The following is a 115,343-nucleotide window of genomic DNA, read 5'->3' as shown; positions in this document are numbered from 1 at the left end:
CCGGGGTTGCTTTCCAATCCCGCCTGGACGCTTTCGGGCTGCCACCCCTTGATGGTGACGAAGGTATCCGGGTTTCCTTTGATCTCGACCTCGTAGCGCTCCCCCGCCGGCCCGAAAGACCAAGGCGGATCGAGGTTTTCTTCACCCATCAACCAATTGACGGTGATCAATACGACGGGAGTGTCGCCGACGAATGCCTCCCAGTGGAAACGACGTCCCGCGACCTGTCCGGGCTCGATCACGCCGATCGGCGAGTCGATCGGTGCCGTCGCGACTGCCACCTCTTGGGAAGGACGGATCTCGGGGTCGGCGGCGAAGCCCAACTTGTCGACGCACAACCGCACCGACTGGAAGAAGCCGCCATTCAACAATTTCTGCATGGGCCCGGTCAGCGCGCTGTCCGGGGTGCCGCCGAAGCCCATCACATAGCGCAGCACATCGGGCGCGCCATAGGTGCGCAGATCGGAAAACTCTTCGGCGCGAACAAAAGTCACGCCGGTCGACATCACCGAAAGCAACAGCGGGAACAGTTCGGTGGCCGCCCCAGGCCCGATGCCTGCGCCGTGCAACGTCGCGTTGCCGGCTTGTGCGGCGACCTCGAGCGGCGCGGCCTCCTTCTCGGTCGGGTAGAACCAACCGAGCGGCGAGACAACGTTTTTACCTGAGTGCAGCAGGGCGGCGACCTCGTCGACGCTAGGCAACAACGGCGCGTAGATCACCGCGTCGGCGTCCAGTGCGAGCACGTCATCGATGCTGTTGGTGGTTATCACACCCAACGGTTCCGTGCCGATGATGTCGCCGACGTCCTTGCCTGCCTTGGCGTCGGAATGCACCCAGCACCCGACGAGTTCGAGTTCGGGGTGTTCCAGCACGCCCTTGATCGCGGCGACGCCGACCCCTCCGGTTGCCCACTGCACGACCCGCAAGCTCATACCGCTCGCCTCCTCACGCTTATTGCGCGTGCTTATCCGGATGCCTCAACGACATCGTATTCACCGTCGGCGTAGCGGGATCGGATGCCCTTCTTGTCGTACTTGCCGACGCTGGTGCGCGGGATCTCGTCGGCAAATGCCCACCGTTCCGGCAGCCACCAACGAACCACCTTGTCCGCCAGGAATTTTCGCAGTTCGGCGGCGGTGACATCGGCGCCTTCGCGGGCGACGACGACGGCGAGTGGCCGTTCCTGCCAACGCTCGTCGGGTACGCCGACGACGGCCGCCTCGAGCACATCGGGGTGGCCGATCAGGCAGTTCTCCAACTCGACCGAGGAAATCCATTCCCCACCGGACTTGATGACGTCCTTGGCGCGGTCGGTCAAGGTGACGAAGCCCCGTTCGTCGATGCGGCCCACATCGCCGGTGCGCAACCATCCGGAGTCGAACTTGGACTCGTCGTGGCCCCGGTAGTACGAACCGGTGATCCACGGCCCGCGAACTTCCACCTCGCCGACTGCCACGCCGTCATTGGGCAACACCGCACCTTCGTCGTCGACGATGCGTGTTTCGACGCCGCACACCGGTTGGCCCTGGGTTCCGCGGTATGCCCAGTGCTGGTCCTCGGGAGTTCCCGGCGGCGGCCAGGCCATGGTCGCGAGCGGGGATGTCTCCGTCATTCCCCACAGTTGCCGAATCTGGACGTCGTGTTTGTCCTCGAAGGTGCGCATCAGCGACACCGGAACGGCCGAACCCCCGCAGACGACCATCCGCAGCGAGGACATGTCGTGCCCCGGGTTCTTTTCCAGGTGATGCATGACGTCGTTCCAAATGGTCGGCACCGCGCCGGCCAGCGTGGGCCGCTGCGTCTCCACCATGTCGATGAGCGCCGGCGCGTTGAGGTGGCGATCGGGTAATACCAGATCGGCGCCCGCCATCAGCGCCGCGTACGGCAGACCCCACCCGTTGGCGTGAAACATCGGCACGATGGGTAGCACCCGATCGCTGGACCCGATCCCGATGCCATTGGCCGTACATGCCGCCATGGTGTGCAGGTAGCTCGAACGATGCGTGTAGACAACACCTTTGGGGTTTCCGGTGGTGCCGCTGGTGTAACACATCGCGGCGGCGGAGTTCTCATCGACGGCGGGCCAATCGAATTCGGTCGACTCGCCGTCGATCAGATCGTTGAAACGCACCACCGTCTTGCCCGCATCTTCCAGTGCGCTGACATCGCCCTCGCCCACCGCGACCACGGTGTGCACGGTGTCGAGTTCGGACAGCACCGGCCCCAGCACGGTGGCCAATGACTGGTCAACGAGCACGACCTGGTCTTCGGCTTCGTTGGCCACAAAGGCCATTTGCTCGGGGAACAGTCGGATGTTGAGCGTGTGCAGCACTGCGCCCATCGAGGGAACGGCGAGGTAGGCCGCAAGGTGCTCGGAGTTGTTCCACATGAACGTGGCGACCCGCTGATCGCCGGTGACACCGAGGCGGCGCAATGCATTTGCCAGTTGGGCGGCTTGTTGACCAACCTTGCGGTAGGTGGTGCGCCGGTAGCCATCACCGGTGGCAGTGATGGCTTCACGCGCCCCGTGGACACCGCAGCCGTGCCGCATGATCGCGGCAATCGTCAGCGGAAATTCCTGCATCGTGCCGTACATCGATGTGCCGCCTCACACGTCCCCGGCGCTGCACCGCCTCATGTCCCGTTGGGCGAATGCTATCGCCGCACCGGGTCAGTAGAAACGTCGACCCGCACCCGAACCCGGGGGTCAGACCAGCGCGGCGTCGTACTGCAGCAGGTCGGGAACGAACAGGTCCACCGAACGCTTGGCTTCGATTGCCCGCGGCTCGCCCGATTCGACGTTCGCCTCGATCGGCGCCACCGTCACAGCGCCGGAGTAGTCGGCGATGTAGAGCTGTGTGCCATCGGGGCTTTCGACCACGCATGACGGTTGAGTCGCCACGCTGACGGTGTCGATGACGTCCTGGGTGAGCGTGCACAACATGGTGACGCTTTCGTCGCTGACCAGGTAGGCCCGCTCGCCGTTGCCGCTGATTGTCAGCCGGGTGAGCAGACCGCTGAACTCGGCGATCTTGCGGGTGCTGGTGATCTTGTTGGTGCGGGTGTCGAACACGTCGATCACCGCGAACTTGGGACCGCTGCTGGCGACGTACACCAGGGCGCCGTTGGGGCTGATGGCAACATCGCGGACGTCCAGATCGATGTCGATGGTCTCGACGATCCGCAGGCCGGGCTTGGCGTTCTCCTTCGCGGCCTTCTGCGTTCCCTTCGCCCTCGACTTCGCCGGCGCCTTGGCCGGGGTCTTGGCGTTCTGCCGGCGCCAGCGCGAGCGCCCGGCGTTGGCGTCTTCCTCGGCCGCGATGCCGGTGTCGACCACAATCAGCTTGCCGCCGGACGGCCCGTTGACGCCGACGTACACGCGGCGGCCGTCGGGACTGACGCGCACGCACTCGGTCGTGGTGCCGGCGGTCGTAGAGATGTCGATGACCTCGACGCGGTCCGTCGTGGTGTCCAGCACCGCGATGTCAGCGCCGCGGGCGCCGTTTCGGCTCGCGTAGACCCGCTTGCCGTCGGCGCTGGCCGTCATGTCGCTCACGCTGAGCGCGAGCGGGTGGGTCGCGACCACCGTGTTGGTGGTCAGGTCGAGGACCTGGATCGAGTCGTAGGCCGGCGACACCGCTGTCACATAGGCGCGGTGTGTCGCAGCCTCACCCATGGCGATGGCGAACGGTTCGTCGACGTCGGCGATGGTGCCCACCACGCGGCAGATGTCGGTGTCGATGATCGAGATGCTGTTGCCGCCATAGTTCGTGACCAGCAAGCGGCGGCCATCGGGGCTTGCCACGATGCCGCTGATCGGCCCCTTGTTGACGCGAATCTGGACCGCGACCGGGTCAGCAGGCGTTGCCTGTGAGTCGCTGACCTCTGGGGACTCAAGGACTGCAACATCCCGGCCGGTCACTTTGCTCATGAGGCTCATGCTGGAACCGCCTTCGCTGTCTTCGTCGGGCTCGTCCGGACTGGGTGCCAGATATTGCGGAACTTCATGGAAAACTGACATCCGGTAAAGCACATAGCAGCACCAAAAGGGCTGTTTCGACTACGTTTCGCGTTCAGTTTAGCCGCAAAATTCCGGCTAAAAATAATTCAATTTAGCCGTTGTTACCTACGTCACGCTGCGCGCTTATATTGCACTCAGGATGCGCAAAACCAAGGCTACCAGCCCATCTCATCGGCAACTTTCATGGTTGCTTTTACCAGTCATTATGATCATTTCAGCTAATGACCTCCGCCCAGCTTCAGCGTCCGCTGGATAAGAAATTCTTACATTTTTCAACAGAACGAGGGGAACATCACATTCCTTTGCTGACGCGTGTCGCGCCCCCGCGAATTCCCCGCTTCGCCGCTACGACGCGCCGAAATGGGGGGAAATTTACGAATCCGAAACCGGGCCGGCGACCGAGCCGTCAACTGCTGAACTGCGTGCGCGGGCGGGCCAGCGCGGCACCGTCGACGATGATGTCGAGTTTCTCGTTGTAGAAGGCGACCAACCCGGCGATCGCAGCGACGGCAGGCAAGGGGTAGTGGTAGCTCCACGCCAGGTCCGGATGCAGCGTTTCGCCGGTCCGCACCGACCAGTAACCCGACGTCACTCCCTTATAGGGGCACAGCGTCTGTGTGGGAGTGGGTTCCAGGTGCTCGAAAGCGATGTCCGCCGGGTCGATGTAGTACCTGGTGGGCAAACCGGTTTCGAACAGCAGCACCGGAGACCGGGTCTCGGCAAGCACGACACCGTCCAGCTCTACCCGCACATGGCGGTGCGAGCGCAGCGCATCAACCCGCGAATACGGATTGCGCGGATGGCCGTAGATCGGCTCGTCCTCTTCGAACCACCGCAACGGATCCCAGTTGAAGCGCACCAAACCCGCGACGGGACTCTCACCGCCTGCATCGAACACCCGCGCCGCCGACGGATGGGTCTGGCCGGCGCCGACCAGGGAATGCAACCGCGACGGCCCCAACTGAACCTTCTGCGGGTGATCCTCGTCGCGCAGGAAATCGGCGCGCACATCGGCCAGCGGCACGTAGTACTGCGGGTAGTAAGGCAACTCCCACACGTATCGCGCCGCTGTGGTGTCAAAGACCAACTCATGGCCGAGATAGCCGCGGACGCGACGAGGTGCCGGCTCGATTCGTCCACGCGCAGCAGCCATTTGGGGATAGTCGTGGTCGGTGGTCATGATTCGCCTTTACTGGTCGCGGGACGCGAGGCCAACGGGCGCGTGGGCAATCGCGTTGCGGATCGCGTCGGCCAGAGCCAGCGCACTTTCCTCGGTGAGTTCCAAAGCGACGCGCGCGGCCGGCCCGAGATCCGGGTTGATGACGTCGATGTTGACGGTGTGCCCGTAGGGCGCGTGGACCGGGTGGTCGACGTACACCGTCGCGCGGTCGGCGCCGAACCAACCGGTAGCCCCTTTGCCGCTGCCATCGATCTGGACATGTTCGGTGAGATAGGTGCACATTGGTTGTCAGACCTAGCCTTTCAGGTGAGCGCTGAAGAAATCGTCGATACGACGCCAGCCGTCGACGGCCGCTTCCGGGCGGTACGCCGGCCGGTCAACGGAGAAGAAGCTGTGTCCCGCACCGTCGTAGGAATGGAACTCGTGTGGCTTGCCCAGCCGGGTCAGTTCGGCGTCCAATGCGGCCACCCCGTCCGGCGCCGGGAATCGGTCCTGTGCGCCGAACAGACCCAGCATGGGGCAACCGAGGTTCGGCGCCAGGCCGAGGATGGGTTTCATAGCCTTGGGCATCCCCTCCGGCGGATCCTCGACGATGAACGCGCCATAGCAGTCGACCGCGGCATCGAACGGCAGCGAACAGGCGGCCAGGTAGGCGTGCCGCCCACCCGAGCAGTGTCCGATCACGCCGAATTTTCCGTTAGCACCGGGCAATTCGCGTAGGTGCGCGACGGCCCCGGCGACATCGCCGATTAACCGTTCGTCCGGCACTCCGCCGGCGGCGCGTGCCGCCGCGGCCGCATCATCGGGATCTGCGCCCGGCGCTTCCCGGGAATAGAGATTCGGCGCCACCGTGTGATAGCCGCTCACCGCCAAACGGCGAACGAATTCCTTTGTCTCACGGTCATATCCGGGCATGTGGTGGATCCAGACGACGCTTCCGCGGGAGCCCTCCGCGAGAGGCATCGCTCGGTAGGCCTCGATCTCGTCACCTCCGTGACCGGTGATGGTGATCGTCTCGGCGCGAATGGCATCTGAGTTGGGGGATTTCACTCCTCCCAGCTTGCCACTCACGCGAGTACTGTCTAGCCCGTGCCATTTCTCCGGGACAGCCCGATTCGGGGACGACGACTGCGTGTCGACGAAGCGCTCGTCGAGCGCGCGGTGATGTCTCCGGTCGGCTACCAGTTCCTGCTCCATCTCGCGCCACGCATCGACAAGGTGTTGATCCCGCGGACGAAGGGGAGGCTGAGTTCGGCCGGCCTTGACTCGGTTGGTCTTGTCACCTCAACCGGCGCCAAGTCCGGACGGCCCCGTACGCATCCGCTGGCATTGATTGACGACGGCGACGGTCTGTTGGCGATCGGATCGAACTACGGGCGGCCGAACCATCCGGCGTGGAGTGCAAACCTGCTGGCAGACCCCGAATGCATTGTCGAGTTCAGGGGCCCGCCCAAGCACTACCGCGCCGAACTACTGGCCGGCGACGCCCGCGCCAAGGCCTGGACCGACGCCAACGATTTCTACGCCGGCTACGAGAGCTACCGAGCCAAGTGCGCGCCGCGCCAGATCAGGGTCTTTCGGTTGCGGCCGAGCGCCTGACCGCGTTCAGCCGACTTTGACCGGGACCTTCACCGATTCCGTCTTGGCGGGCAACGCAGTGGTATCGACGGAAAGTATCTCGCCGTTGTCCTGAGTTCCGTTGGGCAGCGTCTTGGGCTTGAGCCGGAACGGCGGGTTGGCCGGACCGGGGCCGTCAGCCAGCCCGGCAAGTCCGAAGTCGCTGTCGTTGGCCAGGATTAGCGTGTTTCCGCCGTCCGGGGAGATGAGGCCTTCGATCTTGTCGTGTCCGAAGAAGTCGCCCTTGGGCGACAACGTACGCACCAACTCGCCGAGGTCGAGTTTGAGTGACTTGTTGGCTACCGTGATGCCCGCGGCCTTGAGCTTGGCAGTTGCGTCGGCGTCCGTGGTGACTCCGACCAAGGTCTCGATCGGCATCTTGTTGATCAGCAGGCCACCCGCATCGGCATCGTAGGTCGCGCCGGGCACGGTCGAAGCCGGGCCGACATCGGTGGCCGGGGCGACGTCGGCCAGATAGATCTTCTTGTTGCCGTTCGGTGCGGTCTTGCCGTCTCGTTCGTCGATCAGGAACTGGGTGGCGCTCAGCGCGAAGATCTCCGATACTCCGACGTTTGATTCCTGCGGGTTGGCCAGCGGGTACAGATACTCGTGCACAATCCTGCGGTCAATCAGGTTGATGGTCACGATGCGGGTGATGGGAACGGACTTGGCCGCACCTTGCAGACCAGGCGTCTGCAGGGCGGACTGCATGATCGCCACCAAGGTGTTGCCGTCCGGGGTGATGGTCAACCCCTCCAGTCCCTGATTCGGGGTGCGCAACGAGAGCTCTCGGGGCAGGGAGCCGTCATAAGGCGAAAGGCGTTCCAGCTCTTTGCCGTTGGCGTCGAAATAGATGATGTAGGGGCCGTACTCGTCGGAGACCCAGAAGGTGCCCTCGGTCCGGGCGACCAAACCCTCCGGGTCGAGGCCGTAATCGGAGGGCGGCAGCGGCGTGCCGTTGAGGTCGACCATCGTCTCGCCACCACTGGCGTGCGGATCGACCAACCCCACCAGCGGGGTGCCCTCGGTGCCCTCCAAGGTGATGGTCCGCTCCACGGTGGCAATACCGTTGGCGAGCTTCAGCTTGGCGATATGAGGGTGGAACTCGGGAAGGGGAAGCACCTTCTCGTTCGGGGCTCGTCCGTCGACGTTGGGGCCACGGTCGGTGATGCCGTAGATCTCGTCGGTACTGCCGGGCACGGCCGCGATCGCCGACCCGTGTGCGCTGGCCTTGATCACCACGCCGCCCATGGTGGCCAGCGGCAAATGATCCTCGGCATACAACTTGACGGCGCGGCTGACGGTGACGTTGAGTTCGTCGGTGCCGGTGAAACCGGCGTCCGGCGTGTAAACCATCGACCCGTTGTCGCCGTAGGTGATCTTGCCGTGACTGGGCTTGCCGAACGCTACCGGCGTGATACCGCCGGTAGCCGCCAACATCTGGTCCGGCTTGATGGTGAGCGGCTTCCCGGTCGCCGTGTTGAACTCGGCTTTCGAGGAAGTCGGCATCGACGGCGACGCGCTCGATGCGCAGGCCGCAACGGTGACTAGCACCGTCGCGATCACGGTCACCGATCTCGCTTTATTCGCCATTTGCATTGCCTAACAGCACAAGTTAAAGGGTTGATGTACGACAGACGAGCGCACTACTGCTTCTTGTCTCGCACCTTGTAGGTCGAGGGCCATGATTTACGGGACTCGTCGCCGGTCAGCGGCGTTCCCATGCCTCCGACCTTGACGTTGTAGGCCTCTTTACCGGGACCCACTTCGCGATTGGCGTGCTCCTGGGCAAGGTAGTACAGCTCATCGATAGTCGCCTCATCGTAGGCCACGAACGAAGTCTCCCGGGCGACATCGTCGATCCCTGCGAGCATCCGCTCGGGCAGCACCCGCGATATCAGCGCCGCTGCGCCCAGCAGCGAGAACGGAATGACCCAGTAGCAAACGAAGGACAGCGGGGTCTTGGTGTCCAGGATCGTCGAGTTGCCTTGCACGATCGGCGGGATGGCCGAGGACAGCGTCATGCCGCCGAACGCGGCCACCCAGATCCAGGTCAGCCGGGTGGTGACCCGGTTGAACAACTCGGTCTTGATCACATCAGGGGGTTGCTCGGCGGCGGCGATCTCGCGCACGAATGGCTTACCGATCAGAACGCCGACCAGTGCAACCAAGAATATGCCGGCGTTGCTGAGCGGCTGTATCCAGCGCGCCATGAAGGACTCGTTGAGAACGAACGTCAAGACGGCCAGCACCACGAAGGTTGCGACGGCACCGACTTCGAGAGTTCGGCCGGGCTTGCCGGCAGCGCGTCCGATGGCGTAGACCGCGATTGCCATCAGCAAAGCGATGGACACTGCGGTGGCGAACGGCACGTTACCGACAAGGACCCAATAAACGATCCACGGTGCAAAGCCAAAGAGCATGCCCACAACGGGTCAGTCTATGGCTGGGCGAGATCGCGTTGCGGTGCGGGCGGTTTCCTACCCGGGCGCCCACTTGTTTCCGGATGACCCGAAGCAGCTGGCGATCAGCTGGGTCGGGCCGCTTTGAGCGATCTGCTTGTCGTTCGCCAGGATCCGGCAGCTGATGGTGGCGTCGGACTCAAGGCTGGTCACCATCAACGAGACGAACACAACCGTCGGGCCGATCGTCACCGTTTTGGTCCACGGCAGCGACACGTGATTGGCCTGCTCAGTGTCCTTTTGTCCCGTGTAGCTGATGTCCACGGAATCGCCGGAGCCCTCGACCTGATAGGTGATCTCGGTGCTGCCGGGCTGGGAGTCCCGGGCGACGAAGACGAGCACGGACACGCCGATCACCATGACGACGAAGACCGCCACTCCCCCGAGCACCCATGGCCACCAACGCCTGCGTCGGGGAGCGGGGTATCCATACGGCGGGTATCCAGGGGGTGGCGGATAGCCGGGTGGCGGGTAGTTGTACATGGTGCTCCCGAATCGCGGTGCAGCTACCCGTACATCACAGCAAATTTTCCGCCCGCCGCGTGCATTTTTTGCTGTTCAGGTCACGCTTGCGATCGGCGCTAGCCCAATGGCGCCGACCCGCTGCGCCCGGCTCCGCCGCGCTTGCGATCGCCACGGGCCTGGCTTGCGATCGGCGCTAGCGCGTGAAGATGCAGTGCGCCGAGCCGCCGACCGGCTGCTCGGCCACCACGTGGCCATTGATCGAGATGCGACAGCCGGGCGGGGTTGCGCCATTGCCGACCACCACGACCTGGAACATCGTGACGTCGGGGCCGGCCTGGACGGTCCGACTCCACGGCAGCGTGGCGTTGTAGACGCGATCGATGGCCGGGTCGGTGTCGATGGTCAACGCCTGTCCCGACCCCAGTGCCTCGAATACCACTGTGCTGTTGTCGGCGTATGCCGCCGGAGCAGCGAAGATGCCGGAGGCAGCACTGATTGCCAGTGCTGATAGACCCACCCGGGCGAGGTGCTTCATGTGCATGGAAACCCCCAAGGTTTTGCCAATCAAACTCACAACGTTTGCATCATCGTACGGATTGGCCACTTTGCGAAACAGTGTTTTGATGGTTACCAGATCCGCCCTCCCGCAAACGTCGGCTCAGCCCTTCGGCAGGGCGTCCAGATAGAACCATTGGCCGGCGCGCCGCTCGAAGCTGCTGCGCTCGTGCATGCTGCCCGCGCGACCCGCGGACTGGAAGTGGGCGGTGAACTCAACCTCGCCGCGATCGTCGTCCGGGCCGCCCGCGACGGTGTCGATCACCTCCAGCCCGGTCCAGGTGACGGCCGGGTCGACAGTCACATCGACCGGTCTGCTGCGCGGGTGCCAGGTGCGAAAAAGATAGTCGGCGTCTGCGTAGGCGAACGCCGTGTACCGCGAGCGCATCAACTCCTCGGCCGATCGCGCCTGGCGTTCACCGTGCAGCAAGGGCCCGCAGCACGCCCGATGAACAATTCCGCTGCCGCATGGGCACGGCGGCCCGAGGAGTCCGGTCACGTCGACGAGCCTATGGCGGCGGCGCGTCTATCCCGGCGGCGCGGCGTCTGCCGCGTCCTGCAGTAGCTGTAGCAACTTGCCGAGTGGATCACCCGCGCCCGGCTCGAGCCGACGAGGTGGGATCTCCCGACCGTCGCGCGTCACGACGGGGGGCGGTGGCGGCGGAGGTGGAAGCAGCACTGCCACCGGCGGCGGGGGTAGTGGCACCGCGGGCGGCGGGGCAGTCAGCGCGGTCGTCTTATTGGCCAACCGAGTTGCGGCGTCGTCTCGGATAGCGTGCCGCTCCTGGTTTGGATCGGTGTTTCCTGAAAAGCAGGCTTGCGGCGCATCACCCACAACGCCGAGCGCGCTTGCATACCGTTCCCCGGCGCGGGCCCGGTCACCTGCCGCCGCTGCCCGGTCACCTTGGGTTTCGCGGACCAGTTCGAGGTTGACTCGGACCAGGCAGGAGCTGGCGGCGTCGGTGCGGGCAAGCGCGGCGGTGAACTGGCTGTCGGCGTCGTCGAGCCTGCCGCCCAGCACCGCGGCAGCGCCCGCGGCAAACGGCGCCTTGGCCGGTTCCACCACGTTGCCCAAGCCGAGGACCGCTGCATCCTCGCGAACCCTGTTGCCGTCGCCTCCTGCAAAAGCGGAGACTGCTGAATTCCCCACCACGACAAGTGATAGCAGTTTGCCGGCGACCAGCAGCAGAACAATAGTCAGTGGGGCCGAGTAGATCAGCAGCCGTCTTCGCAGTCGCAGCCGCACTGGTGAGCGGGTCATAGTGCCAGGTCCCGTCGAGCTAGGCGGCCGCGTCGAATTTCGCGGACGGAACGGTAGATCTCGGCGAGCAGGAGGCCCGCGGCGAGCAGAGCGGGCAGCCAGTAAAGCTCAATCCGCGGGATCGCCTCCACTCGGATTCCGGTGCCGTCCGGCGCGTCAGGCAGGTCAGGGTGAAAGGGCTGAGCGGCCACCCGGTGCAGGTACGTCACGCCGAGTTGTCCGGCGATTTTGCGCAATTCGGCTTCGTCGATCGCACCGGCGCTTCCGTAGCCCAACACCGCTCCACTGGCCACCGCACTCTGCGTGAGCTCGAAGTCGCCTTGCGGCGCGCGCGAACCCGGTGCGCCGGAACCGAAGTACAGCACCACATTCCGCGAACCCGGATATTGCTGCGTCGCCTCGATAAGCTGATAGCGCAGCACGTTTGCGGCCGCGGCGGCATCGACGTCGACTCCCGCGTCGGAGTAGGGTCTCAGTGCAGCGACGGTCGGGCGCAAACTCCATACGTCCTCGGACAACGGCCAATCCAGCGCGGCCCGCGATGCGAAGTCGACGAGCGCATACCGGGCCGCCGGGTACTGCTTTATCAACGCTGCTATGTCGTCGCGCATACCCGCGATCCGTGGTTGGCCGGTGCCGTAGTCCGTCACACCCGAGTTGACCGACCGATCGACGATCAAGAACACGTTGAGATTTTCACCGGCCGCTGCTGTTGTGCGCCTTCGAGGTTCGTCGTCGCGCAGGGCCGGTCTGGTAGCCGCAGCAGTGACCAGTAGTACTGCCAGAGTCACACCACTCCACCGCAGTACCGCGAGTGCCCGTCGACGTCCCGCTGACTGAAGCACCTGCCGCAGCGCCACCAGACGCGCGAGGACAAGTGCGCCGATAACGACGGCGAGAATCGCCCAAGGCAGTACGGGCTGGAACGTCATCGGCGCAACATCAGCAGGGCCACGCAGAGCACCGCGGCCGACACCAACGCCAGCGCCAACGGCATCACCGGCGCATCCTGGAAGTCCGCTGCCACGACCGTACCGTCGGCACGGCGCGCCGGTGGAGTGTTCGCCCGAATCTCGTTGAGCCCCGCGACCATTGATCCGGGTCCCGGTACCAGGTAACGGCCGTCGGTCTGCTCGGTCAGCGCGAGCAGGGAACCACTCGCCGGTGACGGGGCGGTGTCGACCACATTGAGTTGAATGGCAGCCCGTTGGGCCAGGTCCCGCACCCCACCGGCATCGAATAGCACGGCACGAAGCTCCCCGTCATCACCGAAATTCGAGGGCCCCAGATAGATCACCGAACGTCGGCGGGTGCTGGGTTGCTCGAACAAGGGGAACCCTGAGATACACAGGGCCAGAGTGTCATTCACGCTCGCGACGTAGTCGGTGTAAGGCACCGTGGGGGCGAAGGACTCTGACGACGCCGCACGCGTGCGGGCGTAGTCGCCGAATCGCGCCGCCGCATACTGATGGTCGCGCGTCAACGGCACCAGACGGCGGTTAACCGAGGTCAAACCGATGCGCTGGCTCTGGTAAGCCGCAGTGGCCTGATCGGCATCACTGGCCTGCCGCGCGAAGTAGTCGAGCAGTTCAGCCGTCGTCGCATCGGTCACCGATTGCCCGACACACAGCATGATGTCCTCGGGGTGAGCGGCGTCGGACACTTTGTCGATCTCGATCGGACGGGCCGCTGCCCAGGTTGCCGCGCCGAACATGATCGTCAGCACCACCAGGGTCACTATCGTCGAAATCGCCCGCAAACGAGCCACTTTCACGTATTCGGGCAACCGGGTCAGCCGTGCGACGTTGGCCAGCGGGCGTAGCCGGGTGCGGGCAGCGCTCATGGGTAACAACGCCGCAAGCACCACGGCGGCGACCAAGCTTGCCGATCCGATAGCCCCTACCGGCCACCATTTCAGGTCCACGTGCGGATCAACTCCTGCACCTGGGCACTGACGTCCACTATGTCGACCCGCGCCTCGGCGTTGAACTGTCCGTCGCCGAGCCTGGCCAGCAGCGGTACGGCCGCGGCCAGGTGTCCGGCGCCTTCCACTTTCAGAGCATCGATGTGCAGGTACTGGGCTCTGACGCCGGTGGCCTGATGCAGGAAGCTGCGTATCGTTCGACTGATCGCCGCACAGGCCGCCGAAGCCGACGTCCGTCCGGCAATGTGCTCATCGGCGATGCCCTGCACGCTCCGGGCGAACCGGTAGCGGATGAACCGGGCGTGCAGTCGCCGCACGACAGGGATGCGCCGCAACCGGCTCGACGGCAGCGTCCACACGAAGATGCCTGCATACCAACCAATGACGGCAACCACCAGTAGTACGGCCCACCACAGCCACCACGACGAGTACGGTTGCGGACCAAACACGTGGCGCAGCAGATCATCTGGCACGGGTGACCCCCTCCGTCAGGCCGACGAGCTTGCGCCGGATGTCGTCGCTGCCGGCGATGGTTGCGTTGGGGATGGCGTGACTGGTGAGGAACGCGCCGAGACGGTCGCGACGGGCGTGCTCGGCACGGCGGTACGCGTCGACGACCCGCGGGCCAAGGTCGGCTCCGTTGAGGACGAAACGCCCTGTGGCGACGTCGAATCCGTCGGTGCCGTCGGGACCCAGCGCCGGCATGTCCGACACCATCGCCCACATGATGTCGTGGCGCCCAGCCAATCTGGTGAGCGCATGGCTGAGCCCTTCGTCGACTTCGGGTTCGTCGGACACCACGATGATGAGCATGGTGTGCCGGTAATGCGTTGCGACGTAATTGAGTTGGGCGGTGATTTGGCTGGGTCCTGGCTCGGTGATGGTGTGCTGGTACCAGCGGTGCAGCAGTCCCTCGATGTGCGACTCGCCACGCCGCTGAGGGACGTTCGCCGAACCGCGGCGGTCGCCATAGACCATGCCGATCTGATCGGACCGCCGTAAGCCGATCAAGCCCACCGCGCCCATGATGTTCGCGGCGACGTCGCGCTTGTACTCCTCACTCGGCGCCAGCGCCGACATGTTGGCGCCGGCGTCAGCGACGAGCAGGATTTTATGGTGCTTCTCGGAGACGAACCGTTTGATCAACACGCTGCCCGAACGCGCGGAGGCCTTCCAGTCAATGTCGCGCACGTCGTCGCCGGGAACGTACTCGCGTAGGTCGTCGAACTCCATGCTGCGCGTGTGCGACAGCGCGTAGCGACCGCCTTCCAGCAGGCCGCGGGTGTCGGTACCGAAGTGCGCTTTCGCCCGGTTGAGGTGTTTTCCCAAGGTGACCGTCTGGCCCTCAGGGGACCCTGACGACCCGCATCGCGGCGTCGATCACGATCTCGGGGGTGATATCGGCGCTGGCCGCCTCGAATCCGAGGATGAGCCGGTGCCGCAGCACTCGGTGCGCGAGCTTCGCGATGTCCTCGGGGAGCACGTGTGCCCGCCCGTGCAACACGGCGCGAGCCCGTGCCGCCTTGCAGAACGCGATCGTGGCCCGCGGGCTGGCGCCGTACTCGACGAGGCGCGCGATCTGCTTTGGCAAGACTTTCGCGGGGTGGCGCGTCACGTCGACCACCTGGCTGGCGTAGAGCATCAGCGCACGGTCCATGTAGACGTGGCGCACCACGTCCTGCAGGCGCAGCACGTCGTCGAGGCTGACCACGGGCGGAGTGCGTCGTGCCTTGCTGTAGACGCCTGCGTCGATCCGCGCCATCACTTCCACCTCTTCCTCCGGAGAGGGGTAACGCACGATCTCCTTGAGCAGGAAGCGGTCGGTCTGGGCCTCGGACAGCTGGTAGGTGCCTTCCTGGTCAACGGGATTCTGAGTGGCGATGACCAGGAATGGCTCGGCGATGGGGTGCACTTGTCCGGCGATGGTGGTCTGCCGCTCCTCCATCGCCTCGAGCATCGCGCTCTGCGTCTTCGCGCTCGACCGGTTGATCTCGTCGAGCAGCAGGATGTTGGCGTGCACCGGACCCTGCTGGGTCACGAACGAGTTCGTCGCCGAGTCGTAGATCTGGGTGCCGATTATGTCGCTGGGCAGTAGGTCCGGCGTGCACTGAATGCGTTGAAAGCGGCCGTGCACCGACTCGGCAAGTACATTCGCCGCGGTGGTTTTCGCCAAACCCGGGACGCTTTCGAGCAGGATGTGACCGCCGGCGAGCAGCCCGATCAGCAGCGACTCGCGCAAGTCGTGCTGCCCGACGATTTTGGCTGCAAACGCTTCGGAGACGGCATCTACGATCTGCCGGATGCCATCGAGTTCACGCTGATCCGGTTGTGTTCGTGCGGTAGCCATACGCTCGCATTTATACCCGGGCCCTGATTTTCCACACCTTTTCGCGCGCCCCGGGCCCGGCCCGGCCAGCTGCTCATCGGAGTGTGCGACTGGCGGTCACATTCGCGGGTTCCGCTGCGGTGGTGGCAAATTTTGCGACTTCGCCGACGGGCGCGGGTCGTCCGAAGAGGTTTCCCTGTGCGAGGCAGCATCCGGCGGCCCGGACTATGTCCAACTGAGCGATCGACTCGATACCCTCGGCGATCACGTTGAAGCCCAGCTCGACGCAGAGCCCGGTGACCGTGCGGTAAAGAGCTAGGTCGCGCACCGGATCCGCACCAACGGCCAAGCTGCGGTCCAGCTTGACGATGTCCACCGGCAGCGCGTGCAGATAGGTCAACGAGTTGTACCCCGCGCCGAAATCATCGAGCGCCACCCGCACGCCGGTCTCATTCAGCAAAGCGATCTGAGCTGCCGCGTCAGCGAGATCGACAATCGGAACCGTCTCGGTGATCTCCAGGACGAGACGGCCCGGCGCAACTCGATGCCGGTTCAACGTCCGTTTTACATTTTCGACGAAACCGGTGTTCCCCAGCCGTGCCGCACCGATGTTGACGTGGATGTCGACCTTCAGCCCGGCGTTCTCGACTTCGCGACAGGCCAGGTCCAACACCATCGCATCCAGCGCAGCACCAAGCCCGGCGGCCTCTGCGGCTACCACGAATGTTTCGGGAGAGATGTGTATGCCGTTGGGAGCCGTCCACCTGGCCAGTGCCTCCACGGCCAGCAGCGTTCCCTCCGGAAGCCGCACGATGGGCTGGTAGACCAAGCTGAATCCGGCGGGTACGCCGCCGTCGGCCTTGCGCAACGCCGTCGGGAAGTCTGCACGGTGGCCCGTCAGCGGTTGATAGATGACCGCCGTGTCTTTGCCGACCCGCTTGCCCGCGTACATCGAGATGTCGGCTTGCCGCAGCAGGTCATCGGACGTCTGAGGTTCGTCCTCGGCGCCCGGCAGGACGAGACCCATGCTGGCCCGGACACGCACCGAGGAGCCATGCAGCGGGAAGGGATCTCGAAGCGCCACTCGCAGACGATCACTCACCGTCTCGAGATCCTCCACTTCTTCGTGGATCAATATCGCGAACTCGTCGCCGCCGATCCGGGCCAGCGTGTCGGTGTCCGTTACGCAACGCTTGAGTCGCTCACCCACGGCGCACAGCAGTTCGTCGCCGGCCGCATGCCCGAACCGATCGTTGATCTCTTTGAAGTCGTCGAGGTCGACGAATATCAGCACGAATCCGCCCACCCGCCTCGCTTCGTCGAGACGACGGGCAAACAGGAGCCGATTGGGCAGGCCCGTCAGCGCATCATGATGCACCTGGTGCGCGAGTCCCTGTTGCGCGCCATACAGGCGTTGAGTCAGCCGTTGCTGCGCGACCATCGCGATTCCTTGGCGAGTGGTCACCAGCAGAACCATGATCACCGTCACGATGACTGCAGATCCATCCAGTCGCCGACCGGCGAGGACGTGGAAGGCGTACAGCACGGCGATCCCGAGAAATCCGATATACGGCAGAATCAGGTGTGCCCAGTCGATACCGCGGCTGAGATGCTCGTCGTCCGCTGGCCGCGCCGGATCAGCAGGCATCGCAACGGCGATCATCGCCGGACCCAGGATCAAGCCGACGCCGCCCCAGTGCTCGCCGCCCGGGGAGCCGACTGATTGGAAATAGGCGATGACTCTGTCCGAGGTAGCCATCAGCACGATGCCGCCGGCCAAGATCAGGTAGTTCGCCCGCTGTGGGCGGTCCAGTTCGAACACCATCGCGATGACGACCACTGCCGCCACGATCCCTAACTCGGCCAGCGCGAACACCACCTCTACGGCCGGGATACCCGACCGGGGCAGTGAAGCCGACGAGGCGGCACCGAATCCACCGAGAATCACCAGGACCAAAAACGACAGACCGGCCACCAATCCGTCTATGAGACTGGTGATCGAGGGGCGCCACAGCAGTCCGTCTCGTCCAAATATGTTGCCGCTCGAACGCACCAGCAGAATCACCGCCGGAAGGGCGATCACCGGCAGCAGCAGGTACGCAACCACTGCCGCGGTGGGCGCGGCACCATTCGTCCCGGTGTTGCCGGTCCACCACAGCGACTGCCCAAACACCCACAGCCCCAGCGCCGCGGTAAAGAGCAGTCGCCACCAACGCGACACGCCGCTCATCCGCCGCGCAACCCTGAGGCCGCACACGATTGCCGCAAGCCCGGTGCACAGCTGGAGGATTGCCTCGCCACGATCGGCAGCCCGTTCCCCGCACAGGGCCAGCGCGTTCGTCGCCGCCAGCAGCGTGACGAGACCCAAGATGAAGAGGCGCAGTCGAGAACGTGCGGTCGACACAAGCCTCCCTTCTCTGCCTCGCGCCAGGTCACTTTGTCCGCGGGACGAAGGTAGTCCAACTGGCCGCGTGCATGGCGCCGATGAGCGGTGCCATCTTCCCCCAGTGTCAGCGTGTCACCCGCAACGGACGCGGCGCTACCCCACCGCCCGTTGGTAGTTGCGACGACGAACATCTCGGACAGGTAGAACTGGGAGATATGAGGGGTTGGCCATGAGCGAGGACCAGAAGATGTTCGTGTCGACTGACCCCCTGCCGCCGGCAAGGACCGGCCTGTTGACCGGATTCGATCCAGGGACGCGAACTTTGGCGGCGGGTTTTCAGATCGCTCCTCAGTTCCGTTCTGCGCCAGTCGACATCGTGCTCGAGAAGGACGTCGCCGTCGAGTTGCGCGACGGTGTGACGATCTACATCGACGTGTTTCGGCCGGCAGGAGCCGAGAGGGTGCCGGTCATCGTCGCATGGAGCCCGTATGGCAAGGGGCAGGGCACCTCCGTCAGCGTGATGGGTGTGTTCGGCATGGTCGGCCTGGACAACGGGATCGTGTCGGGCCTGGAGAAGTTCGAAGGTCCGGACCCGGCATATTGGTGCGCGCAGGGCTACGCGATCTGCAATCCGGATATTCGCGGTGTGGTCGACTGCGAAGGCGACAGCGTGCTGTGGGATCGCCAGGAAGGTCGCGACTGTTATGACCTGATCGAGTGGCCGGCCGAACAGCATTGGTGCACAGGCAAAGTGGGAATGAGCGGAACCTCCTACCTGGCGGTGTCGCAGTGGTTCACCGCCGCCGAACAGCCTCCGCACCTGGCGGCGATCAACCCGTGGGAGGGCGTCAGCGATGTCTACCGCGATCTGGTGATGCGCGGCGGCATGCCCGACACCGGGTTCGCCCGGCAACTTCAGGACGGAAGCTTCTTCGGCAACAACCGAAAGGAGGACATCATCTCGGAGTCGGAACGTTACCCGCTCATGAATACGTTGTGGGAGAACAAGATTCCCGACTTTGACAAAATCACCGTGCCGGCCTACGTGGTGGCCAGCTACTCGAACGCCCTGCACACCGCGGGAACGTTTCACGCCTGGCGACGGATCGCTTCAGAGCAGAAGTGGCTGCGCATCCATAACAGCCAGGAATGGCCCGACTACTACGACGAGGCGAACAGAGCGGACCTGCGCCGCTTCTTCGACCACTACCTCAAAGGCGAAGACAACGGGTGGGAGCTGACGCCCCGCGTTCGCTACTCGGTCCTTGACCTCGAGGGCGGCGATCAGGTCGGCGTCGCCGCGGATGAGTTCCCTCCGGAAGGCGTCACGCCAACGAGGTACTACCTCGACGGCATCTCACGCACGTTGACCACCGATGCGCCGACCGATGAAGCGACGGCAGCCTATGACGTCGGATCGAACCCGAACGCAGTGTCGTTCATCGTGCGGTTCGACCAGGAGACGCTCATGGTCGGCTATCCGAAGGCACATCTGTGGGTCGAAGCACGAGGCGCCGACGACATGGACCTGTTCGTGCTCGTGCAAAAGCTCGATGCATACGGCACGCCCCTGCAGCAGTTCACCGTGCCCAACCAGAGCGCGACCATTCACGACCTCACCGATCACGGTGCCAGCATCCTGCGATATAAGGGCTCGGACGGGCGGTTGCGCGTGTCCGCTCGCCACCTCGACAGCGCGCTGTCGACCGACGACGTTCCCGCGCACAGCTTCGACCGGACCGAGAAGCTCTCACCAGGCGAGATCGTCGACATCGAAATCGACCTGTTGCCGATCGGCCTCGCGTTCCACCCCGGTGAACAGCTCCGCTTCATCATCAGCGGCCGGAACATCCTGGGAACCCTGATGCCCGCGATCAGCGAGTACGCCGGCGCCAATAGTGGGCAACACGTCATACACACCGGCGGCGCAAACTCCTCCTACCTGCAACTCCCGGTGAAGAAGTGCTGAAGCCGACCGTCCGCTGAATGGGCTGCCATAGCCACCGGACCCCGACAGCGACATGCCTTAATTGAACCCACGCGAACGCCCGCCCGGCCGAGAGGCCAAGCGGGCGCCACGTTGAGGAGTCGTCACATCTTTACAGCGGGATCCAGACGCCGAAGAAGTCGAAACCAAACTGGTTGAACCCGGGGTTCCAGTACGGCGTTTCCTGGTAGCCGTAGTAGTTGATCGGGCCACCTACCCACGGGCCGCCAGGTCCCGGGATCGGTCCGCCCCAGACTGGCCGCGGCGGCGCGCCGTATCCCCAGGGCGCGGCCCCGTCACCCCAGGGGGCTCCGTGGAAGTAGCCACGCTGGCCGTCCCCGCGCCACGGTGAGCCGGGACCGCCAGGTCCGCCGGGACCACCGGGTCCGCCTGGGCCACGGTCTTGGGGCCCGCCTCCGGGACCACCGGGTCCGCCCGGGCCACGGTCTTGGGGCCCGCCTCCGGGACCACCGGGTCCACCGCGGCCCTGGGGAGCGGGACCGCCAGGGCCACCCATGTTGTTTCCGGGCGACGGCGCCCCGTGGGCGCCGGGCGGGTTACCGCCACCGCCGGGTGCGGGCGGCGCGCCATGGCCACCACCCGGACCTCCGGGCCCTCCTGGATCGGCGTTTGCCACGCCCGTGCCAATACCTAATGCTGCTGCGCAAAGAGCACCGGCGAGGGTTGCTGATGCGGCAAGTTGCTTAATATTCATGTCCCCCACTTCCTCTGTAAAACTCGTTGGAACATTGCCCCCCGACGTTTCCCAACTTATGTAGCTTGTCTATGAATGAGCTGTGTCAGCTGGTCGCCGCCGTCAATCCGGACCCGAAACCGCTGGTAGAGCCATCGGATTTTGAATTTCATTTGAAGATGTCGCCGGAGATTGGCCCCATAGCCATCGCGTCGGCCCGCCGCTCGCCACGTCGATACCGCAACGGGAAGCCTCGCCGAACCGTTCAGCCCGCTTGAAATAGCCTCTACCAGCATCTTCTCAGTGCCCCCAGTCGGACTCGAACCGACACTTGGCGGATTTTAAGTCCGCTGCCTCTGCCAATTGGGCTATGGGGGCCCGGCGGCGAATCTAGCGCGCTGACAACGAGTTCGGGGCGCCCGGGCCTCGAATTTACGCCGGTGTGCATTCCCCGTATGAGTTGAGTATGATCGCGCGCCGCTCGCCCTAAGAGGATTCAGTCCGCCTGGGACCATATGACACATCCGTGTCGCCCGCCAGAAGCTTGTTAAAAGTGCTTGCGCCAGCGTTAAGACGCCGTAAACGTCCGTCACCCGGCGCTGTTCGGCAAGGACTGTTGAGCCATGGCTGGTTAGCGTTACGCCAACGCACAGGGGCCGTTATGCAAACACTCAGGCTGACCCGGGGACCGGGGCCAGCAGGTTTCCACATATAAGGAGCAAAAATGTCGTTTCTGTCAGCAGTGCCACAAGAACTGGCCGCTGCGGCGGCGCAGCTGAGCGCGATAGGCAGCGCCTTGGCAGCGCAGAATGCCGGTGCCGCCGCCTCGACGACCGCCATTGCCCCGGCGGCCGCGGACCAGGTGTCGATCATTCAGTCCGGCATCTTCACGGCTTATGGCGCGCTCTACCAGCAGTTCGCCGCCGAAGCACAGACGATCCAAGAGCAGTTCGTGCAGACCCTCGGGCTGAGCAGCGGAACTTACGAGCAGTCCGAGGCCGCCAACGCGGCATCGGCGGTGTTGGCCGACGGCGCGTCCTCTGCGGCGGCTGCACCTTCTGCGGCGCCGACCACGATCGACGAGGCCATCACCCAACTCGCCACGCTGCTCGGCGGCCCGGTCACCAGCTTCGGCGGCCAGCCATTCAGCCTGTCGGGCAACATGGCCAACGTCGGCAGCTACGAGATCGGTAACTTCGCCTCGGCCTCGTCGAACATGCTCGGTCTGACCAGCGGTGGCCTGATGCCTGAGGGTTACGGCGTCCCCGCGGAACTGTCCGCCGACGCGGCAATCGAGGGCGCGGCCATCGAGGGCGGGCTGACCAGCGCGGTCGGCGGCGGCGGTCCAGTCGCGGCCAGCGTCGGTACGTCAACTCTGGTCGGCGCCATGTCAGCGCCGCCCAGCTGGGCCTCGGGTGCCACTCTCGTGTCGAGCACTGGCCCGAGCGCACTTGCCGGCTCCGGCTGGACTTCGGCAGCACCGGCTACCAGCGCCAATGGCTTCTACCCCGGCGTACCGGGAATGGCCTCGGCCGCGCGCAACAGCGCCGGCTTCGGTGCGCCTCGCTACGGCGTCAAGCCGATCGTCATGCCGAAGCCGGTGAGCGTCTAAACCCCGGCACCGACCACCTAACAACCAGAAGCCAAAAGAAGCCAAGGAACGGATAGAAAATGTCTTTTGCAGCCTTCCCGCCCGAGATCAACTCCGGCCTCATGTACAGCGGCGCCGGCGCCGGCCCGCTCATGGCCGCCGCGACGACGTGGAACAATCTGGCCGCTGAGCTGAGCACCACAGCGACTCAATATGAATCGATCATCACCGAACTGACCACCGAGCAGTGGACCGGAGCAGGCTCAGCCGCAGCCGCCGCAGCAGCCCAGCCGTTCGTCAGCTGGCTGACCACCACCGCGGCGGCAGCGGAGCAGGCGGGCATCCAAGCCACAGCGTCGGTCGCCGCATACGAGGCCGCGTTCTCGGCGACGGTGCCACCGCCGGTCATCGCGGCCAACAGGGCGACGCTGGCCGCACTCGTGGCCACGAACTTCCTGGGCATCAACACCCCGGCGATCATGGCCAACGAGGCCGAGTACGCCGCATTCTGGGTGCAAGATGCCACCGCGATGGCCGGTTACCAGGCCGCCGCAGCCGTTGCCGCGGTCCTCGAGCCGCTGACGCCGGCGACACCCACCACCAACCCGGGTGGGGCGGGCGCGCAAGCCTCGGCCGTCGCCGCCGCCCAAGCCGTGGGACCCGCCGCCTCGCTGGGTGACATCGTCACCGGTCTGCAGACCGAGCTGGAGAACCTCAGCCTGGGAACATCGTCCATCGGCACCGGCCTTTTCAACGCTCTGCCGACTGACGTTCAGAACCTGCTGACCTCGCTGGACGGCCTCCTGGGCACGCCGCTGCTGTTCAACGGCATCCAGCAGGTCGGTGTCACGGGCTCGTGGTTCATGTTCGCCGCCATCCCGAACGGCATCTTCGCCGCACACACCATCGACTCCAACATCGCGGCGGCGGCAGCGTCAGCGGCCGAAGCTGCTGCAGCTCCCGCAGCCGCGGCGGCAGCCGGACTCACCGGCGCGGAGGAAGCAGTCGGGGGGGCCGCCATGGGCGAGGCATCTCTGGTCGGCAGCCTCTCGGTTCCGGCCAGCTGGGCTGGTACGGCGCCGGTGTCGGCGACCGCCGGAACGGCGCTGGCAGGCAGCGGCTGGACCGTCTCCGAGGAAGCAGCGGCACCGGGAATGATGGCCGGTATGCCAGGCATGGCTTCGGCCGCCAAGGGTGCCGGTGCGTACGCCGGACCGCGGTACGGTTTCAAGCCGATCGTCATGCCCAAGCAGGTCGTCGTCTAGAAAACCGAAGACCGGCACGAAAAAAGCGAAACATTTCGCTCGTTTGTGTTCAGGAATAGACCGTCAAGCCGTAACCTATGGCGTCGACGGATGTCGTCAACGATCGTTACAGCAAGACTGCATCACCCCGTTTGAAACTCGAGATAAGGAGACACGAAACATGGCTTCACGTTTTATGACCGACCCGCACGAGATGCGTGCGATGGCGGGCCGCTTTGAGACCCACGCTCAGACCGTCGAGGACGAGGCCCGTCGCATGTGGGCGTCCTCGCAGAACATCGCCGGCGCCGGCTGGAGTGGTCAGGCTCAGGCGACCTCGCTCGACACCATGGGCCAGATGAACCAGGCCTTCCGCAACATCGTGAACATGCTCCACGGCGTTCGTGACGGACTCGTCCGTGACGCGAACAACTACGAGCAGCAAGAGCAGGCCGCCCAGCAGACCCTCAGCAGCTAGTTCTAGCTGCCCAATCTTTCAAGTTAGGAGAGCACTTCTATGACCATTAATTACCAGTTCGGCGACGTCGACGCTCACGGCGCGCTGATTCGCGCTCAGGCCGCTTCCTTGGAGGCCGAGCACCAGTCCATCGTTCGCGATGTGCTGGCTGCCGGTGACTTCTGGGGCGGCGCCGGTTCGGTTGCTTGCCAGGAGTTCATCGCCCAGTTGGGTCGCAACTTCCAGGTGATCTACGAGCAGGCCAACCAGCACGGCCAGAAGGTTCAGTCGGCCGGCAACAACATGGCGCAGACCGACAGCGCCGTCGGGTCCAGCTGGGCCTGATCGAACGCCTGACAGCAAGGCCTGACAAACCAGGCCCGAAGTCACAGGGTGGCCGCACACCGCGAGGTGTGCGGCCATTCTTGTTTTAACGACTATTGACGTGATCGATAGTTTGCCCGCGCAGGCCGCGGCACCCGCGCGGCAATAATTGGCCTGATTCTCCGGCGAACAGAATTTCCCGCCGCCTGTCGCGCGGCGAGTTCGTGAAGGCTCACCCCGACTCAGGGCCGGCGTCACGGGCCGCGACGCGACGATCATGACCGTCGCACCGTGGCCTGGACGCCCGCCTGACCACCACACAGCAGGGCCCGCGCCCACGGGTTCCCACCACGCGCCTGGGGGCAACGGGGACCGCCAAGGGGATGTGCCCGCGACCGTTGCTGTCAAAAATGTTGAAAATCAGTGATTTCCGCGCGGTGTACCGTCGAGAGCGTCACCGCCGAGCCGATCACACGATTTGCCCACACCACACGAGCAGCGAAAATCGTTCGCGATGGCCCTTTTGACGCGACACCCGCACCGATGCATTTATCGTTGCCTATTAATTGCCTTGCGCGCCAATGGCTTTGGCGACGATCTCCACATCCGCCGCGCCGCGGCGATGCCTACTCAACCGACACTCGCCCCGCAGCCAGGCTCGGCCGGGGGCTAATGTCACATTTGAGTAGTCTATGAACACCGTGACAAGCGGATATGTGATTGAAAGAATTCGTGAACATGACGACAATGACGGGATACAACCGCAGTCAACGTCCGCGCCAGGCAATTCTAGGGCAGCTTCCTCGAATCAATCGCGCCGATGGTTCACCAATTCGTGTGTTGCTGGTGGACGATGAACCGGCCCTGACCAACTTGGTCAAGATGGCGTTGCACTACGAGGGCTGGGATGTCGAGATCGCCCACAACGGGCGAGAAGCCATCGCCAAGTTCGACAGAATCAGTCCCGACGTGCTCGTCCTCGACATCATGCTTCCCGACGTTGACGGTCTGCAGATTTTGCAGCGCGTCCGCGAATCGGACACGTACACGCCCACCCTGTTTCTCACCGCGCGTGACTCGGTGATGGACCGGGTGACGGGCTTGACCGCCGGCGCCGACGACTACATGACCAAGCCGTTCAGCCTGGAAGAGTTGGTTGCCCGGCTGCGTGGTCTGCTCCGCCGGTCCAGCCACCTCGCACCGCCTGCCGACGAGTCGCTGAAGGTGGGCGACCTCAAGCTCGACGCGGCGAGCCGCGAGGTGACGCGTGGCGGTACACCGATGTCTCTGTCGTCGACCGAGTTCGAGTTGCTGCGGTTCCTGATGCGCAACCCGCGGCGCGCACTGAGCCGCACCGAGATCCTCGACCGCGTCTGGAACTACGACTTCGCCGGACGCACCAGCATCGTCGACCTGTACATTTCCTATTTGAGGAAGAAGATCGACGCTGATAGAGAGCCGATGATCCATACAGTGCGCGGAATTGGATACATGCTCCGACCACCCGAATGAGTTCGGTATGACGGAGGTCCGAGTCCGCAACACGCCGCGGTGGCTCCCCCGTTCTCTGCGCAAGCAACTGCTGCTGGGCGTCCTGATCGTGGTGACCCTGGTGCTGGTGACCGTAGGCGCCGTCTCGGTGCTGAGCCTGCGCGGCTATGTCACCGCGATGAACGACGCCGAAGTCGCGGAATCCATGCACGCGTTCAACCATGCCTACGACCGGTATCTCAGGGGCGAACACACCTCGATCCACACCGGCATCCCGCCGTTGTCCCAGGCGCTGCTGGAGTTCACCGGACAGACCCCGGGCAACCTCATCGCGGTGATTCACGACGGGAAGGTCATCGCTTCCGCCGTTTTCTCCGAGGACGAACCACGGCCCGCGCCACCCGACGTCATCCGCGCCATCGAATCTCAATCGTGGACTGACCGCGCGTCTCATGTCGAGAACCTCGGCAGCTTGGGCGCCCACCAGGTGGACAGCCGGGGCGTCGGATCCGACCGGCTGATGGTCGGGGTGTCGCTGACCATTGCCGAGCGCATCATCGCCCGCAAACAGCTCACCACCATCGCACTGGTCGCGACCGCATTGGTGATCACCGCAGCAATCACCGCTTGGGTAGTGGGCTATGCGCTGCGCCCCCTGCACCGAGTCGCGGCGACTGCAGCCGAGGTGGCCGCTATGCCGCTCGTCGGCGACCAACATCAGATCAAGGTGCGAGTTCGTCCCGAGGACACCGACCCCGACAACGAAGTCGGAATCGTCGGGCAGACCCTCAACAAGTTGCTCGACAACGTCGACAGCGCGCTGGCGCATCGCGTCGAATCCGACCTGCGGATGCGCCAATTCATCACCGACGCCAGTCATGAGCTGCGCACCCCGCTCGCGGCCATTCAGGGCTACGCGGAGCTGACCCGTCAGGACAGTTCGGATCTGCCTCCGACAACCGAGTACGCGCTGGCGCGCATCGAGTCAGAGGCACGCCGGATGGCATCGCTGGTGGACGAGTTGCTGCTGCTCTCCCGGCTTGGTGAAGGCGAGGACCTGCAAACCGACGACCTCGACCTGACCGACCTCGTCATCAACGCGGTGAACGACCGGGCGGTGGCGGCACCGACGCACAACTGGGTCAAGAAGCTGCCCAACGCGCCCGTCTGGGTCAATGGGGATCGCGCCCGTCTGCACCAACTCGTCAGCAATATCCTCACCAACGCCTTTGTGCACACTCCCCCAGGCGTCACGGTGACCACCCGGATCATCTCCCATCGCCACGGCCCGAACGCCCCGTACGCCGAGCTGAGCGTCAGCAATGACGGCCCGGACATCGACCCGGCGGTCCTTCCGCATCTATTTGAGCGCTTCGTGCGCGCCGATAAGGCGCGGTCCAACGGGTCCGGGCACGGGCTGGGCCTGGCAATCGTCAGCTCGATCGTCAAGGCGCACCGAGGCGCGGTCTCGGCCGATTCCGCGAATGGCCTGACGGTCTTTCGGGTGCGGCTGCCGATGATCGAACCGACGGAAGCTTCCTAGTCGCCGATCGAAAGCGCGGCCGTGACGATTGGATTAAGCCTCTTCACCGGCCTGATCAGGACCGCAGCAACCCGTAAAGGTCGCGGCTGAGGCCGTAAAGAAACCGTTAACGCGGCGGCTGGCAGTCTTCGGCCGCGCTTAGCGTCGACCTCGTCCCTCTTTGTGCGGGTGCGTTGTTGCCTGCGAAACGATCAAGGATCTCATGTCCGTCGTCATTTACCTGGTGCTGACCGTGGTCATCTTTGCCGCGCTCGGCGCACTGCTGAAGTTCGCATTGTGAGCGCCGCTAACAGCATCGGCCTGGCCCTGGCCGTCCTCGTCGCGCTGTTGCTCGTTGCAGCCCTTCTGTATCCGGAAAGGTTCTGATGAGCACCAACACCGCCGCTATCCTGTTCCTCGCGTTACTGGTGGTCGCGCTGGTGGCCGTCCATGTGCCGTTGGGCGACTACATGTTCCGGGTGTACACCTCCGAAAAGCATTCCCGCACCGAGCGGTTCATCTATCGAGCGATCGGCGCCGACCCGGCGGCCGAACAGACGTGGGCGGCGTATGCGCGCAGCGTGCTGGCGTTTTCAGCCGTCAGCGTCATATTTCTGTTCCTGCTCCAACTGGTGCAGGGCACGTTGCCCCTGCACCTTTCCGACCCGGCGACCCACATGACGCCATCGCTGGCCTGGAACACGGCAGTCAGCTTCGTCACCAATACCAACTGGCAGGCCTACTCGGGCGAGTCCACCCAGGGCCACCTTGTGCAGATGGCCGGTCTGGCGGTGCAGAACTTCGTGTCCGCGGCGGTCGGCATGGCCGTGGCTGTGGCTCTGGTCCGCGGGTTCGTCCGGCACCGCACTGGCGAACTCGGGAACTTCTGGGTGGACCTGACCCGGGGCACGCTGCGGATCCTGCTGCCGATCTCGATACTCGGCGCGATTGTTCTGATCGCCGGCGGCGCCATCCAGAATTTTCATCTGCACGACCAGGTCGTCAGCACGCTGGCCGGCACACCACAGACGATCACCGGAGGTCCCGTCGCCAGCCAGGAAGCGATCAAGGAACTCGGAACCAACGGAGGCGGCTTCTATAACGCCAACTCCGCGCACCCGTTCGAGAATCCGACCTCGTGGACCAACTGGATCGAGATTTTCTTGCTCCTGGTCATCAGTTTCTCGCTGCCTCGCACTTTTGGCCGCATGGTGGGTAGCAAGAAGCAGGGTTACGCGATCGCCGCGATCGTCAGCGCGTTGGCCTTGGGCAGCGTCACCCTGATGATGACATTCCAGATGCAGCACCATGGCACCGTCCCGACTGCGGTCGGCGCCGCGAGCGAAGGCGTCGAACAGCGTTTTGGAGTTGGCGATTCCGCGATCTTCGCCGACGCAACCACGCTGACGTCCACCGGCGCGGTCGACTCCACGCACGACTCCTACACCAGCCTCGGCGGGCTGATGACCATGTTCAACATGCAACTCGGCGAAGTCGCGCCCGGTGGCACCGGATCGGGCCTGTACGGCATCTTGATCCTGGCCGTCATCACGGTGTTCGTTGCCGGCCTGATGGTCGGCCGGACGCCGGAGTACCTCGGCAAGAAGATCACGCCGCGCGAAATGAAGCTTGCCGCAAGCTATTTCCTGGTGACGCCGCTGATCGTGCTGGTCGGCACCGCGGTCGCGATAGCGATGCCGGGCGAGCGGGCCGGCATGGCCAACAGCGGTCCACACGGCTTGTCTGAAGTGCTGTATGCGTTCACCTCTGCGGCGAACAACAACGGCTCCGCGTTTGCCGGTCTGTCGGCCAACACGGTCTGGTGGAACACCGCTTTGGGTTTGGCGATGCTCTTCGGCCGCTTCCTGCCAATCATTCTTGTTCTCGCACTGGCTGGTTCGCTGGCTCGACAGGGTGCCACACCCGAGTCGAGCGGCACGCTGCCCACGCACAGGCCACAATTCGTCGGTCTGGTGGTCGGTGTGACGGTCATTCTGGTCGCCCTCACCTTCCTACCCGCGCTGGCGCTAGGACCGCTCGCAGAAGGGATTCACTGACGTGCCCACGAAAGAAATAGTTTCTACCTCAACGATTTCCCCGAAACCAACCGTACGCCGGCAGAAGGCGCACGCTCCCGGCGAGAAACTGCAGGGCGGTCTACTCGATCCGTCCCTGCTGTTGAAGTCGCTACCAGACGCGCTGCGCAAACTGGATCCGCGCACCTTGTGGCGCAACCCGGTGATGTTCATCGTCGAGATCGGCGCCGTCTGGTCGACCGTGCTGGCCTTCGGCGACGAAACCTGGTTCAGCTGGATGACCGTGTTCTGGCTATGGCTGACAGTGCTTTTCGCCAACCTTGCTGAAGCGGTGGCCGAAGGACGCGGCAAGGCCCAGGCCGATACGCTGCGCAAATCCAAGGCGGACACCGTTGCGCACCGCCTCAGGAACTGGACACCCGGGACACCCGGCTCATACGAAGAAGTAGCGGCACCGTTGCTGCAGCAGGGCGACCTCGTGGTCGTCACCGCCGGGGAGGTCATCCCTGGCGACGGCGATGTGGTGGAAGGCATTGCCTCGGTTGACGAGTCAGCGATCACCGGCGAATCCGCGCCGGTCATCCGAGAATCCGGCGGCGACCGCTCGGCGGTGACCGGCGGAACGACGGTGCTGTCCGACCGCATCGTCGTGCAGATCACCCAGAAGCCGGGTGAGAGCTTCGTGGACCGGATGATCGCACTCGTCGAAGGCGCGAACCGGCAGAAGACTCCCAACGAGATAGCGCTGAACATCCTGCTCGCCGCACTCACCATCATCTTCGTGTTTGCGGTGGCCACCTTGCAGCCGCTGGCCATCTACTCCAAGGTCAACAACCCGGGAGTGCCGGATACCCAGGCCCTGGGCACCGACGGCATCAGCGGAATCGTCCTGGTCGCACTGCTGGTCTGCTTGATCCCCACCACCATCGGTGCGCTGCTGTCCGCGATCGGCATCGCCGGCATGGACCGTCTGGTGCAACGTAACGTGCTGGCCATGTCGGGCCGGGCCGTCGAGGCCGCCGGCGACGTCAACACCCTGCTATTGGACAAGACCGGAACCATCACGCTCGGCAATCGGGAAGCGTCGGAATTCATTCCGGTCGCCGGCGTGACCGATGGCGCTCTGGCTGACGCAGCACAGTTGGCCAGCTTGGCCGACGAAACCCCGGAAGGGCGCTCCATCGTCGTCTACGCTAAAGCGGCCTACGGTCTGCGGGCGCGGACACCTGGGGAACTGGCCAACGCGTCCTGGGTCGCATTCAGCGCGACGACGCGGATGTCGGGTGTCGACGTCGACGGGCGCCAATTGCGCAAGGGCGCAGCAAGTTCGGTGGCCGAATGGATCCGCGGTCACGGCGGCACCGTTCCCGCCGAATTCGGCGACATCGTCGACGGCATCTCCGCCGCGGGCGGCACGCCACTGGTGGTCGGCCAGGTCAGCGAATCCGGTCACGCCAAAGTTCTGGGCGTCATCCACCTCAAGGACGTGGTGAAGCAGGGGATGCGCGACCGCTTCAACGCGATGCGCCTGATGGGCATCCGAACCGTCATGATCACCGGCGACAACCCGTTGACCGCCAAGGCAATCGCCGAGGAGGCGGGGGTGGACGACTTCCTCGCCGAGGCCACGCCCGAAGACAAGATGATGCTGATCAAGCGAGAGCAGCAAGGCGGTCGTCTGGTGGCCATGACCGGTGACGGCACCAATGACGCACCGGCGCTGGCCCAAGCCGACGTCGGGGTGGCGATGAACACCGGCACCGCTGCGGCCAAAGAGGCTGGAAACATGGTCGATTTGGACTCAGACCCCACCAAACTGATCGAGATCGTCGAAATCGGCAAGCAACTGTTGATCACCCGTGGGGCCCTGACCACGTTCTCGATCGCCAACGACATCGCCAAGTATTTCGCGATCATTCCGGCGATGTTCGTGGCGCTGTTCCCCGGCCTGGACCTGCTCAATGTGATGCGTCTGCACAGTCCGGAGTCAGCGATCCTGTCGGCAGTGATCTTCAACGCGGTCGTGATCGTCGCGCTGATTCCGTTGGCGCTGCGGGGGGTCCGGTACACGCCGAGTCGTGCCTCAAAGCTGCTCAGCCGCAACCTCTATCGATACGGGCTGGGCGGCATCATCGCGCCGTTCATCGGCATCAAACTCATTGACCTGCTGGTTCAACTTCTTCCTGGGATGGCCTAGATGAAAATTGCGAATACGGTTCGCCAGTACGGGGCGGCGGCGCGCGCACTGCTCGTCTTCACCCTGATCCTCGGATTCGGCTACCCACTGCTGATCTGGCTGGTGGCACTGATTCCGGGTCTGCACGAGCGAGCCGAAGGCTCGATCCTCACCGCCGGCGGCAAGCCGGTCGGCAGCAAGCTGATCGGCCAGCAGTTCACCGATTCCGCCGGCAACGCGCTGCCCCGATATTTCCAGAGCAGGCCGTCGGCAGCGGGCGCCGGATACGACCCGATGTCGAGCGGCGGCAGCAATCTGGGTCCGGAAAGTGTCGTGGACACGCCCGGTGATCCCGCCAAGCTGGCCACCGGATCCAGTCCGGCCGACGCCGGCTTCAAAGCGAGCCTGCTTACGTTGGTGTGCTCGCGCAGCCTGGCTGTCGCCACGCTCGAAGGCCTGAGCCCCGCGGACGCGGCACGCCCGTTCTGCACCGGCGGCGGTGTCGGGGCGGTGTTGTCGGTGATCGGCGAGCGCGATGCGCGCGGCACCGTCGTCCGACCGACCCGGGTGGTCAGTATCAACGAGCCATGCGCAAGCACGTCGCAGACCTTTCTGGACTTCTACCGCGGCGTGCGGGTCGAGTGTGCAAAGTTCGGCGAGGATTACTCGAACGGGCTGATCGTGCCGGTGCGGGGCGCTGCCTCGGACAATCCGCGGGTGCCGGCCGATGCTGTCACGGCCAGTGCCAGCGGACTGGACCCCGACATCTCACCGGCCTATGCCGACCTGCAGATCCCTCGGGTGGCCAAGGCCCGCCATGTCAGTCCCGATCAAATCCGTGCGGTCGTGCAGGCAAATCAATCTGGGCGCATCCTCGGCATATTCGGTGACCCAGCCGTCAACGTGCTGGAACTCAACCTGGACCTCGACCACCGGTATCCGATCACGAATTAGCGCTTCGAGTGGATGATAGTGAGGTGAGCGAGCCCGGCCTGGCGGAGCACCGCCGCAAACGCGGGGAGCTGCGCATCTACCTCGGCGCAGCCCCTGGCGTCGGCAAAACGTTCGCGATGCTCGGCGAGGCGCACCGACGGTTGGACCGCGGCACTGATGTGGTGGCGGCGGTGGTGGAGACCCACGGTCGCGCGAAAACCGCTGAGATGCTGGAGGGCATCGAGGTCATCCCCCCGCGTCACGTCCTCTATCGCGGTGGCAGCTTCGCCGAACTCGACGTAGCCGCGGTACTGGCGCGCAAGCCGCAGGTGGTGCTGGTCGACGAGTTGGCCCACACCAACACCCCGGGCAGCACCAACCGTAAGCGCTGGCAGGACGTCGAGGAGCTGCTCGACGCCGGGATCGCCGTGATTTCGACCGTCAACGTCCAGCATCTGGAAAGCCTGAACGACGTGGTTGCCCAGATCACGGGTATCGAGCAGCAGGAGACGGTACCGGATTCGATCGTACGGCAGGCGGCGCAGGTCGAGCTCATCGACATCACACCGGAAGCGCTGCGGCGCAGGCTTTCTCACGGCAACGTCTACCGGTCGGACAAGATCGACGCGGCACTGTCCAACTACTTCCGGCGTGGAAACCTCACCGCGCTAAGGGAATTGGCATTGCTCTGGCTGGCCGATCAGGTCGACACCGCGCTGGCCAAGTACCGCGCGGAAAACAAGATCACCGATATGTGGGAAACCCGCGAGCGCGTCGTCGTCGCCGTCACCGGTGGCGCCGAATCAGAGACGCTGGTGCGACGCGCATCGCGTATCGCCTCGAAATCCAGTGCCGAATTGATGGTCGTCCATGTGGTGCGCGGGGACGGACTGGCCGGACTGTCCGAGGGCCGGATGGCCAAGCTGCGTGAACTCGCGGGCAGTCTCGATGCCTCGTTACACACCGTGCTCGGCGACGACGTGCCGCGGGCACTGCTGGATTTCGCCCGCGAGATCAACGCAACTCAACTGGTGATCGGTACATCTCGGCGCAATCGGTGGGCACGCATCTTCGAGGAAGGCATCGGCCCGGCGATTGTCGAGCGGTCCGGCAAGATCGACGTGCACATGGTCACCCACGAGGAGTCCAAGCGCGGAATCCGGGCCGCGTCAGTTTCACCTCGAGAGCGGCGGGCGGCATCCTGGGTGGCGGCCTTCGTTGTGCCGTCGCTCATCTGCGGCGTCACGGTGCGACTGTTGGACCGGTACCTGGACAACGGCGGCGAAAGTGCCCTGTTCTTTGTCGGCGTGCTGTTGGTGGGCCTACTGGGAGGTGTTGCGCCCGCTGCACTTTCGGCCGTGCTGTCGGGGTTGCTGCTGAACTACTTCCTCATCACTCCCCGGCACAGCTTCACCATCGCCGAGCCGAACAACGCCGTTACCCAACTGGTGCTGCTGCTGATCGCGGTAGCGGTCGCGGTCCTGGTCGACGGTGCCGCCAAACGCGCCCGCGAAGCCCGCCTCGCCTCGCAGGAGGCCGAACTGCTGACCCTCTTCGCGGGATCGGTGCTGCGCGGCGCGGATCTCGAGACACTGCTCGAACGAGTCCGCGAGACCTACTCGCAGCGCGCGGTCTGCGTGCTGCGCGAAGTCGGTGGCATCGACCGGGTGGTCGCCTCGGTCGGCAAGGATCCCTGCACGGCAGTCGATTCCGCCGACACCGCCATCGAGGTGGGAGACGACGAGTTCTGGATGTTGATGGCCGGCCGCAGGCTGTCGGCGCGTGATCGACGGGTGCTGGGCGCGGTGGCCAGGCAGGCCGCGGGATTGATCCGGCAGCGTGAACTCACCGAAGAAGCTGGTCGCGCTGAGGCGATCGTGCGCGCCGACGAGCTTCGGCGGTCCCTGCTTTCCGCGGTCAGTCATGACTTGCGCACCCCGCTGGCGGCGGCCAAGGTCGCGGTGTCCAGTCTGCGTACCGGCGATGTCGCGTTCTCCCCCGAGGACACCGCCGAGTTATTGGCGAGCACCGAGGAATCCATCGATCAGCTCACTGCGTTGGTGGGCAATCTGCTCGATTCGTCGCGCCTGGCAGCCGGTGTGGTCCGACCGGAGTCCGTCCGGGTGTACCTCGAAGAGGCGGTGCAGCGCGCCCTGGTCAGCATCGGCAAAGGCGCCACCGGGTTTTACCGGTCTGCCATTGACCGGGTGAAGGTCGACGTCGGCGGCACCGTGGTGATGGCTGACTCAGGACTGCTGGAACGAGTGTTGGCGAACCTAATCGACAACGCGCTGCGCTACGCGCCTGATTGCGTGGTGCGGGTCAACGCCGGACGGGTCGGCGATCGGGTGCTGATCAACGTCATCGACGAGGGCCCGGGTATCCCGCACGGTGCCGAGGAACAGATCTTCGAGTCCTTCCAACGACTGGGTGATCACGACAACACCATCGGCGTCGGGCTTGGGATGTCGGTGGCGCGCGGTTTCATCGAAGCCATGGGCGGTGGAATCACGGCCGGCGACACCCCGGGCGGCGGACTCACCGTGGTGGTGGATCTGGCCGCGCCGCAGGGGGTCTCGTGACACGCGTGTTGGTGATCGACGACGAACCGCACATTCTGCGGGCGTTGCGGATCAACCTCACCGTGCGCGGTTATGAGGTGGTCACCGCATCAACCGGTGCCGGCGCGCTGCGTGCCGCTGCCGAGCATCCGCCCGACGTGGTGATACTCGACCTCGGACTGCCGGACATTTCGGGTATCGACGTGTTGGCCGGATTGCGCGGTTGGCTGTCCGCGCCGGTGATCGTGCTGTCCGCCCGCACCGATTCGTCGGACAAGGTCCAGGCCCTGGACGCCGGTGCCGATGACTACGTCACGAAACCCTTTGGCATGGATGAGTTTCTGGCGAGGCTGCGGGCGGCGGTGCGACGCAACGCCGCGGCATCAGAAGTCGACCAGCCCGTCGTCGAAACTTCTTCATTCACCGTCGATCTGGCGGCCAAGAAGGTCACCAAAGGAGGCGCCGAGGTTCATCTGACGCCGACCGAATGGGGCATGCTTGAGATGCTGGTCCGCAACCGCGGCAAGTTGGTCGGCCGCGAGGAACTGCTCAAGGAGGTGTGGGGTCCCGCATACGCGACCGAAACCCATTATCTGCGTGTGTATTTGGCGCAGCTACGGCGCAAACTCGAGGATGACCCGGCGCACCCCAAGCACCTGCTGACCGAATCGGGAATGGGTTACCGCTTCGAGGCGTGAATTGCCTAGCGCAAGAAGCTAATCCGCGATCGACAGCACAATGCCGTCCAGAATGTCGTGCTCACTGACCGTCAGTTGCTCGATACCGGCCCGCTCGTACAGTTCGCGCGCCAACTCTTGCACCACGATCGCGCCGCCGCCGATCACGTCCACCCGCCCCTCGTGCATCGGCCCCAGCGCGGCACGCTCAGCCCGGGTCATACCGATCAGCCGATCGCAGACGGCTAACAACTCCTCGCGCCCCACCCGCGAAAGATGAATGACGTCAGCGTCATACGCGGTCAGATTGTGAGCCAATGCCGACAGCGTGGTCATTGTTCCGGCCAGTCCCACCCAGGTCCGGGCGCCTTCGACGGGCACCGCGTGTAGCGCGACATCGAGTCGCTCCCGCACCACCTCGCGCGCCGCGGAGACTTCCGCGGGTGAGGGCGGGTCGGAGTGCAGGCACCGTTCCGTCAACCGGACACAACCGATGTCCGCCGAGTAGCTTGCCACGACCTCGTTGGCGGCCTTGCCGAGCACCACCTCGGTCGAACCGCCACCCAAGTCAACAACAACGAAAGGCGCACCGGCACTGTCCAATTCACCAACAGCACCGCGGAACGACAGTTCGGCCTCCTCGGCGCCGCTGATCACTTCGGCAACCGAGCCGGGAATCACCCTTCCCAGCACATCCGCCGTCATCGCAAAGAACACCTCACGATTGGCGGCATCCCTGGTTGCCGACGTGGCAACCATCCGCACCCGCTCGACGCGATGCCGCTGTAGCAAGTCCGCGTAATCCGCCAATGCGGCTTTCGTGCGGTCGATCGCCACCGGCGCGAACTCTCCGGTCGCGTCAACTCCCTGCCCCAGTCGGACGATCCGCATCTCGCGATGCACGTCGCGCAACCGATCACCATCGACGTCGGCAATCAACAAGCGAATCGAGTTGGTACCGCAGTCAATTCCAGCCACCCGCGTCATGACCAGCCTCCCCCTACCAAACCCGCCGTACCCGACTCAGCGGCCAACAGTGCCAGCGTCTCGTCCCCGAAGGGATTGACGCCGGGGCCTTTTGCCAACGAGTGCGCGATCAGCACGTGCAGACACTTGACCCGGTCTGGCATGCCGCCACCCGAAAACGTCGTCCCCAGTGGCTCGATCGCATCGCGCTCGGCCAGATACGACTCATGAGCCCGTCGATACGCGGCCGCCAGATCTTCATCAACACCCAACCGCTCGGTCATATCGCGCATCAGCCCGGTGGTCTCCAGTCTGCTCGCGGCGGCGGTGAGCACCGGATGGGTCAGGTAGTACAACGTCGGAAAGGGCGTTCCATCAGCAAGTTTCGGCGCCGTCTTGACCACGGCCGGTTCACCGTTTGGACAGCGATAAGCGATCTCCAACACCCCACGAGGCTCGCGGCCGAGCTGACGCGCCACCGCCTCCAGATCAGCTGGATCAACCACCGGGAGCCGTCGGGTTGGGTGCTACCGACCCCGGCGAGGCCGGTCCAGCCGGTTCCGGCTCGGGCGACGGAGCGTGAGTAGGTGGCAAATGCGGCGCGTCGGCGATGGTGTGCCAGAGCGAGGTGTACCAGGGGTCATTCTTTGCCTGGCTGCCCACCTCGCCTCCCGGCTGCGGGGCCGCCGCCGTGCCCGGCGGAAGCTGCACCTGGAACGGGATGTCTCCGGGTTTCACGAAGCCGAGGCGCTCACGCGCCTGCGCGGCGATGTAGGCCGGGTCGCCCAACTGACCTTTGCGCTGCTCCAGCTCCGCGATCTGGCCGCGTAACGAGGCCTCGGTCGCAGAAAGTTGCGACATCTCGGTGCGCTGAGCAAAGTACGTGCGGACCGGACCCGCGATGGTGAGTGTCAGCACACACACCACGGCAGCCAGGATCGCGGCTCGCCGCGCGGTGAAACCCAGCCGTTGATCCGACCGCTGCTCAACGGATTCGGTGAACGACCGCTTGATGGGTTCGACGACATGTTCCTGCAGTGAGCGTGCGGCGTTGCGAGTTTCGTCGGGTGCGGTCTGGGTGGGCTTGGATGCCGGTTTGGAAAGTGGCTTCCCGGCCGGCTTCGCTGAGCTCGCCGAGCGACGGCCCCGCGCCGAGTCGCCCGCCTTCCCCGGCCGGGATGCCGGGGAGCGACGCTTCGGATCGGGCTTGGCGGGCAAGCTACTTTATTTCGGGTCCAGTGCGAATCGGGGGAATGCCAGGTCGCCGGCGTAACGAGCCGCGTCACCCAATGCCTCTTCGATGCGCAGCAACTGGTTGTACTTGGCGACACGTTCACTGCGGGCCGGGGCACCGGTCTTGATCTGACCGCTGCCGACGGCCACCGCCAGGTCGGCAATCGTGGTGTCCTCCGTCTCGCCACTGCGGTGACTCATCATCGTGCGGTATCCGCTGTGATGGGCCAGCGCGACCGCGTCGAGCGTCTCGGTCAAAGTCCCGATCTGATTCACCTTGACCAGCAACGCGTTTGCCGCACCCCGCTCGATACCTTCCTCGAGGCGTTCGGGATTGGTGACGAAAAGGTCGTCGCCCACGATCTGCACCCGGTCTCCGATAGCCGTCGTCAAAGCCACCCAACCGTCCCAATCGTCCTCGGACAGCGGGTCTTCGATGGACACCAACGGATAAGAGCCGAGCAGACCGGCGTAGAAGTCGGTCATCTCCGCGGCGCTGCGGGTCGAGCCCTCGAAGCGGTAACCGGTGCCGTCGGTGTAAAACTCGGTGGCCGCGACGTCAAGGGCCAGGGCGACATCGGAGCCGGCCTGCAGGCCGGTCGACTCGATGGCCCGCAGAATCAGGTCCAGCGCCGCGGTGGTGCCGGCGACGTCGGGGGCGAAACCGCCCTCGTCGCCGAGACCGGTGGACAACCCTTCCTTCTTCAGCACCGACTTGAGCGCGTGGTAGACCTCGGCGCCCCAGCGCAATGACTCGTGGAAGCTCGGCGCACCGATCGGCGCCACCATGAACTCCTGGACGTCGACTCCGGTGTCGGCGTGGGCGCCGCCATTGAGGATGTTCAGCATCGGCACCGGCAGAATGTGCGCGTTAGGCCCGCCCAGGTACCGAAAGAGGGGCAGAGCGGCGCTGTCCGCGGCTGACTTGGCCACGGCCAGCGAGACGCCCAAGATGGCGTTGGCTCCCAGTCGGGACTTGTCGGGCGTGCCGTCCAGGTCCACCAATGCCTGGTCAACCAGTCGCTGGTCATCCGCGTTGAGGCCGATCACCGCGGGGCCGATCTCGTCGAGGACGGCCTGAACCGCCTTCTTGACCCCTTTGCCGCCGTAGCGGTCGCCACCGTCGCGCAACTCGACGGCCTCGTGCTCCCCGGTCGACGCGCCGGAAGGCACTGCGGCACGTGCGAACGTCCCGTCGATCAGCGCGATTTCGACCTCGACGGTCGGGTTGCCGCGGGAGTCGAGGATCTCGCGGGCTCCGACCTGCTCGATAATCGGCACTAGGTTCTCCTTTGCGTCTGGGCCCGCTGAAGGCTCTTAGCCTAAAGCCTCGGTCAGCGACTCATCTTTCTATAGCGGGTGACCCGCCGCATAGGCGGTTGCCCAGTCCCGGACAGCCCGCGCATACACGCCGGAGTTGTTGTACGCCCGCAGCGCGGTGATCCAACCGCGCGGCGTCGCCAGATCCTTTCCGCGCCAGCACAAGTAGCCGGCGGCCGACAGCGCGGCATCGTCAATGTTGTCCGGGCTGGCGACACCGTCGTTATTGGCATCCACCCCGTACAAGCGCCATGTCTCGGAAATGAACTGCATCGGCCCCATCGCGCGTTCCAAGCCGCCGTCACCGTCCAGCGCGCCCGAATCGGTGTCCACAATCCGCAGGTTGCCGCCGGTGCCGTCGAGTCGAACACCACGAATGGGCGGCCTGACGTCCCCGTTGGGCGCTATCGTCGCGCCGCGGTAGGTGCCGTTGTGGCTCTCGACCTGCCCGATACCGGCCAGGGTCGTCCAGGCGATGTGGCATTTCGGGTTCTCCACCTCGGCGACCCGGGCGGCATAGGCGTAGGCCTCCAGCGCTACGACGGGCATTTCCATGCCCGGCGCCCGCGCCTCGGCCCACGAACGCAATTGATCGGCAGGCCGCCCGGTCGCGTGGGTGTCGATCGGGGGCACCGGATCACCCGCCGGCGGAGGCACTCCCTCCGGGATGAACAGGCTCAGCTGCCAGGTACAACTGGACGCCAACAGCATCGCGGTCGCCCCTATCACGGCGACCGCGCGCAACCAGCGTCTCGGCGACACAACCTCTCCCTGTCAGTCTCCCTAGGCGGCCTCTCCGTAGTTTCGGCCCCAGTCATCGTCCCATGGGTTGGCTAAGTGCCCCGCCGAAAAAGCCCTTCAGCACACCGATTCATCATCACTCACCGCGGCGGAATGATTCGCTGATACCGTTCGTGGCTACCGCGATTGTTACTTCTTCTTGCGGAAATGACTCCTGCGCAAACATTATGATGATCGCTTGATGTGCAGACGCTCTGAGTCACCGCAAACTCGGCAAATTAGCCTGTCGGCGGTGTGAGGCGCGCATTGGGTGTTATCGACGACCCTTGCGCTTCTTGGATCTGACGTCTTTGGCAGCACCCTTGGGGGCCCCCGCCGGTTCGTGGTCCGCGACTTCCTCGGAGTCGGACTCCTCGTCCTCGGTCGACGCATCGGCAGGCCAGTGGATCCGCCACTCCTCCTCGGTGACGAAGCCCAACGGCGTCATGTCGAGTTCCTCGGCGATGCTCTCGCCGCGACGTGTGGCGGCGATCGCTCGCTCCACGCTTCGTACCGTCGCCACAAAATCCAAAACCGCTGCGCGTAAGTTGTTTTCCGCATCGGCGGCGGCCAACAGTGTAATCGTGGTGAGTTCGTCGGGAATGAGGTCGGCTGGCACGCCGGCCTGGTGGACGCGTTGAATCACCTTCTGCGCCAACGCCAATGCCGGCTGACCGGTGTGTACGTCATCCATCACCGAGTAGCGCGACTTGCGCGATCTTTCCGCCGCCTTCGCGTCCTCCCACTGCGCGAGCTGATCTTCAAGCGAAATCGTCTCGCCCGCAAGTACTCCCGGTACACGGTTGCTGAGCTTGCGCATCAAGGTGTCGGCAACGTCGTCAATGGTGAATGGAAGCGACGCCGCATCTTCGGCGATGCGGGCGTGGAAAAGCACCTGCAGCAGTAGGTCACCGAGCTCTTCACGCAGTTGTCGACGCTGCCGTTGTGCACGGCATCGAGCAGTTCGTAAGTCTCCTCGAGCAGGTATCTGCGCAGCGAGTCGTGGGTCTGCTCACTTTCCCACGGCCCCGCGGTGCGCAGGTGGTCCATCATCGCGACGGCTTCGATCAACCGTTCGCCACGTTGCCGCTCGGGCGCCGAGATCAGCCGGGCGCCCGCGGCCAACCTCGCGGTGACGGCGGGATGCTGCGGGTCTGAGGACAACAGCACCGGCGCGTCATCTCCGATGTGCGCCGGGTGCGCGTCGGGAAGCGACCAAGGCACCGCGATGGGCATCTCCTCGGTGTACTGCACCGGGCCGGCGAGCAACTGAAGGGCTTCGACCGGAACTAGCGAGGGACGGCGGGGGTCGACCAGGACGACAATCATCAGCTTTGCCGCTCCTTACTCGACGTGACGGATCCGGAGTTCGTTATACCAACATCTTGCTGCGGTTTACCCGCCAACGCCGTCAGCAGATCAGCCACCATCTGCACCAACGCGACATCGCGAATGTGTCCGGCGCCGATGCCGCCGGCGCGCGGAATCGGGACCTGCACCATGGACGAGGTCGGACGGTAGCGGCTTCCGGGATAGATCCGGGCAAGTCGCACCTGCGCGGAGTCCGGCAGCGTCAGCGGCGACACGCGCACCGTCGCCGCTGTCGCTGCACTGACCTCGGTGATGCCGGCGGCCCGGCACAGCAGCCGCAGCCGCGCCACCGCCACCAGTCGCTCGGCGGGCTCGGGCAGCGGGCCGTACCGGTCGATCAGTTCCTCCACGACGAACCCGACGGCGGCGTCGTCCTGGGCCGCGGCCAGGCGTCGATAACCTTCCAGCCGCAGCCGGTCACTGGCGATGTAGTCGGGTGGCAGGTGCGCGTCGACCGGAAGGTCGATCCGCACATCCTTGGGCTCCTCGGCCGTGGTCACCGTCTGACCGTCGGCAGCGGCTCGATAGGCCTCCACCGCCTCACCGACCAGTCGTACGTACAAATCGAAGCCGACGCCGGCCACGTGACCGGACTGCTCGACGCCGAGCACGTTGCCGGCGCCGCGGATCTCGAGGTCCTTCATCGCCACTGCCATGCCGGCACCCAACTCGTTGTTCTGGGCGATCGTCGCCAACCGGTCATAGGCCGTCTCGGTCAGCGGCGCGCTCGGCGGGTACAGGAAGTAGGCATAACCACGCTCCCGGCTGCGACCGACCCGGCCCCGCAACTGGTGCAGTTGGGAGAGGCCGAAGGTGTCGGCGCGCTCCACGATCAGCGTGTTGGCGTTGGAGATGTCCAGGCCGGTTTCCACGATCGTGGTGCAGACCAGGACGTCGTATTCGCGGTTCCAGAAACCCTGCACGGTGGTTTCCAGCAGATCCTCGTTCATCTGACCGTGCGCGACCACCACCCGCGCTTCGGGTATCAGCTGCCGGATTCGCGCGGCGGTCGCGTCGATCGAGCTGACCCGGTTGTGCACGTAGAAGGCCTGGCCGTCGCGCAGTAGCTCGCGGCGCAGGGCCGCGGCGATCTGCTTGTCGTCGTGCGGGCCCACATAGGTCAGCACCGGAAAGCGTTCTTCCGGCGGCGTCAGGATGGTCGACATCTCACGGATGCCGGCCAGGCTCATCTCCAGCGTGCGCGGGATCGGGGTGGCGCTCATGGTCAGCACATCGACGTGAGTACGCAACGACTTGATGTGTTCCTTGTGCTCGACGCCGAATCGTTGCTCCTCGTCGACGACCACCAGGCCCAGGTCCTTCCACCGAACCCCGGTCTGCAGCAGCCGATGCGTGCCGATCACGATGTCTACCGACCCGTCGGCCATACCCTCGACAACCTTGCGCGACTCGGCGGGGTCGGTGAAACGAGACAGACCCTTCACGGTCACCGGGAACCCGGCCATCCGGTCGGTGAACGTCTGCAGGTGCTGGTCGGCCAGCAGGGTGGTGGGCACCAGCACAGCGACCTGCTTGCCGTCCTGGACGGCCTTGAACGCCGCGCGCACCGCGATCTCGGTTTTGCCGTAGCCGACGTCGCCGCAGATCACCCTGTCCATCGGGATGGACTTCTCCATGTCGGCCTTGACTTCGGTGATCGCGGTGAGCTGGTCGATGGTCTCGGTGAAACCGAAGGCGTCTTCCATCTCGGCCTGCCAGGGCGTGTCCGGGGCGAACGCGTGGCCCGGGCTGGCCTGACGTTTGGCGTAGAGCGCCACCAGTTCGCCCGCGATCTCCCGGACTGCGCGGCGGGCCTTGGTCTTGGTGTTGGTCCAGTCGCTGCCGCCGAGCTTGCTCAGCGCCGGCGCCTGCCCGCCGACATAGCGGGACAGCTGGTCCAGCGAGTCCATCGGGACGAAGAGCTTGTCTGAACCCCCGCCCCTCTTGGCCGATGCGTACTCCAGCACCAGATACTCGCGGCGGGCGCCGCCGACGGTGCGCTCCACCATCTCCACGAACCGGCCGATGCCGTGCTGATCGTGTACCACCAGGTCGCCGGCATTCAGTGCCAGCGGGTCGACGGTGTTGCGCCGCTTGGCCGCCAACCGCTTGCCCTCGACGGCGGTGGCCCGGCTGCCGGTCAGATCGGCTTCGGTGATGACGACTAGGTTGGCGCCGGGAATGACGACCCCGCCGTGCAGCGGACCCTTGAGCACGCCGACGACGCCGGCCGCGGGCGTGACGCCCGCCTCCAGAATCGCCGCCGGGATGTCCGAGTCGGCCAGCCGCTCCACGAACCGATGCGCGGTGCCGGTGCCGGGCGCGATCATCGCGGCGTACCCGCCGGTCGCTACATGGGCGCGCAGCATCGCGAAGATCCCGTCGATGTCGTGCTGATGCCCCCGCGCGGACGGGGCCGCGCGGATGTCCAGTTCGACGGCCGATTCGTCGGACAGCTGGCTAAGCGTCCACCAGGGATGACCCGACGTGGCCGCCGAGGCCCTTACTTCGTCCAGTTCCGCGAAACCGGAGCCACCGAGTTGTTCGATGTCGATGGGTGCGTCGGTGCCAAGGGCCGCGACCGACCACGACGCCTCCAGGAATTCGCGGCCGGTCTTGATCAGGTCGGCGGCCCTGGTTCGCACCTTCTCGGGATCACACACCAATACCGGTGTCCCGTCGGCGAGCTGATCGGTGAGCAAAGCGTGATCGTCTGGCCGCAGCACCGGAAGTAGCGCCTCCATCCCGTCGACCGGGATGCCCTCGGCAAGCTTTGCCAGCATGTCGATGATGCTGCCGGTGACCGTGTTCTCGGTCGGGGGATGCTGCCCGGCCAACTCGGCCGCGCGGGCCCGGACATCGTCGGTGAGCAGCAGCTCTCGGCAGGCGACGGCGAGCAGCGTGTCGACGTCGATGTCGGGAATCGAGCGCTGATCGGCAACGGCGAACATCCGCATCTCGGTGATCTCGTCGCCCCAGAACTCGACTCGAACCGGATGCTCGGCGGTCGGCGTGAAGATATCCAGGATCCCGCCTCGCACCGCGAACTCGCCGCGTCGGCCGACCATGTCCACCCGGGTGTACGCCAGCCCGACCAACCGGCCCGCGACGTCCTCGAACGGAGTCTCGTCGCCGACGGTGAGCGTCAAAGGTTCCTGCATACCGAGTTGCGGCGCCATCGGCTGCAGCAACGAGCGCACGGCCGTGACCACCACCCGTAACGGCGGCCCCAACCGGGCGTCGTCGGGATGAGCCAGCCGGCGCAGCACCATCATCCGGGTGCCGACGGTGTCGATGCCGGGCGAAAGCCGCTCGTGCGGCAACGTCTCCCAGGAGGGGAAGGCCGCCACCGCGTCACCGAACACACCTCGCAACTCGGCGGTCAGGTCGTCAGCCTCCCGGCCGGTGGCAGTCACCACCAGCAACGGGCATTGCTGGGCCAGTGCGCTGGCCACGAAAAGCCGCGCGTTGGCAGGGCCAACCAACGGCAATTCACTGGGTCGATCGCAGGCACGCTCGATGAGCTGTTGGAAAGTTGGTGCGTTCAGCGCCAATTCGACGAGCCCCGCGATCGGGGTATCTGGAGATGCAGTCCCCGGTGCGGTCATGATTCCGACATTCTAAGGGCCAGTCCCGACGTGTCCGTCCAGCGAGGAGATCGTCAAGATAGGGCCGAGGGCCGTCAAGAGTTCGTAAGGAAAGTCGCCGCCGGCCCCATTTCGCTGCAGCTTGAAAGCATGACGTTGCTGGACATGCTGCCTTCCATCGGCAAGGCCGCCCCTCGAAGATTCGACCCGGCGATCTGGCCTATCACCGCGGATTGTGACGAACAGGGCCGGCTGTGCATCGGTGCGGTACCGGTCACAGACATCGCCGACGAGTTCGGCACCCCGGCCTATGTGATCGACGAAGCCGACTTCCGGCAGCGCGCCCGCCGCTACCGTCGGGCGCTGCGCGAGGTCGAGGTGGTCTACGCGGGCAAGTCACTGCTGACCACGGCCGTGGCGCGCTGGGTGCGCGAGGAGGGACTCGGCGTCGACGTCTGCTCGCCCGGCGAACTCGCCGTTGCCCTGGCCGGAGGCGTGGACCCGATGCGCATCATCCTGCACGGCAACGCGAAGTCCGCGGACGAACTGCGCGACGCGGTGGCCGTCGGGGTCGGGCGCGTGGTGGTCGACTCCGACATCGAGATCGCCTACCTGGCGGGCCTGGCTCGTCGGCGCCAGCGGGTGCTGGTCCGGGTGACTCCCGATGTCGATATCCACGGACACCGTGCGGTCACGACGGGGATCAGCGACCAGAAGTTCGGGTTCAGCCTCGCCGGGGGCCAGGCCGAGGACGCGGTACGACGCGTGCTGGCCCACCCGATTCTCGACCTGATCGGACTGCACTGTCATATCGGCTCACAGGTCAGCGACCCGGCGCTGTACGGCGAAGCAATTCGCCGGATGATCGCCGCGATGGCCGATATTCGGGCGCATCACGGTGTGATCCTCACCGAGCTCAATATCGGTGGCGGGCACAGCGTGCCCTACCTGCGCGGGGACAGCGAGCTCAGCCTGGACGAGCTGGCCGCCGTCATCGAGGACGCCCTGGACGAGGCGTGCGCAACCGAGCACTTTCCGCGGCCGGCGGTTGTGGTGGAACCCGGTCGGGGCATCAGCGCCCGTGCCGGCATCACGCTGTACCGGGTGTGCTCGGTCAAGTCGCGACCGGGCGGGCGCACCTTCGTGTCGGTCGACGGCGGCATGAGCGACAACCCGCGGGTTGCTCTGTACGGCGCGCAGTACACCGTTGCGCTGGCCAACCGGCATCCGATGGTGTCCAAGCGGGTGGTCACCGTGGCGGGTCGGCATTGTGAGGCCGGCGACGAGATCGCCCGCGACATCGAACTACCGGCAGATGTGCGTCCCGGCGACGTGCTTGCCGTCGCGTGTACCGGCGCCTATCACCACAGCATGGCGTCCAACTACAACCTGGTGGGTCGCCCGCCGCTGGTCGGGGTCAATCGGGGCCGGGTCCGCGAGTTGGTGCGCCGCGAGACGGTCGCCGACCTGCTGGCCCGCGACTCTGGATAGCGGCGATCGCAAGCGCGGTGCCGTGGCGATCGCAAGCGCGGCGAAGCCGGGCGCTGCGGGTCGCCACCATCAGACCAGCCCGGGCGCAGCGGGTCGCCGCCATTGAGACCCAGCTACCGCCCCGGCCAGGGCATCGTGGCCCACGAATAGAAGGCGCCGTTGCCCACGTCGTGCACGCCGTAGGAGTCCCAGTAGTAGTCGTGGCAGACGCCGCCGTCCCACGGCACCGGCCTGCCTGCGGGGTTCGGGTCACCCGGGCACCACGTTGTGCAGGCCTGCAGACGTGGACAGTTGCCTTGATCGGCTTGGGCGACGGGAGCGGCCAGCAATGAGAGCGCAGCGCTGCCGGCTGCTAAACCCAAAACTATGCGCGATGGTGCCTTCATGTTGAGTCCTTCGTTGACGAGGTTGTCCTCAACAAGTGCACAGCGCGGGTGCGGCTACCGATCCCAAGTTCATTCGTCCTGCAACTGCGGGTCGGCTTCCAGGTGAGTCAGTCCGTTCCACATCAGGTTGACCAGATGCGCCGCGACAACCTCTTTCTTGGGCTCCCGCGTGTCCAGCCACCACTGCGCCGTCATCGACACCGAGCCCACCAACGCTTGGGCGTACAGCGACGCCAGACCTGGATCCAGACCCCGGCGCGCGAAGTCACCGGCCAGGATCGAGCTGACCTGGCTGACGGCGTCGTTGAGCAGGCTGGAGTACGTGCCCGAGCTGATCGCGGCCGGCGAGTCGCGGATCATGATCCGGAAGCCGTCAGTGCGTTCTTCGACGTAGGTGAGCAACGCCAGGGCGACCCGTTCGACGCGGACCCGGGATCGGTTGTTGGTCAGCGACGAAGTGATGCCGTCGAGCAGCGCCGACATCTCGCGGTCCACGACCACCGCGTAGAGACCCTCTTTGCCGCCGAAATGCTCGTAGACGACGGGTTTGGAGACGTTGGCACGCTGCGCGATCTCTTCGATCGAAGTGCCGTCGTAACCGCGCTCGGCGAACAGCGATCGGGCGATCCCGATGAGTTGGTGCCGGCGCTCGCTGCCGGTCATCCGAGCGCGCGGTGCTCGTACTTCTTTTTCCGGCACTTTTTCCGGTTGGGCCACGTCATCAGGGTATCGGTGCACGAGCGCAGTGACTGGCGCGAGCGTGCACAGAATCACGACGACACGCCGCTGACCCTGAGATTTTGTGCACCCTCGCGGGTCTGTGAGGTCGGCCGCACGCGACCACCCGCACCGGCCGACTAAAGTCTCTACGAGCAATCCGTCGTGGTGTAATCGGCAGCACCTCTGATTTTGGTTCAGATAGTTCAGGTTCGAGTCCTGGCGACGGAGCTTCCACAGGCGCATTTTTGCTTCGGGCAGTCGTCGAATGTCACCCTGGACGGCGTGTCGGCGCTACCCCCCCGGGCTCGCGTGAGACAAAGCCGACTTAAGGAGAGTTGATGACGTTTCGTGGTGACACCGCGGTCCTGGTCCTGGCGGCCGGGCCGGGCACCCGGATGCGGTCGGACACCCCGAAAGTGCTGCATACCCTTGGCGGGCGCAGCATGCTGTCCCACTCGCTGCACACGATGACCAAGCTCGCCCCACAGCACCTCGTCGTGGTGCTGGGCCATGAGCACCAGCGCATCTCCCCGCTCGTTGCCGATTTGGCTGTCCATCTGGGTCGGACCATCGACGTCGCTTTGCAGGACCAACCGCTAGGAACCGGACATGCGGTGCTGTGCGGCCTCTCCGCGCTGCCCGACGACTACGCAGGAATCGTCGTCGTCGCCGCCGGCGACACGCCATTGCTGGACGCGGACACGCTGGCCGACCTGATCTCCACCCACAGCGCAGCCTCGTCGGCGGTAACGGTGCTGACGACGACGCTGGACGACCCCTTCGGTTACGGCCGCATCCTGCGCACCCAGGACAACGAAGTGATGGCGATCGTCGAGCAGACCGATGCGACGCCCTCGCAGCGCGGAATCCGCGAGGTCAACACCGGCGTCTACGCCTTCGACATCGCCGCGCTGCGGTCGGCCCTGAGCCGGCTGAGCTCCAACAACGCCCAGCAGGAGCTCTACCTGACCGACGTCATCGCCATCCTGCGCCGCGACGGCCAGGCCGTGCATGCCAGCCACCTCGACGACAGCGCGGTGGTGGCCGGCGTCAACAACCGCGTCCAGCTCGCCGAGCTCGGCGCAGAACTCAATCGGCGGATCGTCGCCGCTCACCAGCTTGCCGGTGTGACCATCATCGACCCGGCGACCACCTGGATCGATGTCGACGTGACCATCGGACGCGACACCGTCATCCACCCGAGCACCCAGTTGCTGGGCAGGACCCGGATCGGCGGCCACTGCGTCGTCGGCCCGGACACCACGTTGAGCGACGTCAGCGTCGGCGACAACGCCAAGGTGGTCCGCACCCACGGCTCGGAATCGACCATCGGCGACAGCGCAACGGTCGGTCCGTTCAGTTACCTGCGACCCGGAACCGTGCTGGGCGCCGACGGAAAGCTGGGCGCGTTCGTCGAGACCAAGAACTCGACCATCGGCACCGGGACCAAGGTTCCGCACCTGACCTACGTCGGCGACGCCGATATAGGTGAACACAGCAACATCGGCGCGTCCAGTGTCTTCGTTAATTACGACGGCACCACCAAGCGGCGCACCACGATCGGCTCGCACGTCCGCACCGGCTCGGACACCATGTTCGTCGCGCCGGTCACCATCGGCGACGGCGCCTACACGGGTGCCGGAACAGTCGTGCGCGACGACGTCCCGCCGGGTGCTCTGGCGGTGTCTGCCGGCCCGCAACGCAACATCGAAGACTGGGTCCAGCGCAAGCGACCCGGCACCGCAGCGGCCGAAGCGGCGAGCAAGGCGGGCGGACAAACGCGGGCGACCACGAACCCGGATCAGACACCGTGAAGCAACTTCGCGGTAACCCGAACGCACGACCAGGCCCGACGGCTGCGTACGATGAGCCTGCTTTTCTGAACTCCGATCCCGATATGGCGAGGGCAGCCCGGTGAGCCACGACTGGACCGATAATCGCAAGAATCTGATGCTCTTCAGCGGCCGGGCACACCCGGAGCTGGCCGAGCAGGTAGCAAAGGAACTCGACGTTCACGTCACCGCGCAGACGGCGCGGGACTTCGCGAACGGCGAGATCTTTGTGCGCTTCCACGAGTCGGTGCGCGGCTCCGACGCATTCGTTTTGCAGTCAAACCCGGTGCCGGTGAACACCTGGTTGATGGAACAGCTGATCATGATCGATGCCCTCAAGCGGGGCAGCGCCAAGCGGATCACGGCCGTCCTGCCGTTCTACCCGTACGCCCGCCAGGACAAGAAGCACCGTGGCCGCGAACCGATCTCCGCGCGACTGGTGGCCGACCTGCTCAAGACCGCGGGCGCCGACCGGATCGTGACGGTCGACCTGCACACCGATCAGATCCAGGGGTTCTTCGACGGGCCCGTGGACCACATGCGCGGCCAGAACCTGTTGACCGGCTACATCCGGGACAACTATCCAGACAGCAACATGGTCGTGGTCTCCCCCGACTCGGGTCGGGTGCGTATCGCCGAGAAGTGGGCCGACGCACTGGGCGGCGTACCGCTGGCCTTCATTCACAAGACCCGTGATCCGCGGGTGCCCAACCAGGTGGTGTCCAACCGCGTGGTCGGCGAGGTACAGGGGCGCACCTGCGTATTGATCGACGACATGATCGACACCGGCGGCACCATCGCCGGCGCGGTCAAGCTGCTGCACAACGACGGCGCGAAGGATGTGATCATCGCGGCCACGCACGGCGTACTGTCCGACCCGGCTGCGGAGCGACTGGCCAACTGCGGCGCGAGTGAGGTCATCGTCACGAACACGTTGCCGATCGGCGAGGAGAAGCGCTTCCCGCAACTCACCGTTCTGTCCATCGCACCGCTGCTGGCCAGCACCATCCGCGCGGTATTCGAAAACGGCTCAGTCACAGGACTTTTTGACGGAGACGCCTAGATGGCAGCCAATACCGGACCGGCCACCATCTATCACAATCCCAAGTGCAGCACCTCACGTAAGACGCTGGACTTATTGCGGGACAGTGGCTTTGAGACCGAGGTCGTGCAGTACCTGAAGACACCGCCGTCCCGGAACGAGTTGGTGCGGATGATCAACGACGCGGGCATCGAGGTGCGCGCGGCGGTACGCAAACGCGAGTCGCTCTACACCGAACTCAACCTCGCCGACGCGGGTGACGACGAACTGCTTGATGCGATGGCCGAACATCCCATCCTGATCGAACGGCCGTTTGTCGTCACGCCGAAGGGCACCCGGTTGGCACGTCCCATCGACGCGGTCCGAGAGATTCTGTGACCAAGCGAGCAACTCGGGTGGGCACGGCGGCGGCCGGACTGGCCGCGCTGATGGCCTTCACCACAGCTTGCGGACCGAAAGCCCCTGACTACCAGTCGATCTGGACCACTCCGTCAACCACCGCCGCGCCGACGACGACGCAGACGACTCCCCCGGCGCCGCTGTCGAAATACTTCGAGGGTGAAGGCGTCCAGGGCGATGCGGTGCTCCCGGATGCCCTCAAGGACCTCACGGTGTCGATCCCGACCCCGCCGGGCTGGAAGTCTCGGGAAGACCCGAACAAGAAACCCAAATCGGCGGTGCTGATCTCGAAGGGCGACAACTATCCGGCAGCCCTGCTGGTGGTGGTCAGGCTGCGTGGCGAGTTCAATCCCACCGAGGCGATCAAGCACGCGAACAAGGACCTGCCGGAGGGCTTCCACCAATTGGACGCCTCGGATGCGGACTTCAATGGTTTTCCGTCGTCGGTGGTCCAGGGCACCTATGAAGCCAAGGGCGCGCGGCTGCGCAGCTGGAATCGGGTTGTGCTGCCCACCGGTCCGGCACCGGACAACCAGCGGTACCTGGTTCAGTTGATTGTTACCAGCCTGGCTGAAGAGGCCGTTGCGGAGAGCAACGACGTCGAGGCGATCATCCGCGGGTTCGTCGTCGCCAAGAAGTAGCCGGATCAGGCGCGCCGGACCGCTTCCTGGGCAAGCTGCACCCGCGACGTCAGGCCGAGCTTGGCATAGACGTGAGTCAGGTGGCTCTGCACCGTGCGCGGCGAGATGAACAAACGTGCCCCGATGTCACTGTTGCCCAGCCCCTCGGCAACCAGTCGCACCACGTCCAGCTCCATCGGAGTCAGCGACCCCCAGCCGCTGGCGGGGCGTTTGCGCTCGCCGCGGCCACGTTGCGCGTAGGCAACGGCTTCTTCCCTGGACAGGGCGGCACCTTCGACCAACGCTTCGTCAAAATCGTTCTCCGCCATTGATTCTCGAATGGCAGCGACGGTCGCGTCGTAGCCCGGCTGATACATCGGAAGCCGGACCTGCCCCACGCGGTCCCGCAGGCCATTCGCTGCCCCTAGCAATCGTGCCGCGTAGGTGTGATGGCCAGCGTCGGCGGCCAACTGAGCCAAACACTCCAGCGCGTCGGGAACGCGCAGATGTGTCTGGGTGCGCATGGCGACCAGGAGGGACTCGTGGGCGTCGCGCTCAGCTAGGTCGGGCTCACTTTGAGCCGCCGCCACCCAGGCGCGCACGGACAGGGCGATCGCCTGGTGGCCGCCCAGCGCCATCGCGACGTTCTCGTCGGCGTAGCGGCGGGCGGCAACCAAGTCGCCGTCGGCCAGTGCTGCCTCGGCCAACGGATTGAAAGTTCTGATAAAGACTTCCCGTTCTGGGACGGTGCGCCGCCGGCAATCGTCGGCGGCCTGTCGCGCCGCGGCAGCATCACCACAGGCCAGAGCCGCATTGGCCATAACCCCGTACACCGAGTCGCCGTAGATTCCACCCATCGCCGAGGACGTCGCGAGGCCCAATTGCGCGCAAGTTCGCGCGGCAGCCCCGTCTCCTCGATAGGCGAGCAAATTCCCGTAAGTCACGTAGGTAAAAGCCTTCATAGCGACGTCATCGCTGTCCTCGGCCTCTTGCACCAGGGTTTCCAGGATCTCGCCGGAACGAGGAAGATCGCCGCTTATCCCCAGCGCCGCGCCCTGCCATACTCTGCAGCCCCACGAGGTGAACCGGTCGCCAAACTCGTCGGCAATGCGCGCCCCCTCCGCGCCGGCCGTGCGGGCGGTGATCACGTCGCCGGTGTAAACACTCACGGCCGCTTGATAAGTGAAGATCTGGCTCAGTATCCACCGGTCACCGTGCACTCGGGCCAGCTCGATCGCTTCCGCGAGGTGACTGTTCAGTGCAGGGTCGTAGACGGCCAGCATCCCGCATCCGAGCAGCGCGCGCAGGAGCAGTCCAGGGTCATCCAGCTCCCGAGCGATCGTTACCGCGTCCTGTGCCCTTTTTAGATCTGTGGGTACGGTCGCCCACACTGCGAGGGCTGAATGGTCGGCTACGGCGCGTACCCAGACGGGCGGCGACACCGACGCGCGTTCCCAGTCCGTGAGCAACGCGTCGAAGGCCGCGAGCGCTTCTCTGAAGCGCCCGGTCCTCAGCCAGAACTGCTGCAAGGCTGAGACCAATCGCAGCGCAGTCTCGGGATCACCGTTCTCTCGACTCCAGCCATATGCCGTCCGAAGATTTTCGATCTCGACGTGCGCCCACACCAGTAGTGCCGCGTGGCCGGGCTGGGCCGTCGATTCGAGGTGCGTTGCCGTAGCTGCGTAGTAGTCGCGGTGGCGGGTGCGCGTGTCGGCAGCCTCCACGGATTCACCGAGCTTCTCCTGCGCGTACTGGCGCACCGTCTCCAACAGTCGGTAACGCATCCCGCCTGCGGCGGTCTCGATGTTGGTTTCAAAGGCCACTACCAGGGACTTGTCGACCAAGAGTCCCAATTGGTCCATCAGTTGGTAGCTCTCGAACTCGCTGTCGGCGCCTACCGCTTGAGCGGCGTCGAGATCGAAGCCGCCCGCGAACACAGCTAACCTACGGAACAGCACCTGCTCTGGCTCGGTCAACAACGCGTGCGACCAATCCACCGAGGCCCGCAGGGTCTGTTGACGTCGCACCGCGGTGCGGGCGCCGCCAGTGAGCAATCGGAACCGGTCGTGCAGGCTATCCACGATCTGCGACAGCGACAATGCCCTAACTCGCGCCGCGGCCAGCTCGATGGCCAACGGCATCCCATCAAGACGAGTGCAGATCTCTTCGATCAGACCCGTATTGTCTTGGTTGACAACGAAATCCGGCCGCGACTTTCTGGCTCGATCGCTAAACAGGTCGACCGCCTCATCGGCAACCGACAGCGACGGCACCCGCCAACTCAACTCACCGGGCACTCCGAGCGGTTCACGACTCGTGGTAAGAATCGTCAAATGCGGGCAGGTCGCTAGTAGTTCAACGACCAGCGACCCGCATGCATCCAGCAGATGCTCACAATTGTCCAGCAGCAGCAACATTGACTTGTCGCCGAAGAACTGCAACAGCAATTCCATCGTGGAGCGGCCAGGTTGATCGGGCAGCCCCAAGGTGCGGGCGAGTGTCACCGGCACCACCGCAGGATTGGTGATCGGGGCGAGGTCGACATACCAAATGCCATCGGCGAATTCGGCACCCAGCGGGGAAGAGACCTCCACGGCAAGCCTGGTCTTACCCGCGCCGCCGGCGCCGGTCAGGGTCACCAACCGGTTCTGCGAGATGATTCGTCCTAGCTCCTGCATTTCGGACTGGCGCCCAACGAAACTCGTCAACTGCGCCGGAAGATTATGCGACGCGGTGACGGTGCGCACCCGAAGCGGCGGAAACTCATTACGCAGATCCGGATGACACAACTGCACCACCCGCTCCGGACGTGGCACACCCTTCAACGGGTAGCTGCCGAGATCCGTCGACCACGCGCCCTCGGGAAGTCGATCCATGACAAGCGCTTCGGTGATCGCGGACAACACCGTCTGCCCACCATGGGCCAGATCACGAATCCGCGCAGCGCGGTTGATTGTCGGGCCCGCGTAGTTGCCTTCGTCGCGCAATTGAATCTCGCCGGTATGCAACCCAATCCGGATCTTGATCGGCGCCAACGGTGCCCGCTGCAACGCCACCGCGCACCCCGCCGCATCCGACGCGCGGGCGAACGCCGCCACAAAGCTGTCGCCTTCGCCCTGCTCCACCGGACGCACCCCGCCATAAGCAGCGACGGTCTCGTTCACCGTCCGGTTCAACGCCGCCAACGCCGCCGTCATCTGCTCAGGCTGGGTCTCCCACAGCCGTGTCGACCCTTCGACATCGGCCAGCAGCAATGTCACCGTGCCCGTCGGCAGCAACTCGCTCACACCCAACTCACTCCAGGTCAGCGCGGGTATCTCCGCATGTTGGCTCATGGTAGCCAGCATTGCCGTCAACATGGCGGATTACATCAGCGCCAGCGCGCAGATCGTCGCTGCGGGCATGCGCAATTGTCAGCCTTGACGACTCGCTTCCTGGGCAAGCTGCACCCGAGACGTCAGCCCGAGTTTCGCGTAGACGTGGGTGAGGTGGCTCTGCACCGTTCGGTGCGAGATGAACAAACGTGCCCCGATGTCACTGTTGCCCAGGCCTTTAGCGACCAGTCGCACCACGTCGAGTTCCATCGGGGTCAAAGATCCCCAGCCACTCGTTGGGCGTTTGCGCTCGCCCCGGCCGCGCTGGGCATAGCCGATCGCCTCCTCGATGGAAAGCGCGGCGCCCTCAGCCCACAGGATGTCAAAGTCGTTTTGCGGTAATGCTTCTCGCACTTTGGCGACGGCAGCATCGTAGCCGGGTTGATACATCGGAAAGCGGACGTGCTCCATGCGCTGCCGGGAACCGTGTGCGGCACCCAATACGCGTGCCGCATAAGTCATGTTGCCGTCTTCGGCCGCAATCCGGCCCAGGCATTCCAGGGCATCGGCCACCCGTAGGTATCCATGAGTGGCAGCGGCGATGGTCAGCGCCTCACGGACATCGCGTTCGGCCTGTTCGGGATCGCCCTGAGCAAAGGCGACTAACGCGCGCGTCGTCAATGCGGCAACTTTGAACCAGCCCATGACCACCGGGACCGCCTCGTCCGCCGAACGCCGCGCACCGACGAGATCACCACAAGCGAGCAGTGCCTCGGCCAAGGGAACGACTCCCCTGGTGAAGACCTCGCGCGCCGGAATGATGTGCCGCACCGCATCCTCGGATGCCCGCCTGGCCCCCTTTGCGTCGCCGCGGGCGAGCGCGGCGTAGGTGAGGGACGCTCCGACGGTGTCCTCCGTCAACATGCCTACGCTCTGCGAGGCCGCCAACGCGGATTGAGCGGCAGCGGTCGCGGCGTCCACCCGCCCCTGGCAGGCAAGGGCTCCGCCGTGGCAGACCTGACCGAAGATCGTTGCGGCGACGTCCCCCACGGCGTCCGCTTCTTCGAACAAGGTACTAAGAACCTGCTCGGCGCGGACGAGATCGCCGTGAAAATAGTGCCCGCAACCGAGCCAGGCCCGGTTGTTCCGCGAGTAGAAGCCGTCGCCGAGTGCGTCGGCGAGGTCACGTCCCGCCTCGGCGGTGGCGATGATGGCAAGGGGTTGGCCGGATACCAGGGCCGCGGTCGCCTGGTAGCTGAAAATTGCGCAGAGGCTCCACTCTTCACCCGCCGCACGAGCCAGATCGATCGCGTCGGCGAAGTACGACTCCGCTATTTCCGGGTTGTAGAAAGTCACCATCCCGCAAGCCCCCAGCGCGCGTGCAATCAGCGCCTGATCGCCGAGTTCGCGCGCGAGCGCGAGGGCGTCTTTTGCGAGTTCGACGCTGGCGTAGGCACCGGCCCACCCCGCGATCATGCATTGGTCGGCGACCGCGCGTACCCAAACGCTGGGCGCTATCGTCTCGGGTCGCCGATCGGTCAGGATCGCGTCGAACGCCGCCAGTGCCTCGCGGAAATTCCCACTGCGCAGCCAGAACTCCTGCAACGAGGACACCAGACGCAACGCCGACTCCTGGTCGGAACTCTCCGTGCTCCAGGCGAATGCCGTTCGCAGATTGGCAATCTCCCCGCGCACCCAACCGAGCAGTCGGTCGACGCCGGCGAGACCTTGCGACGCAATCTGATCGGCGGTCGCCGTGTAGAAATCACGGTGCCGGGCGCGCACGTCGTCGGCTTCACCAGACTCACCTAGTTTCTCTTGTGCGTACTGGCGCACCGTTTCCAGCAACCGATAACGCATGCCGGATTCGGACTCGGCGCTGGTTTCGAAAGCGACCACCAGGGATTTGTCGACCAGCAAACCCAGCTGGTCCATCAATTGGTATTGCTCCGCAGCGTTGTTGGCGCCAATCGCCTGAGCAGCTTCCAGATCGAATCCGCCGGCGAAGACCGCGAGGCGACGGAACAACGCCCGCTCCGGCTCGGTCAGCAGCGCGTGCGACCAATCCACCGAGGCCCGTAGAGTCTGCTGGCGGCGCACCGCGGTGCGTGCGCCACCGGTGAGTAACCGGAACCGGTCATGCAGGCTGTCCACAATCTGCTGCAACGACAGCGCCCGAACCCGCGCTGCGGCAAGCTCGATGGCTAACGGCATCCCATCGAGACGGCGGCATATCTCCTCGACCAGTCGGGAATTATTCTCGCTCACAACGAAATTGGCCCGAGCACGCCGAGCGCGGTCAGTGAACAGCTCGATCGCTTCGTCGGCAACGGTCAGGGACGGCACTCGCCAACTCAATTCACCGGGCACGCCCAGCGGCTCACGGCTCGTGGTCAGCACAGTCAAATGCGAGCAAGCCGCGAGCAATTCGACGACTATGGCCCCGCATGCGTCCAGCAAGTGCTCACAATTGTCGAGCACCAACAGCATGGTCTTGTCGCCGAAGAACCGGGTAAGCAACTCCATCGTCGAGCGGCCCGTTTGATCGGGCAGCCCAAGTGTGCGAGCGACGGTCAGCGCTGCCACCGCGGGATTGGTGATTGGGGCCAGGTCCACATACCAGATGCCATCCGGGAATTCGGCGCCCAGCGAGGAGGAGACTTCGGCAGCGAGCCTGGTCTTGCCGGATCCGCCCGCGCCGGTCAAGGTGACCAACCGGTTGTCCGAGATGATCTGTCGGAGCTCCGCCATCTGAGCCTGGCGCCCAATGAAACTCGTCAACTGCGCCGGAAGATTATGCGACGCAACAACAGTGCGCACCCGCAACGGCGGAAACTCATTGCGTAGTTCCGGATGGCACAACTGCACCACCCGCTCCGGACGCGACACGCCCTTGAGCGAGTAGCTCCCCAAGTCGGTCGTCCACGCGCCCTCGGGAAGCCGTTCCATCACAAGTGATTCGGTCACCCCTGACAACACCGTCTGCCCACCATGCGCCAGATCACGAATCCGCGCGGTGCGGTTGATCGTCGGACCCGCGTAATTGCCCTCATCACGCAACTGAATCTCGCCGGTATGCAACCCAATCCGAATCCGGATCGGCGCCAACGGCGCCCGCTGCAACGCCACAGCGCACCCCACCGCATCGGACGCGCGGGCGAACGCGGCTACAAAGCTGTCACCTTCCCCCTGCTCCACCGGACGCACCCCGCCATAAGAGGCGACCGTCTCATCCACCGTCCGGTTCAACACCGCCAACGCCGCCGCCATCTGCTCAGGCGCGGTCTCCCATAGCCGCGTCGACCCCTCGACATCGGCCAGCAGCAACGTCACCGTCCCCGTCGGCAGCAAATCGCTCACACCTAACTCACTCCAGGTCAGCGCCGAAATCTCCGCGTGTTGGCTCATGGTAGCCAGCATTGCTGCCGCAACCGCGCATTACATCTGCGCAAGCGCGCAGATCGGCCACCCCGTTGACGATTGGTGGTCTCTGGTTCCTGCGCTCGCGAGCCTCGTAGCGATGCTGCTGGCATCGCTGCCTAAGGGGCGTCAGCATCCTCGGCAGCGGGCGTTACTAAGCGCTTGCTTATAAATAAGCGCCCGCTTATAGTGGCAGCATGCGGAGGATCGGGTGAGCACGACGACGGCGGGGGTCGTCAGCAATTCCAAGGCCGCCGCGCGGATCCGGGCCGCGGCGATCGAAGCATTCGCCGAACACGGCTATGGCGGCACGACCACCCGCGACATCGCGGCACGCCTCGGTTTGAGCGCAGCCGCGATGTATCCGCACTACAAGTCCAAAGAAGAACTGCTCTTCGTTATTGCATACGAGGGCCATCAAAAGACTGTCGAATGGCTCCGCGCCGCCGATCCGGCCAGCGAATCGCCCACTAATCGCCTGCGCGCGGTGGTCGGCGAGTTCGCCCGGACGCAGGCGGCCTATCACGGCCGGTCAAAGGTGGTCGAGTACGAACTGACCGCACTCTCGCCGGAACACTACCGCGTGATCGTCGGGCTTCGCCGCAAACTGACGCGTCACATACGCGAGATCGTCAACGCCGGCGTCGGCGACGAAAGCTTTCAGGTCCCGGACACCGAGGGCGTCACGCTTGCCATCGTGTCACTGTGCGTCGACGTCTGCCGCTGGTTCCCAACCGGGCGCTACGCCGATCCCGAAACCGTGGCCAAGCTCTACTCCGAGTTGGCGCTTCGCCTCGTCAGCGTCTCTAGCGAATAGGACCGACTACATGACACAACCGCAACTCGCGCAGCCCTGGGGAGGCGCCAGTCACCTCAGCGACATCGCAGGACCGGTGCACTGGGTGGACTTCGGCGGGCCGACCGGGGCTCCGCCCATCGTCATGGTGCACGGATTGGGCGGCTCACACTTGAATTGGGTCAGCATCGCCGGACCGCTGACCGAGCGCAACAAAGTGGTCGCCGTCGACCTGCCCGGATTCGGGTTCTCGCCGGCCGCGGGCAGAAAAACCAGCATCGAAGCCAACACGAAGACACTTGACCGTTTCATCAACGAAATCATCGGCGGCCCAGTCATTTTGGTGGGCAACTCGATGGGCGGCGCTATCACGATTCTGGAGGCGGCTGCCAACCCAGAGGCGGTCGCCGCAGTAGTCCTGGTCGACCCGGCGCTGCCGCGACCGGTAGAGGTTCCCGACGGCCAGGTCGCCGCACAGTTCCTGATGTACGCCGTTCCCGGCGTCGGCGAAGCGTTCATGGACGTCAGCAGACGATCCAAAAGCGACCGCGAGCTAGTTCAGCGCGTCATCAACCTCTGCTTCGCAGATCCTCGCCGAAGCGACCCGAAGGTGATGGACGCCGCTACCGCACTGGTCGCCTACCGCCGCCTGCACATGCCCAAGCAAGACGCCGCATTCCTCCAAGCCGCTCGGTCCGTCCTGCGGTCGGGGTTGCGGCCGCGTCAGTTCAAGAACACCATGAAATCGCTCACGCAGCCCGTGCTGCTCATCCACGGCGATAAAGACCGACTGGTGCCCATCACCGCAGCGCGCATTGCTGCCGCTGCTAATCGCAAGTGGGACAAGGAATTTCTCTCCGACGTCGGACACACTCCGCAGCTGGAAAACCCCGGCGCGGTGATCCAAGCCGTTCAGCATTGGCTCGAGCGTCACGAACTTGGCGCCACAGCGCCAGCAATATGACCGCACCAACTGAGGAAACCCGATGAAACAGCTCTCCGGCTTAGACGCGGCGTTCTTGACGCTGGAAACCCAGAACTCCACCGGACACGTCGGCGGATTACTGATCCTCGACCCGAGCGATGCGCCGGCACCACTGGACCTGGCAGCGTTGACCAGGCTGATGAACCAGCGCATCGGGCAGATTCCGCTGCTGCGGCAGCGGTTGAAGTACGTGCCGTTGGGACTTGACCAGCCCTACTGGATCGATGACCAGAACTTCGACATGGAATTCCATGTCCGCGAAATCTCACTTCCCACACCGGGTTCGGACGCGCAACTCACCGAGCAGGTCAGCCGGTTGCACGCGCGTCCGCTGGATCGGCGGCGACCGCTGTGGGAGATGTACCTCATCTCGGGCCTCGCGGGCGGGCGCCTGGGCGTCTACACGAAGATCCATCACGCAGCCATCGATGGCGTCTCTGGCGCCGAGCTGATGACGGTCCTCGTGGACCTGACGCCCGAGTCCGAAAAACCAAATCTTGCAGACGATTTCAAGCCCGAACCGGCACCGAGCGACACGACGCTGCTCACCCGTGCGGCGGTGTCGTTGGCCACCCGACCGGCCAGCGCCGTACGGATTGCGGCCGGGATGGGCCGGGCGCTACCGCTGTTCGGCAGTGTGCTCTCTCCGTATGTCGGCGCGCTGCTCGGTCGTGACGACCGAGACGGTGACGTCATCAACTCGGCTCCGTTGATCGCGCCGCGGACGCCGTTCAACGACGAAGTCACCCTGCACCGGCGGTTTGCGATGCGCAGCGTCGAACTCGACGACGTGAAGACCGTCAAGAACGCATTCGGCGCTTCGGTCAACGACGTTGTGATGGCCATGTCGGCTGGTGCGGTGCGGCACTGGCTGATCGATCACGATGCGCTGCCGGAAGGTCCGCTCGTCGCGATGGTTCCTGTCTCGGTGCGCGACGAGGCCAGCAAGTCCAAGCTCGGCAACAGAGTTTCGGCGATGTTTGCGGCATTGCCGACTCACCTTGACGACCCCGTCGCCCGCCTCAACACGGTTCGCGAAGCGACCAAGGTCGCCAAAACCCAGCAGGCGGCGATCCCACAGGGACTCGTCGACAACGTCACCGACTTCGCCCCGCCGGCACTGGTGGCCCGCGCTGCCCGGGTGATGTTCGCCTTAGGCCTGCCGCACCGGGTCCCCCCCTATAACCTGGTGATCTCCAATGTGCCCGGCCCTAACGTCGACCTGTACCTCGGTGGCGCGAAAGTGCTGGCCAATTATCCGGTTTCGGTGGTTACGGACGGCCAGGGATTCAACATCACCGTCAACAGCAACAGCGGGCAGATGCATTTCGGTCTGATCGGCTGCCGCGAACTGGTTCCGGACATTGATGTCATTGGGAGCTACCTCGTCGACGAACTCGACAAGTTACTCAAACTCGCCCATGACTTGGAGGGATAGGTCGGGTCACGGAGTCGGGGTCAGAACAATCACCGGAATCGGCCGCGATGTCTTCTTTTGATACTCGACATAGCGGTCGGCATTGTTCTTGTTGACGATCTTCCACAGTCGCGCGTAGTCGAGGCTGTCGGGCAGCACCGGCGTGGCCCTGACGGTGTAACGGCTTGAGCCGACATTGATTTCGACGTCAGGGTTGGCTTTCAGGTTGTGATACCAACCGGGTGCCGTGGGCAACCCGCCCTTGGACGCCACGATCAGATAGTTGTCGCCGTCCCTGGCATAGCTCAGCGTATTGGTGCGCTTCTTACCCGTTTTGGCGCCCACCGTGTGCAGCAGCAGATTGGGCGGCATACCCGGAACCCGATGCCCGATCCGGCCGTTCGTCGCTTGGTAAATCTTGTCGTGCAAGCTGAGAAATCTGAAGAGCACCTGCTCGGCCATGGATGTCATCGCTTCAGTCTTCCCGAGGCACGTCGCCCACGCTAGGGCGCTGACGGACCGGGTCAGAGGCGACGGTGGGCTTCCTGGGCAAGTTGCACCCGAGATGTCAGCCCGAGCTTGGCGTAGACGTGGGTGAGGTGGCTCTGCACCGTGCGCGGCGAGATGAACAAGCGGGCGCCGATGTCGTTGTTGCCCAATCCTTCTGCGACCAATCGCACCACGTCGCGCTCCATCGGAGTCAACGATCCCCAGCCACTGGTCGGGCGTTTGCGTTCGCCGCGGCCGCGTTGGGCGTAGGCGATCGCCTCTTCGGTGGATAACCCACCGCCTTCGCTCCACGCCGCATGAAAATCATCCCGCCCCATAGCATCCCGGACAGCCACGAGAGCGGCGGCGTAATCCGTTTGGTACATCGGGTAGCGCGCTTCTCCGGTGCGCTGGCGAATGCCGTCGGCCGCGCCCAATACGCGCGCCGCATGCGGGTAGTTGCCGCCGTCAGCTGCCATTCGAGCAAGACACTCCAGAATGTCTGGCACCTTCCAATACCCATAGGTACGGGCGGCGACAACCAACGCGTCGTGAGCGTCCCTTTCTGCCTGGTCCGTCTCGCCTTGCGCGAGGGCGACGTGGGCCCGTGAAGTCAGAGCTAGCACCTGATGGGATCCGGGCACCGTGGCAACAGTTTCGTCAGACCAGCGGCGGGCGGCCGCGAGATCGCCGCAACTCAAAGCTGCTTCAGCCATCGGGACAAGGCTTTTGGTGAATAATTCCTTCAGCGGATACGTGTGCTGCATGGCTGCATCGCAGGCACGCTTAGCGGCTACGGCGTCGCCTCGGGCCAGCGCGGCGCTGGCCATGGTGATGTACGCGGTGTCCTCATGGAAACCGCCTATAGCCGCAGCGGCTTCGAGGGCGGCTTCGGCTGCGGTGTGCGCCCCGGCGGCATCGCCCTGGAACGCGAGCACTTGTCCGAGGGTGATGAGACCGAACGTCTCCATCGCGCGGTCCCCGGCCGTACGCGCTTCCTCGACCAGTGAGAGCGCTACGTCTCGGGCCTCGGCCATTTTGCCCAGCATGCATAACGCGCCGCTGAGAAACGTTCGACAGTATCGGGACATGAACTTGTCGCCGAGTGCTTCGGCAAGATCGCGTCCTTCCGCACCGGCCGCCTGCGAGCCGAGTGGATTGCCCGCGACATTGTTGGCGAAGGTTTGATATGCGCGCAGGTGACATTGGACAGACAGGTCCCCCGACGCGCGAGCCAGCTCGATGGCCTCGGCGAAGTACGGCCCGGCGTCGTAGAAACTGAGCATGCCGCAGCCCATCAGCGTGCGTGCGATGAGTCCCTGATCGTTGAGTTCGCGCGCGACGGCCAGGGCTTTTTCTGCGCGTTCCAAACTGGCGGGCACCGACGCCCAAACAGCTAGAACTGAGGCGTCGGCGACGGCGCGGACCAAGATCGCGGGCGCGATGTCACTGGTGTCGTAGAGGCCGTCGGCAAAAGCGGCATCGAAGGCAGCCAGCCCCTCGCGAAACCGCCCACGGGTCAGCCAGAACTGCTGCAGCGACGCCGCGAGCTGCAACGCCGACCCGACCGATGCGGTCTCGCGGCTCCACGCATGCGCCGCCCGCAGGTTGTCGATCTCAACTTCGGCCCACTGGATGAGCACCGTCCCGACGCCCTGTGCTTGTGCCGCGCGGTCTCGGGCAGTGGTGGTGTAGTAGTCGCGGTGCCGGGTGCGCACCGCGTCGGCCTCGCCCGACTCACCGAGCTTTTCGAGTCCGTACTGACGCACGGTTTCCAGCAGGCGGTATCGCATTGCGCCACGGATTTCCTCAGCGACGACGAGCGACTTGTCCACCAGCAGTCCCAGAAGATCGATGAGCTGAAATTGCTCGACATCCGTGCTTGCGCCCACTGCATGGGCGGCATCGAGGTCGAATCCCCCCATGAACGCAGCCAGACGTCGGAACAGGACGCGTTCCGGATCGGTGAGCATTGCGTGCGACCAGTCAACGGAGGCCCGTAACGTCTGCTGGCGGCGCACCGCGGTGCGCGCGCCCCCGGTCAGTAGCCGGAAGCGGTCGTGCAGGCTATCCACGATCTGTTGCAGTGACAGGGCCCGAATCCGCGCTGCGGCAAGCTCAATCGCCAGCGGCATCCCGTCGAGGCGGTCGCAAATCTCCCTGATGACCACCGTATTGCCCTGATTGACAACGAAATCGGGACGGGCCCGTCGAGCACGTTCGGCGAACAGTTCGACCGCCTCGTCAGCCAGTGACAACGACGGCACCCGCCAGCTCAGTTCGCCGGGCACGCCGAGTGGTTCGCGACTGGTGGTCAGAATAGTCAAATTCGAGCAAGAGGCCAGTAATTCGATGACCATGGCCCCGCTAGCATCGAGCAGATGCTCACAGTTATCGAGCACCAGCAAAATCGACTTTTTGGCGAAGAACCGCACCAACAGTTGCATGGTGGAACGGCCTGGCTGGTCAGGCAGGCCCAGCGTGCGCGCGACGGTTACCGGCACCACCGCGGCGTCGGTGATCGGCGCCAGATCGATGTACCACAGCCCGTCGCCGAACTCCGCGGCCAATTGGGCCGCGACTTCGACCGCCAGTCGGGTTTTCCCCGCACCGCCGGCCCCGCACAGCGTGACCAGCCGATTGTCGGTGATGGCCCGTCGTATCTGAGTCATTTCCGCTTGGCGCCCAACGAAACTCGTCAACTGCGCCGGAAGATTATGCGACGCAACAACAGTGCGCACCCGCAACGGCGGAAACTCATTGCGTAGTTCCGGATGACACAACTGCACCACCCGCTCCGGACGCGACACGCCCTTGAGCGAATAGCTCCCCAAGTCAGTCGTCCACGCGCCCTCGGGAAGCCGTTCCATCACAAGTGATTCGGTCACCCCTGACAACACCGTCTGCCCACCATGCGCCAGATCCCTGATACGGGCCGTCCTATTGATAGTCGGCCCCACGTAATTCCCCTCATCACGCAACTGAATCTCGCCGGTATGCAACCCAATCCGAATCCGGATCGGCGCCAACGGTGCCCGCTGCAACGCCACCGCACACCCCACCGCATCCGACGCGCGGGCGAACGCCGCCACAAAGCTGTCACCCTCGCCTTGCTCCACCGGACGCACCCCACCAAACACCGCGATGGTCTCATCCACCGTCCGGTTCAACACCGCCAACGCCGCCGCCATCTGCTCAGGCGCGGTCTCCCACAACCGTGTCGACCCCTCGACATCAGCCAGCAGCAACGTCACCGTCCCCGTCGGCAGCAACTCGCTCACACCCAACTCACTCCAGGTCAGCGCCGAAATCTCCGCGTGTTGGCTCATGGTAGCCAGCATCGCTGCCGCAACCCATGCACTACATCGGCGAAATAGCGCGGTTCCGCACCCGCGACGCGCGTAATTGCGCGGTCGGCGTGCGCAATATGCGCGCTGCGGCGGATCTTTTCGGCCATCCGTCGCCGGATAGTCGACGCCATGACAATCCCAAACGTCCTTGATCGCCCCAGCGTTTTTGAAGCCGGCCTGCCCGTGCTCAGCTATCACGAACTCACGGATCCAGAGGCGGCGCACCGCGCTATGGCCGGCACCCGCGCCGAAAGCCCGATCGCCCTCGGCCCGTACGGGCCGGAAATCTTGAGCTATGACCTGGTCCGGAGCGTATTGCGGGACAACCGTTTCGTCACCGCTCAGGGACTGGGCCTCAGCGTGCAGGGCATCACCTCGGGCCCACTGTGGGACAGAAGCACCAGCAACATCCTCGGTCTGGACGGAGCGGTTCACCACCGCCTGCGACGGCTGGTGTCGAAGGCCTTCTCCCCTCGTGCGGCCGAACGGCTACGCGGCTTGACCATCGACGTCATCACCGATCTTGTAGAACCGGTCGCCGCAGTCGGGCACTGCGACCTCGTCGCAGATGTCACGCGGCAGTTCCCGACGCGCATCATCTGCGCGCTGCTCGGCGCACCGGCGCAAGACTGGCGATTGTTCTCGGACTGGACTGAGGACATCAAGAAGCTCTTCGAAACCAACGTCGCCAACGAGGCCGAAATCATCCTGACTGCGTGGAACGAGTTGGATGCCTACCTCGAGGATCTGATTGCGCGCCGCCGTCGGTCGCTGACAGATGACCTCATCTCGGATCTCATCCGCGCTGAGGAGGACGGCGACCACCTTTCCCACGACGAATTGATCATGCTGTGCGGCACCCTGCTCGGCGCCGGCACCGACACCACCCGCAACCAGCTCGCCGCGGCGGTCGAAGCCCTCGCCGAGCAGCCGACGCAATGGGCCATGGTTGCTCAACATCCCGAGCTGGCTCCGGCCGCGGTTCACGAGCTGATGCGCTACCGCCCAATCATTCTCGGCACAATTCGACAAGCCGCAGAAGACATTGAACTGGCCGGTGTCCGCATACCTGCCGGAACCATCGTCGTCGCCAACACCGCTGCGGCCAACCGCGACCCCGAGGTGTACGACGACCCGGAGCGGCTCGACATCACTCGTGCGGAGCCCGCAGCCATCCTCAACTTCGGCGGCGGCGTGCACTACTGCCTCGGCGCGCATCTGGCCCGGCTCGAGATGACCGAAGCGCTTCGCGTCATCACCGCGCGGATGCCGAACGCGAAGGTGACGGGCCCGGTCCCCTGGCATGCGATGAACGGGATCACCGGACCCCGCACGGTGCCACTGGCCTTCGACAAGGTGTGAGGACGGCTGCCTACAGTGGGCACCATGACCGACTGGACAGCAGCTGACCTTCCCTCGTTCGACGGACGGACCGTCATTATCACCGGAGCCAACAGCGGGCTGGGCGAGGTGACCGCCCGCGAACTCGCCGGCCGCGGCGCCAAGGTCATCATGGCCGTGCGCAACACCGATAAGGGCAACAACGCTGCGCGGCAGATCACCGGGTCGGTCGAGGTGCGCCCGCTCGACCTGCAGGATCTGTCTTCGGTACGCCAGTTCGCCGACAGCGTCGACAATGCCGACATCCTGATCAACAACGCTGGCATCATGGCCGTCCCATACGCCCTGACTGCCGACGGATTCGAGAGCCAGATCGGCACCAACCACCTGGGTCATTTCGCGCTGACCAACCTGCTGCTGCCCAAACTCAGCGACCGCGTGGTGACGGTGTCCTCGATGGCGCACTGGCCCGGGAAGATCAACCTGACCGACCTCAGCTACCAGAAACGGCGCTACTCGCCGTGGCTGGCGTATAGCCAGTCGAAGCTGGCCAATCTGTTGTTCACCAGCGAACTGCAGCGCCGCCTCACCGCTGCCGGGTCTGCGCTGCGAGCGCTGGCGGCCCACCCCGGCTACTCGCACACCAACCTGCAGGGTGCTACCGGCCGCAAGCTGAGCGATGCGATCGTCGGCGCAGCCACTCAGTTGGTCGGGACCGATGCAGACTTCGGCGCCAGGCAGACGTTGTATGCCGCAGCGCAGGATCTGCCCGGCAATACTTTTGCCGGCCCCAAGTTCGGCTACCTCGGCAGGACTCAACCCGTCGGACGCAGTCCGCGGGCCAACGACTCATCGACCGCCGCCTCGCTCTGGGACCTGTCTGAGCAGCTCACCGACACCCATTTTCCGCTCTGACGCCTCCACAGCGCCTGCAAGCGGGCGACCTACCGCAGCCGTCGAATTTCCTCCCCGACCGGCACATGCGCTAACCTAACGACGCGTCACGGCGAGGGTAGCTGGCCTTTCACCAGCTCACCGTTATCGACGGAGACCGACATACTGTCGCGATCCTGGCCGTGCCTTCGACACAGTGCCTAAACACAGGAGCGACACGATGGCAAAATCTGCAGTCAACAATCTGACCGTTACCGTCCGTACCGAGACGGGCAAGGGCGCGTCCCGGCGGGCCCGGCGCAACGGCAGGATCCCCGCTGTTCTGTACGGCCACGGCAGTGACCCGCAGCACCTGGAGTTGCCCGCACACGACTTCGCGGCCGTGCTGCGCCACACCGGCACCAACGCGGTGCTCACCATGGACATCGAGGGCAAAGAGCAACTCGCGCTGACCAAGTCGATCGTGATCCACCCGATCCGGCGCACCATCGAGCACGCCGACCTGCTGGTTGTGCGTCGCGGTGAGAAGGTCACCGTCGAGGTGAACGTCATCGTCGAGGGCGAGGCCGGGCCGGACACGCTGATCACCCAAGAGACCAACGCCATCGAGATCGAGGCCGAGGCCCTGTCGATCCCCGAGCAGCTGACGGTCTCGGTTGAGGGCGCCGAGGCCGGCACCCAGTTCACCGCGGGACAGATCGAGCTGCCGCGTGGCGTCACCCTGATCTCTGACCCCGAATTGCTGGTCGTCAACGTGGTGCAGGCCCCGACGGCCGAGGACCTCGAGGACGACGGCGCGGGCGAGTCCGAAGAGGGCGAGGGCGAGTCCGAAGAGGGCGAGTCCGAAGAGGCTTCGGACGGCGACGCCGCCTCAGACGAGTCCGAGTAGGCGGAACCAGACGTGGCCGAACCCCTTTTGGTGGTCGGCCTGGGCAATCCGGGCGACAACTACGCCCGGACCCGACACAATGTCGGCTTCATGGTTGCCGACGTCCTCGCTACCCGGCTGGGCGAAAAGTTCAAGGCGCACAAGCGTTCCGGCGCCGAAGTCTGCACCGGCCGGTTAGCGGGGCGATCTGTGGTGCTGGCCAAGCCACGCTGCTACATGAACGAGTCGGGGCGCCAGGTCGGGCCGCTGGCCAAGTTCTACTCGGTTCCGGCGGCCGACATCATCGTCCTGCACGATGAGCTCGACCTGGACTTCGGCCGCATCCGGCTCAAGTTGGGCGGTGGCGAGGGCGGCCACAACGGGCTGCGGTCGGTCGCTTCGGCGTTGACTACCAAGGACTTTCAACGCGTGCGCATCGGAATCGGCCGTCCGCCCGGGCGCAAAGACCCGGCCGCATTCGTGCTGGAGCCGTTCAACGCAGCGGAGCGTACCGAGGTGCCGACGATCTGCGAACAAGCCGCCGACGCAACGGAAATGCTGATCGAACTAGGGCTGGAGCCGGCGCAGAACCGAGTGCACGCCTGGTAACCCGCGAGCAGATCTGAGTGACCGCCAGGTCTAGGTGACCAGGGTGACGGAGTTCGCCCGGCGCAGCTTGCCCGACGGCGTCTTGGGAATGGTCCCCGGGCCGAGCACGACGACGTTGCGTGGCCGTACATCAACCTCTTTGACGACCTCGTGGGCCACGTCGTGCTCGATACGGCGGCACTCGGCCGGGTTCTCGAAAGCATTCGACTCGACGGCGACGGCGAAGGACTCTCGTGAGTGCCCGGCGTCGAGGCGCACGGCTACCGCGCAGCCCGGGCGGACGCCGACAACCCGGCCCGCCGCCCGCTCGATGTCGGTCGGGTAGATATTGCGGCCGGCCATGATGATGACGTCTTTGACGCGGCCACACACCACGACGTGACCGTTTTCCAGAAGGTAGCCGAGGTCGCCGGTGTCGTACCAGCCGTGCTCGTCCTGAGCCGGGATGAAGCCGCCCATGGTGATGTAGCCGGGCGTCACGCACTCGCCGCGCAGCTCGATGACTCCGACGCCGCGGGCGGGAAGCGGATCGCCGTTCTCGTCGACGACGCGTGCCTCCAGGTCCTGCAGCAGCGGCCCAAGCGTGGCCAGCCTGCGGGTGTTGCCCTTGGTTGCCGGTACGGCCCGTCGCAGCGCTGCCATCAGATCGCTGTCGACCTCGTCGACCACCAAGCCGGAGTTGCACTTGGAGAACGACACGGCCAGCGTTGTCTCGGCCATGCCGTAGGCCGGCAGGATCGCCGACGGCCGCAGGCCGAACGGCTTGCCCGCGTCGAGGAGGTCCTCGACGTCGGCGGGATCGACGGGCTCGGCGCCGGAGAGCGCGAAGCGCAGCGACGACAAGTCGAACTGGCCGGCGTTGGCCTGGCGGCGCAACCGCTTGGCGAGCAGCGCGTAGGCGAAGTTCGGGGCCGCGGTCATGGTGCCCTTGTACTTGTCGATCAACTTCGCCCACAGCAGCGTGTCGCGCAGGAAGTCCATCGGGGTGACCTTGACCAGTTCCGCGCCGAAGAACATCGGAATGGTGAGGAAGCCGACCATGCCCATGTCGTGGAAGCAGGGCAACCAGCTGACCATTACGTCCTTGTGGACGTCGTACTCGGCGCCGATGAACATCGCCTCGGCGTTGGAGTAGATGTTGCGGTGGGTGATCTGGACGGCCTTCGGGGATCCGGTCGATCCCGACGTCAACTGCATGAGAGCCAGGTCGTCTTCGCCGACCTCGATCGGGTCGATCGGGTCCGAGGCCAGCAGGTCGGCGGCGGTGAGGACTGTGATGCCCTTTTCCTCGAGCACGGGGATGGCCACCGTGAACGGTTCCGAGACGATGACGGCCTTGGCCTCGATCATGCCGATGACAGTCATGGTGTCTTCGGCCCACATCACCAGGTCGGTGCGCGGTGTGGGCTGGTGCAGCATGGTCAGGCTGGCACCGCGCATCCACAAGCCCTGCGCCGTTGGGGCGATCTCAACGGGGAAGCCGGCGAGCACTCCAACGGCGTCGCCCCGTCCGATACCCGCGGCGGCAAGGCCACCCGCAATACAACGTGCGCGCTCGTGGACCTCGCCCCAAGTGTGACGAATCGGTTCGTGGGGTTCACCGGTGACCATGCCCGTCGTAGCAGTGCGGGCATTGAGAAACATCTTCTCGGTAAACCTGCTCACGCAAACCTCCTCGGTTCCAGCACAACCCCAAGGTCCGAACTTCTAATGTTGCACCTGCCAGATCTCGCTTTGAGGCAGGCGCGCGTACACGTTGGGGAGCGGTTAGGTCTCGATTTGATGATGAAGCGCGGCTCTGCAGGCCCGTGGTGACTGGGCTGCTCGGACGCATCGTGACTCACCACCGCGCATTATCTTAAGCAACTCTTAAGTAACTACCAAACCCCTAGATGATTTGAGTTCGATGTCACATTCGCGTCCCGGCGGTTACGAGTCAGTTGCGGGCGCCGGTACCACCTTGGCTCCGGGCACCGGTCCACTCGCGACCCGGACGGTGCGGCACACCCCCGCACCCGACAACTGAGCGCCGACGTCAATGGCGGAGTCCGCCGAGTCACACAAGAACGCGCAGGTAGGACCCGATCCGGACACAATCCCGGCCAGTGCCCCCGCTTCGACACCCGCGCGCAGTGTCCGGCGCAGCGCTGGATCCAGACTGACGGCTGCCGCCTGCATCTCGTTACCCAACAGTGGTGCGAGCTGCTGTGGATCGCCCGCTGCCAGTGCGGCGAGGACGGGTCCCGGCTCGTCAAGGCGCGGTGGATCGCCGGCTTCTCTGAGCCGATCCAGCTCGCCGTATACCCCCGGAGTCAGCAGCCCGCTGTCGGCGAACGCCAGCACCCAGTGGAACGTATTGCGCGACAGCACGGTGGCCAGCTCCTCGCCACGGCCAGTTCCCAGCGCGGTGCCGCCGTGCAACGCGAACGGCACGTCGCTGCCCAACTGCGCGGCCATCGTGCGTAAATCCCGGCGGGGCACGTTCAGCTCCCACAACGAGTTCATCGCCACCAGCACCGCGGCTGCGTCGGCGCTGCCGCCCGCCATTCCCCCGGCCAGCGGAATGGACTTGTCGATCAGGATCGATACGTCAGGTGCGCGGCCCACATGCTCGGCCATCAGCTCGGCGGCCCGCCAGGCGAGGTTGCGTTCGTCTGTGGGCAGCTTGTCGGCGCCTTCGCCGACATGGTCCAGCGACAGCACGTCAGCACTGCGGACCGTCACCTCGTCGAACAGCGAGACGGCGTGAAACACCGTCGTCAGCTCGTGGTAGCCATCGTCGCGGCGGTCACCGACGGCCAGGTAGAGGTTCACCTTCCCCGGTACCCGCACAGTGACCGAACCGGTGGGCACCCACAATTCGGCTACGTTGCCGTCAGACATCGCAGCAGACTATCGCTGCGCGCAATGAACCACTCGCAGCGGCACGACGGGCGGCTGATCGGCGCGGCATCAGCCGGCGGGAACCTGCGCCTGGTCCTGGCCGGCGCCCGGGGCGGCGTCTCCGTCGCCAGAGCGTCGCAACAGGCGCACAAAGTCGTCGACCGACAGGGTCTCGCCGCGTCGGGCAGGGTCGATACTGGCCGCGAGCAGGCGGTTCGCCGACTCGTTGCCCGACCCCGCCCATCCCGCGAACGCATTGCGCGACGTCTTGCGGCGTTGCGCGAACGCGATGTCCACCAGCTCGAAAACCCGTTTGCGGAACGTTTCGTCAACGGGAAACGGCGACGTCTCGTAGCGATCGATGCGAACCAGACCGGAGTCGACGCGGGGAACGGGCCAGAACACCGTCGGCGGCACCGTGCCGCAGCGGCGCACCCGACCGTAGAAGTTCACCTTGACGCTGGGCACCCCGTATTCCTTGCCGCCCGGCCCAGCGGCAAGGCGCTCGGCGACCTCGGCCTGCACCATCACCGTCACCACGCGGATGGTGGGAAATTCGGCGAGCAGATGCAACAGAGCCGGGACTGCCACGTTGTAGGGCAGGTTGGCCACCACCGCCGTCGGCTCGGTGTCCAGATCGTCCCTGCGCAGGCCCAACACGTCTTGGTTGACGACGGTGAGTCGTTGGAACTCGCTGGTCGAGTGCTCGGCAATTGTCTGCGGCAGCCGCTCGGCAAGCACCGGATCGATCTCGACGGCGATCACGGCCGCGCCGCGGTCCAGTAACGCCAGCGTCAGCGACCCTAGACCGGGACCGACCTCGAGAACGACGTCGGACTTGTCGACCCCCGAGGCGGTGACCACTTTCCGCACCGTGTTCGCGTCGTGTACAAAATTCTGTCCGAGGGACTTCCGCGGCCTGACATCGAGCTCCTTGGCCAACCGCCTGATATCGGTGCGCCCTAGCAGTCGGACGGTCAGCGCGCACCCGCCCGTCCACTGCATACCGGCCAGGCACCCCAGCCTTGACGCTGCCGGGTCACCTCGGCGACCGCGATCTGCTCCTCGCGGGTGGCCATGTCGGCACGAGGGGCGTAGCGCAGCCCGCCGCTGGCCTCCCAGGTGCCCTGGTCGAACTGCACGCCGCCGTAGAACCCGTTACCGGTGTTGATCGCCCAGTTGCCGCCGGCTTCGCATCCCGCGAGGGCGTCCCAGATGCTTCCGTCGTTCACCGCCGGCACCTCGGTACCCGGCTTGGTGCCCACCCGCACCACCGCTTCGTGTGCCGGACTGAGCACGACGTTGGAAATCGGCAGGCGACCAGTCTCGACGCCGTTGACCTCGGCCACCGCGAACGTCACGTCCTGCGTGCCGGGAAGGCCCGGGTCTTCGACGATCTCCCGGCTCATGTTCAGCTCCGGGTCCTCGATGCGGCGCGCCGGTGGCGGCAGCGGCATCCGCTCGGTGATCTGCTCGATGCGGTTACGCGTGACCTGGATCTGCATCCCGTCGGTGATCGGGGCCGTCGCGCCGGGCACTACCTGGTCGGCTTCCTGCAGTGGGATGCCTGCGGCCGCCAACAACCCGGCAACTGTGGGCGCCGGCAGATGCACCGACCGGACATTTCCGCCATCGTCGATCTGGACCGTCTTGGCGCTCACGACCGGCAGGGACATGCCTGCCAGTGGAACGCGGCTCGCGCGGGAAGCCGCGGCGGGGGCGGTGTCGGTCATGGCAAGCTGCGCGAGCGCCTCGTCGACAGTGGACGCCGTGGTCCACACCTGACGGGAGTTCTGCCCGTCCAGCGTGATCTCCAACGGCCTGCTGCGCCGCAGCACGATGGTCGAAGCGTCGCCGACGGTCACGTCGGCTGCGGGATACACGTCGTCACGCCCGCTGACGTCGTACCCGTTTTCCTGGACGATGTCGATCACTTTCGACTTCATCGTCGCGACTCGCATCGAAGTCCCGTCGACGGTCAACGTCACGGTCTTGGACACGGAGACGGCGTATCCGCCGGCAAAAGTCAGTACCAACAACAACGCGCCAACTACCAGGCGCAACACCGGTGATTCAGTTTCATGAAGTTTCGTAAGCAGACTCAATGTATGTAATCCCGACCTAATCAACCCTTAGCGAACGCTCAACGACGAGCTTCCCGACCCTATTCACCTGAAATCACAAAAGAGGCCACTGCGGCCCCGCGATCGATCACAAGACGGTAACGAACGGACGAATGCTGAGCAACTCCTGCTCGCGGATTAGGGGCAAAGACTAGGGTTTCTGGCCCAGTCCGTACGCTCGCCAAGCATTGCTCGTGGTGATTTCCGCCAATTCTTCCGGCCGCCGATTGACCAGTTCAGCAAGGGCGCGCACGGTATATGGCAGGCAGTACGACTCATTTGCTGCGCCGCGATAGGGGTGCGGAGTCAGAAATGGTGCGTCGGTCTCCACCAAAAGTTGCTCGATCGGTATCAGCGGAACAGCTTCGCGAAGATCCCGAGCGTTGCGGAAGCTCACTGTCCCGGACAGGCTGATCAACCAGCCGGCGGCAACGCACGCCCGCGCCATCGCGCTGTCGGACGAGAAACAGTGAAAAATCACGGTGTCGGGCGCACCCTCGGCACGCAGCACATCCAGCACCTCGCGATCGGCCTCCCGGTTGTGGATCATCAGCGGTTTACCGAGGCGCTTTGCCAGGTCGATGTGCCAGGCAAAGGCCTCACGTTGCACGTCCGGCTGCGCGCAACCGTCGAGCCGACCGGGCCAGTACATGTCCATGCCCGTTTCACCGACGGCCACGACCCGTGGATGTGCGGCCAGTTCCTCGATCTCGCCACGGGCGGTGTCGGTGAGTGCGTCGGCCCGTGTCGGGTGTAGCGCCACAGCCCCGTAGACCCGCGGATCCCATTCGGTTGCCTGTGTCACCCAGCGGGCCGAATCCATGTCGTCGGCGATGGTGACAACGGCGGTGACCCCGACCGCCGCGGCGCGGTCAACGATGGCGCGCACCCCCGCAGCGTCGGACGCGCCACACGCGTCGAGGTGGGTGTGGGCGTCAATCAAGGGCGACAAAGGCTCCGGTGCGGGCGGAGCCTGTCGCTGGGCGGACCGGTTGGAGCTCACGCGGACACGATATGTCCACACACGGACGATGAACCCAACCAATAGGGTGAGTTGCGATGAAGCCCTATTACGTAACCACCGCGATCGCCTACCCGAACGGCGTGCCGCACATGGGTCACGCCTACGAATACATCGCCACCGACGCGATCGCCCGGTTCAAGCGGCTCGACGGTTTCGACGTGAGATTTCTTACCGGGACAGACGAGCACGGCCTCAAGGTCGCACAGGCCGCCGCGGCTGCCGGGGTGCCGACCGCCCAGCTGGCGCGCAGCAACTCGGATGTGTTCGAGCGCATGCAGGAGAAGCTCAATATCTCCTTCGACCGGTTCATCCGCACCACCGACGCCGACCATCACGAGGCGTCGACGGAAATCTGGCGGCGGATGCAGGCCGCCGGTGACATCTATCTGGACAACTACGCCGGTTGGTACTCGGTGCGCGACGAACGGTTCTTCGTCGAATCGGAGACCCAACTGCTTGAGGACGGCACTCGGATCGCGGTGGAAACCGGCACACCGGTGACCTGGACGGAGGAAGAGACCTTCTTCTTCCGGCTGTCGTCGTACGCGGACAAGCTGCTGGCGCACTACAAAGCCAACCCCGGATTCATCGCGCCGGACACCCGTCGCAACGAAGTCGTCAGCTTCGTCTCCGGCGGCCTGGAGGATCTATCGGTATCCCGCACGTCATTCGACTGGGGCGTGCAGGTGCCCGGACACCCCGACCACATCATGTATGTGTGGGTCGACGCGCTGACCAACTATCTGACCGGCGCCGGGTTCCCGGACACCGACTCGGCGTTGTTCGGCAAATATTGGCCCGCCGATCTGCACATGATCGGCAAAGACATCATCAGATTCCACGCCGTGTACTGGCCGGCTTTCTTGATGTCGGCCGGAATCGAGTTGCCACAACGGGTTTTCGCGCACGGTTTCCTGCACAACCGGGGCGAGAAGATGAGCAAGTCCGTCGGCAACATCGTCGACCCGGTGGCGATGGTCGATACCTTCGGCGTGGATCAGGTCCGCTATTTCTTATTGCGCGAAATCCCGTTCGGCCAGGACGGCAGCTACAGCGACGAATCGATCATCAACCGGATCAATACCGATCTGGCCAACGAACTCGGCAATCTGGCTCAGCGGTCGTTGTCGATGGTGGCCAAGAACCTGGACGGGGTGGCACCCGAACCGGGCGAGTTCACCGAGGCCGACACCGAGTTGCTGGCCACGGCCGACGGCCTGCTGGAGCGGGTGCGCACCCATTTCGACGTGCAGGCGATACACCTTGCGCTCGAGGCGATCTGGCTGATGCTCGGCGACGCGAACAAGTATTTTTCGGCGCAACAGCCCTGGGTGTTGCGAAAGAGCGACGCCGACGCCGACCAGGACAGGTTCCGCACCACGCTCTACGTCACCTGCGAAGTGGTCCGCATCGCCGCGCTACTGGTCAGCCCAGTGCTGCCGGATTCGGCCGGGAAATTGCTGGATCTGCTCGGCCAGACCGAAGGCCAGCGGACGTTCGCCGCGGCCGGCGTGCGGCTCGCGCCTGGGACGGTATTGCCGCCGCCCACAGGGGTGTTCCCCCGCTACCAAGTGCCCGACACCACTTAAGGCGACCGGCCGCGCCGCAAATACCGAGGCGAGTGAGCATCGTTTTTCGGCTATAGGACATAATTGCAAAGTGGAGCGAAGACAAAATCGGCAGCCCAGCCAGTCGCCGATAACCACGTTGAAGCAATTGCCTGCACTTGTGGTGCTCGAGCGGATCCCAGTGCCCGTCCTCGCGATCGCCGATGACGGAAGCATCTTGTTCACCAATACCCCCTTCGCTGCCATGGTGGGCTTCGAACCGGACGAGGTTCTGGAATTGCGGTTTCACGAGATCTTCCACCAGGCCCCGGAATCGGAATCGTCGCTGCTCTCCTTCGTTCATGCCTTGGCAAACATGGTGGTCGAACTCGCCCATAAGGACGGTTCAGTGGTGCGCGCACTGATGAGCAGATCAGCGGTTCGGCGCGCCGATGACAAGTTCGCCCTCGCGGCTTTTCAGGATCTGACCGAACAATTGTGGGAAGAGGAGCGCTAAGCCCGCTCGGTTATGGCCGGCCCACTCGGCGCCGCAAGCGCGTAGAGCTAGTTTGTTTCCGATGGCGCTGCCGCGGCGACCGCGTGCGCACTCGGTCGCGAATGACGCATCGCTTCACGGGCAAGGAACTGCCGAAAGTAAGGCAGCGACGCCTCGGCGGCAGCGCCCGGCAGCAGCAGAATCCAGATCTGACCCAATCGCGAATTGAGTTCGTCAATCACGCCTTCGTTGCTGCGGGTTCGGGATACCGCGATGGAGAGCATCCGAGTTCCGATCATGGCACCCACGATCGCCTCGGCGAGGGCTTCCGGGTCGACGTCTTCGCGCAGATCGCCTTCCAGGATCGCCCGCCGGGCCTGGACTGCCATTTCCGACACCCAGCCTGCGCAACAGCGGGCGGCGGCGTCGTTGAATCCGCTCAACGCGGCGATCAACTGCTCTGCGGCGCGAGCCGTCTTATCCGTGCTGAGCACCTGGGCGATCGCGAAGGTGCCGTGGATCATGTTTTCCAGGGCGGGCGATCCCGAAGCGCTGACGCTACGAAACGCCGCGAGCAGGACCAGGGCGCCCTCGTCGATGATGTCCGATGCGAGCGCTTCCTTGGAGTCAAAGTGATGGTAGAGGGCACCTTTGGTCATGCCCGTCCGCTCGATGATGGTGCCCCACCCAGCGGCCGCGTACCCGACCTCACTGAATACATCGATCGCCGCATCGAGAATCTTCCGACGTGTGACCTCGGATCGAACCTGGCGCGCCATCGCTTTTCGCACCTCCGCAAGTGGTGTCTGTCCGGTATCAGCCGGGTCTGTGCGTCTCGTTCTTCCTGGTCAGCCGGTCAAGACTAACAGCCGACGTTTCTGCGCCTTGGATGCTGCGCCCGGAGCATTTATGCGTCGGACTAGCTGGCGCTCGCCGGGGCCGACAGCGAGTTGACCGCAAGGGAGGTGCGCCGCCTGACGAATTGCTTGAAGTAGTCGATTCGATCCGGTTGCAGGATGCCCGCAAGCACCAGCATGCAGTTCCTTTCCAGATCAAGAAGGTACTGCTTGGGGTCTTCCAGGTCGCTTGTTTGGCGCAATCCCATATACATCGACACGATCAGACGCCCCACGTCGCGCGGCTCCCACTCGTCGGACACGTCACCTTCAGCGATCGCGCGCGTAACCACTGTGGCCAGCATCTCGATCCACCCGCCCAGCAGTTTTGTCTGCAGGCCTTCGGCCCGCCCTACCGACTCGATGAGGTGCGAGGCCGCCCTGGCCACGTCCTTGGTGATGTCGTGCAGTGCAGCCAGGTAGCAAAAGTCGATGAGGGTCTCGAGACCGGAGAGCTGCCGGGCCAGCAGGTCGTCAACCGCTACCCGCCCCTCCGTCCGGTGCTGATCGATGATCGCGACCGCAAGCGCGTGCTTGGAGCGGAAGTGGAAGTACATCGCGCCCTTGGTCAGTTCGGCTTCGGCCAGGATGTCGTCGAGACCAACGTCGTGGTAGGGCCGGCGCGCGAACTGGTGTGCCGCGGCCCGCAGAATCTGCTGCCGGGTGCTATCCGCTCTTCCGTCAGTTGTTTCAGTCGACATCTGACCCGCAGGATTCATGAGGACGGGGCGGGTTGCCCGATGGGCACCACAGAAGCACGAGGGTTTCGCGGTCACCACCGGTGACCGGAACGATCGTCTTCACCGTCGCGATGCCTTCCTCCGAACAGGGCGGCCAACTCCTACCACGTGGTGGGCGGACCACCGCGCGTGTCTCAGGCGACACATTTGTGCCGACTGCAAGGCGCCAACTGTGAGGTTAGCAGTCAGGTGCTCAGCCGCAGATATCCACGCCCATCCGACTGCAGATTATCCCATTTCATACCTTGAGTGAACTAGCTATCCGATTTCAGAACTTTCCGTACGTTAAACGCTAAATCGGACACTGCTTAGTCGGTTTAGTGCGCAAGTCCGGCCGCTATTTACGTGTTACCACCAGTCCGCGCCGAACCGGTATCAGCCGTCCTCGACCAGGACGCGGTCACATCGCGCTAAGGCTTTGGAGCAGTCGACGTCAGCACACTGCGCGCTAAGTCGAGCGTGGCGACGGGATAGAAACCGGAGTCATCGCGTCCGTCGCGCGCCAACTGCATCGGCGGGTAGTTGACCACGTGCGAACCGTTCGGCTTGTGCTGCTGCCAGTCGATAGCAGCCCGCAGCGAGTAGTGCCCAGGCGCCAAGCCCTTGAGGTCGACGCGGACGGTCTCGGTCGCCGTCGCGGGCAGTGGCTCGGTCCGGTCGCCTGAGGCATCGGAGACCAACGCCTTCAAATCGACGGTGGCAGGCAACGTCCGAACCGTCTGCCCGGTGAAGGACACCAACCGGTAGCCCGGTACCCACTTCTCGGTGGCCGCGGCCGACCCGTAGTTCGTCCAGTTCACTGAAATGGTCGCCACCTGGTCTTGCAGGGATTGCGACCCGGGTTGGGCTTCGACCGAATACCGATAACCGGCCGTGGCGTTCGCCTGCGCCCACTGCACATAGAGCTTGGGATCCATCGGAGAAGTCGCATTCTGATCCGGGAAGTTGGTGCTCGACGTCATCGAGACGTGGTACCTGATCACGTCGTGCAGGCCCTTGTCGTAATAGGTCTGCGGCATGGTGCCGTTCGGCAACTGGCACCACTCGGTGATCACCAGCGCCTTTCCTAGCCGTTCCTTCAGCTGCCCGACCAGCGCGTCCTGAGTTTGCACGTAGTGCGATGTGCTGGACTCGGCCCAGGTCGGCAATGGCGGGGTGACGCCGAGGCAGTCAGAGCGGATACCGACCGGTGCGGCCAGTTTCTTGGTGACCTCGTCGGCGAGCAACTGACGCACGATCTCAGGGTTGTTCGGCGCAGTCACGAGTTGGGTGTGCGGAAAGGCACTCACGTTCGCGGCGACGAGCTGTTGGATCGACGCGGTCGTGATGTTCTGGTCGCGGAACTGGCTGTAGTAGCCGAGGGCGGCCGTACTTTCGTCAGGCCCCGGGCCGGCTGCGTTCAGCGAGTCACGCAAGTAAGCAATGTGGTTCTCGCTGAAGTCGCCGTAGCCGGAGAACTCGAAGACGCTCAGGCGCTCGTCAGTGTCGTAACGGCGGCCCAAGGCGGCCAGCAATTGGCCGAAGTCGTTGAGATAGGTGGGGTCGTTGAAGTTCGGCACCACCTGCGTAGCGCCGGAGTTGCGCCCGTTTACCGGTCCGGGATAGCTGGTATTTGTGCTCGGCTTGGCGCGCTCCCAGTCCGGGATCTCGATGTTGGTGTTGTTCGAATAAGAGGCGCTGCAGCACGAGTTGTAGGTCTGTACCCGAAGGGTCAGCCGCATGTGGCGCTCGGCGAGCTTATTGAGCGCATCGTCGATGGCGCTGAAGTCGAACTTGCGATCGTCCGGCGCGTCCGGTGGCAACGTGGCCGGATCTGCGGGCTGCAACTGCCGCCAGGTGACCCGCAGGCTGGCGTCGTAGGAAGCGGGCCATGCCGGGTAGCGCTGCTGGGCAGGGGCGCCCTGGGGAAAGAGCGGCTCCAATAAGTCCTCGTACTGACCGCGCAATGGGTTGGGTATTTCCTGAGCGGTCGACGGGATCGCCGGACTCACCATTGCCGACAACGGACCGGGATCGGTGTGCTTGCGACTGCAGGCGCCGATGAGTAGGGCCACGCTCGCGACCAGGACACTTACGCACGCAACAGCGACAAGGGTGATTTTCCTAATTGTTCGAACCACTCTCTGCTTGAACTAGATCGCGCCGAGCGTCAGCGCCTCGCGATCTGCGAGGAACGGCATCGGCATCCAGCGCGCGGACAGCAACGCCTCCATGGCGTTGCCCGGAACGGGGCGCGACAACAGAAATCCCTGCGCCCGGTGGCAACCATGTTGCATCAAAGTCAGTGCAGCGGCCGGAGTCTCGACGCCTTCGGCGACCAATTGCAGTCCGAACGCCTCGGCCAATCCGATAATGGCACGAACAATCGCCAGGTCACCGGCGTTGGTGCCGAGGTCGCGAACGAATCCGGTGTCGATCTTGAGCATGTCGACAGGCAGCGACTTCAGATGCGACAACACGGCGTAACCGGTGCCGAAGTCGTCGATGGCGATCTGCACACCGACCTCTTTGAGCTCGTGCAACGTCTTGCGGGTTGCCTCGATGTCGTGCACCACAGCGCGCTCGGTGATCTCCAGACACACCGATCCGCCATCGATGCCGAACTCGTCGATGGTGTCGGCGACGCTGCGAACGAAACCCCGGGTGATCAATTGCACGGGTGAGACGTTGATGCGCAGAATCGCACTCTGTCCCACACCGTTGGATCGCCACCGGCTGAATTCGGCACAGGCGCTTCGCATCACCCAGCGCCCGAGTTCACCCGCCAGGTTGGTCGACTCGGCGACCCCGATGAACGAATCCGGAAGCAACAGCCCCCAGATCGGGTGCCGCCAGCGCACCAGCGCCTCGGCCGCCACAATGGCGCCGGTCCACAGGTCGACCTCGGGCAGATAGTGCAGCAGCAGCGCTTCGCTATCGATGTCGCCCTGCAGGTGCAATTCGATGTCATTACGGAACGCGCTCTTGAGCGACATGTCATCGGTGGACAGCGCCACCTGGTTGCCGCCGGCGCGCTTAGCGGTCAACACCGCCTCGTCGGCACGACGCAGCAGGTCCGTGCTGTTGTCGCGGCCGGGCATACCCACCGCCAGCCCGATGCTGATGGTGCGGGTGATCTGGTGGCCGCCGATTGCCAGGCGTTCGCGCAGCATCGTGCCCAGCCGGCGTGCGAACGACTCGGCCGCGCCACTCGACATCGTCTGGTCCGGGATGACGACGAACTCGTCGCCGCCGAGGCGGGCGATCATGCTCTGGCTTCCCGCGCAGACTCGCAGGCGTTGCGCGAACACGCGGATGAACCAGTCGCCCGCGGTGTGGCCGAGATAGTCGTTGATCGACTTGAGCCGATCGAGGTCCATGTACAACACCGCGACGGGTCCGGGATTGCCCGCGGCGAGTCGGTCGGAGAGGTGGGCGACCAGCGCGCGGCGGTTGTAGAGACCGGTCAGGTCGTCGTGCTCGGCCAGATAGCGGAGCTTCTCCTCCGCGGCGATCCGGGCCTGCAGCTGCGCAAACAGCGCCGCGACCGCCTCGAGGGTGTTGATTTCTTCTTGCTTCCACTTCCGGGCACCGAACTTGACGAAGCCGAGCACGCCGGTCGTCATCTCCCCCGATACCAGCGGCGCGGCCGCGACGGAGGGCGACGGCGCCTGTCGGGCACCCCCGATCCAACGCTGAAAGGATCGGGTGTTCTGCTCGGGCCGGATCACCACCGGCTTCCTGCCGTGCTCGCATTGGGCGAGTACCGGGTCGGCGCTGGTGAAGTGCACAACGGCCTGCGGATCCGGATCCGGAATGTTGACCCGTGGAGGCCACTCCGCAACCAGGACTGACGCGCGGATGTCATGGTCATGGTGGCGAAGGAAACTGGCGTCGACATCGAATTGTTCAACAAGCTGCGCGAGCACCTTCTCGCTCACCTGCGTAGCGGTGGACGCGGTCGCCTCCATGAGCTGGGTAGCTACGGAGGTAACAACGAGGTCCAAGCTGCGCGGCACCGGGTTCCTCCGATTTGTGCACGTCTCACATATGGGTCACTGCGCCAATTATGAGCGACTAACCCAGTCAGCGGACAGTATTGCGGCGGCCGTTTTCGAAAGCCCTTCGATGTGCATCGAAGCTCGCCTCATTGCCTGGGAAGTACCCGAACCGGCGCAGGTCACGGATGCATTATTAGTTAACAGAGACTATCACGCAGGCCTGATTCAGCCCGGCCGAAGAGTGTGACATTAAACGAAAAAAGAGCGCATTTACGCGGGTCAGCCAGGGTCGGCTGGTGTCCGTCGCCCCGGTCGGTCAGCCGCCGGCGCGCGCCGGCGGCAAAGTGCATTGGCGGCGCGCCTGATCCGGCGTCACAACTTCGGCATCGCAACAACGACTCGGCGCACGTGGCGGCTTCACAGCCGTCCGACGTGAGACAGCTCACATTTGAGGCCCGAACTGTCACGGATTGCCGGCCTGCGGTGTCTGAAGGGCAGCACGTCAAAAACACCGGAGCATTTCAGATCTAGGAGACAAAGATGTCTGAGCGTAACGACGCCACCGGCCGCCGAAACCAGGTGCGAAACCACGTCGTCGTCATCGGCGGTGGATACGCAGGAACCATGGCCGCCAACCACCTCCGGCTGCGCGCCGACGTCGACATCACCATGGTCAACCCGCGCCCGCAGTTCGTCGAGCGGATCCGCCTGCACCAATTGGCAGCCGGGACCGGCAGCGCGACCGTCGACTTCGGCACGCTGCTGGGCGAAGGCATCCGTTTGATTGTCGATAACGCCGAGCGCATCGACGCGACAGGCCGGCGGGTTGAGCTGGCCTCGGGTGCCGCGTTGGACTACGACTACCTCGTCTACGCGGTCGGCAGCACGGGCGCGACGCCCCACGCGGTGCCCGGCGCGGCCGAATACAGCCACTCACTGGCAGACCTCGACGGCGCGCAACGAGCCCGCTACGCGCTGGCCGACCTTGACCCCGGCGCGGCGGTGACCGTGGTCGGCGGCGGCCTGACCGGCATCGAAGCCGCCAGCGAACTGGGCGAGCAGGGTCGCACGGTGACGCTGGTCTGCGGTGGCACGCTGGGTCCGTCGCTGAGCGAGCCGGGTCGGCGTTCGGTGGGCAAGCAACTGCGCAAGCTCGGAGTCAACGTGCTCGAAGCCGCCACCGTCAGCGAAGTGCGCTGGGACTCGGTGGTCCTCGGAGACGGCTCGGTGCTGCCCAGCGCGGTGACGGTGTGGACGGCGGGCTTCGGCGTTCCGGACCTTGCGACACGCAGTGGGTTGCGCACCGACTCGCTCGGCCGCCTGCTCACCGACGAAACGCTGACCAGCATCAACGACCTGCGCATCGTGGCCGCCGGCGATGCTGCCGCGCCCTCCAACCAGCCGCTGCGGATGAGCTGCCAGGCCGCCATCCCGCTGGGCGCCCAGGCCGCCAACACGGTGCTGTCGCGCATCGCCGGGACCACACCCGCGGCACTGAACCAGGCGTTCACCGGGCAATGCATCAGCGTGGGCCGCACCTACGGCACCGTTCAATTGGCCCGCACTGACGACACCCCGATCAAGCTGTACGTCGGTGGCCGCGCCGCCGCGTCGATCAAGGAGATGGTCTGCAAGGGCACCGTGTGGGGCCTGCGGAAAGAAGCCGCCAAGCCGGGTTGGTACCGCTGGCTCAAGGGCGGCAACCGGTCCGCGCAACTGGCCGCCGCCCCGCAGGTCGCGGTGCGGTGACGAATTCACCATCCGGGCAATCGGACAGCGGCGGGCACGCAGAGCGATTCACTCTGCTGCGCCCGCTGCTGTTCACCATCGCCTACGAAATATTGGGCTCCGCGACCGAAGCCGACGACGTCCTGCAGGACAGCTACCTGCGCTGGGCTGATGTCGAACTGTCGACCGTGCGGGACAGCAAGTCCTATCTGGCCCAGCTCGTCACCCGACAGGCGCTCAACGCGTTGCGGGCGCAGGCACGGCGACGCGAAGAGTACGTGGGGCCCTGGCTGCCCGAGCCGCTCCTGCTCAATGACCAAGACGCTTCCGCCGATGTCGTTCTGGCGGAATCGGTTTCGATGGCGATGCTGGTCGTGCTGGAGACGCTGAGCCCGGACGAACGCGCGGTGTTCGTGCTGCGCGAAGTGTTCGGGTTCGATTACGGTGAGATCGCCGAAGCGGTGGGCAGATCAGCACCGACCGTGCGGCAGGTCGCCCATCGAGCGCGGGCCCACGTCCACGCGCGGCGCAAGCGATCCGACGCTGTGGATGCGGCCAACCCGCGGCGGCACGCCGAAATCACCGCGCAGTTCCTGGCCACCGCGGCCACCGGCGATGTGGAAGCACTGATGACCATGCTCGCCCCGGACGCCACCTGGATGGCTGACAGCGGCGGGAAGGTGAGCGCGGCTCGCCGGCCCATCGTCGGCGCGGACCGGGTCGCCAGGGCCATCGCCGGCATCATGGGGAAGGCGAAGGGCCAGGTGCGGGTAGAGATGGTGACCTGCAACAGCGCGCCGGCGGTGCTGCTGTACCTGGACGAGCATCTGGAAGGGGTGATCTCGGTGGAGATCACCGACGCCAAGATCTCCAACTTCTACGTCATGCGCAACCCCGACAAGCTGGCCGCCCTGGCGACCGCGCGCGAGATCAGTCGTCGCTAATTTTGATGGACGCGACCCGCGACGGGGCCTCTGGCGTGCGAAAACCCACCGCTCTGTCAAGCTAGGGCGGTGCGAACGGACCGACTCGGCGATCTGGGCAGCCCCCCGCAAGTGCTGCGGGCCGTCGGCCGCGCCACCAGTCGACTCGGGCTGCCGCCGCCGGCCGCGCTGACCGGCGAATGGTTCGGCGCGCTGGCCGTAATCGCGCCGAGCGTGTCAGTGCAGCCTGTTGCCGTCGACGAGGTGTTCAGCACGCCATGCGGGTCGGGTCAGACCACCGATCAGGGAAAGAATTCGCAGTTCAGGCCGGTGGGCGGCGGCTGGATCGGCTATCTGTCCTACCCGGACGCGGGGTTTGACGGGCTACCGCACCGGATTCCTGAGGCGGCCGGCGGTTGGACAGACTGTGTTCTGCGCCGCGACCGGGACGGACAGTGGTGGTTCGAGAGCCTGTCGGGCGCCCCGATGCCCGCCTGGTTGGCCGACTCGTTGGCAGCACCGGTGAGCAGAACGGCACCGACGTGCCAAATCACATGGGAGTCGGCAGATCGGTCAGCACATCGTGACGGTGTGCTGTCCTGCTTGGAGGCGATCTCCGCCGGCGAGGTCTACCAGGCCTGCGTTTGCGCGCAGTTTACCGGCACTGTCGTGGGATCGTCGCTGGATTTCTTCGTCGAAGGTGTGGCCCGCACTTCTCCGGCGCGGGCCGCCTATATCGCCGGCAAATGGGGCGCGGTGGCGTCGCTGTCCCCGGAACTTTTCCTGCGCCGTCGCGGCTCCTTGGTGGCGTCCAGCCCGATCAAGGGAACGCTCCCGCTTGATGCCTGGCCTTCGGCGTTGCGGGCATCGCCGAAGGAAGTCGCCGAAAACATCATGATCGTGGACTTGGTTCGCAATGACCTTGGCCGAGTGGCGATTACGGGTACGGTGACGGTGCCCGAACTCCTGGTGGTCCGTCGCGCCCCGGGCGTCTGGCACCTGGTTTCGACCGTGTCGGCGGAAGTACCTCCCGAGTTGCCGATGTCGGCCCTGCTCGACGCCGCCTTCCCTCCGGCATCGGTCACCGGAACACCTAAAATCCGTGCGCGACAATTGATTTCACAATGGGAGCAGCGCAGACGTGGAATATATTGTGGCACAATAGGTTTGACTTCTCCGATAGCAGGCTGCGAACTCAACGTCGCGATTCGCACCGTCGAATTCGACCCCTGGAGCAACGCCGTGCTGGGCGTTGGCGGCGGCATCACCGCAGACTCCGATCCGGACTCCGAATGGCAAGAGTGCCTGCATAAAGCTGCCCCGATCATGGGTCTGCCTGCCGCCGTCACGGCCAGTCGGGTCAGTTAACTCAGCAAATTCTCAGGAAACGTGTGAACCTGGGCGATTTTTGCCGAAAGCCCACATGAACTTTCTGCGCCACCTAAACTTCAGCCATCGACACGTCGTATCTGCTGGCAGATGCGAGAGGGTCCGAGAGGGGAAGTCCATGAGAGTCGCGATCGTTGGCGCTACGGCTGCCGCCGTGTTGGGTGGCGCACTGGCGGTTGCGCCGTTGACGGTCTCTAACCAGACCAGGACGCTGCCCGGCGGCACCTGCACCGCAGGTCAGCAGTGCGACAAGCTCGCTTCGGTGCTGATGCCGGAGACGGGCAAGCCGTCTGGGGCGATACCAGCCCGCGGACCCGCTCCGGTCGAGCAGCCCCCCGCGCCGGCGCCTTCGCCGGCCCCGAAGCCCGGCCAACCTGAACCTGCGGCCTACACCCCCCCGGGCACGTCCAACGGGAACGGATCAGGCGGAACCGGCATGGCGCCCGGGTCGTCAAACGGAGCCAACTCGACCGTGCCGCCCGCCAGCGCGCCGCCGACAGACGCCGGTGATCCCGGCGCCTACGATCCCTCGCAGTTCGAGCTTCCCGGCATCGGCTCCATTCCGGGCGTAGGCATCCCCGGTATGGACCTGGGTGGCCTGGGCGGTCTGGCGAACGGCGCAAACAGCGTCAACACGGCTTACTCGGTCGTCAACGGCTTGATCGGGATCGGAAACTCCGTCTCCGGCGCCGTCACGTCAGGCGCGTTGGCCGTCACTTATGTGGTGCTTGCCTACAACGCGCTGCAGTCCTCGGGTCTGCTGCCGGCAATGCAGGGCGCGGGTAGCTCGATTGGCAACGTGCTGCTGCCTGGATCCATCCTCCCCACCGCGGCGGCTTTGCCGGGTGTGGGCTTGCCCGGCCTGCCCGGGCTGCCGGGCCTGAACCTGCCGGGTCTACCTGGCATCTCACCCGCCGGCATGATCGCGCTGGCTGGGGCCGGCGGTCTGCCCGGTCTGAGCCTGCCGGGTCTGCCAGGAATTTCGGCGGCCAGCCTGCTGCCGTTGGCAGCCACCGGTCTGCCGGGTCTGCCAGGCGTCTCGCCGACCGACCTGATCGCCCTGGCCTCGGCCGGCGGCATCCCAGGTCTGCCGAACCTGTCTGGGGTGAACCCGGCGATCATCGCCGCGGCACTGCCCGCTCTGGCTGCCGGCATCCCCGGTCTGCCGCCGCTGCCGGGCCTCGACCCCGCAATGCTGGCAGCAGCGCTGCCCGCGCTCGGCGGTGGCCTGCAGGGAATCGACCCGACCATCATCGCGGCGGCGCTGCCCGCACTGGCCGCCGGCGGCCTGCCTGCCTTGCCCGGCCTGCCTGCACTGCCTGGGCTGCCTGGCCTACCCGCGGTCGACCCGGCCATCCTGGCAGCGGCGCTGCCCGCACTGACAGGCGGAGGCCTACCAGGACTGCCCGCCATTCCTGGGGTGGACCCGGGCGCAGTGGCCGCCGCGCTGCCGGCGATTGCCGCCGCGGCCGGTGGTGGACTGCCGGCACTGCCTGCGCTTCCCGCACCGGCCTTGCCCGCACTACCGGCACTGCCTGCGCCGGCCCTGCCGCCGCACCCGCCGATCTGCCCGATACCTGGAGCGCCCTGCTTCTGACCTAGCCCGATGGTCGCGACCCGCCGCGCCCGGCTATCGCCGGCCTCGCGATCGCGACAGTCCGCCCGATGGTCGCGACCCGCCGCGCCCGGCTATCGCCGGCCTCGCGATCGCGACAGTCCGCCCGATGGTCGCGACCCGCCGCGCCCGGCTATCGCCGGCCTCGCGATCGCGACAGTCCGCCCGATGGTCGCGACCCGCCGCGCCCGGCTATCGCCGGCCTCGCGATCGCGACAGTCCGCCCGATGGTCGCGACCCACCGCGCCCGGCTATCGCCGGCCTCGCGATCGCGAGAGTCGGCCTACGCTGCCCGTTACTCGGGATCCAGCTCTTCGGCTTCGCGGCGTGACTGCAGCACGGCTTCGTAAAGTTGGCGCGTGCGTACCTCCGGGTAACCGGCGGCAACATGGCTGCACGCATCCTTGATGCGGATGCCACCCGCAACGAGGTTCTCCACCTCGGCGACCAGGTCGGTCAGCAGCGTCGACAGGTCAGCGCGCGGGGTCGCGCTCGCGCCGGCCAACACGACGGTGACCTCGCCGAGCACCCCACCGGCCGCCCAGGCCGCCAGTTCGTCCAGCGAACCGCGCACGACCTCCTCGTGCACCTTCGTCAGCTCACGGCAGATAGCGGCCTGACGGGTACCGCCCAATTGCTCGACCGCGTCGCGCAGACATGCGGCCAGCCGACGTGGCGATTCGAAGAACACGCAGGTCCGCCGTTCGTCGACCAGCGAACTGAGCCAGGTCCGGCGCGCCGAGCCCTTTCGCGGGGCGAAACCCTCGAAGCAGAATTTCTCGGCCGGCAGACCAGAGACGACCAGGGCGGTCGTGACTGCCGACGGCCCGGGCAGGCATTGCACGGGCAGGCCGGCCGCAATGCACGCAGCGGCCAGTCGATAGCCGGGATCGCTGATGATCGGCATGCCCGCGTCGCTGACCATCAGCACCGTGGCACCCGAGCCGATTGCGTCGACGAGTGAGGCGACCCGGGTGGCCTCGACCCGGTCGAACAGACTCAGCACCCGACCGCCGATCTGGACATCAAGCGCCTTGGCCAGATTCCGCACTCTCCGGGTGTCCTCCGCCGCCACCACATCCGCGGCGGTCAACGCTTCGATCAGGCGTGGCGACGCATCCGTGGGCTGGCCCAACGGCGTCGCGCCCAACAGCAGGCGCCCAGTTGTCATGACCGACAGCCTACGATCGACGTGATGACCGCCCCGCCCCAACAAACCTCTGTCGCTGTGGAGGGCCCCGCTCCGGACGGCCCGACCGCGCGATCCCAACAGGGAACCGCGAACGCCTCGCCGGACCGCGCGACATTCGTCATCAGCCCTGTACCGCTGGTGCCCATCGCCGACTTCGGCCCGCTGGACCGGACACGAGGCTGGATTGTCACCGCCGTCATCGCAGCGCTCGCGGCATTCACCCGATTTTTGAACCTAGGCTCGCCGACCGACGGCGGCACGCCCATCTTCGACGAGAAGCACTACGCGCCGCAGGCCTGGCAGGTGCTCAACAACCACTGGGTCGAGGACAACCCCGGGTTCGGCCTGGTCGTCCACCCCCCGGTCGGTAAGCACATGATCGCAATCGGTGAGGCCCTGTTCGGCTACTCCGGGCTGGGTTGGCGATTCACCGGTGCGCTGCTCGGGGTGATCCTGGTGGTGTTGGTGACGCGGATCGTCCGTCGGATCAGCCGGTCGACCTTGGTCGGGGCGATCGCCGGGCTGCTAGTCATCTGCGACGGCGTCAGCTTTGTCACCGCGCGGACCGCGCTGCTGGACGGCTTCCTGACGTTTTTCGTAGTCGCAGCGTTCGGCGCCCTCATCGTCGACCGCGATCAGGTTCGTCAACGCATGCACAAGGCCTTTGTGGAGCGCCGTGCCGCCGAGACGGTCTGGGGTCCGCGGCTGGGTGTGCGCTGGTGGCGGTTCGGCGCCGGGGTGCTGCTGGGACTGGCCTTCGGGACCAAGTGGTCCGGCCTGTATTTCATCGCGTTCTTCGGCGTCATGTCGCTGGCGTTCGACGTGGCCGCGCGCCGTCAGTACCAGATACCGCGACCTTGGCTGGGGACGCTGCGACGCGATGCCTTCCCCGCGGCTTACGCGCTGTTGGTCATTCCGTTCGCCGTCTATCTGGCCAGCTATGCGGGGTGGTTCGCGTCCGAGACCGCGATCGACCGGCACCAGGTCGGCCAGACCATCGGGCCGAACAGCGTCGTCCCTCTTCCCGACGCGATTCGCTCGCTGTGGTGGTACACCACCAAGGCCTTCCACTTCCACGCGACGCTGACGAATTCCGCGGGCAACTACCACCCCTGGGAGTCGAAACCGTGGAGTTGGCCGATGTCGTTGCGGCCAGTGCTCTATGCGATCGACCAGAACAACGTTGCCGGCTGCGGCGGACAATCGTGCGTCAAAGCCGTGATGCTGGTGGGCACTCCGGCCTTGTGGTGGCTGGCGGTGCCGGTCCTGCTGTACACATCCTGGCGAATGTTCGTCCGGCGCGACTGGCGTTACGCCGTAGTCTGGGTGGGCTATTGCGCCGGATGGCTGCCATGGTTCGCCGAGATCGACCGGCAGATGTACTTCTTCTACGCCGCGACGATGGGACCGTTCCTGGCGATGGCGATCGCGCTGATCCTCGGCGACATCCTGCACCAGCCCCGACAAAATAAGGAACGGCGCACACTCGGGCTGATCTTTGTCTGTTGCTATGTGTCGCTGGTGGTGACCAACTTCGCCTGGCTGTTCCCGGTGCTGACCGGACTGCCCATCTCGCAGCAGACCTGGGACATGGAGATCTGGCTGCCCAGCTGGCGGTAACTCGCCGCCGATATTGCCACTGGGCTGCAAATCCGGCCCCACCACAGCCGTGGCGGCAATCTTGACGGCAAGAAACTAGAGGGCGTCCCGCGCGGCCGGGCATGACATGCACCGCGGCCCGCCCCGACCCGTGCCCAACTCGGAGCCGGCGATGGTGAGCACCTCAACGCCGGCTTCCAGCATGCGGGTGTTGGTCTGGACGTTGCGCTCGTAGGCCACGACGACCCCGGGAGCCAACGCCAGCGTGTTATTGCCGTCGTCCCACTGTTCGCGTTCGGCGACGACGGGATCGCGCCCGGTGTCGATCACGTGCAACTTCTCGATACCCATCGCTTGGGCGGCCGCGTCCGCAAACGGTGCGGTGTCGCTGATCGTCACGCCATCGGGGGTGCGCCGGATAGTGAACGCCGAGAGCGAGTCGACGACGTTCGCGTACATCACCATCGTGTCGGTGTCGACCATCGTGCAGACCGTGTCCAGGTGCATCTGCGCGCGTTTCTGCGCGATCGGCACCGCGAGCACCGCGTGCGCGAGATCGTCGTCAAAAAGGCTGCGCGCCAATGCTTCTGCACCGGCCGGCGTGGTCCGCTCCCCCACCCCCACCGCGATCACGCCCGGGGCGAGCAACAGCACATCACCACCTTCTACCGGAGCGGTCCGCGATTCGTAGGCCCGGCGCACACCGGTGAACCGTGGGTGATGGGCGTAAATGATGTCGGTCAGCGACGCCTCCCGAACCCGGGCCCGCAGCGCCAACGAGGGAATCACCACCCGCGGCCCGATCCAGATCGACGAATCGCGGGTGAACACCAGGTTCGGCAAGGGCTCGATGACGAAGTCCGCCCCGTGATGCATGCGCAGCACCAGCGAGACATCGGTGCGGGTGTCGGCGGGCAGTTCGTTGAACGTCATGCCTGCCGTCAGCACGTCTGCCAGCGCCGCCGGTTCAAGGCCCCGCAAATATGCCGAAAGGCTTTGCGCCAATGGCGTTCCAAGCCGCCGCGCGTCTACGGCGGCGGCCACGCCCTGCATGCGGGCAGCCCCGCTGTGATGCAGCGCCTCCGTCAGTAACTCCGAGAGCAACAGCACTTCGACGCCGCGTGATCGCAGCAGTTCAACAAACTGGTCATGTTCGTCCTGGGCGCGCGACACCCAGGGCAGCCCATCGAATAACAGCTGGTCACTGTTGCCCGGGCTGAGCCGGCGCAACTCGTCGCCGGGGCGGTGCAGGATGGCAACCCGCAAGGCACCCACCTCGGAATTGGTTCCCCACTCGACACCCACAGCTAAAACCGTAGCGTCGCCGGGCCCAACGGGCGCGTCACACGCCGATCGATCGAACTGATGTGCGATAGACTCTCGGTTGTGGCGATCGCGGTCCAGGGCTCGCTATTTGAGCACAACGAGCGCCGACACCTCGGCGAAGGCGCCTTCATCGACATCCGGGCAAACTGGCTGAAAGACAGTCCGGCCGACGGCCTTGGCCTGCTCCAAGACCTGCTCAAGACCGTGCCGTGGCGAGCCGAACGCCGCCAGATGTACGACCGGGTGGTCGACGTCCCCCGCCTGGTGAGCTTCCATGACCTGACGGTCGGAGACCCGCCGCATCCGCAGCTCACCCGGCTGCGCCGCCGGCTCAACGACATCTACGGCGGCGAACTGGGCGAACCCTTCACCACCGTCGGACTGTGTTGCTACCGCGACGGTTCCGACAGCGTCGCGTGGCATGGCGACACCATCGGTCGCAGCAGTTCCGAGGACACCATGGTCGCGATCGTCAGCCTCGGCGCCACCCGTACCTTCGCCATGCGGCGCCGTGGCGGCGGACCGTCCCTCCGATTGCCGCTGGCACACGGCGATCTGCTGGTGATGGGCGGATCGTGTCAACGCACCTGGGAGCATTCGGTGCCCAAGACGGCCACGGCCGCGGGTCCGCGCATCAGCATTCAGTTCCGCCCACGCGACGTGCGCTGAACAGCTGACTAGCTCCGGACCGCGCCCACGGCCTTGACCAGTAGGTCGCGCGCACGTTGGGTGTCGACCTTCGCAGTGGGCTGCCCCGGAACGACAAGCGGATTGGCGATCACGATCACCTGGTAGTCGCCGAACTGGGCGGAATAGTCGTAGAGCTCACCGGTGTGAGCGGCCCCGTCGACGACCGCCTGCAACACCCGGTGCACGCCTTGCGTGTGCGTTCCGTCGATGTGCGGCGGGTCGACCACCTCGATGGCGCCACGCAGTTGGGCCCCGGAGAACCCGACCCTGGCGCAGTCCTTCCCGGGGTCGGTGACAGGCAACTCTTTGGAGGTCTCCACCGCGATGACCACGAAACGGTTGCCGTTACCTTCTGCGGAAACGGCCGCCATGTTGCCTTCCAGGCCGGGCGGCATCTCCGGTCCCAACGCCGCCTTCGCGCAGTTGGCCGGGTCGAAAGTCAGCCCGTCCGGCAGCTTGCGCGAGGCGAAGAACTGCGGATCGATCACCCGGGGGGTGACGTCAGTGACCTTGAATTCCGGACCGAAACCGGACTTCAGATCCACGACCTTGGCGATGTCGCCCTTCGTGGACTGCGAAGAATTGGCGCCCGGGGAGCAGCCGACCAGCACGGACACCGCTGCGACGGCGAGCACCAATTTGAACACCGTGGCCAATCTACCCAACCGAGATCCTCAGCCGCGCAACGTCGAGACCGTTTTGACCAGAAGATCGGCGGCGAACTGCGCCGGCAACGGCGGCAGCATCGAACCGGGATCGGTGGTCAGCGTGGTGAACGCGTAGAAATCCCCCAGATACGCGACGAAAGTGTATGCCCGCGAGGCTATTTCGCTGGTCGATTCGGCAGCCGCCCGAATGTCGGCCACCATGCCGACGGTCTGTGCGCCGTCAACGTGCGGTGCGTCGATGAGATCGACGCCGACGACGGTGCGTCCGGCGGTCAACTGCCAGTGGGAGCAGCCCGACACCACTTCATGGTCCAGTACCACCGGACCCTTCGGAACCGGAACGACGACCGCGTCGAGGATGCCACCCGGCCCCGACCCGGACACGCCCTGCGGAGGCTGATCGCCACCGGCGGCCGGGTCGGCCAGCGCGATACATTGCGGCGGATCCACCACCGGGTCCGCGCCGAGTCCCCAGATCGCCCGGGGTGAAGACGCACGCGCGATGTTGGTCTCCTCGTAGCCGGGCGGCAGCTCACGACCGACCCGCCTGATGTTGGCGGGGTTGATGCCGGTGGCGCGGGCAGTTGGCGTCCGGGCCGGCGTCGACGGCCCGGACGATGCCGACGGCGACGACGAAGGGTTCGCGGGCGGGGGCGGCTGCGCGCACGCCGCCAGCAGCATGGCCGACAGAGGGCCAATCCACAGAGGGCCAATCCAGTATGGCCGCATGCGGAGTTCTTATCACGACAACGAAGCCGGGTCGGGTAGCTTGGCGCCTGTGTGCACGCGAGTTCTGTGGAACACCGACGGCCATCCCGTTCTGACCGGCCGCAGCATGGACTGGCCGGAGTCCACCGAGCCGTTGATCGTGGCCTTCGCCCGCGGGCGTGTTCGCGACGGCGGATCGCTTGCCGGCGTTGAGGTAGTCGCCGACAACCCACTGCGTTGGACCAGCCGTTACGGCAGCCTGGTGACGACGGTGTACGGGATCGGCACGGTCGACGGCCTCAACGAGGCCGGCCTCAGCGTGCACGCCCTGTACCTCCAGTCGACCGATGTCGGCCCCCGCGACCCGGCAAAACCCGGGCTGCACACCGGGTTATGGGCCCAATATCTGCTCGACCAGGCCGCCACCGTCTCCGAGGCGTTGCACCTGATGGACGGAGTCCAGTTGGTGATGGTGGGTGCCCACGGGCGCGACGCCACCCTGCACCTGGCCGTCGAGGACAGCACCGGCGACTCGGCGATCATCGAGCTGGACCACGGCGAGATCATCGTGCACCACGGCCGTCAGTACACCCTGATGACCAACGACCCAACTTACGATCAGCAACTGAAACTGCTTGCTCAACAAGACTTTTCACATCCGAGTCGGGACTTGCCGCTGCCCGGCAACGTCAACCCGGTGGACCGGTTTCAGCGCGCGGCGTACTACCTTGCGCTGTTGCCCGAGCCCGAGACCACCCGCCAGGCGGTGGCCGGGGTGATGGCGATCATGCGCAATGTCTCGGTGCCGTTCGGCGCGCCGTACGGCGAGTTCGGGATCTACAACACTGAGTACCGCACGGTCACCGACCTGACGAACCGGTTCTACTTTTTCGAACTCACCACGAGCCCGAATGTCATCTGGGTCGATTTCAACGGTCTGGACGTGACCGACGGTGGCCAACCACAGGCGATCGACCCGTACGACGAATCGCTGATCGGCAACGTCACGTCCCGGTTCGCACCGCGGGAGCTGGCGTTCTGATCAGCTCACCGCCTCGATCACCTGCCGGGCGACCTGCCTGATCTGCTTTTCCAGCTCACGCCCTAAGCCCGGATCCCGCGGCACATCGATGACGGTGGTGATGACGCCGATGTCGTCGCGCTCCCAGACCGCGCCCTGCTGATCCATGATCGTGCGCATCGGCAAGTTGTCGGCAAGCATTCGCGCCGAGAATCTTTCGATGCCGTCCACCCGCGCGGCGACGGACAACGCTGCGATCAGGAAGGTGCCGATGCCGCGGCCCTGGTAGGCATCGGCCACGGTGAAGGCGATCTCGGCGACGGTCGGATCCTTGTCGTCGCGCACGAAGCGCGCGTCTGCCACCGGGTCGCTGCCATCGACCATCACCCAGACGAAGTGATCGACGTAGTCGACCTCGGCCAGGTAGTGCATCATCGCCAAGCTGGGAACCCGGGCCGACATGAATCGCCGGTAGATCGTCTCGCTGGAGAAATAGATGTGTCCGTGCACCGTCCGCTCGCTGTCACCGGGCAGGACCGGGCGCAACGACAGATGCGTCCCATCGCGCATCTGCACCGGAATCGGCGCGATGAAAGCGGCCAGGCGCTGCCGGACCGTGCGCACCAGCCGCTCCATGATCCCCGGAATGTGCACCATCTGATCCAGGGCGTCCTTGCCGCCGACCCACCCGGTCAGCGGTTCGACGGTGGTGACGGTCGCGGTCCGGGGGATGTCACGCAGCAAAGCGATTTCGCCGACGATCATGCCTGGCACCGCCAACTCGACGATCACCGTGTCGTCGTCACCGGCGTGGATGACCTCGGCGCTGCCGGATGCGATCAGGAGGAACGACACCGCCTGCTCGCCCTGTCGCATCAGAACCTGACCGGCAGGGGCGCGCAGCGGGGAAAGGTGCGCGGCAAGAGACAGCAAATCCTCGGTTGGACATCCCTTGAAGATGTCCATGCCCGCGAGATCCTCGACCCCCACGCCGGTCAAATCGGCCATCCCTCCACGGTCTGATCGGACTCAGGTTATGGCGCTGCCCGCCGCCCCTGCAAGGAGCAGGCGGCCCGGCGCACTAGCCTGGCAACAAGTCGCCCGTCACACGTAGGACTCCCGAAATGGACCCGCAATGATCGACAACCAAGACCGAGTCGAGCTGACTCGCGGTCTGCTCAGCAAGCCGGCCGTGCTTCGGCACGGCTACCTTGATGTATTGGGCGCATCGACGTCCTCGCCGATTCCCACGTTTGCTCAGCTCGCGATGAACAGCCCGCTGGTGGCGACCGTCTACGAGAAGTTGTGGCGTCCCACGTCGTTTTATCTCGCCAGCGGTGTCACCACGCAGGCAGAGCAGCGGCGTGCCGCCGAGGCGCTGCACCTGCCCGGTGCAAAACGCCTACTCGATGTTGCTTGCGGGCCAGGCAATTTCACGGCGCCACTGTCCGAGAAATTGTCCACCGGCAGTCTCGCGGTCGGATTCGATATCTCCGAGCCGATGTTGACCCGCGCCGTGGAGGACAACAACGGGCCGCGGACCTGTTACGTCCGCGGCGACGCCCGCGACCTGCCATTCGAAGCCGAAACCTTTGACGCTGTCTGCTGTTTCGGCGCGCTGTATCTGATGCCCGAGCCGTTCCGGATCGCTCACGAGATGGTTCGGGTGCTCAGTCCCGGTGGCCGGATCGCCATCCTGACCAGTTACACCGGGCAACCACAGCCGATCAGTCTTGCGCTGAATACGACGGCTCGCCTGATCGGACTCACCATGTTCGACGGAGATGCCTTCGTCGACCTGTTCTCCTCCGCCGGTCTGATCGACGTCGAACAGCAGACACAACGCGCGCTGCAGTTCGTCACCGCCACCAAGCCGGAATAGGGCCCGACGGCGAACCCAGCCGCCTAAGACGCAGCGGCCTCACAGATGCCGAACAACCGGACGACGGGCGTTCCCGGTTCGAAGTCGAGAACCCAGGTGGCGGCCGCGGCATCGGCCCGCGAGGTCAACCTGATCAGCGCGGGTCGGCCGTTGCGCGCAGACGTGTGCGTACTCCGAACCTGAAAGAGGCGATACTTACCGGCATCGCGGATGGCCAGCGAATACCCGGGCTTTACGGACTCGACGGGGACCTTTTGCAGGTAGTACTTCGTGCTCATGGCCCCGACAGTAGGGACGAATTATTACGGTTCGGACCCGGCCACGCTTGTCTTGGCGAATGTTCAGCTGAATCTATGTACTTCATCAGACTTCGCGCCGGATGTCGTCCCACCAGCACCTTATCTTCGGGCATCCGCGGCGCGCGACCCGCGGTCGGCCGCTGGGCTGGACTCACACAGTAGCTTTGACACATGGTCGACAACTGGGGTGTTCGATGAGCGTCGCCGGGTTCGTTCTTGGCCTGATCGCCACCGTGCTCGCCACGGCGTCGCTGGGGTGGCAAGTGGTGATATTCCTGCGCCGACGGCCGCGGCCCAAACTCACAGCGGTGGTCGGACGCTTGACGCCCGAGGGACTGGTGACCAATGACGCCAGCGGCGACGTCCGCGGGTCTCTGCTGGACACCGCCGAGCAGGTCGGGGGGATTCCGCTCATCATCGGCGTCAAAGTCGCCAACGCCGGAGGTTCGCCCTTCCACGTCGCGGGGTGGGCGATCCGCTCCGAACCCGACGGCACATCCCTGATGCCGGTCGCGAAACCCGTCGGAGGCGCCGATTTTCCTCATGTCATACCGCCGGGCGGCAGTGCGGTGTTTCTCACCGAGTTGCAGCACGCGCACCGATTCGCTCGCGGCGCCGACAGCCAGGACCACGGGGGCAACGAGGGCGACGAAAGTGACGAAACCGGCGAGGGCAGTGAGACCGCCGCGGTCCAACCACCGCGCATCGTGCTGACGGTTTCTTCGGGAGCTCGCACCTATGCAACCAAACCCATTGCACCCGAACTCATTTCGCTCGGCAAAGGCTAGCGGTCGCGCGGTCAGTCAGGTCGTAACGCGCTCGTACACGGTCGGCAACCCCACCAGGGAGAGCACGTGGTGCGCGACGCCGCCCGGTACGGCGACCAGGGTGCAGCTGCTGTTTTGCCGCTCGGCGCGCGCGCACGCCTCAGCGAGCACACTCACCGCGGCCGAGCCGAGATGGGTGGCCGCGCTCAAATCGACGCGAATGGGTGTGGTCCCGCCCTGACTGCGCGAGGAGAGGACCGCCGCAAGCGCAGGCGCGGCCAGGGTGTCGACATCGCCGAGAACCAGGATGTCGCCGTGCGCGCTGACGTCCATATCGAACGTCGTCGATGTCGGCGCATGTGGCGTGCCCGGTGCAATGCGAATGTCGGTGACGATGTGTGCGGCTCGGGTCAGTCGATGGGTCGCGGTCACGGTGGTACCGCCAGGCCCGTGCTTGACGACCGTGTCCGGAATCAGCGAATGCGCGATGGGCAGGCCACGGCCCCTGTTCGTACGACCGGTGGACGGGGGCTTCCAGGTGCCCACATCGGTGACGGTAACCCGCACGCGCCCGTCATCACCCAGTACCGCGTCGACCGTCACGTTTGCGGGAGGCGTTGCAATATAAGCATGTTCGATGGCATTGGCGACGAACTCGTTGACGGCGTGCACCAGCGGCCGCATGTTCGCGGCATCGGCGCCCACCATCATCAGCCAGTCGAGTAGCCGCACCCGGAAGGCGCCTTCGGAGGTGACCACGGCGGGGAGGTCGACGTGCAGCGGCGGTGGCGGGGTTCGCCGCTGGGCCGCGAGCAGAGTGACGTCATCGCTGTAGCCGGTGGTGCGCACCATGATTTCCACCGCTTGCGCACAAAGGCGTTGCACTGCCGGCTGGGCCAAGTCGAGTGGAAATACTTCCCTGCGCAGGACCCGGGTCGCCACTTCGGCGAACTCGACGCTGCTGGACCTTACTTCGCGGCCCGGTCGTTCGATGATGCCGTCGCTGTAGAGCAGCGCCACGTCGCCCACCGCCAAATGCGATGACTTGCTGGCGAAGCCGTAGCCGCTCGAGAGTGGGCCGGCCCCGGTTGGCTCGAGGTAATAGCCGGTACCCTCGGCCCCGATCACCAGCGGCGGCGGATGTCCGGCAGTGCAGTATTCGAATTCGCCGGTCACCGTGTCCAACCGTGCTACGCACAACGTGGCGGACTTCGCGCCGGGCACTTCCGAGGAGAACCGATCCACCGCCTCGAGGGCTTCGGTGATCCCGGCCCCGCCGCTCAACTGCATTCGGACCGCCGTCCGCAACTGCGCCATTACCGCGGCCGCCGCAACGCCGTGCCCGACCACATCACCTAGAACCAGGACCAAGTGCCCAGCCGGGTCGTTGAGCGCGTCGAACCAGTCACCGCCGGCCGCCGTGTCTTGTGTCGCGACCAGGTATCCCGCGGCGAGTTCCGCACCAGGCAATACCGGCACGTACGGCGAAAGCAACGCGCGCTGCATGAGCGTCGCCGAGTCCCGCATGGACTCATAGCGTCCAGTCATCTCGTGAGCGCGTTGTTCGGCGGCGATCCGGGCCCGGACCTGTTCGGTGGTATCTGTCAGGACGAACGAGGAGCCGGTGATGGTGCCGTCGGCGGCGCGCTGCGGGACGGCGGTGATGTTGAGGAAGCTCTCCCGGATGCCCGTGCCGTCAAGATCCACCTGCACCCGGAAGTTGGAAACGCTGAAGGGTTCACCTGTTTCATACACGCGATCCCACATCGTCATCGCGCCCTGACCGCGGAGTTCGGGCGCGAACTCGGAGATCGGCAGGCCCCGCACCGCCCGCGGATGGAATGCGCGGAACGCAGCATTGCATGCGGTGAGAATGTGTTGCGGCCCCTCCAGTGCGCCTAGACATGTCGGCACGTCCTCGTAGGCTTTGCGCACCTTTTCGGCATCACCAACGAGACGATCCAGCTCGTCTTCCCTGCTGCTCATGCCGCCCGCACCCGAGTCATCGTTGTTCATTTTAGTCGCGTGAATTCATTCGTCGGACAGCAGTTACGTAACAGATAAGCGGAGCGTGGTCGGCGCTGCCGACAACATTGACGATGACTGCCCGATTTTGGCCCACGGGCCGCGGGTCTGGCTGCGCTCAGCTCGACGCCCTCGCCTACAGGGCGCTTCAAAGTCGCTGCGCCACAGACGAATCCCTGCCGTAAGCGATGATCAGTCGGCCGCGAGCGCGACGTGCGGACTCTCCCCGTAATTCTCCCGGTAGTAGACTGAGAAACGCCCCATGTGTCCAAATCCCCAACGCCGCGCGATTTCACTCACTGTCGTTGTGGCCCGGTCCCCGGCGACGAGGTCGAGATGGGCGTAGTGCAGGCGAACCTGGCGGACGTATTCCATCGGTGTGCAGCCGCGGTGCTTTCGGAACATGTATTGCAGCGCCCGCGGCGAGACGAAAACAGCCGAGGCGATATCGGTCAGCGCGACATCGGTGTGCGCGTTCTCGTCGATGAAGGCAATCGCGCGTCGCAGTAGCAGCGGAGTGCTGTCCTGCTGGTCCTGAGTGGACAGTTCCAAACTCGCCGTGTTCGGCAGGGTGGTCAGCAATACCGTCGCCACGTATCTCTCCAGCCCTGCGGCGAGCAACGGGCTCTGGTCCAGATAACCGTCGGCCGCGACTCGTCTCAAAAATCCGATGGTGTCGAACAAGTGCCTGCCGGCGGCAGGCGAGACCGGAGTCGCCCCCGTCAGCCGCACCGGCTCATCGCTGCCGGCAGGACCGACGGCTACTTCACCCAGCAGGCTGGGCTCGATGACGAGCTGGTCGTACTGACCACGCTGAACTCGCCCTGAGTAGTACAGCCCGTCGAGTGCACCCAACGCGGCCACCTGGCCGGGCTGGACGAACGTCGTATGCCCGCCCTCCACTCGCTCCTCCAGACCGCCAGAAACCACGCGACACAGCAGGATTCGTTCCGGGGGATCCATCTCATAGCTGAAGGTGAGGCCGTAGTCGGCGACATTGAGGCCTATCGACCCGATGAAGGACCGCTCGAGGTGCAGCGTCGACGAGTCGTCGTCACAAAACCGCTGGAGTCGCATCTTCGAAAAGTTTGCGCTCAGCACAGCCTCAGCCTCGCTGAGATCTGTGGTGTCGAGTAAGACTGTGAACATAAGCGACCCCCGTGCGGATTCACACGGCATCGTTGCTGAGCCGACTGCAATACAGTATCCACCACACGAACGGCTCGATGGGTGAGATTGACGGAATTATTGAGTACTTTATCGTCTGCAAGTCTCTGAGCTGCAGAAATCACCGAAAGCGGATTGCTTAATAGGTGAATATCTCAACGATAAGTGTTCGCTTGGTGGTAGTGCCGCCGGCCGCCGATTGCCAGCGGAGTTGCCTGAGTCCGCAGCGGCGCACTACCCGACGCAGCGGCACTGTCGTCGTCAAGACCGGGTCAAGGCACCAACCGTCGGTTGCCGACGATCTGGCGGCACGTTTGCTGACGGCACGACGCAGAAGGCCGCGTGATTCAGTTCGCGGCGCGCTTCTTCAGCAGGATCCGGTGATCGAGCCAGAATTTCCGTCCGTAGGACCGCGATTGAACACCCACCACGTCCGCTCCGCTGCTGCTGAGCACTGCAACGATCTCGTCGAGGTCGCGCCCGTGCATCTTGAACGGGGGGCGCTTGCGATGTCGCAGCAGCCAAAACACGGTTTCCACGTGCGCATGCTTCATCAGAAATCGCCGCACCGGATTCCGTGAGTATTCGGTCATCTGGAAATAACCGATTCCCTCTGGCTTCAGAACCCGGACAAATTCGCGCATATAGCGCTCCGACAACGACGGCGGCATGTGTTGCAGCACGAGAAGACTGAATACGAAATCAAAAGTCTCGTCTGCGAAAATTGAGAGGTCATCGCGTTCATTGAGGACGAACTGGCACTTTGATCCGCGCGTGTTGGCGGCCCGCGCCCCCTCGATCATGCTCGCGGCGATGTCGACACCCACCGCCTCATCGAATCGATCAGCCAATGGTTGCGTGAGTCGACCCAAGCCGCAACCGAAGTCGAGGGCCTTTCCCTGGCCTAGTTCGACGTCAAACGACTCGATATATGCGAATTCGGTCGCGACTTCCTGCTCTCCGGTGCGAAAGAACTCTTCCGGATCCCAGTGTTCACTCTCCGACGTAGTCAGAATCGCCCACATTGGATTGGAGTTACCAAGCGAATCCCACGTGCGACCCAACGATTCGAGCTCGCCCATAACGAGTACTGTCCTCCCCAACCGGGCTGAAAACAAACGCCACACTGGCAAAAAATCAGCCGGCCTCTGAAGCCGTAGCAACAAAAGGCCGACGCACTCCGCACTGAGTCTCAGCAGCCTACCCACCGATCACGGGCAGGCGCGCGCTAACCGGCGCAAGCCTTAACCGCGGCGATCGCGCTTTTCGCGTCGGGTGGGCAGTTTCGGACCGTCGAAGACCCATGCCAGGCCCACCCGACGCAACACGGTCGACAGGGCAAGCGAGCCGAAGATCCCCGTCATCAAACAGGCGCCGACGAGCACGGGCACCGAGTGCACTCCCAGCATCACCAGCACGATCCGGCACCCGGAGGCCATGATGATGTGGGCCAGGAAGATGTCGAGCGATCGCCGACCGCAGAAGGCAAGGACGGACCAAGACCGCGCCGCCCGCGAGCATAAGAGCACTGCGGCAGACATCACGACCGACAGCACGACACCGACCGCCACCGTCGCGACGGTTCGACTCGCCCATCCGGCGGTCGGCGGCGTGGCGTGTGTCCAGACGGCGATGAACGTAGCGATTGCGAACAGCGCGAGCCCCGTCAAGCCCGCTGCGACGGACGGGACGGACCGCAGGCGGTCCTGCAACCGGTCGACACCGACGATCATTCCGCCGACGAGGAAGAGGATCAGCCCGAGCCCTTGGGTCCCGATCATTCCGAGGTCGAGTCCCCACAATGCGACGCTTATCACTGTCGCGATGGCCATGACCCACGGCGCGCGTCCAGACTGCCACGGCCGCAACGGCACGAAGACCAGCGTGGCGATCGCCAGGAATGGCAGGTACCACAGCTGGCCGGTGGGTGCCCAGAACCTGAACAGGATTCCCATCGAGCTCGGATTGTTGACAAGATGGGACGCCATCAGCTGGACCGAGCCCTGCAGGATGGTCCAGATCACGTAGATGGCGAGGAGCTGCCACGTCCGCTCCTGCAGATAGGTCTGCAGGGAACGTTTTCTCAGCGACTTGGCCACGAAAACTCCGCTAAGGAATGCGAAGACGCTCAGTTCCCAGATGCAGAGCACCCTGTCGACCTCGGGAAACCACGAGTTCTGGCCAAGCAGATGTCCGGCATTGAGGCCCCGCAGAACGTGGGTGAGCACGATGCCGAACACGGCGAAACCCCGGGCGACATCAATGGTGGCGTCCCGTTCAGGTGGGGCCGTTTTGACGGCGGCCTTCGTCGCCGGCAAGGCCGTGGCAGGCTCCCCGTCCCGCGGTTCACTGGTCATCGACGCAGACTCCTTGGCGACCGCCGAGGCGCGACGCAACCCGCCGGCGCGCTCTGAAATTCTGGCACCTATCACTATCTACCCGCCTCAGCCTTCCAGCGCAGGCCAGGTGGTTGGCGCAGCGCGTGCACCCCGCCTCCCGCGCCCGGGGTCCTCACATACCCACCATGCACCGATTTACGGGGTGTACATACCGTTTGTAAAATCCGGGCTGTGGGTAACCCGAACTTCAAGTCTCTAAACAGGGGGGCCGTTTAGTTACGTCGGGACGATAGGCGGTTGACAAACCGTGGGGGAACAACAGATCTTGTCGCAGAAAATACTGCCGCAGGACGAGTCGGCGCAGAACGAGTCGACGCAGCCTGCCGAAAAATCAGGAGCCGCACGCGCGGCGCCCGCGCCGGACCGCGCTGCCGCCGGCAAGTCGAAGCGGGCGGCCGACGTTGCGGCCGGTAAGGCCACTTTCGATGGGTTCAGCGCGATCCACCGCTTCGACGCGTTGGATGGATTGCGCGCGCTGAGTGTCATCGCGGTGATCTGGCACCACACGTCCGGCAGGCCGGGTCCGTCGATCTCCAGCAGAGGCGACTTTGCGCCCGACTTGTTCTTCGCCATCAGCGGGTTCCTGATCTGCACCCTGCTGATCCGCGAGTACAACAAGCACGAACGAATCTCATTGCGCAAGTTCTACATTCGACGAACACTGCGCATCTTCCCGCTCTACTACGCGACGCTGCTGCTCTGCATCGGGACAACGTTCATCTCGTCGCGGCACGACGACCAGGTGGAGCAGCGATTCATCCACCACCTCCCCGCATTCGCGACCTACACCTCCAACTGGGTGGTCGAACAGGGCGACAAGTTCTACCTGGCCTGGACACTGGCGACCGAGGAGCAGTTCTACTTGTTGTGGCCACCCCTGCTGATCGCGGCTCTGGCGATCGGGCGGCGGAAGATCTGGGCTCCGTTAGTGGCATTGAGCGTGTTGATCATCATCTCGCAAGGATCGCGGTTCGTACTCGACACATCGGTGCTGCCGGGCCGGATTCCATCGAGCATGTCGTTGTCTATCCTGCTCTCCTGCGCCGCCGCGCTCGCGGTCAGCACTCCGCGCGGATTTGCTTTACTGGCAAGCATTCTCGGCCGCCGCTGGTCGGCGCCGATCGTCGCGGTGGTGTTGTTGACGGTCCTCGCGTTTGCCCCGCAGCAGCAGCTCACTCAGGTGTTGATCGTGTCTCTCGTGGTGAGCGTCTGCCTGTTCGAGCGCACCCCGCTGCACCCGCTGCTGCAGTGGCGGCCGCTGGCATTCGTCGGGGTGATCAGTTACGGCGTCTATCTGCTGCACATGCTGGGGGCCAACTCGATCAGCAAGTTCCTCCACCTGCACGACGGCCTGCTGCTGTTCGTAGCGACGATTGTCACCTCGATCATCGCCGGCTACCTGAGCTTCCACTACTTCGAGACCCCGATATTGAAGTTCAAGCGGCGCTTTGAGACCAACACCCAGCGCGAAGGCGACGAATTGAACCGCATACCTGCCGGTAACGGGCAGAGCCGCACGGCTCGCGTCGGGAACCGGGCCCGAAAGCTACTGGGTGTGACGCGATGATGCGCAATACCCACCGTCGAGAAATCTTCAGCGAAGAAAAATAGGAGTGCACGATGGCGACCTATCCCCCCGGCCTGCACCACTCAGCGATGTGGGACCAGTTCAAGAACGTCTGCGCCGAGTTGATCCGAAATGGTAACTGCAAAGACATCTGCGAGATCGGCGCGGGCAGAGACCCGCTCTTCTCGCTTGCGGAGATCGAAGAACTCGGAGTCAACTACACCGTCGTAGATGTGGATGCGACTGAACTAGAACTCCTCCCTGAGGGATTCCACGCATTGGTGGCGGATCTGTGTGAACCCGGGGTAATCGGAGTCGGAAACCAATTCGACTTCATCTTGTCCCGGACGGCCGCAGAGCATATGCGCGACGGCGAGATGATGCATCGAAACACCCTTGCGCTGCTGCGCCCCGGCGGCGAGGCGATTCACATGTTCCCGACGCTGTACCACCCTATTTTCGCCGTGAACCGGGTGCTCCCCGGTTGGGTCAGCGACGTGCTACTCAATCGATACGATCCACGGGCGAAGCCCAAATTCAAGGCTTACTACTCGATGTGCCGCGGCCCATCGCGGCGCATGCTGCGCCGTTTCACTGCGCTGGGCTTCATCGTCGCCGAACACCGTCCGTTCTACGGGCACGACTACTTCAAGAACGTCGGTGTGCTGCGGCGGGTCGACGATCGAGTCTCGGCCTGGGCGGCACGTCGCCGGAACCCGTATCTCACCACCTACGCCTGGGTGCGGTTGCGCAAGCCGGCAGCCTTCGAAGCAGCAGTTCAGACGCACTGACCACCGCGGGCCGTCGGCAGAGTCGCGGCTAGCATTGCGCGATGGGTTTGCTGCGCCGAGCCCGCTCAGTAGCACGACGGGTCGGGATCGATGTGTCGCGGTACGACCCTGCCCTGGACTGGAATCGGCAATTCGTCAAGCAACTCCAATCGCGTCACGTTGATGTGGTGCTGGATATCGGAGCCAATGCGGGGCAATACGGCGCGGATCTGCGCTGGTCCGCGTACCAGGGCCGCATCGTGTCATTCGAACCACTGGCGGGACCGTTCTCAATTCTGCAAAGCGCCGATGCTGCGAAGTCACCGTGACGCCTTTCCGGCCGCGAACTATGTCGGCACCGAGCAGGTACCCATGCGCCGACTTGATTCACTGGCGCCAGAAATTCTGGGACCTGCCGAACTGGCCTTTGTCAAGATCGACGTTCAGGGATATGAGGAAACGTTCCTTGCCGGCGGCAAGTCGACGTTGGCTGAGCGCTGCGTCGGTATGCAACTCGAATTGTCGCTGAAGGCGCTCTATGAAGGCAGCATCCTGATTCGCGACGCATTCGATCTGGCGTACTCGATGGGCTTCTCGTTGACCGGGCTGATGCCGATTGTTGCAGACCCGATCAATGGCCGACTTCTGCAGACCGACGGAATCTCCTTCCGGAACGAGGATTGACCGGAAACCGTTAGTCCAGCAACGCTTTGGCCGCTGGCTTCAGGCTGAAATCCCGGCGTATCAGACCGAAGTTCTGCTGGATATCATTGCGATCGTCACCGGCGTCGCGAAGCTCGTAATAGATGAGCGGACCTGCCCAATCCCACGATTGCACCTGGCGACGCGACTGCAAGATGGTCGCGGCTTGATCCTCCGCCGACATTGCGCCCAGCACTGTGCCGGTCGCAGCGCCGAATTCGGTGATCCAGACTTTCTTCGCACCGTCCCCGTGCCGGACCATCAATTTGTGCACCTCGGGCAGGTCATTGAATCCGCCGACCAACGCAGGCGGACGCTCGGTCGGCAGCCAAGGGAAGCTGTAGGGGTGAATCGCTATCGCATTGGCTAGCTGGGCGGCGCCGTTCTTGTACAACGCCTCGAGATACGTCGTTTGGGAGACTGTCCTGCCATCGGCGGAATCGGCTCCTCGCGTGAGTCCCGCGGTCAGCACGGTGGCGCTGGGATCGGCCGCGCGAATCGCTCCCGCCGCGGCTTTGAATAACTCACCGTACTTGTTGGGATCGGGGCGCGGCTGCCAGAAGTCACTGGTATTGGGTTCATTCCAGATTTCCCATACGACGCCCGACGGACCGTAGCGTGCCGCCGCTGCCGCTGCGAAGTTCGCGTAGTCGGAAATCTGCACGGGTGGAACATGACTGGTGGTACCCGGAGGGCGTGCCCACTCCGGCGTGTAGGCAAGAATTGCCACCACCTTCATCCCGTGGGCCGACGCCTCATGCACAACGCGATCGGGGTAGTCCCAATTGAAGTGCCCGCGTTGGAATTCCAGCCAGGACCAGTCGAAGTCGGCTCGGATCCACTTCACGTTCATGGCCGTCATGAGGTCGAACTCGCGATTCACCGTCTCCTGGTCGGCGTTGGCGATATCAACGCACATACCAAGCTGGGCCGGCTCCAGGATCTTTATCGGCAACACCGCGATGACGCCCATCAAAGCAGCAGCAACTAACAGCCACAAGAACATTCGGCGTACCGCCAAGGGCAGACGCTTCACCAAGTTTTCGGCCTTTCCGACATCACGCCACGGACAACTTCGGCGATATCCGTCAGCGGCTCTGGCGCGGAATCGATTCGATAATCGCTCAACGGCTTTTCGAGTGCATCTTGAAGCGCCACAACGCTGTTCGACTCGAAGATCATGTGACGTGCACCCGATGCGCGCGCGGCCTCCACAATGCCCGGGCGATCAGCGAGCAGCACCGGAACATCGGCCCGCGCCGCCTCGACGACCACCAACCCGAACGGCTCAAGCCACACCGACGGGACGACGAGGACGTCGATCTCGTCGAAAAAGGGTGCCAGGTCGGTTTGCCCTCGCCACTCGACGCCGGCAGGCGCGCGTGCCTTGAGTCCGTCGACATATGCACGTTCGCCCTCACCGGCCACGATCAGACGCTTGCCGGTGTCTGCGAGCGCGGCAAGAAGAACGTTCACGCCCTTGGCGTCGGTCAACCGGCCCAGGTAACCGATGGTCGACGGCGGGCCAGCGGTGCGATCCCGACCCGAGCCGGCCACCCGAGTGGCGGCCGCGGTGGGGTGGACGATGGCCGCGTCGTTGAAGGCGGACAATCCCCGCTTTGCATGCTCTGCCACCACTGCCCTTGACACGCCGACGATTTGGCCGCCCGGCCACCTCCGTCGGGTGGCGCGCACTCGTGGTCGGCACATCCGGCAGACGTCGTCGGAAATCTCGCCGTGCCACAGCGTGGTCGCGTTGCATAACAGGCTGTAGTCGTGAACGACGTGCACGATCGGGATACCGCGCTCGCCCGCGACCACCCAGGGCGCATAACCCCAGCCGCGCAGGTTGTGGCTGACCAACACGTCGGGACGGATCTCGTCGAAAATCTCCTCGACGGTGTTGCGGGCCAGTAGCGCGAGGGTGTCCAAAGCATGCCACAGGGCCCGCGGGACGAAGCCGCGTTGGTCACCGTCGAATGGCCAGAAGATATTGCTGATCGGGTGTGCCGACGGTGTCGCGCTGCCGTCAGACCCGCGAGCCCGCAGGCCCCGGTTGTGTACCTCAAAACCGGCCTGCTCCAGCTGTTCCCCGAATGAGCCGACAACGCGCTCTGCACCGCCGTACCGGGCCGGCGGCACCATCGACGACAGCTGCAGGACCACCTGCAACTGATTCACCGCATCCTCCAACCACCCATAGGTGGGATCGTACTGATTTCGGTGTTAGGACTGAGTCCGCAGATCAAGACTGCGGCCGGATCGACCGCCATCCACCGCGCTGGCGCATGAACTCCAGACCAACCGCGACGACGATTCCAATGACCAGTCCAGCCACCACACCGACCGTGATGTAAACGAAAACGCCAAGGTTCGACTTGCTCTGGGGCACCGTCGCCGGTCCCACCGCCGTCACCTTGATATTGCCGTTTTCGATGCGCGAGATGGCCTGACCCATCTGCGTCAGCGTGGCGTCCGCGATGCGGGCCGCCGTCGACGGATCGCTGTACTCCGCGCTGACCTCGATAACGGCTCTGTCCGCAAGGCTTTTCGACGTCACTCGGCCGCTGAGAGTAAGCGGAGTTTCCTGCAGGTGCAGATCGTTGACGACCGGGGTCAGCACAGGCGTGGTCTTGCCGAGTTGGGCATAGCTCGTCATTCTGTCCAGGATGTACTGCGAGCCGTTGGCCAGCGTGTAGGGCGGGCGGCTCTCCGGCGAGGTCACCGTCAGCAGCCCCTCGGCAGTCGCCGTGTAGGTCGGCGGGCTGAGCACGCCGAACAGGCCTGCCAGCAGTCCCAGCGCACCCGTGATCAGAGCGACCGCCAACCAGCGTTTTCGCACCGCTTGCACTACCGTTGCGACGTCCATGATCTCTCCCTAGTCCTAAGAATTCCTGAGCCGCGACAACTGGTAAGCCGTCGCCGCCCGCTGCTGACTTAAAGCCCTCGCTCCGTAGGCGATTTGGCCGACTGTCCGCGGGAAGTCCGATGTGCCCTCGGAATCGGCCTTGACGCGGTGCCAGCGAGCCTCATGGTGGTGAGTGAGCGCAAGACCGGCATGGGCGAAAGCCCCGAAAAGCCAACGTGATCGGCGATCTGTCCGCACGATCGAGAAATCGTGGTAAGTCGCGACCGTGGAACTCCAGCGGTTCTTCGACGTGCTGGGTCCGGTCGAGAGGTTCAGCGTTCTGCGCCCGAGTTCGACCGCTTCCGACAACGCGTTGTAGATCAACGTGGTGTTGAGGCTCAGCTCCCAGTAGAGGGGATCCAGCCCGCTGGCCGACAGGTAGTCGTTGTGGCCGTCGGAGAGCACGAGTTGCGCCGCGATGGCCCTGCCTTCGTGCTCGGCCAGGTACATCCGGGCCAACCCGTACTGGGCAAGGTTGCGCACCGCCTCGACGAAGAACTCACCTTCGGCGCCGCCGAGTATGTCAGGGTGTTCGACCTTATTCGGCATCCTCGAGCGCATCCGGTGCAACCGCGCCAGTTTCGGGATGGCGGCCTCGACGTCAACCGGATCTGACGCAGAGTGAAAACTCACCCCGCCCAACTTCGCCGAACGATTACGGCTGCGACGCAGTGATTCTCGGACGTTGCGCTTCAGCAGACTCTTGAGATCTGCTGTGTCGGTTGGCAAATCGTCGAAAACCACACAGGGCCGCGCCTTGGAGTGCCGGATTATCGCGCCAGACCGGTCTTCGAGCCACTGCGGCAGCAACCAGCCCTGGGCGGGTCCGAGGGACAGCTGTGCCCAATTCCAGCCTGGCAGCCCCTCCAGGTGCTGCACCACCGCCCGCACCACCTCGCTGGTGCGTTCCGGCAGCGCGAGCACTTGAACCACCTCGGTCAGAGCATGGTTACGCCCGGCGCCGAGCGGCTGAACGCAGGTCGCACCCAGCCCGCCCACCCCGCGCTGTTGCCAATACAGCGGTGCGACCCCGATCAGCGAGCGGTCCAACGAGAGATCCCGCACGACAACACATTCCAGGTCGCCTTCGGGTACGAAATGCTTGGCCCAGGTCTCCACCCAGGCCGGATGCTCGAAAGGCGACCCGGGAGCGGCATCCCAATGCAGCTTGGTCCATTCGCTCCTCAAGTCTGCCAACCCACCAAGATCACGGACGGCGCTGACCTCGATCCGCGGGCTCACGACGGCCGCCCGGATGTCAGTTGAACAGCGGCGGCAGACTTGTTCGGACGCAGGGCGACTGCGCGGAATGACTGCGCCAGTTGCCGGACCAGCGCATAGCTGAACGCAATGAGGGTGTCCAAGGCCCGCCAGCGCAGGACTGGAGAGTTGAGATGGCGAACCATCCGCCTGCCATCGCGATAGAGCGACAACGCTGACCTGTTCGCACTGATTCCGGTGCCGTCGAAGTCGCAAAGGAAGTCGGCGAGTGGCAGCGGCGGCGCGAGGTCAGCGGCACACAGCATGAGCAGTTGGTCTGCTGCTATCCCGAATTCCTCGTCGTAGCCACCGATCCGCCAGAACAATTCGCGCCGAATTGCGGTCGCCTGATGCGGCATCGGTCGCAGCAGCACCGCAAAGTTGAACATCCGGAACGGGACGATGCCCAGCGTCGAATGCAGACTCCCATCTGAATTCACCACGCGCGCCAGGCCATAAAACCATTCCGGACGCGTCTCGGCCTCTTTGATCGCGGTGGCGACGCGGTCCAATACCAACGGATCGCCGAACGAGTCACCCGCGTGCATGAACCACAGGTACTCACCGCTTGCCATCCGGGAGCCCTTGTTCATCGCGTGGTAGCGACCGCCGTCTGGCTCGCTGACCCAGGTGCCGTCGAAGTTCTCGGCGAGCCACTCGGCTGTGCCGTCGGTTGACCCGCCGTCGATCACTATGTGTTCCAGATCGCAGAACGTCAGCGACCGCACGGATTCAACCGTGCGCCGCAAGCCCTCCAGGTTTTGGTAGGTGATCGTTACGATGCTGAATAACGGTGCCGCCACCAGCTCTCCTTTATCACGGCGCCGCCGCGTCTAGTCGAAGGTCCGCTGCCGTCGTGGCAGAACGCGTCGTTACGCGGTGTTGCCTCCGACTTCCGCAGCAGCCTTCGGTATTCGAGCGCCAGGACCACCTCAGGGCTGTCCTTGCGCAGTTCGGCCATCAATTCGAATTGCTCCCGGATGCGACGTATGCGCGCGGGTTGCCGGCTGAGGGCACGGATCATTTGCACGGCTTCCGCGGCATCGTCGAATTGCCAGTCATCTGGCAACATGAAGCGGTAGGCCGGATTTCGCCGGATCACTACGGGCAGGCCGGCATCCATGGCATCAATGGCCGCGATCGGCAGCGCCGCTTCCCATCCGGCCGTGTGCACATAGGCGGTATGCCCGGAGATTGCCGACGGCACCTGCTCTACCGGCAGCCACCCCGTCACCTCAACACCGGACAACTCCAGGTTGTCACGGGTGTGTCCGACTCCGTCGCCCACCCACGTCGCCGTGACGTCGTCGGCGCCCCGCAGCATCGAGACGATCTGGACGAACATGTCCGGATCCTTCTGTGGCGCAACCCGTCCCACTGTCACGATGCTGATGGCATCCGACTCCGGGCGCGTGGGCGCGGTGACCGCTGCCGTAGTTTCATGACCACGTCCGCCGAACGAGTTCAGCAGGTTGACCACGTCCGCCTTGGATCCGAGTTGTCGCGCGAGCTCCCCCTCGTGCGGGCTGACGCAGACGAATGCGGCTGTTCGGCGCGCGAGCAGGAACTCCACACCGCGGTAAGCCCACCGCTGCATTCTGGAGATGTCGCGTCGTTCGAAGGCGAAGCAGTGCGGGCTGTAGACCACGATCTGCCGCCGCCGCAGTAGGAATCTGAGCCGGCCCACCCCGCCTGCCATCGACGAGTGCAGGTGCACGATATCGGGTTTGATCTCGTCGACGGCGGATCCGATTGCCCGCCAGAGGTTCGGCAAGCCGGGCGCGATAATCCGCGCGTTCACAAAGGGATTCGAGCCGCCAAGCTCGTCGAGGAGACCCGAACCGCGGTCTTGGGCCAGCAGCGAGGACTCGACACCCTGGTGTTGAATCGCCCTCGCGTAGCCGATGATTGCGGATCCGGTACCCGCCGAGAATGTCTCGGTGACGTGCAAGATCCGCAGCGGCGATTGCCGGGTGTCAGAGTGCTCGTCTGCCGCGGAGGATATCTCGGGCGCGAAGAGCGTTTCCGCGGTGCGCGACCAACTGAATCGTTCGGCATTGTGCTTCGCCGACGAGCTGAGATCCTCGCGCAACTCGCGGGAAGCGATGACCTCCCTCACGAGGGCTACGCATTTGCTGAAATCCCCTACCGGATAGCCGAGTCCACCTTCGCCGGCAACTTCGGTCATGGCCGAACCCATCGCGTAAACCGTGGGGCAGCCGAACCTGCCGGCCTCGACGATCGGAAGTCCGAAGCCCTCGTACGCGGACGGTGCCACCAGCACGCCGGCCTCGTTGTAGAGCCTGTTGAGCCGACCATCGTCGATACGGCCGAGGAAGCAGACATTTTCGCGATGCACCAGGGCCACATCGCGGAAGACATGTTGTGCACCGCCAACCACAACCACGCGGATGCCGGCACTGGACAGCGCGTCGGCTGCGGCAACGACGTTCTTGTGCGGGGCCAGGTTGCCCACGATCAAGGCGTACGACCCGGGCTCGAACGGTAATGCGGCCCTGGGGCCGGCCAGTCGATGTCGATCGACATGATCCGCGCCGCAGGGCGCCAACTGGAATCGGCACTCCGAAACTCTCAGCACGGAGGCCAATTCGGCCCTGCTGAACAGCGACACCGTGAAGACGCGCTTTGCGGTGCGCGACAGCACCGAGTACAGGATGTGATACCACAGGACGAAAAGCGGCCGGAACGTCTGAGGGTTGCGGAACGGCATCGCGTCGTGCATGACCATTGTCTGATCCCGCTTGGCCAGCGGCGCGGGCCCGGCAAGCGAGTAGAGATGTTTGCCGCGGGAATGCCAAGGCAGTGCCAACTGCTCGAACAGCTGGCCACGCAAGCGGGACCGGACGATCCGGAAGTTCGCGGCCCACGGTGGCTGCACCGCGTCTTTGGGCACGATCAGCGTCACCTGCGGCGCGATCGCGGTAGCGCTGATCGAACGCATCACTTCGGTCGCGTAACGCTGCGTGCCAGAGGCAGATTGGGCCAGCCACTTGCCGTTGACGCAGATTGTGACCGGTTCACTTCCTGTTTCCACTATCACGTGGCCACCTTCAGATCCGTGCGCCAGACGCGGCCGCTCGACTCATCATCCGGGGCATCGCTGACTGTCGTTGTCCGCGAAAGCCCCGGTTTCGCAACTCCTTCGGCGGAACGCCGACTTACGATCGGGTAACTCAAGAATGTCGCCGGGATCGCCCAGATCAACCAATCGCAAGTGTCGATCGGCCACGGGCGCTCCGTTGCCGCCAGCACGAAGACCGGTATCAGCACGGAACCCATGACCAGGCTGTAGTTGGGTCGGGCCTGCCACAGCAGCAATCCCAGCGCCGCGAGAAACAGAATCGAACCGATGAGGCCCGTGGAGTAGAGGACCTGCAGCCACTCGTTGTGGACCGAATAGGAGGCGGTCGGGTCGATCATTCCGCTGTCCCGCACATGCTGCCAGCCCAACATTCCGGTGCCGTAGAGCAATGTCATGGGTTCAGAGAGTGCGTTCCGCGCCATCATCCACAGGGATGTTCGACCATGAAACGCGGTGGGATCCGTAGACAGGAACGGCAGACCAATGCCGACGGCTACCAACACCGCAAGTCCGGCGTACAGCAACCCGCTACGTACCGGCGTCGCGACGGCGTGGCGGATGTTGGGTCGCAGCGCGACCAGCGCGACCAGGGTGACGGCCGAGGCAATCATCCCCGACCGGCCCCCGGTCAGCATAATGAGACCGACGGTGTAGGCGGACAGTACGGGACCCTCCCACGAACCGAAGCCTATGTAGATAAAAGGCACGGCAAGCGTGAGGAACATCGCCATGGCGTTCGCGTTCTCCAAGATGCCGCGAAAATTGAAGCCGAGCAGCCCGCACTTGTCAGCGGTGTAACTGTCTGTCGTACAGGGGAACACGCTGA

At 64.8% G+C, this 115,343-nt stretch carries 96 protein-coding genes, 2 tRNA genes and 2 pseudogenes (2 of these 100 running past the window's edge); 41 read left to right on the top strand and 59 right to left on the bottom strand.

What is annotated here, in order from left to right:
• The 6 genes from ACZY1I_RS09515 to ACZY1I_RS09490 form a co-directional block, all read right to left on the bottom strand.
• Positions 1 to 932: the 5' portion of an NAD(P)H-dependent amine dehydrogenase family protein gene (locus ACZY1I_RS09515; protein ID WP_463754098.1), read on the bottom strand. The gene continues 127 nt to the left of window position 1, outside the view; 932 of the gene's 1,059 nt are visible here — the first part of the coding sequence; it begins with the start codon at positions 930 to 932; its stop codon lies beyond the left edge, outside the window.
• A gap of 32 nt (positions 933 to 964) precedes the next feature.
• Positions 965 to 2,596, bottom strand: a complete 1,632-nt coding sequence (locus ACZY1I_RS09510) for a long-chain fatty acid--CoA ligase (RefSeq protein WP_463754097.1) — start codon at positions 2,594 to 2,596, stop codon at positions 965 to 967.
• Between the two features lie 111 nt (positions 2,597 to 2,707).
• On the bottom strand, positions 2,708 to 3,931 hold the full coding sequence (locus ACZY1I_RS09505) for a YncE family protein (protein ID WP_463754359.1): 1,224 nt from the start codon (positions 3,929 to 3,931) through the stop codon (positions 2,708 to 2,710).
• 496 nt (positions 3,932 to 4,427) lie between these two features.
• Positions 4,428 to 5,201: a DUF427 domain-containing protein gene (locus ACZY1I_RS09500; protein ID WP_463754096.1), complete on the bottom strand. Its 774-nt coding sequence runs from the start codon at positions 5,199 to 5,201 to the stop codon at positions 4,428 to 4,430.
• Positions 5,202 to 5,210: 9 nt separating this feature from the next.
• Positions 5,211 to 5,483 carry a DUF6295 family protein gene (locus tag ACZY1I_RS09495; protein ID WP_463754095.1) on the bottom strand — a complete coding sequence of 91 codons (273 nt, stop codon included), beginning with the start codon at positions 5,481 to 5,483 and terminating at the stop codon, positions 5,211 to 5,213.
• A gap of 12 nt (positions 5,484 to 5,495) precedes the next feature.
• Positions 5,496 to 6,272 (bottom strand): dienelactone hydrolase family protein, encoded by a 777-nt coding sequence (locus ACZY1I_RS09490; protein ID WP_463754094.1) that lies wholly within the window; start codon positions 6,270 to 6,272, stop codon positions 5,496 to 5,498.
• 18 nt (positions 6,273 to 6,290) lie between these two features.
• Here ACZY1I_RS09490 and ACZY1I_RS09485 point away from each other — a divergent pair, with 18 nt between their 5' ends.
• On the top strand, positions 6,291 to 6,800 hold the full coding sequence (locus ACZY1I_RS09485; protein ID WP_463754093.1) for a nitroreductase family deazaflavin-dependent oxidoreductase: 510 nt from the start codon (positions 6,291 to 6,293) through the stop codon (positions 6,798 to 6,800).
• 6 nt (positions 6,801 to 6,806) lie between these two features.
• Here the strand turns inward: ACZY1I_RS09485 and ACZY1I_RS09480 are convergent, their stop codons facing one another.
• From ACZY1I_RS09480 to ACZY1I_RS09425, 12 genes are all read right to left on the bottom strand, one after another.
• Complete coding sequence (locus ACZY1I_RS09480; RefSeq protein ID WP_463754092.1) at positions 6,807 to 8,411, bottom strand: esterase-like activity of phytase family protein; 1,605 nt, start codon at positions 8,409 to 8,411, stop codon at positions 6,807 to 6,809.
• Between the two features lie 53 nt (positions 8,412 to 8,464).
• Complete coding sequence (locus tag ACZY1I_RS09475) at positions 8,465 to 9,247, bottom strand: hypothetical protein (protein ID WP_463754091.1); 783 nt, start codon at positions 9,245 to 9,247, stop codon at positions 8,465 to 8,467.
• 51 nt (positions 9,248 to 9,298) lie between these two features.
• Positions 9,299 to 9,670 (bottom strand): MmpS family transport accessory protein, encoded by a 372-nt coding sequence (locus ACZY1I_RS09470; protein WP_463754090.1) that lies wholly within the window; start codon positions 9,668 to 9,670, stop codon positions 9,299 to 9,301.
• A 268-nt stretch (positions 9,671 to 9,938) separates the two neighbouring features.
• A complete protein-coding gene (locus tag ACZY1I_RS09465; protein WP_463754089.1) occupies positions 9,939 to 10,280 on the bottom strand; it encodes an MmpS family transport accessory protein in 342 nt (113 codons plus the stop codon).
• Positions 10,281 to 10,403: 123 nt separating this feature from the next.
• Positions 10,404 to 10,799: a YchJ family protein gene (locus ACZY1I_RS09460; RefSeq protein ID WP_463754088.1), complete on the bottom strand. Its 396-nt coding sequence runs from the start codon at positions 10,797 to 10,799 to the stop codon at positions 10,404 to 10,406.
• A 27-nt stretch (positions 10,800 to 10,826) separates the two neighbouring features.
• The gene (locus tag ACZY1I_RS09455) at positions 10,827 to 11,561 is read right to left on the bottom strand and encodes a hypothetical protein (RefSeq protein ID WP_463754087.1); all 735 of its coding nucleotides are present in this window, start codon (positions 11,559 to 11,561) and stop codon (positions 10,827 to 10,829) included.
• On the bottom strand, positions 11,558 to 12,493 hold the full coding sequence (locus ACZY1I_RS09450; RefSeq protein ID WP_463754086.1) for a hypothetical protein: 936 nt from the start codon (positions 12,491 to 12,493) through the stop codon (positions 11,558 to 11,560). The genes ACZY1I_RS09455 and ACZY1I_RS09450 overlap by 4 nt, the downstream gene beginning before the upstream one ends.
• Complete coding sequence (locus ACZY1I_RS09445) at positions 12,490 to 13,485, bottom strand: hypothetical protein (RefSeq protein ID WP_463754085.1); 996 nt, start codon at positions 13,483 to 13,485, stop codon at positions 12,490 to 12,492. The genes ACZY1I_RS09450 and ACZY1I_RS09445 overlap by 4 nt, the downstream gene beginning before the upstream one ends.
• Positions 13,476 to 13,958: a hypothetical protein gene (locus ACZY1I_RS09440; protein ID WP_463754084.1), complete on the bottom strand. Its 483-nt coding sequence runs from the start codon at positions 13,956 to 13,958 to the stop codon at positions 13,476 to 13,478. Before ACZY1I_RS09440 ends, ACZY1I_RS09445 begins: the two co-directional genes overlap by 10 nt.
• Entirely contained in the window at positions 13,948 to 14,814 is an 867-nt protein-coding gene (locus tag ACZY1I_RS09435; RefSeq protein ID WP_463754083.1) for a DUF58 domain-containing protein, read from the bottom strand. The genes ACZY1I_RS09440 and ACZY1I_RS09435 overlap by 11 nt, the downstream gene beginning before the upstream one ends.
• 16 nt (positions 14,815 to 14,830) lie before the next feature.
• Entirely contained in the window at positions 14,831 to 15,832 is a 1,002-nt protein-coding gene (locus tag ACZY1I_RS09430; protein ID WP_463754082.1) for an AAA family ATPase, read from the bottom strand.
• A 73-nt stretch (positions 15,833 to 15,905) separates the two neighbouring features.
• Positions 15,906 to 18,215 (bottom strand): putative bifunctional diguanylate cyclase/phosphodiesterase, encoded by a 2,310-nt coding sequence (locus tag ACZY1I_RS09425; RefSeq protein WP_463754081.1) that lies wholly within the window; start codon positions 18,213 to 18,215, stop codon positions 15,906 to 15,908.
• Positions 18,216 to 18,426: 211 nt separating this feature from the next.
• Between ACZY1I_RS09425 and ACZY1I_RS09420 the strand changes: the two genes are divergently transcribed.
• Complete coding sequence (locus ACZY1I_RS09420; protein ID WP_463754080.1) at positions 18,427 to 20,166, top strand: CocE/NonD family hydrolase; 1,740 nt, start codon at positions 18,427 to 18,429, stop codon at positions 20,164 to 20,166.
• A gap of 130 nt (positions 20,167 to 20,296) precedes the next feature.
• Here the strand turns inward: ACZY1I_RS09420 and ACZY1I_RS09415 are convergent, their stop codons facing one another.
• Together ACZY1I_RS09415 and ACZY1I_RS09410 are read right to left on the bottom strand one after the other, a co-directional pair.
• Positions 20,297 to 20,899 (bottom strand): chitin-binding protein, encoded by a 603-nt coding sequence (locus ACZY1I_RS09415; protein ID WP_463754079.1) that lies wholly within the window; start codon positions 20,897 to 20,899, stop codon positions 20,297 to 20,299.
• Positions 20,900 to 21,182: 283 nt separating this feature from the next.
• Positions 21,183 to 21,256, bottom strand: a tRNA-Leu gene (locus tag ACZY1I_RS09410).
• A gap of 346 nt (positions 21,257 to 21,602) precedes the next feature.
• On the opposite strand from ACZY1I_RS09410, the gene ACZY1I_RS09405 reads away from it, so the two are divergent.
• From ACZY1I_RS09405 to ACZY1I_RS09350, 12 genes are all read left to right on the top strand, one after another.
• Positions 21,603 to 22,490, top strand: coding sequence for a PPE family protein, SVP subgroup (locus ACZY1I_RS09405; protein ID WP_463754078.1), 888 nt, complete (start codon positions 21,603 to 21,605; stop codon positions 22,488 to 22,490).
• 59 nt (positions 22,491 to 22,549) lie between these two features.
• Positions 22,550 to 23,734, top strand: coding sequence for a PPE family protein (locus ACZY1I_RS09400; RefSeq protein ID WP_463754077.1), 1,185 nt, complete (start codon positions 22,550 to 22,552; stop codon positions 23,732 to 23,734).
• Between the two features lie 160 nt (positions 23,735 to 23,894).
• Positions 23,895 to 24,191 (top strand): WXG100 family type VII secretion target, encoded by a 297-nt coding sequence (locus ACZY1I_RS09395; protein ID WP_463754076.1) that lies wholly within the window; start codon positions 23,895 to 23,897, stop codon positions 24,189 to 24,191.
• Positions 24,192 to 24,230: 39 nt separating this feature from the next.
• Positions 24,231 to 24,515, top strand: a complete 285-nt coding sequence (locus ACZY1I_RS09390; protein WP_463754075.1) for a WXG100 family type VII secretion target — start codon at positions 24,231 to 24,233, stop codon at positions 24,513 to 24,515.
• A 717-nt stretch (positions 24,516 to 25,232) separates the two neighbouring features.
• Positions 25,233 to 26,006, top strand: coding sequence for a response regulator transcription factor (locus ACZY1I_RS09385; protein WP_463754074.1), 774 nt, complete (start codon positions 25,233 to 25,235; stop codon positions 26,004 to 26,006).
• Between the two features lie 7 nt (positions 26,007 to 26,013).
• On the top strand, positions 26,014 to 27,528 hold the full coding sequence (locus ACZY1I_RS09380; protein WP_463754073.1) for a sensor histidine kinase: 1,515 nt from the start codon (positions 26,014 to 26,016) through the stop codon (positions 27,526 to 27,528).
• 276 nt (positions 27,529 to 27,804) lie between these two features.
• Entirely contained in the window at positions 27,805 to 27,894 is a 90-nt protein-coding gene (locus tag ACZY1I_RS09375; RefSeq protein WP_463754072.1) for a potassium-transporting ATPase subunit F, read from the top strand.
• Positions 27,894 to 29,564 (top strand): potassium-transporting ATPase subunit KdpA, encoded by a 1,671-nt coding sequence (gene kdpA, locus ACZY1I_RS09370; RefSeq protein ID WP_463754071.1) that lies wholly within the window; start codon positions 27,894 to 27,896, stop codon positions 29,562 to 29,564. The genes ACZY1I_RS09375 and kdpA overlap by 1 nt, the downstream gene beginning before the upstream one ends.
• Positions 29,565 to 29,598: 34 nt before the next feature.
• On the top strand, positions 29,599 to 31,740 hold the full coding sequence (kdpB, locus tag ACZY1I_RS09365; RefSeq protein WP_463754358.1) for a potassium-transporting ATPase subunit KdpB: 2,142 nt from the start codon (positions 29,599 to 29,601) through the stop codon (positions 31,738 to 31,740).
• A complete protein-coding gene (locus ACZY1I_RS09360; RefSeq protein ID WP_463754070.1) occupies positions 31,741 to 32,673 on the top strand; it encodes a potassium-transporting ATPase subunit C in 933 nt (310 codons plus the stop codon).
• A gap of 8 nt (positions 32,674 to 32,681) precedes the next feature.
• Positions 32,682 to 35,234 (top strand): DUF4118 domain-containing protein, encoded by a 2,553-nt coding sequence (locus ACZY1I_RS09355; RefSeq protein WP_463754069.1) that lies wholly within the window; start codon positions 32,682 to 32,684, stop codon positions 35,232 to 35,234.
• Positions 35,231 to 35,911 (top strand): response regulator, encoded by a 681-nt coding sequence (locus ACZY1I_RS09350; protein ID WP_463754068.1) that lies wholly within the window; start codon positions 35,231 to 35,233, stop codon positions 35,909 to 35,911. The genes ACZY1I_RS09355 and ACZY1I_RS09350 overlap by 4 nt, the downstream gene beginning before the upstream one ends.
• A gap of 18 nt (positions 35,912 to 35,929) precedes the next feature.
• Here ACZY1I_RS09350 and ACZY1I_RS09345 read toward each other — a convergent pair whose 3' ends face one another.
• The 7 genes and pseudogenes from ACZY1I_RS09345 to mfd form a co-directional block, all read right to left on the bottom strand.
• A complete protein-coding gene (locus ACZY1I_RS09345; protein WP_463754357.1) occupies positions 35,930 to 36,883 on the bottom strand; it encodes a Ppx/GppA phosphatase family protein in 954 nt (317 codons plus the stop codon).
• A complete protein-coding gene (locus ACZY1I_RS09340; RefSeq protein WP_463754067.1) occupies positions 36,874 to 37,362 on the bottom strand; it encodes a DUF501 domain-containing protein in 489 nt (162 codons plus the stop codon). The genes ACZY1I_RS09345 and ACZY1I_RS09340 overlap by 10 nt, the downstream gene beginning before the upstream one ends.
• On the bottom strand, positions 37,355 to 38,074 hold the full coding sequence (locus ACZY1I_RS09335) for an FtsB family cell division protein (RefSeq protein ID WP_463754066.1): 720 nt from the start codon (positions 38,072 to 38,074) through the stop codon (positions 37,355 to 37,357). The genes ACZY1I_RS09340 and ACZY1I_RS09335 overlap by 8 nt, the downstream gene beginning before the upstream one ends.
• A 6-nt stretch (positions 38,075 to 38,080) precedes the next feature.
• On the bottom strand, positions 38,081 to 39,370 hold the full coding sequence (eno, locus tag ACZY1I_RS09330) for a phosphopyruvate hydratase (protein WP_463754065.1): 1,290 nt from the start codon (positions 39,368 to 39,370) through the stop codon (positions 38,081 to 38,083).
• 69 nt (positions 39,371 to 39,439) lie between these two features.
• Positions 39,440 to 40,171, bottom strand: coding sequence for a lytic transglycosylase domain-containing protein (locus tag ACZY1I_RS09325; RefSeq protein ID WP_463754064.1), 732 nt, complete (start codon positions 40,169 to 40,171; stop codon positions 39,440 to 39,442).
• A gap of 292 nt (positions 40,172 to 40,463) precedes the next feature.
• Positions 40,464 to 41,518, bottom strand: a pseudogene (locus ACZY1I_RS09320) (nucleoside triphosphate pyrophosphohydrolase).
• A complete protein-coding gene (gene mfd / locus ACZY1I_RS09315) occupies positions 41,518 to 45,168 on the bottom strand; it encodes a transcription-repair coupling factor (protein ID WP_463754063.1) in 3,651 nt (1,216 codons plus the stop codon). Before mfd ends, ACZY1I_RS09320 begins: the two are co-directional and overlap by 1 nt.
• Before the next feature lie 129 nt (positions 45,169 to 45,297).
• Here mfd and lysA point away from each other — a divergent pair, with 129 nt between their 5' ends.
• Positions 45,298 to 46,638 carry a diaminopimelate decarboxylase gene (gene lysA / locus ACZY1I_RS09310; protein WP_463754062.1) on the top strand — a complete coding sequence of 447 codons (1,341 nt, stop codon included), beginning with the start codon at positions 45,298 to 45,300 and terminating at the stop codon, positions 46,636 to 46,638.
• 113 nt (positions 46,639 to 46,751) lie between these two features.
• On the opposite strand, the gene ACZY1I_RS09305 is transcribed toward lysA, so the two are convergent.
• Together ACZY1I_RS09305 and ACZY1I_RS09300 are read right to left on the bottom strand one after the other, a co-directional pair.
• A complete protein-coding gene (locus ACZY1I_RS09305) occupies positions 46,752 to 47,024 on the bottom strand; it encodes a hypothetical protein (protein ID WP_463754061.1) in 273 nt (90 codons plus the stop codon).
• A gap of 69 nt (positions 47,025 to 47,093) precedes the next feature.
• The gene (locus ACZY1I_RS09300; protein WP_463754356.1) at positions 47,094 to 47,687 is read right to left on the bottom strand and encodes a TetR/AcrR family transcriptional regulator; all 594 of its coding nucleotides are present in this window, start codon (positions 47,685 to 47,687) and stop codon (positions 47,094 to 47,096) included.
• 213 nt (positions 47,688 to 47,900) lie between these two features.
• Here ACZY1I_RS09300 and ACZY1I_RS09295 point away from each other — a divergent pair.
• From ACZY1I_RS09295 to ACZY1I_RS09275, 5 genes are all read left to right on the top strand, one after another.
• Positions 47,901 to 47,972 (top strand) — tRNA-Gln (locus ACZY1I_RS09295).
• A gap of 110 nt (positions 47,973 to 48,082) precedes the next feature.
• The gene (gene glmU / locus ACZY1I_RS09290) at positions 48,083 to 49,558 is read left to right on the top strand and encodes a bifunctional UDP-N-acetylglucosamine diphosphorylase/glucosamine-1-phosphate N-acetyltransferase GlmU (protein WP_463754060.1); all 1,476 of its coding nucleotides are present in this window, start codon (positions 48,083 to 48,085) and stop codon (positions 49,556 to 49,558) included.
• Between the two features lie 100 nt (positions 49,559 to 49,658).
• A complete protein-coding gene (locus tag ACZY1I_RS09285) occupies positions 49,659 to 50,639 on the top strand; it encodes a ribose-phosphate diphosphokinase (RefSeq protein ID WP_463754059.1) in 981 nt (326 codons plus the stop codon).
• On the top strand, positions 50,640 to 50,996 hold the full coding sequence (gene arsC, locus ACZY1I_RS09280) for an arsenate reductase (glutaredoxin) (RefSeq protein WP_463754058.1): 357 nt from the start codon (positions 50,640 to 50,642) through the stop codon (positions 50,994 to 50,996). It abuts the gene before it with no gap.
• A gap of 50 nt (positions 50,997 to 51,046) precedes the next feature.
• Positions 51,047 to 51,658 carry an LpqN/LpqT family lipoprotein gene (locus ACZY1I_RS09275; RefSeq protein ID WP_463754355.1) on the top strand — a complete coding sequence of 204 codons (612 nt, stop codon included), beginning with the start codon at positions 51,047 to 51,049 and terminating at the stop codon, positions 51,656 to 51,658.
• A 5-nt stretch (positions 51,659 to 51,663) separates the two neighbouring features.
• Here ACZY1I_RS09275 and ACZY1I_RS09270 read toward each other — a convergent pair whose 3' ends face one another.
• Together ACZY1I_RS09270 and ACZY1I_RS09265 are read right to left on the bottom strand one after the other, a co-directional pair.
• A complete protein-coding gene (locus ACZY1I_RS09270) occupies positions 51,664 to 54,984 on the bottom strand; it encodes a LuxR C-terminal-related transcriptional regulator (RefSeq protein WP_463754057.1) in 3,321 nt (1,106 codons plus the stop codon).
• Between the two features lie 66 nt (positions 54,985 to 55,050).
• Entirely contained in the window at positions 55,051 to 58,359 is a 3,309-nt protein-coding gene (locus ACZY1I_RS09265) for a LuxR C-terminal-related transcriptional regulator (protein WP_463754056.1), read from the bottom strand.
• A gap of 223 nt (positions 58,360 to 58,582) precedes the next feature.
• Here ACZY1I_RS09265 and ACZY1I_RS09260 point away from each other — a divergent pair, with 223 nt between their 5' ends.
• From ACZY1I_RS09260 to ACZY1I_RS09250, 3 genes are read left to right on the top strand one after another with little or no spacing between them, the layout of a single operon-like run.
• The gene (locus ACZY1I_RS09260; protein WP_463754055.1) at positions 58,583 to 59,188 is read left to right on the top strand and encodes a TetR/AcrR family transcriptional regulator; all 606 of its coding nucleotides are present in this window, start codon (positions 58,583 to 58,585) and stop codon (positions 59,186 to 59,188) included.
• 10 nt (positions 59,189 to 59,198) lie between these two features.
• A complete protein-coding gene (locus tag ACZY1I_RS09255; RefSeq protein ID WP_463754054.1) occupies positions 59,199 to 60,131 on the top strand; it encodes an alpha/beta fold hydrolase in 933 nt (310 codons plus the stop codon).
• 22 nt (positions 60,132 to 60,153) lie between these two features.
• A complete protein-coding gene (locus ACZY1I_RS09250) occupies positions 60,154 to 61,590 on the top strand; it encodes a WS/DGAT/MGAT family O-acyltransferase (RefSeq protein WP_463754053.1) in 1,437 nt (478 codons plus the stop codon).
• Positions 61,591 to 61,596: 6 nt separating this feature from the next.
• On the opposite strand, the gene ACZY1I_RS09245 is transcribed toward ACZY1I_RS09250, so the two are convergent.
• Positions 61,597 to 62,040, bottom strand: coding sequence for a nitroreductase family deazaflavin-dependent oxidoreductase (locus ACZY1I_RS09245; RefSeq protein ID WP_463754052.1), 444 nt, complete (start codon positions 62,038 to 62,040; stop codon positions 61,597 to 61,599).
• Positions 62,041 to 62,093: 53 nt separating this feature from the next.
• Complete coding sequence (locus ACZY1I_RS09240) at positions 62,094 to 65,387, bottom strand: helix-turn-helix transcriptional regulator (RefSeq protein WP_463754051.1); 3,294 nt, start codon at positions 65,385 to 65,387, stop codon at positions 62,094 to 62,096.
• 150 nt (positions 65,388 to 65,537) lie between these two features.
• Here ACZY1I_RS09240 and ACZY1I_RS09235 point away from each other — a divergent pair, with 150 nt between their 5' ends.
• The 4 genes from ACZY1I_RS09235 to pth all read left to right on the top strand — a co-directional run bounded on the left by ACZY1I_RS09235 (position 65,538) and on the right by pth (position 69,120).
• A complete protein-coding gene (locus tag ACZY1I_RS09235; protein ID WP_463754050.1) occupies positions 65,538 to 66,770 on the top strand; it encodes a cytochrome P450 in 1,233 nt (410 codons plus the stop codon).
• Positions 66,771 to 66,794: 24 nt separating this feature from the next.
• Entirely contained in the window at positions 66,795 to 67,664 is an 870-nt protein-coding gene (locus ACZY1I_RS09230) for an oxidoreductase (RefSeq protein WP_463754049.1), read from the top strand.
• Between the two features lie 199 nt (positions 67,665 to 67,863).
• Positions 67,864 to 68,532: a 50S ribosomal protein L25/general stress protein Ctc gene (locus tag ACZY1I_RS09225; protein ID WP_463754048.1), complete on the top strand. Its 669-nt coding sequence runs from the start codon at positions 67,864 to 67,866 to the stop codon at positions 68,530 to 68,532.
• A 12-nt stretch (positions 68,533 to 68,544) separates the two neighbouring features.
• Positions 68,545 to 69,120, top strand: coding sequence for an aminoacyl-tRNA hydrolase (gene pth, locus ACZY1I_RS09220; RefSeq protein ID WP_463754047.1), 576 nt, complete (start codon positions 68,545 to 68,547; stop codon positions 69,118 to 69,120).
• A 30-nt stretch (positions 69,121 to 69,150) separates the two neighbouring features.
• On the opposite strand, the gene ACZY1I_RS09215 is transcribed toward pth, so the two are convergent.
• The 5 genes from ACZY1I_RS09215 to ACZY1I_RS09195 form a co-directional block, all read right to left on the bottom strand.
• On the bottom strand, positions 69,151 to 70,785 hold the full coding sequence (locus ACZY1I_RS09215; protein ID WP_463754046.1) for a fatty acyl-AMP ligase: 1,635 nt from the start codon (positions 70,783 to 70,785) through the stop codon (positions 69,151 to 69,153).
• Positions 70,786 to 71,049: 264 nt separating this feature from the next.
• Positions 71,050 to 72,003: a 4-(cytidine 5'-diphospho)-2-C-methyl-D-erythritol kinase gene (locus ACZY1I_RS09210; protein ID WP_463754045.1), complete on the bottom strand. Its 954-nt coding sequence runs from the start codon at positions 72,001 to 72,003 to the stop codon at positions 71,050 to 71,052.
• A 69-nt stretch (positions 72,004 to 72,072) separates the two neighbouring features.
• A complete protein-coding gene (gene rsmA / locus ACZY1I_RS09205; protein WP_463754044.1) occupies positions 72,073 to 73,008 on the bottom strand; it encodes a 16S rRNA (adenine(1518)-N(6)/adenine(1519)-N(6))-dimethyltransferase RsmA in 936 nt (311 codons plus the stop codon).
• A complete protein-coding gene (locus ACZY1I_RS09200; protein ID WP_463754043.1) occupies positions 72,981 to 74,108 on the bottom strand; it encodes a transglycosylase family protein in 1,128 nt (375 codons plus the stop codon). The genes rsmA and ACZY1I_RS09200 overlap by 28 nt, the downstream gene beginning before the upstream one ends.
• Positions 74,109 to 74,277: 169 nt before the next feature.
• Positions 74,278 to 75,129 carry a TatD family hydrolase gene (locus ACZY1I_RS09195; RefSeq protein ID WP_463754041.1) on the bottom strand — a complete coding sequence of 284 codons (852 nt, stop codon included), beginning with the start codon at positions 75,127 to 75,129 and terminating at the stop codon, positions 74,278 to 74,280.
• Between the two features lie 56 nt (positions 75,130 to 75,185).
• On the opposite strand from ACZY1I_RS09195, the gene metG reads away from it, so the two are divergent.
• Both metG and ACZY1I_RS09185 read left to right on the top strand, forming a co-directional pair.
• A complete protein-coding gene (gene metG / locus ACZY1I_RS09190; RefSeq protein ID WP_463754040.1) occupies positions 75,186 to 76,739 on the top strand; it encodes a methionine--tRNA ligase in 1,554 nt (517 codons plus the stop codon).
• A gap of 109 nt (positions 76,740 to 76,848) precedes the next feature.
• Positions 76,849 to 77,214 carry a PAS domain S-box protein gene (locus ACZY1I_RS09185; protein WP_463754354.1) on the top strand — a complete coding sequence of 122 codons (366 nt, stop codon included), beginning with the start codon at positions 76,849 to 76,851 and terminating at the stop codon, positions 77,212 to 77,214.
• 47 nt (positions 77,215 to 77,261) lie between these two features.
• Here ACZY1I_RS09185 and ACZY1I_RS09180 read toward each other — a convergent pair whose 3' ends face one another.
• The 4 genes from ACZY1I_RS09180 to ACZY1I_RS09165 form a co-directional block, all read right to left on the bottom strand.
• The gene (locus ACZY1I_RS09180) at positions 77,262 to 77,972 is read right to left on the bottom strand and encodes a TetR family transcriptional regulator (protein ID WP_463754039.1); all 711 of its coding nucleotides are present in this window, start codon (positions 77,970 to 77,972) and stop codon (positions 77,262 to 77,264) included.
• 140 nt (positions 77,973 to 78,112) lie between these two features.
• Positions 78,113 to 78,790: a TetR family transcriptional regulator gene (locus tag ACZY1I_RS09175; RefSeq protein ID WP_463754038.1), complete on the bottom strand. Its 678-nt coding sequence runs from the start codon at positions 78,788 to 78,790 to the stop codon at positions 78,113 to 78,115.
• Positions 78,791 to 79,239: 449 nt separating this feature from the next.
• Positions 79,240 to 80,895 (bottom strand): hypothetical protein, encoded by a 1,656-nt coding sequence (locus ACZY1I_RS09170; protein ID WP_463754353.1) that lies wholly within the window; start codon positions 80,893 to 80,895, stop codon positions 79,240 to 79,242.
• A gap of 66 nt (positions 80,896 to 80,961) precedes the next feature.
• Positions 80,962 to 82,827, bottom strand: coding sequence for a putative bifunctional diguanylate cyclase/phosphodiesterase (locus tag ACZY1I_RS09165; RefSeq protein WP_463754037.1), 1,866 nt, complete (start codon positions 82,825 to 82,827; stop codon positions 80,962 to 80,964).
• Between the two features lie 522 nt (positions 82,828 to 83,349).
• Between ACZY1I_RS09165 and ACZY1I_RS09160 the strand changes: the two genes are divergently transcribed.
• From ACZY1I_RS09160 to ACZY1I_RS09145, 4 genes are all read left to right on the top strand, one after another.
• Positions 83,350 to 84,558, top strand: coding sequence for an NAD(P)/FAD-dependent oxidoreductase (locus tag ACZY1I_RS09160; protein WP_463754036.1), 1,209 nt, complete (start codon positions 83,350 to 83,352; stop codon positions 84,556 to 84,558).
• Entirely contained in the window at positions 84,555 to 85,481 is a 927-nt protein-coding gene (locus tag ACZY1I_RS09155; protein WP_463754034.1) for an RNA polymerase sigma-70 factor, read from the top strand. Before ACZY1I_RS09160 ends, ACZY1I_RS09155 begins: the two co-directional genes overlap by 4 nt.
• Positions 85,482 to 85,550: 69 nt before the next feature.
• The gene (locus ACZY1I_RS09150) at positions 85,551 to 86,828 is read left to right on the top strand and encodes an aminodeoxychorismate synthase component I (protein WP_463754033.1); all 1,278 of its coding nucleotides are present in this window, start codon (positions 85,551 to 85,553) and stop codon (positions 86,826 to 86,828) included.
• Between the two features lie 139 nt (positions 86,829 to 86,967).
• Complete coding sequence (locus ACZY1I_RS09145) at positions 86,968 to 88,446, top strand: hypothetical protein (RefSeq protein WP_463754032.1); 1,479 nt, start codon at positions 86,968 to 86,970, stop codon at positions 88,444 to 88,446.
• 313 nt (positions 88,447 to 88,759) lie between these two features.
• On the opposite strand, the gene rsmI is transcribed toward ACZY1I_RS09145, so the two are convergent.
• Entirely contained in the window at positions 88,760 to 89,635 is an 876-nt protein-coding gene (rsmI, locus tag ACZY1I_RS09140; protein ID WP_463754031.1) for a 16S rRNA (cytidine(1402)-2'-O)-methyltransferase, read from the bottom strand.
• A 24-nt stretch (positions 89,636 to 89,659) separates the two neighbouring features.
• Here rsmI and ACZY1I_RS09135 point away from each other — a divergent pair, with 24 nt between their 5' ends.
• A complete protein-coding gene (locus ACZY1I_RS09135) occupies positions 89,660 to 91,276 on the top strand; it encodes a dolichyl-phosphate-mannose--protein mannosyltransferase (protein ID WP_463754030.1) in 1,617 nt (538 codons plus the stop codon).
• A gap of 75 nt (positions 91,277 to 91,351) precedes the next feature.
• On the opposite strand, the gene arcA is transcribed toward ACZY1I_RS09135, so the two are convergent.
• Positions 91,352 to 92,560 (bottom strand): arginine deiminase, encoded by a 1,209-nt coding sequence (arcA, locus tag ACZY1I_RS09130; RefSeq protein WP_463754029.1) that lies wholly within the window; start codon positions 92,558 to 92,560, stop codon positions 91,352 to 91,354.
• 81 nt (positions 92,561 to 92,641) lie between these two features.
• Here arcA and ACZY1I_RS09125 point away from each other — a divergent pair, with 81 nt between their 5' ends.
• Entirely contained in the window at positions 92,642 to 93,250 is a 609-nt protein-coding gene (locus ACZY1I_RS09125; RefSeq protein ID WP_463754028.1) for an alpha-ketoglutarate-dependent dioxygenase AlkB, read from the top strand.
• A gap of 8 nt (positions 93,251 to 93,258) precedes the next feature.
• Here the strand turns inward: ACZY1I_RS09125 and ACZY1I_RS09120 are convergent, their stop codons facing one another.
• On the bottom strand, positions 93,259 to 93,918 hold the full coding sequence (locus tag ACZY1I_RS09120) for a DUF5642 family protein (RefSeq protein WP_463754026.1): 660 nt from the start codon (positions 93,916 to 93,918) through the stop codon (positions 93,259 to 93,261).
• A 27-nt stretch (positions 93,919 to 93,945) separates the two neighbouring features.
• Positions 93,946 to 94,668, bottom strand: a complete 723-nt coding sequence (locus ACZY1I_RS09115) for a DUF5642 family protein (protein ID WP_463754025.1) — start codon at positions 94,666 to 94,668, stop codon at positions 93,946 to 93,948.
• Positions 94,669 to 94,717: 49 nt separating this feature from the next.
• Between ACZY1I_RS09115 and ACZY1I_RS09110 the strand changes: the two genes are divergently transcribed.
• Entirely contained in the window at positions 94,718 to 95,689 is a 972-nt protein-coding gene (locus tag ACZY1I_RS09110; RefSeq protein WP_463754024.1) for a linear amide C-N hydrolase, read from the top strand.
• On the opposite strand, the gene ACZY1I_RS09105 is transcribed toward ACZY1I_RS09110, so the two are convergent.
• Positions 95,690 to 96,676, bottom strand: coding sequence for a GNAT family N-acetyltransferase (locus ACZY1I_RS09105; protein WP_463754023.1), 987 nt, complete (start codon positions 96,674 to 96,676; stop codon positions 95,690 to 95,692).
• Between the two features lie 127 nt (positions 96,677 to 96,803).
• Here ACZY1I_RS09105 and ACZY1I_RS09100 point away from each other — a divergent pair, with 127 nt between their 5' ends.
• On the top strand, positions 96,804 to 97,550 hold the full coding sequence (locus ACZY1I_RS09100) for a class I SAM-dependent methyltransferase (RefSeq protein ID WP_463754022.1): 747 nt from the start codon (positions 96,804 to 96,806) through the stop codon (positions 97,548 to 97,550).
• Between the two features lie 23 nt (positions 97,551 to 97,573).
• On the opposite strand, the gene ACZY1I_RS09095 is transcribed toward ACZY1I_RS09100, so the two are convergent.
• Positions 97,574 to 97,828 carry a hypothetical protein gene (locus tag ACZY1I_RS09095; protein WP_463754021.1) on the bottom strand — a complete coding sequence of 85 codons (255 nt, stop codon included), beginning with the start codon at positions 97,826 to 97,828 and terminating at the stop codon, positions 97,574 to 97,576.
• A gap of 215 nt (positions 97,829 to 98,043) precedes the next feature.
• Here ACZY1I_RS09095 and ACZY1I_RS09090 point away from each other — a divergent pair, with 215 nt between their 5' ends.
• Complete coding sequence (locus tag ACZY1I_RS09090; RefSeq protein ID WP_463754020.1) at positions 98,044 to 98,637, top strand: hypothetical protein; 594 nt, start codon at positions 98,044 to 98,046, stop codon at positions 98,635 to 98,637.
• Between the two features lie 15 nt (positions 98,638 to 98,652).
• Here the strand turns inward: ACZY1I_RS09090 and ACZY1I_RS09085 are convergent, their stop codons facing one another.
• From ACZY1I_RS09085 to ACZY1I_RS09070, 4 genes are all read right to left on the bottom strand, one after another.
• The gene (locus tag ACZY1I_RS09085) at positions 98,653 to 100,632 is read right to left on the bottom strand and encodes a SpoIIE family protein phosphatase (protein WP_463754019.1); all 1,980 of its coding nucleotides are present in this window, start codon (positions 100,630 to 100,632) and stop codon (positions 98,653 to 98,655) included.
• 201 nt (positions 100,633 to 100,833) lie between these two features.
• Positions 100,834 to 101,790 carry a helix-turn-helix transcriptional regulator gene (locus ACZY1I_RS09080; protein WP_463754018.1) on the bottom strand — a complete coding sequence of 319 codons (957 nt, stop codon included), beginning with the start codon at positions 101,788 to 101,790 and terminating at the stop codon, positions 100,834 to 100,836.
• Between the two features lie 365 nt (positions 101,791 to 102,155).
• Positions 102,156 to 102,833, bottom strand: coding sequence for a class I SAM-dependent methyltransferase (locus tag ACZY1I_RS09075; RefSeq protein ID WP_463754352.1), 678 nt, complete (start codon positions 102,831 to 102,833; stop codon positions 102,156 to 102,158).
• A 219-nt stretch (positions 102,834 to 103,052) separates the two neighbouring features.
• Complete coding sequence (locus ACZY1I_RS09070; RefSeq protein WP_463754017.1) at positions 103,053 to 104,165, bottom strand: acyltransferase family protein; 1,113 nt, start codon at positions 104,163 to 104,165, stop codon at positions 103,053 to 103,055.
• Between the two features lie 289 nt (positions 104,166 to 104,454).
• Between ACZY1I_RS09070 and ACZY1I_RS09065 the strand changes: the two genes are divergently transcribed.
• The 3 genes and pseudogenes from ACZY1I_RS09065 (at position 104,455) to ACZY1I_RS09055 (ending at position 107,228) form a co-directional block, all read left to right on the top strand.
• Positions 104,455 to 105,774, top strand: coding sequence for an acyltransferase family protein (locus ACZY1I_RS09065; protein ID WP_463754016.1), 1,320 nt, complete (start codon positions 104,455 to 104,457; stop codon positions 105,772 to 105,774).
• Between the two features lie 53 nt (positions 105,775 to 105,827).
• Positions 105,828 to 106,565: a methyltransferase domain-containing protein gene (locus tag ACZY1I_RS09060; RefSeq protein WP_463754015.1), complete on the top strand. Its 738-nt coding sequence runs from the start codon at positions 105,828 to 105,830 to the stop codon at positions 106,563 to 106,565.
• A 41-nt stretch (positions 106,566 to 106,606) separates the two neighbouring features.
• Positions 106,607 to 107,228, top strand: a pseudogene (locus tag ACZY1I_RS09055) (FkbM family methyltransferase).
• 10 nt (positions 107,229 to 107,238) lie between these two features.
• Here ACZY1I_RS09055 and ACZY1I_RS09050 read toward each other — a convergent pair.
• From ACZY1I_RS09050 to ACZY1I_RS09020, 7 genes are all read right to left on the bottom strand, one after another.
• On the bottom strand, positions 107,239 to 108,282 hold the full coding sequence (locus ACZY1I_RS09050; protein ID WP_463754014.1) for a cellulase family glycosylhydrolase: 1,044 nt from the start codon (positions 108,280 to 108,282) through the stop codon (positions 107,239 to 107,241).
• Positions 108,279 to 109,427: a glycosyltransferase gene (locus ACZY1I_RS09045; protein WP_463754013.1), complete on the bottom strand. Its 1,149-nt coding sequence runs from the start codon at positions 109,425 to 109,427 to the stop codon at positions 108,279 to 108,281. Before ACZY1I_RS09045 ends, ACZY1I_RS09050 begins: the two co-directional genes overlap by 4 nt.
• A 64-nt stretch (positions 109,428 to 109,491) precedes the next feature.
• Positions 109,492 to 110,115 carry a YveK family protein gene (locus tag ACZY1I_RS09040; protein WP_463754012.1) on the bottom strand — a complete coding sequence of 208 codons (624 nt, stop codon included), beginning with the start codon at positions 110,113 to 110,115 and terminating at the stop codon, positions 109,492 to 109,494.
• 15 nt (positions 110,116 to 110,130) lie between these two features.
• Positions 110,131 to 111,396 carry a GNAT family N-acetyltransferase gene (locus ACZY1I_RS09035; protein ID WP_463754011.1) on the bottom strand — a complete coding sequence of 422 codons (1,266 nt, stop codon included), beginning with the start codon at positions 111,394 to 111,396 and terminating at the stop codon, positions 110,131 to 110,133.
• Complete coding sequence (locus ACZY1I_RS09030; protein ID WP_463754010.1) at positions 111,393 to 112,217, bottom strand: glycosyltransferase family 2 protein; 825 nt, start codon at positions 112,215 to 112,217, stop codon at positions 111,393 to 111,395. Before ACZY1I_RS09030 ends, ACZY1I_RS09035 begins: the two co-directional genes overlap by 4 nt.
• Complete coding sequence (locus tag ACZY1I_RS09025) at positions 112,190 to 114,475, bottom strand: glycosyltransferase (protein ID WP_463754009.1); 2,286 nt, start codon at positions 114,473 to 114,475, stop codon at positions 112,190 to 112,192. Before ACZY1I_RS09025 ends, ACZY1I_RS09030 begins: the two co-directional genes overlap by 28 nt.
• Positions 114,472 to 115,343 carry the 3' portion of an O-antigen ligase family protein gene (locus ACZY1I_RS09020; protein WP_463754008.1) on the bottom strand. It continues 553 nt past the right edge of the window, so only the last 872 of its 1,425 coding nucleotides appear in the window; the start codon falls outside the window, past its right edge — the gene reads right to left on this strand; it ends in the stop codon at positions 114,472 to 114,474. The genes ACZY1I_RS09025 and ACZY1I_RS09020 overlap by 4 nt, the downstream gene beginning before the upstream one ends.

It is taken from the genome of Mycobacterium sp. IDUB_37 (genome assembly GCF_055419245.1).
This window is presented reverse-complemented; position numbering and strand designations above follow the sequence as displayed.

Coding starts and splice junctions, on each gene's coding strand:
- ACZY1I_RS09510 (WP_463754097.1), bottom strand. CDS start 2,596: ATGTACGGCACGATGCAGGAATTTCCGCTGACGATTGCCGCGATCATG.
- ACZY1I_RS09505 (WP_463754359.1), bottom strand. CDS start 3,931: ATGAGCAAAGTGACCGGCCGGGATGTTGCAGTCCTTGAGTCCCCAGAG.
- ACZY1I_RS09500 (WP_463754096.1), bottom strand. CDS start 5,201: ATGACCACCGACCACGACTATCCCCAAATGGCTGCTGCGCGTGGACGA.
- ACZY1I_RS09495 (WP_463754095.1), bottom strand. CDS start 5,483: ATGTGCACCTATCTCACCGAACATGTCCAGATCGATGGCAGCGGCAAA.
- ACZY1I_RS09480 (WP_463754092.1), bottom strand. CDS start 8,411: ATGGCGAATAAAGCGAGATCGGTGACCGTGATCGCGACGGTGCTAGTC.
- ACZY1I_RS09465 (WP_463754089.1), bottom strand. CDS start 10,280: ATGAAGCACCTCGCCCGGGTGGGTCTATCAGCACTGGCAATCAGTGCT.
- ACZY1I_RS09455 (WP_463754087.1), bottom strand. CDS start 11,561: ATGACCCGCTCACCAGTGCGGCTGCGACTGCGAAGACGGCTGCTGATC.
- ACZY1I_RS09450 (WP_463754086.1), bottom strand. CDS start 12,493: ATGACGTTCCAGCCCGTACTGCCTTGGGCGATTCTCGCCGTCGTTATC.
- ACZY1I_RS09430 (WP_463754082.1), bottom strand. CDS start 15,832: ATGGCTACCGCACGAACACAACCGGATCAGCGTGAACTCGATGGCATC.
- ACZY1I_RS09420 (WP_463754080.1), top strand. CDS start 18,427: ATGAGCGAGGACCAGAAGATGTTCGTGTCGACTGACCCCCTGCCGCCG.
- ACZY1I_RS09415 (WP_463754079.1), bottom strand. CDS start 20,899: ATGAATATTAAGCAACTTGCCGCATCAGCAACCCTCGCCGGTGCTCTT.
- ACZY1I_RS09405 (WP_463754078.1), top strand. CDS start 21,603: ATGTCGTTTCTGTCAGCAGTGCCACAAGAACTGGCCGCTGCGGCGGCG.
- ACZY1I_RS09400 (WP_463754077.1), top strand. CDS start 22,550: ATGTCTTTTGCAGCCTTCCCGCCCGAGATCAACTCCGGCCTCATGTAC.
- ACZY1I_RS09395 (WP_463754076.1), top strand. CDS start 23,895: ATGGCTTCACGTTTTATGACCGACCCGCACGAGATGCGTGCGATGGCG.
- ACZY1I_RS09390 (WP_463754075.1), top strand. CDS start 24,231: ATGACCATTAATTACCAGTTCGGCGACGTCGACGCTCACGGCGCGCTG.
- ACZY1I_RS09385 (WP_463754074.1), top strand. CDS start 25,233: ATGACGACAATGACGGGATACAACCGCAGTCAACGTCCGCGCCAGGCA.
- ACZY1I_RS09380 (WP_463754073.1), top strand. CDS start 26,014: ATGACGGAGGTCCGAGTCCGCAACACGCCGCGGTGGCTCCCCCGTTCT.
- kdpA (WP_463754071.1), top strand. CDS start 27,894: ATGAGCACCAACACCGCCGCTATCCTGTTCCTCGCGTTACTGGTGGTC.
- ACZY1I_RS09360 (WP_463754070.1), top strand. CDS start 31,741: ATGAAAATTGCGAATACGGTTCGCCAGTACGGGGCGGCGGCGCGCGCA.
- mfd (WP_463754063.1), bottom strand. CDS start 45,168: ATGACCGCACCGGGGACTGCATCTCCAGATACCCCGATCGCGGGGCTC.
- lysA (WP_463754062.1), top strand. CDS start 45,298: ATGACGTTGCTGGACATGCTGCCTTCCATCGGCAAGGCCGCCCCTCGA.
- ACZY1I_RS09305 (WP_463754061.1), bottom strand. CDS start 47,024: ATGAAGGCACCATCGCGCATAGTTTTGGGTTTAGCAGCCGGCAGCGCT.
- ACZY1I_RS09300 (WP_463754356.1), bottom strand. CDS start 47,687: ATGACCGGCAGCGAGCGCCGGCACCAACTCATCGGGATCGCCCGATCG.
- glmU (WP_463754060.1), top strand. CDS start 48,083: ATGACGTTTCGTGGTGACACCGCGGTCCTGGTCCTGGCGGCCGGGCCG.
- arsC (WP_463754058.1), top strand. CDS start 50,640: ATGGCAGCCAATACCGGACCGGCCACCATCTATCACAATCCCAAGTGC.
- ACZY1I_RS09275 (WP_463754355.1), top strand. CDS start 51,047: ATGGCCTTCACCACAGCTTGCGGACCGAAAGCCCCTGACTACCAGTCG.
- ACZY1I_RS09270 (WP_463754057.1), bottom strand. CDS start 54,984: ATGCTGGCTACCATGAGCCAACATGCGGAGATACCCGCGCTGACCTGG.
- ACZY1I_RS09265 (WP_463754056.1), bottom strand. CDS start 58,359: ATGAGCCAACACGCGGAGATTTCGGCGCTGACCTGGAGTGAGTTAGGT.
- ACZY1I_RS09255 (WP_463754054.1), top strand. CDS start 59,199: ATGACACAACCGCAACTCGCGCAGCCCTGGGGAGGCGCCAGTCACCTC.
- ACZY1I_RS09250 (WP_463754053.1), top strand. CDS start 60,154: ATGAAACAGCTCTCCGGCTTAGACGCGGCGTTCTTGACGCTGGAAACC.
- ACZY1I_RS09245 (WP_463754052.1), bottom strand. CDS start 62,040: ATGACATCCATGGCCGAGCAGGTGCTCTTCAGATTTCTCAGCTTGCAC.
- ACZY1I_RS09240 (WP_463754051.1), bottom strand. CDS start 65,387: ATGAGCCAACACGCGGAGATTTCGGCGCTGACCTGGAGTGAGTTGGGT.
- ACZY1I_RS09235 (WP_463754050.1), top strand. CDS start 65,538: ATGACAATCCCAAACGTCCTTGATCGCCCCAGCGTTTTTGAAGCCGGC.
- ACZY1I_RS09230 (WP_463754049.1), top strand. CDS start 66,795: ATGACCGACTGGACAGCAGCTGACCTTCCCTCGTTCGACGGACGGACC.
- ACZY1I_RS09225 (WP_463754048.1), top strand. CDS start 67,864: ATGGCAAAATCTGCAGTCAACAATCTGACCGTTACCGTCCGTACCGAG.
- ACZY1I_RS09210 (WP_463754045.1), bottom strand. CDS start 72,003: ATGTCTGACGGCAACGTAGCCGAATTGTGGGTGCCCACCGGTTCGGTC.
- rsmA (WP_463754044.1), bottom strand. CDS start 73,008: ATGCAGTGGACGGGCGGGTGCGCGCTGACCGTCCGACTGCTAGGGCGC.
- metG (WP_463754040.1), top strand. CDS start 75,186: ATGAAGCCCTATTACGTAACCACCGCGATCGCCTACCCGAACGGCGTG.
- ACZY1I_RS09180 (WP_463754039.1), bottom strand. CDS start 77,972: ATGGCGCGCCAGGTTCGATCCGAGGTCACACGTCGGAAGATTCTCGAT.
- ACZY1I_RS09175 (WP_463754038.1), bottom strand. CDS start 78,790: ATGTCGACTGAAACAACTGACGGAAGAGCGGATAGCACCCGGCAGCAG.
- ACZY1I_RS09160 (WP_463754036.1), top strand. CDS start 83,350: ATGTCTGAGCGTAACGACGCCACCGGCCGCCGAAACCAGGTGCGAAAC.
- ACZY1I_RS09145 (WP_463754032.1), top strand. CDS start 86,968: ATGAGAGTCGCGATCGTTGGCGCTACGGCTGCCGCCGTGTTGGGTGGC.
- rsmI (WP_463754031.1), bottom strand. CDS start 89,635: ATGACAACTGGGCGCCTGCTGTTGGGCGCGACGCCGTTGGGCCAGCCC.
- ACZY1I_RS09135 (WP_463754030.1), top strand. CDS start 89,660: ATGACCGCCCCGCCCCAACAAACCTCTGTCGCTGTGGAGGGCCCCGCT.
- ACZY1I_RS09115 (WP_463754025.1), bottom strand. CDS start 94,668: ATGCGGCCATACTGGATTGGCCCTCTGTGGATTGGCCCTCTGTCGGCC.
- ACZY1I_RS09105 (WP_463754023.1), bottom strand. CDS start 96,676: ATGGCCGATTTGACCGGCGTGGGGGTCGAGGATCTCGCGGGCATGGAC.
- ACZY1I_RS09100 (WP_463754022.1), top strand. CDS start 96,804: ATGATCGACAACCAAGACCGAGTCGAGCTGACTCGCGGTCTGCTCAGC.
- ACZY1I_RS09095 (WP_463754021.1), bottom strand. CDS start 97,828: ATGAGCACGAAGTACTACCTGCAAAAGGTCCCCGTCGAGTCCGTAAAG.
- ACZY1I_RS09090 (WP_463754020.1), top strand. CDS start 98,044: ATGAGCGTCGCCGGGTTCGTTCTTGGCCTGATCGCCACCGTGCTCGCC.
- ACZY1I_RS09085 (WP_463754019.1), bottom strand. CDS start 100,632: ATGAACAACGATGACTCGGGTGCGGGCGGCATGAGCAGCAGGGAAGAC.
- ACZY1I_RS09080 (WP_463754018.1), bottom strand. CDS start 101,790: ATGTTCACAGTCTTACTCGACACCACAGATCTCAGCGAGGCTGAGGCT.
- ACZY1I_RS09075 (WP_463754352.1), bottom strand. CDS start 102,833: ATGTGGGCGATTCTGACTACGTCGGAGAGTGAACACTGGGATCCGGAA.
- ACZY1I_RS09070 (WP_463754017.1), bottom strand. CDS start 104,165: ATGACCAGTGAACCGCGGGACGGGGAGCCTGCCACGGCCTTGCCGGCG.
- ACZY1I_RS09060 (WP_463754015.1), top strand. CDS start 105,828: ATGGCGACCTATCCCCCCGGCCTGCACCACTCAGCGATGTGGGACCAG.
- ACZY1I_RS09040 (WP_463754012.1), bottom strand. CDS start 110,115: ATGGACGTCGCAACGGTAGTGCAAGCGGTGCGAAAACGCTGGTTGGCG.